Origin of the sequence: Jannaschia maritima, from assembly GCF_030973515.1 — a bacterium.
Lineage (GTDB): Bacteria > Pseudomonadota > Alphaproteobacteria > Rhodobacterales > Rhodobacteraceae > Jannaschia > Jannaschia maritima.
Genome location: NZ_JARGZA010000006.1, coordinates 1 through 110883 on the forward strand (window position 1 = coordinate 1; position 110883 = coordinate 110883).

Here is a 110883-nt window from a genome sequence, read left to right on the forward strand (position 1 = left end):
GTGAGATCCAGGTCGATGGCGACCTCATGGACGCGCTCGGGAAACTCGACGACGGAGACCTGGCCGGCGCCGCCGACGCCATAGCGTATCACGAGCAGGTCGAGGTCGTGCAACCGGTCTACGAACGCCACCGGGACGCGTTCAAGTTCCTCAGCCAGGTCGATGGCACGATTCCCGGCGACCAGACGTCGATACCCGTGTCGTACGAATGCGGGGGCGACACGCCGGTCACCCTGGGCGATCTGGAAATCCGCGAACCGCTGGATCGGGTGAAGTACTATCGTCGCCTGATGGATCGCATGCGGGAAATAGAGGGCATCAGGTGATGCTTCCACGCTGCGCCGTCGTCGTTCCCATCCTCGCCGGAGCGGTCGTTCTCAGCCACGCAACTTTCGCCGGGAGCAAGCCTCGAATGGCAACGCAAGACAGACCCATCGTCACGATCGAGGCTCGGGTCCTCGATTCGATGAACCGCTACCTCGACGTCAACGAACTCGACGGGCGGGAGGTCATGACGGGGCTGAACCGGCGCCAGCGGGTGAACGACCCCGAGCATCCCGACGCCTTCATGGAGTTCGTCGTCGCGCCCGCCGATGACGGCGAGACGAGCCACCCGAGCGGCATCGTGCTGAGCTACGACCACCCCGATTGTCCCTTGCTGATCCCCCCTGGCCGACAGCTTTCCCTGACCCACATCGGGCTGTTCATCGATAAGGTCGCCATGACCTTCCCGCTCGAACCGATGACCTGGGACGAGATGCAGGGGGAGTATCGAAGGGTGGTGGCCCAACTTGACCAAGCGGGCTGGGTCCGCAGTTCGGGTCGGCACACCCCCTCGCAAGGGGTGAAGGAGGACATCACCTACGACGACTTCCTCGACAAGACCGGACCCAAATGGGCGGGCGTCGGGTTCTGGGAGCAATGCGACAACCCGGCGATCAAGGCGGAATTCCAGATCAAACACTACAACGGCACCTCGCCCGGGTCGTTCATGCCGCCCGCCGCATTGTCGGAGCCGCTCGATCCCGGGGCGGAGGACACGTTCCTGTTCCACATCAGCATTGCGGCCGACTACCGAAGCCCCGTCGAGCGCGAGCTGACCCGCCTCCGCGATGCCCGCCGGGCCGAGGTCAACGGCCGGACCGACGCGGAGATCCCGCTCTCCGTCTGGCTGGACGACCCCGACTGGCGCCCCGAGGACTGGGACGGCATCTACGTCCCCTGAGGCCGGGCGCCGGGGCGGTCCACGACGGTCCGCCGGCTACCCCATCCAGGTCATCGTCGGGCTCGACCCGGCGATCCGGCGCGCGGCGCCCCCCGCCGGATCTGGCCGGGTGACCTCGCAGCGTCGCGGATGGGACGCCAGCGGATGCACGGTCGGCGAAGCGCCGGATGCCGCGAACGGGGCCACCGCAAGACGGTCTGGGCACTGGCCGGGGCCATGCCGAATCACCGTGGCCGGTTCGCTCCTGCACGGAACGCCGGGGCGTTGCATACCGCACGCACGCAACACCCCCCGATGTGCCCCTCCGTATGCACGGGGGGTGTACGGGGGGTGTACGGGGGGTGCATGCGACGATCCGTCCTATTCGGCGGCCTGCGCCACCGCCCGCCGCGGCTCGATCCAGCCCGACAGGTTCTCCACCGCGATGGCCGCGAGCGCATCCATGTGCGTGGCGTCGTCGTTCAGGCAGGGGATATAGGTGAACCGCTCGCCGCCCGCCTCCTCGAAGCTCTCCTTGATCTCCTCGTTGATCTCCTCGAGCGTCTCGATGCAGTCGGCGCTGAACGCAGGCGCGATCACGGCGATGTTCCTCTTGCCCTCCTCCTCCGCCAGGCGGGCGACCTCCTCGACGGTATAGGGCTTCAGCCATTCCTCCGGGCCGAACTTGGACTGGAACGTCGTCACGATCCGCGTCTCGTCCCAGCCCAGCCGCTCGCGCAGCAGGCGCGTCGTCTTCTGGCACTGGCAGTGATACGGATCCCCCTCCAGCAGGTACCGCCTGGGCACCCCGTGATAGGAGCAGACAAGGATATCTGGCTTCGGATCCAACGACTTGTACGCCCGCTCGACCGACCGGGCCAGGGCCTCGACGTACCGCGCGTCGTCCGAATAGGCGGGGACCGTGCGCACCGACGGCTGCCATTTCATCTTCATCAGCACGCGGAAGAACTGGTCGCAGGCCGTGGCCGAGGTGGCCCCCGCATATTGCGGATAGAGGGGGAAGAACACGATCCGGTCGCAGCCCGCGGCCTTCATCTGCTCGACCTTCGACCGGGTCGACGGGTTGCCGTACCGCATGGCGTAGTCGACCACCACGTCGTCCCCGAACATCGTCCGCATCCGCGCCGCCATCTCGGCGGTCTGGGCCTTCGTGATGGTCGCCAGGGGGGATTCGCCCTGCGCCTCGTTCCAGATCGACTTGTACGCCGATCCCGACGAGAACGGCCGCTTCGTCAGGATGATGCCCTGCAACAGGGGCTGCCACAGCCAGGGGGAGTAATCGATCACCCGCCGGTCCGACAGGAACTCGTTCAGGTAGCGGCGCATCGAGCGGTAGTCGTAGCCGTCCGGCGTGCCCAGGTTCGCCAGCAGCAGGCCGATCCGGCCCATGCGCAGGTTGGGATGGTCGCGCGGCGCGTGCGGCAATGGCGTGAACTCGTCGTGCTTCATCTCTATCCCCGTCGTTCCTGCGTCCCCAGCGCGTCCGCCAGCCGGGTCGTCGCCGATCCGGGCCGCAGCGCCTTCGGCTGCGTCTCCGACGGCGCCCAGCCGGTCAGGAACACGGTCTGGAACGTTGCCCGGACCCCGTCCCCGTCGGCATAAGCGTCGTCATAGAGCCTGGCCGCCCGCGCGAACAGGTCGCGTGGCACCGTGCCGCGATGGCGGGCGGCCAGGGCGTTGGTCTCGCCCATGGCGCGCAGGTCGCAGATCAGATGGAACAGGTCGCGGTACCGCACCGTCTGGTCCGTCACGTCCGCCACCGGCAGGGCCAGGCCCGCACGCTGCAGCAGGGCGCCCAGGTCGCGCACCTCGCCCATGGGGGCCACGCGGGGGGACAGGCCGCCCGCGACCTCCACCTCCGCCTGCCCGAGGGCGGCGCGCAGCTCGGCCAAGGTGTCCCCGCCCAGGCAGCAGGCCAGCAGCAACCCGTCGGGGCGAAGCGCGCGGCGGCACTGCACCAGTTGCCCCACCGGGTCGTCCGCCCAGTGGAGCGCCATGAAGTGGACCACCAAGTCGTGCGCGCCGACCCCCAGCGCCAGCACGTCGTCGTCCGGCACGACGGTCGCGCCGGGCAGCACGGTGGTGGCGCGGTCCGGGAAGCCGGTCACCAGGGCCGGATCCGTAAACGATCTGTTAACGTCCCGCAGCCTTTCGCCCACCTCCGCGGCTGCGGCATCGTGCAGGAACCACGCATCGTCCATCGCCCGCGCGCGGGCGCGGTGGTGGATCAGAGCGGTGCGGTCGGTCAAAGGGGCCATCCGCCGGAGGTAGGCGATGACGCACACGATTCAAAGCCTGTCCCGCCTGGCCTGGCGCGGCGCGGTCGACGCGCTCTATCCCCATGCCTGCGCGACCTGCGACGCGGCGGTGACCGAACCGGGCCTGTGCCCCGCCTGCTGGCGCGACATGCCGTTCGGGCGCGGCGACGTCTGCCCCGTCTGCGCCACCCCGCAGGCGGGGGCCATCGACGGCCCCTGCGACGCCTGCCGCGCATCGCCCCCGCCCTGGGACGACGGCGTCGCGGCCCTGCGCTACGAAGGCGCGGGGCGGGGCTTCGCGCTGGCGTTGAAGCACGCCGACCGCACCCGTCATGCGCCACTGGCCGCGGACTGGCTGGCCCGGCGGCTGCGGGGCACGGCCGGGCCCGGCACGCTGGTCGTGCCCGTGCCGCTGCACCCCCTGCGCCTGCTGACCCGCCGCTACAACCAGTCGGCCGAGATCGGGCGCCACCTCGCCCGCCTGTGCGGGGCGGACCACGCGCCCCGGACCCTGGTCCGCACGCGCCGCACCGCGCCGCAGGACCACCGCACCCGCGCCGACCGCTTCGCCAACCAGGCCGGGGCCTTCCGGGCGGCGGTGGGGGTGGAAGGGCGCCACGTGGTCCTGGTCGACGACGTGATGGCGTCGGGCGCCACGATGCACCACTGCGCCTTGGCGCTCCGCCAGGCGGGCGCCACGCGCATCACGGTCGCCGCGCTGGCCCGCGTTGCGTCGGACCGGGCCGGGGCTATAACCTCCCCACATCCAACCAGCTGAAGGGCACCGCGATGAAGCCGGTCACGATCTACACGCAGCCCTTGTGCGGGTTCTGCACCGCCGCCCTGCGCCTGCTGTCCCAGAAGGGTGCCCCCGTGACCGAGATCGACGTCGCCGCCACCCCCGGCGCGCGCGGCGAGATGGTGCAGAAGGCCGGCGGCGCGCGCACCACGCCGCAGATCTTCGTGGGCGACACCCATGTCGGCGGCTGCGACGACCTTTATGCCCTCGACCGCGCGGGCAAGCTGGATCCGCTGCTGGCGGCGTGACCCCGGTTTGACCGCCCCCGACGAGGAAGGCCTAGCGGTCGCACTCTTCTCCGAGATGCTGACGGCGGACCACCTGGCCCGCGCGCGCCTGTCCCGCGCCTTGCCCAAGGGCATGGAGCTCAGCCACTTCGTGCTGCTGAACTACCTGGCCCAGCACCCGGAGGAACGGACCCCGGCCGAACTGGCGCGGCTGTTCCACCTGACCCGCGGGGCCATGACGAACACGCTGAACCGCCTGCAATGGGCGGGCCACGTCCACATCCGCCCCGACTGGGAGGACGCGCGCCGCAAGCGGGTGGCGATCAGTCCCGCGGGCCAAGCCGCGCGCGAGGCCGCGCTGGCGGCGATCCGCCCCATCATGACCCAGGCCGTCCACGACATCGGCGCGGCCCGCACCCGCGCCGCGATCCCCGTGCTGCGCGCCTTGCGGGAGCGGTTCGCGGGGGGCGAGGGCTAGGGCCGCGCCGCCCGACCCGTCAGTCCCGCCGCCGCACCATCAACTGCGCGCCGTCCTTTCGCGTCTCCAGCCGCTTGATGTCGCTGACCAGTTCGCTGAGCTTTCGCTTGCCATAGGTCCGGGTGTCGAAATCCGGCGCCTCCGCCATGATCTGGCTGCCCAGCGCGCCCAGCGAATGCCAGTCGTCGTCCTGCTGGTCCATCCGATCCATGGCGCGGATGATCAGCGGCAGCGCGTCCTGCGGCTTGCGCTTGTCGGTGCCCCCGCGTTCGGCCGGCTCGTCGATCAGGTTCTCGATCAGGATGAAGCGGTTGCACACGTTGCGCAGCGATTCGGGGGCCTTGCCCTCGCCGATGCCCACGACCTCCAGCCCGTCCTCACGGATGCGGCTGGCCAGGCGCGTGAAATCGCTGTCGCTGCTGACCAACACGAAGCCGTCGAACCGGTCCTGGTGCAGGATGTCCATGGCATCGATCACCAGCCCGATGTCGCTGGCGTTCTTGCCCTTCGTGTTCGCCGTCTCCTGATGGGCCACCAACCCGAGCGCGTGGACCTTGTCGGCCCATTGCTTCAGGCGGTCGGACGACCAGTCGCCGTACACGCGGCGCAGGCCCGGCTCGCCCAGGCCCGTGATCTCCTTCAGGATGGCCTCCGCGAACTTGGCGGGGATGTTGTCGGCGTCAATCAGGACGGCCAGCAGGGGACGGTCGCGGCGGTTGGGCATCGTGGGCTCCGGCAGGGTGTCCCCTCCCCCTACCGGCGGGGGCGGGGATCGTTCCACCCCTCAGGCCCGCATTTCGGGTCCGAAGCCCAGATCGTTCATCAGCGCGTTCCACGGCTCGTGCTCCAGCGTGCCGCCCGCGGCCTGCCGGTGGCCGTTGCCGTAATGCGCCGGATCGGCCCCGACGGGCCTGTGGCGGGCCAGCAGGTCGACGATGTCCCGGTCCTTCGGCGCGCGACCCGAGAACGAGACGCGGCCCGGCAGGTATCCGAAGTTGGCGCAGAACACGATCGCCCCGCGCAGGCGGCCGACCCAGGACTGCGCCGTCAGGGGGTGGACCTGGCAGGGGCTGTCGATCCGCACGATCGCCACGTCCGAGCCGTACCGCGAACCGAAGCGCGGCGGCGCGCGGCGAGCCGCCGCGGTGGCGGCCTTCACCTCCTCGCGCGCGGCCTCGCACTCCGCCAGGCCGGGCAGATCGCCGGACAGGGCGTGGGCCGGGTCTTCGGCGGCCCGCAGCAGGGCCAGGGCGGGCGACGCGTCCCCCGACGCGGCCCGACGCGGTGCGTTCACCAGCGAGGTCAGCTCGCGCAGGCGACCCGCGCCCCACCGCTTCTTGGCGGGCGCGACCTCCAGATGGCCGCCCTTGTCGCCGTAATCCCCCATGCAGCCCAGCGCGGCCAGCCAGCCCCGGTCCTCCGGCGCGCCCAAGGCGTACCATGCCAGCAGCGACGTGGACGGCACCGGGTCCAGCGCCTCGCCGTGGATCACGGTCGCGCCTTCGGGCGTGCCCGTCGGCACGTGGTGGTCGATCACGCACAGACGCCGACCCAGCGTCCGCCCGCGCATCCCCAAATCCGCCACGATCACCGCCTCCTCGGCGACCTCCGCCGCGACGGGATCGGTCCACGCATTCGCCCCCCGCCCCACCAAGCGCACCGGCCGGCCCAGGGCATCGGCCAGCAGGGCGGCCGACGACAATCCGTCGGCGTCCACGTCCGACAGGATCCGGTCCGGCGGACCATCGGCCAGGAAGGCGTCCAGGCGGGTCCGGGCGTCGGCGGCGAAGGCGGGGTGCGTGATCTCCATGCGGGGGCAACCGGCGACGTCGCGCGACGTTCCGTCCGCGCCGTTGGTGGGAACGAAACCACCCCCGTCGGCCGTTGCCCCGGTATGACCACGCCCGACACATCCCCCCTGCGCCTGGGCTTCCCCGTCAAGGTCACGGCGCGCCCCGACCTGAAGTCCAACGACACGCGCCGCTGGAAGAACGACCCGCACCTGTCGGTGTCGCTCGACTACATGGACGCGATCCTGGACCACTGCGCCGCGCGGGGCATCCGCATGTACCGCATGTCGTCGGACCTGGCCCCCTATGCCACCCATCCCGACATGCCGCAGTTCCATTCCATGGTGGAGGACAGCGCCGACCGCCTGGCCGAGATCGGGGCGAAGGCGCGGGCGCTGGACGTGCGGCTGTCGTTCCACCCGTCCCAGTTCGTGCTGCTGAACGCCCCCGATCCGGACCTGGTGGCGAAGTCCGTCAAGGACCTGGCGTCGCAGGCGCGGATGCTGGACCTGATGGGGTGCGGCCCGGAATCGGTCCTGGTGACGCATGTGGGTGGCGTCTACGACGACAAGACCGCCGCCCGCGAACGGTGGTGTGCCGCGTGGGACGGTCTGCCCCCTCACGTCCGCCGACGACTGGTGCTGGAGAACGACGACCTGCGCTTCTCCGCGACCGACACGCTGTGGATCAGCGAGCGGACCGGCGTGTCGCTGATCTTCGACCACCAGCACTGGTGGTGCCTGCATGAGCCGGAGGAGGATCTGATCCCCACCTTCGCCGCCTGCCTGGCGACCTGGGCCGACGGCGTGCGGCCCAAGATGCACTTCTCGTCGCCCCGGACTGAGATGCGCACCATCACGCGCAAGGACCGCAAGACCGGCAAGCCGGTCGTCACGACCGCGCCTCCGATCTGGACGGGGCATGCCGACTACATCCAGCCGTTCGAGTTCATCCGTTTCATGCGCGACGCCGAGGATCTGACCTTCGACGTGATGCTGGAGGCCAAGATGAAGGACGCCGCCCTGGAACGCCTGCGGCTGGACCTGGCCCGCTACGCCCCCGACGTAGCGGCGCGGTTCGGGTTGGAGTCGGCGGAGGCGCGGGTGGCGGCGGAGTAGGTCAATACACGACGACGCTGCGGATGCTCTCGCCCCGGTGCATCAGGTCGAACCCCTCGTTGATGTCGTCGAGCGACAAGGTGTGCGTGATCATGGGGTCGATCTCGATCTTGCCGTCCATGTACCAGTCCACGATCCGGGGCACGTCCGTCCGCCCCCGCGCGCCCCCGAAGGCCGTGCCGCGCCAGACGCGCCCCGTCACCAGTTGGAAGGGTCGGGTCGCGATCTCCGCGCCCGCGGGGGCCACGCCGATGATGACGCTCTCGCCCCAGCCCTTGTGCGCCGATTCCAGTGCCGTGCGCATGACGTCGACGTTGCCGGTCGCATCGAACGTGTAGTCGCCGCCACCACCCGTCAGTTCGACCAGATGCGGGGCCAGGGGTCCGTCCACGTCGCGGGGGTTCACGAAGTCCGTCATTCCGAAGCGTTCCGCCATGGCCCGCTTGTCGTCGTTCAGGTCCACGCCCACGATCCGGTCCGCGCCCGCGAGCCGCAGCCCCTGGATCACGTTCAGCCCGATGCCGCCCAGACCGAACACGATGGCCGTCGATCCAATCTCCACCTTCGCCGTGTTGATCACCGCGCCGATGCCCGTCGTCACCCCGCAGCCGATGTAGCAGATCTTGTCGAAGGGGGCGTCGGCACGCACCTTGGCGAGCGCTATCTCCGGCAGGACGGTGTGGTTCGCGAAGGTGGAACATCCCATGTAGTGCAGGATCGGCGTGCCGTCGGTCATGCGGAACCGGCTGGTCCCGTCCGGCATCACGCCCTGCCCCTGGGTGGACCGGATCTTCTGGCACAGGTTCGTCTTGGGGTTCAGGCAATATTCGCATTCCCGGCATTCGGGGGTGTAGAGCGGGATGACGTGATCGCCCGGCTTCAACGACGTGACGCCCGCGCCCACCTCCAGCACGACGCCCGCGCCCTCGTGCCCCAGGATCGCGGGGAACATCCCTTCGGGGTCCGCGCCCGACAGCGTGAACTCGTCGGTGTGGCAGATGCCGGTGGCCTTGATCTCGACCAGGACCTCGCCCGCCTTGGGGCCGTCGAGCGCGACCTCCATGACCTGCAACGGCTTGCCCGCTTCCAGGGCGACGGCGGCGCGTGTTCTCATGGTGATGTCCTCCCGGTTGTGGGGAAGGGGTGCCCGCGAGGGTTCGGGATTGCAAGGGTCGGGACGCCTCGGCGCCGGGCGGGGGCGGAGCGCGCTAGAGGCAGTCGTGGAACAGGGCTTCGGTGTTCTCCGCCGTCATCGCCCGCGGGTTGCCGCCCACGGACGGATCGCGCAACGCCATCTCCGCGAGTTCGGGGATGCGGTCCCCCCGCACCCCCATCGCGGCCAGACCCTTGGGAATCCCGAAGCGGTCGTTCAGCGATGCGACCGTATCGACGAACCCGTCGAACCCGCCCGCGATGCCCAGATAGGCGGCTGCGCGTTCGATCCGCCCCTCCACCTCCGCCCGGTTGAAGCGCAGGACCGGCACCATGACGGCGGCGTTCGTCGTGCCGTGATGGGTGCCGTAGACCGCGCCGACCGGGTGGCTGACCGCGTGGATCGCGCCCAGACCCTTCTGGAACGCCACGGCCCCCATGGTGGCGGCCGACATCATGTCGCCACGGGCGTCCAGGTCGGACCCGTCCTCGTAAACGCGCGGCAGGGCGTCCAGGACCAGCCGCATCCCTTCCAGCGCGATACCCTGAGACATGGGGTGGTAATGGGGCGAGCAATACGCCTCCAGGCAGTGGGCGAAGGCGTCCATGCCGGTGCCCGCCGTGATGGCGCGTGGCATCGACACGGTCAGTTCGGGGTCGAGGATCGACGTGGCCGGCAGCAGCTTGGGGTGGAAGATGATCTTCTTCTCGTGCGTGCGGCTGTTGGTCAGCACGCTCGCACGCCCGACCTCCGACCCCGTGCCCGCCGTCGTGGGCACCGCGACGATGGGGGCGATGGCGTCGGCATCGGCGCGGGTCCACCAGTCTCCCACGTCCTCGAAGTCCCAGACGGGTCGGTCCTGTCCCGGCATCATCGCGACCAGCTTGCCCAGATCCAGGCCGGACCCGCCGCCGAAGGCCACGATCCCGTCGTGGCCGCCCGCGCGCCATGCCTCCACCCCGTCGGCCAGGTTGCCCTCGTGCGGGTTGGGGTCGACGCCGGCGAACATCGCCCAGCCCAGCCCGGCGTCGTCCAGCACGTCCAGCGCCGTCTGCGTCACGGGCAGGTCCGCCAACCCCCGGTCCGTGACCAGCAAGGGCCGCGTCATGCCCGCCGCGCGGCAGGCCTCGCCCAGCTCCGCGATGCGGCCGGCGCCGAAGCGGACGTTCGTGGGATAGCTCCAGGTCGCGGTCGTCACGGGGATCAACCCTTCTTCAGGTGGAACGACTTGGGCTGCGTCAGCGCGTGGAAGCCCAGCACCGACAGGGACGCGCCGCGGCCCGTGTCCTTGCGCCCCGTCCAGCACAGCCCCGGGTCCAGGTAGTCCGCCCGGTTCATGAACACCGTGCCCGTGTCCAGCCGCCCCCCGATGCGCGCCGCACGGTCGGCGTCGCGCGTCCACAGCGAGGCGGTCAGGCCATAGGCGCTGTCGTTCATCAGACGGACCGCCTCGTCGTCGTCGTCCACGGGCATGATGCCGACGACGGGGCCGAAGTTCTCTTCCCGCATCAGGTCCATGTCGTGGGTCACGTCGGTCACGATCTGCGGGGCCACGTACTGCCCCGCACCGTCGTCGGCGGGGAACAGGGCGGGATCCACATGCGTCCTGGCCCCCATCGAGACGGCCTGAGCCACCTGGTCGCGCACGCCCTTCGCCACGGACGCGTTGGCGACGGGACCCATCGTGGTCCCCTCCTCCATCGGGTCGCCCAGGACATAGGCGCGGGCCAGATCGGCGGCCTTGGCGACGAAGGCGTCGTAATGCGGACGGGCCACGTAGATGCGTTCGATCCCGCAGCAGCACTGCCCGGAATTGTATATCGCCGCGTCGATCAGGGTGGCGGCCGCCGCATTCAGATCCGCGTCGTCCATGACATAGCCCGGATCCTTGCCGCCCAGTTCCAGCCCCGTGCCGGTGAAGGTGCCCGCCGCCGCCCGTTCGATGGCACGGCCGCCCCGGACCGAACCGGTGAAGTTCACGAAGTCGAACGACCCGGCCGCGATCGCGGCCTCCGTCCCGTCGTGGTCCAGGTAGAGGACCGGCATCAGGTCGGCGGGCAGGCCGCCCGCGACGAAGGCCGCGGCCATGCGCTCGCCCGTCAGCAGCGTCTGGGTCGCGGGCTTCACCGCCACCGCGTTGCCCGCTATCAACGCGGGCACGATCACGTTGGTGGACGTCAGATAGGGATAGTTCCAGGGCGCGATCACGAAGACGATCCCGTGGGGGTCGCGCACGATGCGCCGCTCGAACCGATCGGATTCCTCGACGACGTGCGGCGCCAGGGCCGTCGCCGCGATCTCCGCGCAATAGTCGGCCCGTTCGCGCACGCCCCCGAACTCGCCGCCGTAGCGGGTCGGACGGCCCATCATGCGGGCCAGCTCCGGCACCGCCTCCGCGTCGGCGCACAGCACGTCGACGCCCGCCATGACGACCGCGATCCGTTCCTCCAGCGGGCGGGCGGCCCATTCGGCCTGCGCGGCGCGCGCGCGGGCCAGCAGGTCGGCGATCCGGTCCGCGTCCATGACGTCGCGTTCCGCCACCACCGATCCGTCGATGGGCGAGATACAGGTCAGCATTCGGGTCATCCCCCTTCGAACAGGCGCCGACGTTCCACGTCCGTGACGCGGGTGTCGGACACCCGCTGCTCCCACCGTGCGGCGTGCAGGTAATGGTCGACCACGGCATCCCCCATCGCGGCCCGCAGCGCCGTGGAGGCATCGGCGGCCGCGACCGCGTCGCGCAACGTGCCGGGGATCTCCCGCGCGGCCCCGTCGCCATAGGCGTCGCCGGTGAAGGCGGGTTCCAGATCGAGGTCGCGATCCAAACCGTCCAGCCCGGCGGCGATCTGCGCGGCCAGCGCCAGATAGGGATTCAGGTCCGACCCGCCCACGCGGCATTCGACGCGCACGGCCTTCGTTCCCTCGCCCACGACGCGGTAGCCCGCGGTGCGGTTATCCATCGACCAACAGATCTTCGTGGGCGCGAAGGTGCCCGCCGCGAAGCGCTTGTAGCTGTTGACGTTGGGCGCCAGGAACAGCGTCGTCGCCTCGGCGTGCTCCAATAGGCCCGCCACGTAGGATCGCATCGCCGTCGACATGCCGTGCTCCGCGTCCGGGTCGTGGAACAGGGGGGTGCCGTCCCGCCACAGCGATTGGTGGACATGGCTGGACGATCCCGCGCTGCCGTCGTGCCATTTCGCCATGAAGGTGACGGCCGTGCCCGCCCCGTGCGCCATCTCCTTCACGCCGTTCTTCAGGATCGCGTGGCGGTCGGCCATCGTCAGCGCGTCGGCATAGCGGACGTTGACCTCCGCCTGGCCGGCGCTGGCCTCGCCCTTGGTGTTCTCGACCGGGATGCCCGCGCCCGACAGGCCGTTGCGGATGGCCCGCATCAGGGGCTCGGTCTTGGTCGTCTGGAAGATGTGGTAGTCTTCGTTGTAGTCGCTGGCCAATCGGCCCGTCGGGTATCCGTCGGCGGCCAGGGACCGGAAGTCGCGGTCGAAGACGAAGAACTCCAACTCGGTCGCGCACATCGCGGTCAGCCCGCGCTCGGCCAAGCGTTCGACCTGCCGCTTCAGCACGGCGCGGGGCGAATGGGGCACGGGCGCATGGGTCGCGTGGTCGATCACGTCACACAGGACCAGGGCCGTGGCGGGAAGCCAGGGCACCCGGCGCAGCGTGTCCAGATCCGGCACCATCGTGTAGTCGCCATAGCCCGACGCCCAGGACGTCGAGGCGTATCCTTCGACGGTGTGCATCTCCATGTCGGTGGCGAGCAGGTAGTTGCAGGAATGCGTTTCCTCCAACGCGCCGTCCAGGAAGAAGGGCGCGTGGAACCGCTTGCCCATCAGCCGGCCCTGCATGTCCACCTGCACGGCCAGCACGGTGTCGATCGTTCCATCGGCGACGGCGGCGCGCAGGTCTTCCAATGTCATCGGTGCAGCCATGTGCCAACCTCTACACCCGCCCGGGGCGGTGGCAATGGGCCGTGTCCTGGTGCAGGGTCCGCTTCGGAACGGCCGACCCGGAGGATCCGATGACGCATGGCGGCGCGCTGCTGGTACGATGTCTGGAGGCGCAGGGCGTGGATCGCGCCTTCTGCATTCCGGGCGAAAGCTTCCTGGCGGTGCTGGACGGCTTGCACGATTCCCCCATCGACCTGATCGTCGCCCGCCAGGAAGGCGGGGCCGCCATGATGGCGGAGGCGACGGGCAAGCTGACGGGGCGGCCCGGCATTGCCTTCGTCACGCGGGGCCCCGGCGCCACGAACGCCAGCGCGGGCGTCCACGTGGCGTTCCAGGACAGCACGCCCATGATCCTGTTCGTAGGCGACGTCGCATCCGACCAGCGCGACCGGGAGGCGTTCCAGGAAGTCGATTACGGCGCCATGTTCGGTCCCCTGGCCAAGTGGGTGGCGCGCATCGACAGGGCCGACCGCATCCCCGAATACGTCAGCCGTGCCTTCCACGTCGCGCAGTCCGGCCGCCCCGGCCCCGTCGTCCTGGCCCTGCCGGAGGACATGCTGTCGGGCCCCGCGGACGGCACCCCCGTCCCCGCCGCCACCCTGCCGTCCGGCAAGGCGGCGGACGACGACGTCGCCGCGATCGTGGACTGGCTGGCGGGCGCGGAACGGCCCTTCGTGCTGATCGGCGGGGGCGGCTGGGACGCGGCTGCCGGCCGGGCGATCGGCGATCTCGCGGAAGCCATGGACCTGCCCGTGGGCGCGTCGTTCCGGTGCCAGGATTACATCGACAACCGGCATCCCTGCTACGCGGGCGACGTGGGCATCGGTCCGAACCCCGCCTTGGCCGACCGCGTGCGCGGGGCGGACGTCCTCCTGGCCCTGGGGCCCCGGCTGGGCGAGATGACGACCTCGGGCTACACGCTGCCCGTCCCCCCCGTTCCCGCGCAATCGCTGATCCACGTCCACCCGGACCCGTCCGAGCTGGGCCGCGTCTATCGTCCCGACCTCGCCGTCGCCGCCCGCCCCGGCGCGGTGGCGGCGCAGCTGGCCCGAGCGGCGCGGACCAGGACGGGCGACCGTGCGGCACGCGCGCATGCCGACTACGAAACGTGGCAGACCCCGGAAGAAACGCCGGGCGCGGTGAAGATGGAACGCGTGATCGCGCATCTGAACGACGTCCTGCCCGACGACGCGGTGGTCACGAACGGGGCGGGCAACTACGCGTCCTGGCTGCACCGCTACTATCGCTACCGCGGGTGGCGCACGCAGCTGGCCCCCACCAGCGGGTCCATGGGCTATGGCCTGCCCGCCGCGGTCGCGGCCAAGCTGCACGACCCGTCCCGCGACGTGGTCTGCCTGGCGGGCGACGGCTGCTTCCAGATGGTGTCGCAGGAATTCGCGACCGCCGTTCAGTACGGGGCGGCGATCGTCGTGCTGGTCTGCGACAACGCCCGCTACGGCACGATCCGGATGCATCAGCACCGCGCCTATCCGGGCCGCGTGTCGGGAACGGAGATGGTCAATCCCAACTTCGCGGCCCTGGCCCGCGCCTATGGCGGGTTCGGCGCCACGGTCGCGACGGATGCGGATCTTCCGGCGGCCTTCGCCCGGGCGCGGGGCAGCGGGGTGCCCGCCATCGTGCACCTGATCCTGGATCCGGCCGCGCTGTCGCCCAGGCTGACGCTGCCAGCGGACGCCTGAACACCGAGCGGCACGCCATGAAGGCCATCCGCGTGCCGCTCGGGCGTACCCCGACGGGTCCTAGCCGGAGACCCGCGCCTCCACGCTGTAGCGATCCTTGATGGCGCTGTAATCGCCGAGCGACTGGACGAAGTTCCGCAGCAGCGCCCCATAGAAGATCAGTTCGCTCTGAACCGCCTCGGCCGGGGACCCGTCCTCGATCATGGCCATCATGGTACGGCACAAATCGATCAGCGCGCGCGCCTCCACGACCTCGCGCGGATCCCGCCAAGCATCCGGATCGGACCCGCCGCCCAGCAGGACCTGGGGATCGCCGACGAGGAACCGGAACCGGATCCGCGCCGAAAGGCCCCCGCCGTCATGCGACTGCACCGCGACGCACAGCCCCCCCAGCAATGCACCCCCCAGATCCACCACGGCCCCCGGGTCGGCATGCCGTCCACCGCCGCGACGGGCCGCGGCCAGCCATTCGGGCACGCGTGCCGCCAGGACGGGGGGCAGGGAATCGCCTAGGGGCATCGGATCGACATGGCTCAGCCGGTGGTGGAACCCTGGCTGGATCACGTCGACCTCCGCCAGGCGCGGGTCGGGCCACAGGCCCTGGCGCAGCACGTGCAGGACCACCATGTCCGCCGCCGTCCGCATCGCCGGGATGCAGGATGCGCGCACGCCCATCGTCAGGCCGCGTCGTGCAGGGCCGCGGGCGCGATCGCATCCGCGCGGCTGACATAGCGGTCCAGCAACCCCAGGCGCAGGCGCATCGCCTCGATCCGATCCTGCAGCGCGCACTCGATGCCGTGCAGTCGCGCATCGTCCGTCAACCCGCCCTGCGCACGGGCCTGAACCACGGCCGTGGCGTCCGAGAAGGTGCGCCCGAGCGAGTCGATCGCGATGTCCATCAGCGTCGAGCGCAACCCTTCTGCCGACGATCGCAGCAAGGGGCGGACGTCGCCCTCCTCCACGTCGAACCGAACCGTGACGTGACTGTCCGGACCGTCCACGGCCACGGTGACGCGGGCGGGGCCCAGCGCCACCAGCCCCAACGTGAAATCCGATTCCACCGCGATGCTTCCGTCCCGCGACGGGTCCACGGAGGCCAGGACCGCTCGGACATGCTCCGCGAGCCTGACGTCCATGACCCCGTTCAGATCGCTCGCGATGCGCGGCTGCACCATGTGCACGGACCGTGCCTCCGTGACTTGGACATAGTCGACGCAGGGGTTCGCGCCGTCGGCGTCGAACGTCAGTCCGACCTCGAAGAAAGCCGTTACGTCAATATGATAGGTCATGCTCGTCACTCCCCGCTATACCCAATGCCTCCCCTGCGCCCGAAACCTTAACAACCCGTTAAGTCCATGGCCCGAGACATGGCGGTCCGGTTCGATCGGCGGATCGCCGCCCCCGATCGGGACGGGTTCAGCCCGCGCGCTTGGCGTTCGCGCGGGCGCGGTTCTTCTTGCTGCTCGGCTTGCCCTGCGGCGGCCTTGGCCCCTTACGCGCGTCGGTGGGGGCCGCCGCCCGGCGGACGGAGAGGTCGGCAGCGTCCAACCCGCGCTCGAAGGCGTCGGCCTTCCCGGCGGCCACCTCCACGAAGGTTTCGCGCGGCTTGATGCGGATGGCGCCGACGTCGCCGCGGTCCAGCCCCCCCGCTTGGCTCAGCATCGGCAGCAGACGGCGCGGTTCGTGCCCCGCCTGCCGGCCGCCGGCGACGGCGAACCAGACCGACGGCCCAAAGGGTGCGCGCCGCTCCGGCCGATCGGCGGCGACCGGGGCGAGTTCCTCCGGCGCGGTCAGACGGTCGGCCCGCAGCCGAAGCAGGGCGGCGGCCAATTGCGGGGCGTCGAACCGCTCCGCCAGGGCGGCCACGGCCTCCGCGTCGCCGGGGGCGGGCCCTTCCGTCCAGGCCGGATCCTCCAGCAGGCGGGCCATGTCGCGCGCGCGCACCGCATCGGCCGAAGGCGGCAGCGTCCACTCCGCCGCCAGGCCCGCATCGCGCAGCAGGCGCGTGGCCTTGCCCTTCGCGCCCGGCGGGACGATCAGCGCGCTCACGCCCTTGCGCCCCGCCCGACCCGTCCGGCCCGATCGGTGCAACAACGTGTCGGCCGATGACGGAAGCTCGGCGTGGATGACCAGATCGAGGTTCGGCAGGTCGATGCCCCGCGCCGCCACGTCCGTCGCGACGCAGATCCGCGCCCGCCCGTCGCGCATCGACTGCAGGGCGTGGGACCGGGCTTCCTGGTTCAGTTCGCCCGACAGGACCACGACGGCGAAGCCCCGGTTCCCCAGCCGCGTGGCGATCCGACCGACCGCCGCCCGCGTGTTCGCGAAGACGATGGCGCCCGGCGCGTCATGGAACCGCAGCACGTTGACGATGGCGTTCTCGCCGTCCCGCGGGGCGACCGACAGGGCCTGATACGCGATGTCCGCGTGCTGCGACGCCCCCGCCGCCGTGGCGATGCGCCGTGCGTCGCGCTGATACCGGTCGGCCAGGCGCTCGATGGCGTCCGGCACGGTGGCGCTGAACAGCAGCGTCTGACGGTCCGCGGGAGCCGCGCCCAGGATGAATTCCAGATCCTCGCGGAAGCCCAGGTCCAGCATCTCGTCGGCCTCGTCCAGCACCACGGCGCGCAGGGCGGACAGGTCGATGCCACCCCGCGCGATGTGGTCGCGCAGACGGCCCGGCGTGGCGACCACGACATGCGCGCCGCGGGCCAGGGCACGCCGCTCGTCGCGCATGTCCATCCCGCCGACCGTGGATGCCAGCACCGCCCCCGCATCGGCATAGAGCCAGGCCAGCTCGCGCCGGACCTGCAACGCCAGTTCGCGGGTGGGCGCGATTACCAGCGCCAGGGGGGCGCCCGCGCGCGGCAAGACATCGGATCCGTGCAGGATCGTGCGCCCGATGGCCAGACCGAACGCCACCGTCTTGCCCGATCCCGTCTGCGCGGACACGAGCAGGTCGGCCCCCGCCAGCGCCGGATCGGCAACGGCGGCCTGCACCGGCATCGGCGTGTCATAGCCCTTGCGCGCGAGCGCGGCATCGAACGGGGTCTGCATGGCGGGACATCCTTCGGGGGAAGCCTAGCCCGCTACGCCCCCGGCGCCGGGAAGTATAGGGGCGGCGGCGCCTTTTCGGGTCTTGGCAAACGCCGCCCCGCGTCCCACGCTTCCCCCGCAGGGAGGGCGCGATGAACCGATACGACTACGAAGGCCGCCGCGCGGTCGTCACGGGCGGCTGCAACGGCATTGGGGCCGCGGTCGCGGAGCGCATGGCCGCGTCGGGGGCGCGCGTGACCCTGTGGGACCTGGACCCCGACGCCCCCGAACCCCGCGTGGCCGACCTGAACGCCATCGCCTGCGACGTGGCCGACATGGCCAGCGTCCGGGCCGCGATGGACCGGACAGGCCCCGTCGACGTGCTGGTCAACAGCGCGGGCATCGCGGGACCGACCCATTCGCTGCTGGACTATCCCCTGGACGACTGGGCCCGCATCCAGCGCGTCAACGTCGATGGCACGCTGCATTGCTGCAAGGCGGTCCTGCCCGGCATGACCGCGAACGGATACGGCCGCATCGTCAACGTCGCCTCCATCGCGGGAAAGGAGGGCAACCCGATGGCATCGGCCTATTCCGCATCGAAGGCCGCCGTGATCGCCCTGACGAAGTCCCTGGGCAAGGAGATGGCGGAAACGGGCGACATCGCGGTGAACTGCGTGACGCCGGCCACCGCGCAGACCCGCATCCTGGAACAGGTTTCGGCCGAGTTCACCGAGTACATGCGCTCCAAGATCCCGCGTGGCCGCTTCGTGACGGTGGACGAGATCGCGTCGATGATCCTGTGGGTCGCATCCGCGGAGAACAGCTTCACCACCGGGTTCGCCTTCGACCTGTCGGGCGGGCGGGCGACCTATTGATCCGGGAAGGACACGACATGGACGGCAAGGGACGGACGGCGCTGGTGACGGCGGCGGGCCAGGGCATTGGGCGCGCCTGTGCGGAACGGCTGGTCGCGGACGGCTGGACGGTCCACGCGTCCGACCTGGACGCGGACCTCCTGGACGGGCTGGACGCGGCCAGCGTGCAGGCGGTGGACGGCACCGACGCGGACGCCGTCGCGGCTTGGGTCGATCCTCATCCGCGCATCGACGCGCTGGTCCACGCGGTGGGCTACGTCCACCAGGGCAGCATCGAGGATTGCCCCCCCGAAGCCTGGCGGCGGTCGATGGCGATCACGCTCGACAGCGCCTACGTGGTGTTCCGCGCCTGCGTGCCGCGCATGAAGGCGCATGGCGGCTCCGTGGTGGCCATCGCATCGGTCGCCGCGGTCAAGGGCCTGCCCAAGCGCGCGGCCTATACCGCGGGCAAGGCGGGCATCGTGGGTCTGGTGAAGGCCTGCGCGGCCGATTACCTGCGCGACGGGATCCGCTTCAACGCGGTCAATCCGGGCACCGTCGACAGTCCCAGCCTGCGGGGCCGCATGGCCGAACTGGCGAAGACCATGGGTCCGGAGGCGGCGGAGCGGTTCTTCCTCGACCGCCAGCCCATGGGCCGGCTGGGTCAGGCCGACGAGATCGCGGATGCGGTGGCGTTCCTGTGCGGCGACGGATCGAGGATGATGACGGGCCAGGCGATGAACGTCGACGGCGGCATGACGGTGTGACGCGCCGCGCGGCGCCGCCCCGCCCGGCCCCGCGCTCGGATCGATGGATCGGGGACGTTCCCCCGCCCCCGGCGGGATGGGGGGCAGGCATCGGCGGGAAATCGCGCCCCGGACGGTTCAGCCGTCCGGGCAGCCGTCCCCGAACAACGCCGCCACGCCCGTGCGCGGCGTGCAGGTCGGTTCCGCCCGCACCACGTTCCCCTGCGCATCGAGGGCGGGCATGTCCCGCACGCCCGCGTCGTAGTCGCGCCAAAGCGTCCCGCGCAGCCCCGTTTCCTGCAGGAGGCCTTGGTCGCGCGCCTCGTAGTAGTATCCACGCGCGTACCACATCATCGCCTCGCGCTCGTCGGCATCGGACACCATCCAGGCCCCGCGCAGGTACCGGATCGAATACTTCAGCGCCGTGTCCGCCTCCAGCAGGTCGGACGGCTTGCCGCGAAAGCCCATGTTGCGCGCGGTGGCGGGCAGGATCTGCATCATCCCCCAGTACAGCCGCGACGGCGCGACCGCGTTCGCGCGATAGTCGCTCTCGCGCTGGATGACCCGGTGCACCAGGCTGCGTGGCACGTCGTAGTAGTCGGCCCACTTGTTCACCAGCCGTCGCACGGCGGGCGTCTCGCCCGGGTGGAGCGGCAGGGCCTGCCGTGTGGACGCGCCGGGGTCGGAGGTCGTGGCACAGGCGGACAGGAGGACAGTCAGGCATATCGCGATGAGGCGCATGGATTCACACCGGGTCGTTTTTCCTGGCCGGCGCGATAGCGCATCGCGGATGCTGCCGGAAGACCGTTCGCGCCCGCATCCGCCTTGCCATCCGACCCTGGCCTGCGGCACGGGGGGATCATGGACCTCGACCGCCTCCAGGCCGGTGCGTTGCGCGGGCTCTTGCGCCTGCTGCGGCCCCTGCCGTTCCACGCCCGTCAGACCGTCACGGGTCAGGTGACGGAGGCGCTGGTCCGCCTGTCCCCGTCGTTGCGGAACCGCGCGCTCGACAACCTGGCCCATGTCCGCCCCGACATGTCCATGGCCCAGCGCCGCGCCCTGACGCTGGCCGCCGCGCGCAACGTAGGGCGGTCGCTCGCGGCGATCTGGTTCGCGCCCGACGCCGCCCGCGCGTGCCGGGGCGAACCCATCCACGGCCCGGGCCTCGCCGTGCTGGATCGCGCGAAGGCGGAGGGGCGCGGGGCGATCGTCGTATCGGGCCATTACGGCGAGTGGGACACTATCCGGCACCTGCTGCGCGAACGGGGGCTGGAGGTCGGCGCGCTGTACCGGCCCAACAACAACGAGCATTACGACCCGATCTTCCTGGCCGGGATCGAGGTCGCGGGCGGCCCGATCGTGCCGCGCGGGACCAAGGGGTTCCGGGTCATGCTGCGCCACGTCCGGGACGGGGGCTTCATGGCGCTCCTGCCCGATCAGGCGATGCGCGACGGCACGCCCCTGCGCTTCCTGGGCCGTCCGGCGCTGACCTCGCTGAATGCCGCCGAACTCGCGTTGCGCTACGACGTGCCCCTGGTGCCGGCCTTCGCGCCGCGCATCGACGGGCGCCCGCGCGTCACGATCCAGGCGCCCATCCCGCGCACCGACCCCGCGACCATGATGCAGGACTTCAACGACCGCCTGTCCGAACGCGTGAACGCGCATCCGGAACAATGGCACTGGTTCCACCGCCGCTGGAAAGGCACCTGATGTTCCTGTCCATCTTCGACATCTTCAAGCCCGGCATAGGCCCATCCTCGTCGCACACGATGGGACCCATGGTGGCCGCCGCGCGCTTCCTGGGCGCGCTGCGCACCGGCGAGCGGGAGCCGGGCGCGGGCCCGCCCGCCCGCGTCACCGCGCATCTGCACGGATCGCTGGCCTGGACCGGCAAGGGCCACGCGACCGACCGGGCCGTGACGCTGGGCCTGATGGGATTCGTGCCCGCCACGCTCGACGCGGATGCGGCCGACGCCGCCCTGGCGGCGCTGCCGCGGACCCGGACCGTGACGCCCCCGGACCTGCCGCCCCTGGCCTTCGATCCCGACACGGACCTGGCGTTCGATTGGGGCCCGCCCCTGGAGGGTCACGCCAACGGCCTGGTGCTGCGGGCCTTCGACGCGCAGGGCAACCTCGCGCTGGAAGAGACGTATTACAGCATCGGCGGCGGCTTCGTCGTCACGGCGGCCGAACACCGCACGCCCCCGGACCTGCACGATGCCAAGGCCGCCGCGGGCTATCCCCATCCCTTCGGCACCGCCGCGGAGATGCTGGCCATGGGCGAGGCATCCGGCCTGACGGTCGCGCAGATGAAGCGCGCCAACGAGGCGGTGGCCCACCCCGCCAGCCTGGACGCGCGCATCGACGCGCTGTGGGCCATGATGGACGACTGCATCGACCGGGGACTGGCCACCGACGGCATCCTGCCCGGCGGCCTGTCGGTGCGACGCCGCGCCAAGCGCATCCACGAGCAGTTGCAGGCGGAGGCGGGGCGCAACCTGGCCCAGCCCCACGTGGTGAACGACTGGCTGTCGGTCTATGCCATGGCCGTGAACGAGGAGAACGCGGCCGGCGGGCGCGTCGTCACCTCGCCCACCAACGGGGCCGCGGGGGTCGTGCCCAGCGTCATCCGGTACTACCGCGACCATTGCATCGGCGCCACGCAGGCGGGCATCCGGGACTTCCTGCTGACGGCGTCGGCGATCGGTGGGCTGGTCAAGCACAACGCCAGCATCTCCGGCGCGGAAGTCGGTTGCCAGGGCGAGGTCGGGAGCGCGGCGGCCATGGCCGCCGCGGGGCTGTGCGCCGCCCTGGGCGGCACCAACGCGCAGGTGGAGAACGCGGCCGAGATCGCGCTGGAGCACCACCTCGGCATGACCTGCGACCCCGCCGCCGGCCTGGTCCAGGTGCCCTGCATCGAGCGCAACGGCCTGGGCGCCATCAAGGCGGTGTCGGCGGCGTCGTTGTCCCTGCGGGGCGACGGCACGCATTTCATGCCGCTCGACAACTGCATCGAGGCGATGCGCCAGACGGGCCGCGACATGTCCAGCAAGTACAAGGAGACGTCGCAGGGCGGGCTGGCGGTCAACCTGCCGGAGTGTTGACGGGAACAGCCTTCGCTGCGGTGCGGCGATAAGTTCTCCGGCCTGGGGCGGCGAGGGGGTGTCCCTTGGAACCAGTATGGCCCGGAGCGGGGTGGCGGGGCAAGCGGGGCGGGCGCCCAGCGGGGATTGGGGATCCTGTCAGGAATCGTCGGGGTGGCGGGGTCGTTCGGATGGGGCGGAGCCCGTGCGGCGACGTGTCTGCGAAGCGTCTGCGGCGCGTCTGCCCTGCGTCGGACAAATGTGCCACGAACGTGCGACGGACGGGCGCGCGGGTGCGCGCCACAGCACGCCGTCGTCCCCGGGTCGAGCCCGGGGACGGCCGATCGCGTGGCGGCGGCGTTCGGACCCTATCCCCGCCAGGTGGGGCCGGCGGGATCGTCGGTCTGCGTCACGCGGAAGAGGCTCGCCTCGCCGGTCATGGACGGCTCGACGGCATAGCCTTCGCCGGGCTTCACCAGGCAGGTGTCGCCGGGGTTCAGGATGCGTTCGCCCGCATCGACCCGCAGGCGCCAGTGCCCGCGCATCGGCATCAGGACGACGTGCTTGTCGGGCGTCCGGTGGCCTTCGGGTTCCGCCGCGCCGGACAGGAACTCGACCTCGAACCCGGGACGGTCGCGCAGCAGCGCGTCGGCGCCGATGACCTTCACTGCGCCGTCGGCGGCCAAGGACAGCATGTCGTGATAGCGCGCGACGTGGTTGGGGATCACCTCCGCCGCCTTGGGTTCCGCGATCTCCGCCAGCTGCGCATCGTTCAGCACGGGCATGGGGCCCACGCCCTCGGGCAGCGCCTGCCCCTTCTTCGTGTCGTAGAGCTTGCCGTTCTCGCCCAGCACCAGGCCGTGCGCCTGCGCGTCCTCGATCACCTGGGGCGCCCAGACCACGCCGCCGCCGGCGTCGTCGCCGCCCAGGATCGCCATGATCATCCCGTAATCGGTGCCCACGTTCTCGAACCCGCGGAAGATGCCGGTGGGGATGTTGAAGATGTCCCCTTCCTCGGCGATGAAGCTGCCCGCATTTCCCCAACGACCCCAGAAGAACCGCCAGCGCCCCTTGAGGACGAAGAACACCTCCGCCGTGCGGTGGTTGTGCAGGCTGTTGCGGCAATAGGGCGGCTGCCCCGCCGCGCCGATGTTGAAGCCCGGCGTGTCCTTGATGTGCACGTGCTGATCGGGCGATTCCGAAACGCCGCCGCCGATGATGGTGAAGTTCTCCTTGCGGTCGCTGCCCGGCGTGTGGGCGTCGATGAAGGCCGTCTTGCAGGGCTTCAACTCGCCATAGCGCACGATGCGCGCGTCGATGTCCTGTGTGGTCTGCAGCATGGTCGTTCCTTTCGGCTAGGGGGCGGCGCGGACGCTGCCGCGCTCGATCAGGTCGGACCGGATCTCGGTCAGCCGGTCGGGGACCGGACGGCCGTCGATCAGGTCCATCAACATTCCTATCGTCGCGTCGACCATCCGGCCGGCGGGCTGGCGGAAGGTGGTCAGGTCGAATTCGGGCCAGGCGGCCATGGCCACGTCGTCGTAGCCCAGCACCGACACGTCGCGGGGGACCGAAAGGCCCAGGTCGTGGCGAAGCGCGGACAGGACGGCGAAGGCGATCAGGTCGTTGCCCGCGAAGATGGCATCGGGCGTCACGTCCGCGCCGAACAGGTCGTGGACGGCCCGCCGCGCCCGGTCGCGGTCGTAGCGGCTGTCGATGCAGGCCAGCGGGGCCACGCCCCGGTCGGCCATCCCGTCCAAGAAGCCCCGCTGCCGGTCCACACCGGTCGCCGACCCCTGCCAGCCGCTGACATGGGCGATGCGGCGATGGCCCCGGTCCACCAGCAGATGCGCGGCGCGGCGCCCGCCGTCGTGGTTGGCCGAGGTCACGGTCGGCAGGTCGGTTCCGTGCTGGCCCCGGTTGAACAGCACCAGCGGCACGCCCGCCTGCGAGGCGGCCCGCGCCAGGGCGTTGTCGATCGAGACGGAGGCCAGGATCAGGCCGTCGACCTGCATCGCCAGGATGTCGCGGACCTGCCCGTCCAGATCGGCCGCGTCGTTCGACGCGGTGACGATCACGGCATGATAGCCCCGCGCCTGCAGCGCCCGGCTGAACCGGTCCACCGCGTCGGCATAGAACGGATTGTCCAGCCCGGCCACGATCAGGCCTACCGTGTGGCTGCGCCCGCGCGACATGGCGCGGGCCAGCCGGTTGGGCCGGTAGCCCAGATCGCCCGCCGCGCGCATCACGCGGTCGCGGGTGGCGGGATCGACGCGGGCATTGTCCGCGAAGACGCGGCTGACGGTGGGTTGGCTGACCCCCGCCGCCGCCGCGACGTCGCGCGCCGTGATCCGGGACCTGCCCACGGGTCGCGCCCTACTCCGCCGCGTGGGCGGTGCGGGGGGCGGGACCGGCATAGGGCACGTTCACCCCGCCATAGCGGCGCACGCGGACGTTGCACTGCTCCGCATGGCCCGCGAACCCTTCCAGCAGGCACAGGCGGCTGCCATAGGCGCCGATCTCGGCGGCGGCCGCGTCGGTCGTGACCTTCTGGTAGCTGTGCGTCTTCAGGAACTTGCCCACCCAAAGGCCGCCCGTGTAGCGGCCGGCCTTCTTCGTGGGCAGGGTGTGGTTCGTGCCGATCACCTTGTCGCCGTTGGCGACGTTGGTGCGCGGCCCGAGGAACAGGGCGCCGTAGCAGGTCATCTTGTCCAGGAACCAGTCATCGCGGTCGGTCATCACCTGCACGTGCTCCGACGCGATGTCGTCGGCGACTTCCAGCATCTCGTCGTAGGTGTCGCACAGGATCACCTCGCCGTAGTCGCGCCAGCTGACGGACGCGGTGTCCTTCGTGGGCAGGATCTCCAACAGGCGGTCGATCTCCCCCAGCGTCGCCTCGGCCAGCTTACGGCTGTTCGTGACCATCACGGCGGGGGAGTTGTAGCCGTGCTCCGCCTGGCCGAGCAGGTCGGTGGCGCACATCTCGGCGTCCACGGTATCGTCGGCGATCACCATCGTCTCCGTCGGACCGGCGAACAGGTCGATGCCCACGCGGCCGAACAGCTGCCGCTTGGCTTCGGCCACGAAGGCGTTGCCGGGTCCGACCAGCAGGTGGACGGGGTCGATCGTCTCCGTCCCGATGGCCATGGCCCCCACGGCCTGGATGCCGCCCAGGACATAGATCTCGTGCGCCCCGCCGAGGTGCATCGCGGCGATCACGGCGGGGTTGGGCTCGCCCTTGAAGGGCGGCGTGCAGGCCACGATGCGCGGCACGCCCGCGACCGATGCCGTGGCGACCGACATGTGCGCGGAGGCGACCATGGGGAACTTGCCGCCCGGCACGTAGCAGCCGACGGATTGCACGGGGATGTTCTTGTGGCCCAGGATCACGCCGGGCCGCGTCTCCACCTCCACGTCCAGCATGGAATCGCGCTGGATCCGGGCGAAGGCGCGGACCTGCTCCTGCGCGAAGCGGATGTCGGCCATGTCCTCGGGGCTGACCTTGGCGACGATGGCCTCGATCTCGTCCTCGGTCAGGCGATAGCCGTCGCGGTCGAACCCGTCGAACTTGTTCGCCAGCTCGCGGATGGCCACGTCGCCCCGATCCTCGATGTCCTTCAGGGTGCCGGACACGATGGCGGCGGTCTTGGCGTCGTCCTCCAAGCGTTCCGTCTCGGGCTTGCCGCGCTTGAGGTACTCGATAGCCATTGGTCGTCTCCCCGAGGTCTGTGAATACGTATTCACAAGGCGGATACGGCGATCGGCGCATCCTCGCAACGGAAATGCGCGTGCCCATCCCTCGGATGCGGATTTGCGCGGACGGGGACGCCCGTCATGGGTGCGGACGCGTCAGGACGTCCCCAGGATCCGATCCTTGTCCAAGCCGAGCTTCACGATCTTCTCGTTCAATGTGCGGCGCCCCAGGCCCAGATGGGCTGCCACGTCGTCCATGCGGCCGTCATGCGCGCGCAGGGCGCGTCCGATCAGGCGGCGCTCGAAGGCGGCGACGGCCTCGCGCAGGGTGGGGGCCATCGGCGCGTCGGGGGTGCCGGCCAGGATGGCGCGGGCGACCCGCCCCCTTCCCGGGGGCTGCAGGGCGGCGCGTTCGGCCACCGCGCGCAGCTCGCGCAGGTTGCCGGGCCAGGGATGCGCGATCAGGAGCGAAAGGTCGTCCGGGTCCAGCGCGGGCGGGGGCGCGTCCGGAGCGAGGTCGCCCCATTCCAGCAGGAACAGGTCCACCACGTCGTCCGGCCGGTCCCGCAGGGCCGGCACGGGCAGGACGTGCCCGGCCAGCCGCCACCGCAGGTCGGGCAGCATGGTGGCGACGTGACCCTCGCTCACGGTGCACAGCAGCCGGAGACCGTGCGGCAGGTGCGGCACCAGCCGGGCCTGGGCCGCGCGGTCGAGCGCATCGACCCCTTCCAGCAGCACGGTGCCCCCCGCGGGGACCGCGGCCCCCGGCAGGGCGTCCGCGGGCAGGACCGCGAAGTCCGCCCCGGGGCCCGGACCGTTGTCGTGGATCGCGCGCGCGATCGCCGCCCTGCGGGTGCCGGGCGGCCCTTCGATCGTCAGGGGGTGGGTGGCGGCGGCGGCGTCCAGGATGCCCCGGCGCAGGGCCGTGGCGGACGTCGAGCCGCCATGCGCGATGCGGTCGAGGGCCGACATGCCGTCCATCCGCGCGCGCAGGGTCGCGGCATGGCGCCCGTTGCGCCGGGTGCGGGCCGCGTGGTCCAGGGCGCTGCGCAGGGCATCGGGGTGGCATGGCTTCTCCAGGAACCCGTGGGCGCCGGCCTGCACGGCCTCGACCGCGGTGGCGATGTCGCCGAAGGCGGACAGCAGCACGACGGGCGGGGCGTCGGGGCCGCGCAGGGCCTGCACCACGTCCAGCCCGGACAGGCCGGGCATCCGCAGGTCGCACAGGACGACGTCGGGCGGATCGCTGCGGGTCGCCGCGATCCCGTCGGCGCCGCGCGCGGCTGTGTCCACGCGCCACCCGGCGCGGGTCAGCAGCATGCGGGTCGAGTCGCGCATCGCGGAATCGTCGTCGATCACCAGCACGTGCAGGGGCGCGTCCGTCATGCGGGCGGCAGGCGGAGCACGAAGGCCGCGCCCCCGAGGTCGGAGGTCCGCGCCGTCATCGTCCCGCCATGCTCGCGCACGATCTCGGCGGCGATGGCCAGCCCCAGACCGGTCCCCTCGCCGGAAGCGCGGGTGGTGAAGAAGGGCTCCACCGCGGCGTCGAAGGGGACGGGCAGGCCGGGTCCGCTGTCGGCGATGGTCAGGACGACCGCATCGCCGTCCCGCGCCGCGGTCACGCGGACGATGCGGTTCTCGGCCCCCTCCAGGGCATCGAGCGCGTTGCGGATCAGGTTGACGGCGACCTGTTCCAGCCGCCCGGCATCGCCGCGCACGGTGGGCGCCGCGTCCGGCAGGCGCAGAACGGCGTCTAGGCGCTCCACCTCCCCGGCGAGCACGTCGGCGGCATAGCGCAGGACGTCGTCCAGGGGCACGGCGCGCATGGCGGGGGGTTCGGCGCGCGCGAAGAAGCGCAGCTGCCGCGCGATGCCGTCCAGGCGGTCCAGGAGGTCGTCGATGCGGCGGCCGGTCTCGGTCGTCGCGGTGCCGTCGGCGTGCAGATAGTTGCGCATCGCCGCGATGGGCTGGCCCAGTTCGTGGCAGACGCTGGCCGCGACGCGGCCCAGCACGGCCAGCCGGCCCGCGCGCAGCAGTTCGGCCTGCGCCCGGGACAGCTGCGCCTCCGCCGCCTGCCGGTCCGCGACCTCCCGCGTCAGGCGGCGGTTCATCCGGCGCAGCGCGACCTCCTTGGCCTCCACCCGGCGCAGGTCGGCGGTCGCGCGGATGGCCCGGCGCCCGGCCCATGCGAAGGAGGCCAGCGCCATGCCCAGCGCCACCGCCCCCGCCACGGCGAAGGCCCACAGCGCCGCCCGGCCCGTGGCGGGCCGATAGCCGACCGTCCAGGGCATGCCGTCGAGGGGCTGCATCAGCATCCCCGCGGGCACGGGCAACGGGTCGGACAGGGCGGCTGCCGCGCCGAACTGACGGGTGGCGGCCAGCCGCGCCAGGGTCGCGTCGTCCAAGGCGGCCACGGGGCGATAGCGCCAGTCGTCGCGCGAGGTCAGGACCGTGATGCCGTCGGCGTTCAGGACGCGCACGGCCTCGTCGGCGCGGGCCCAGTCCCGCTCCAGCCGGGACAGGTCCAACTTGACGGCCAGGACGCCCGCGACGTCGCCCGCGGCGTCACGGACGGGTTCCGCGATGAAGTGACCGGGACGCCGGGTCGTCGCGCCGACCCCGAAGAAGGTGCCCGTCCCGCCCCGCAGCGCGTCGCCCACATAGGGCCGGAAGGCATAGGACTGGCCCACGAAGGATCCCGGACCGCCCGCGTTCGACGCCGCCAGGGTCAGCCCGGACCGGTCCATCAGGTAGATCGCATCCACGCCCGCGCGTGCCGCGATGCCCGCCAGCTTGGCGTCCAGGGGCCCGGGCGGCGCGCCCGCGGCGACCGCGCCCACGAGGGGGTCGTCCGCCAGGACGTGCGGCAGATGGGCGACGCGACCCAGTTCGGCCTCGATGCCGGACGCATAGAGCGCGAGGCGGCCGGCCGCGCGCGCCCCCTCGATCCGTGCCAGCAAGGTCAGCGTCACGGCGAAGGCCAGCGCCGCGGCCAGCACGGTCGCCCCGAGCGCCAGGGCACCCAGGCGCAGCGCGGGCCGATCGGCGGAAAGGGGCAGGCGCAGTTCCATCGCGATCCAGGTTACAGCATCCATCCGGCGGGGGCCTTGCGGAAATCCGCAGGGCGGAAAAAGGGGATCCTGCGGATTAATTCCGATTGCGTGCCGCGCGGATGCGATAGCACGATGCCACGCACGATCCCCTGGGAGGAGAGAGAGAATGTTCAAGACCATCGTCCTGGCCGCCACCGCGTCGGCCATCGCCCTGCCCGCCCTGGCGGAGGAATGGGACGTCAGCCTGTGGGGCAAGCGCCGCGCCTTCACGGAGCACGTCGAGAAGCTGGCCGAATTGGTCAGCGAGAAGACGGGTGGCGAGTTCACGCTGAACATCAGCTATGGCGGCCTGTCCGGCGAGCGCGAGAATCTGGACGGCATCAGCATCGGCGCGTTCGAGATGGCGCAGTTCTGCGCGGGCTATCATCCCGACAAGAACCCGTCGCTGACCGTGCTGGAGCTGCCGTTCCTGGGCGTCGAGACCCTGGAGGAGGAGCGCGAGATCAGCCAGGCCGTCTATGCCAGCGACGCCGTGCGCGACGACCTGGCGCGGTGGAACGCGACCGCCCTGATGCCCAGCCCGCTGCCGCAGTACAACCTGGTCGGCAAGGGCGCGGTGCCGTCCTCGCTGGCGGACCTGTCGGGGCTGTCGGTCCGCGCGACGGGCGGGATCGGCGACGCGATGGCCGAACTGGGCGCGACCCCGACCTCCATGAGCGCAACGGAGGTGCGGCAGGCCATGGATTCGGGCGTGGTGCAGGCGGTGTCCTTCGCGCCGCACGCGCACATGTCCTTCGGCACGGCGGACGCGGCCGATTGGTGGACCACGAACCTGAACCCCGGCACGGTCAACTGCCCCGTGGTCGTCAACACCGACGCGCTGAACGGCCTGTCGGACGCGCACCGCGAGGCGCTGCTGGGGTCCGTGGACGAGGCGCTGGACTACTACGTCCAGTACTACAACGACGAGACGATGGCCGCCTGGGGTCCCCTGCTGCAGGAGAACGGCATCGCGGAGGTCAGCTTCGACCCCGACAACCTGGCGGATCTGAAGGCGCGCGTGGCCGAGCCCGCCGCCGCCGCCTGGGTCGAGGAGAACAGCGCCCGGGGCATCGACGCGCAGGGCCTGCTGGACATGGTGCAGACCATGGCGGCCGAGCAGTGATCGACGTCCGCGTGTGACGACGGCACGGGCGGCCCCTGCGGCCGCCCGCGTTCCATCGGGGGAGGGAAATCCATGGCCGGAACCGCCAACGTCCGCGAGGACGCGTCCGCGCTGTCGCGGTTGGACCGCGCCCTGTTCCGCGTCGAGACGGCGATGACGCTGATCGCGGGGCTGGCGGTGCTGTCGCTGATGCTGCTGGCGGTGGTGTCGGTGGGGGGGCGCAACTTCTTCGACACGCCGCTGCCCGGCTACGTCGACTGGATCGAGCAGATCATGCCCGCCATCGCCCTCCTGGGCATCGCCTATACCCAGCGGACGGGCGCCCATATCCGCATGGATCTGGTCGTGGGGCAATTGCGCGGCCGCACGCTGTGGATCGCCGAATGGCTGACCACGTTCGCGATGCTGGTCCTGACGGTCCTGCTGATCTGGGGCACCTGGTCGCATTTCGACCGCAGCTTCGACTGGGGCCGTCCGCTGTTCTCGGCCGACAGCTCGATGGATATCGGCCTGCCGATCTGGCCCGCCAAGCTGGTCGTCCCCGTGGCGCTGGCCGTCCTGGCCCTGCGCCTGACGCTGCAACTGGTCGGCTATGGCCGGGGCGTGCGCCACGGCGGTACGCCGGTGGGGGTGCCCCTGGTCGAGAGCCCGGCGGAGCAGGCCGCCGCCGAGGCCGCCGCGATGGAGGACCGGCGATGACCTCGCTGGAGATCGGGCTGTGGGTCACGGGCGGCCTGCTGGCGCTGGTCGTCCTGGGGATGCGGGTCGGGTTCGCCGCAGCCCTGTCCGGGGTCGCGGGCCTGGTCTGGATCTTCTGGGAGAAGAAGGACTACGCCTGGAGCGAGTTCGGCTGGGCCCTGGGCGTCGCGGTCAAGACGGCCGGGCAGATCCCCCATTCCAAGACCGCCAGCCAGGCGCTGTCGCTGATCCCGATCTTCATCCTGATCGGCTATCTGGCGTATCAGGCCGGCCTGACGCGCGCCCTGTTCGAGGCGGCGAAGCGCTGGGTCGGCTGGCTGCCGGGGGGCCTGGGCGTGGCGTCGGTCTTCGCCACCGCGGGCTTCTCGGCCGTGTCGGGGGCATCCGTCGCGACGTCGGCCGTGTTCGCGCGCATCGCCATCCCCGAGATGCTGGCGCTGGGCTACGACAAGCGGTTCGCGGCGGGCGTCGTGGCGGCGGCCGGGACGCTGGCATCGCTGATCCCGCCCTCCGCCATCCTGGTGATCTACGCCATCATCGTGGAGGAGGACGTGGGCGCCTTGCTGTTGGCGGGGTTCCTGCCGGGCGCGTTCAGCGCGCTGGTCTATGGGGGGCTGGTGGTGGGGCTGGCGCTGGTGTGGCGCAAGCTGGGGCCGCCCGTGGGCGGGTTCACATGGGGCGAACGGTTCCGCGCCCTGCCCGGCGCGCTGCCGATCTTCGCGGTGATCGCGCTGATCATCCTGTTCGTCTACAACCCCTTCGGCGAGGCGTTCGGCACGCCCACCGAAGGGGGCGCCCTGGCCGCGGCGCTGATCCTGTGCATCGCGTTGGCCAAGGGCACGCGCTGGACGGAACTGAAGGGCGCGCTGCTGGAGACCGCCAAGCTGACGGCGATGATCTTCACGATCATCTGGGGCGTGCTGATCTATGTCCGGTTCCTCGGATTCGCCGACCTTCCGAACGCGTTCGCCGACTGGATCGGCGGGCTGAACCAGTCGCCGATGCTGACCTTGGTCCTCATCCTGCTGGCCTATGCGGTGCTCGGCATGTTCATGGACGCGATCGGGATGCTGCTGCTGACGCTGCCCATCGTGTTCCCCGCGGTGATCGCGCTGAACGGGGGTCCGGGGGTCACGGCGGCGGAATCGCCGTTCGGATTATCGTCGGGGGAGGTCGGGATCTGGTTCGGGATCCTCGTGGTGAAGATGGCGGAGTTCTGCCTCATCACCCCGCCCATCGGCCTGAACTGCTTCGTGGTGGCGGGGGTGCGCGACGACCTTTCGGTGCAGGACGTGTTCCGTGGCGTGACGCCGTTCTTCGTCGCCGACGCGCTGACCATCGCCGCGCTGGTGGCGTTTCCGGGCATCGTGATGTGGCTGCCGCGACTGCTGGGATTCTAGCCTGCGTCGGGGGTGTGATTCGGGACGTGTTCGGCGTTTGGCGTGGTCGTAACGCCGAACGCCGACGCGGGGGGGACCGATTTCCGTCGAATCGTCCGGGTCTGAAATTCGTCCAACGATATCAACGCCGTTGCGCGGTTCGGTCGAATGAGGGGCATCCCGTTCGCGGCACGGTGCCGCATGCACCCCCCGTACACCCCCCGTACACCCCCCGTACATACGCGCGGGCAGACGGGGGGTCGTGCGGGGCAGGGGGGTTGCCGTGCGGTGGTGTTCCGTGCCGGGGGGTGGTCCGGCGGCCTGAAGGTGCCGGGGCACCTCGTAGATCGAGGCCCCGGGTCAAGCCCGGGGTGCGTGCGCCGGCGGCGCGGTGCGCCGTGCGGGTCGGGGACCCGGGTCGAGCCCGGGGCGCCGGCCCCTCACTCCGCCGAACAGCCCCCGTCACGCAGGCAGGACAGGACCCGGGCTTCGACGTCGGGCGTGGCCGCGAACACGTCGCGGGGGCACGGACCGATGGTCAGCACGTAGCCCGCGCCCGCGTCGCGGCGCAGGAACATCACCGCCTCGCCGTCCGGCGGGGTGCCGCACCAGGGGCCGGCGCAGGCCAGGTCGAGGCGGACGGGCAAGGTCACGGGGCGGTCGAAGCCGTCGCGCGTCAGGGTCTCGCCCCGGAACGTCCCCGTCAGGCTGTAGGGTTCGGGTTCCGCGGCATCGACGGCCCCACGGACCGTCTGGCCGGGGTCGAGCGCGATCGTCCCGCGACCGACGTGATAGATGTCCGGCGCCTCGTCGGCATAGCCGTAGCTGCGGGTCACGTCGGGGCGCAGGCAGGACAGGGCCGCGGCGGGCTGCACGCCCACGGCCAGCAACGCCATCGCCAGACCCGCGCGGATCACGCCATCACCCCGAAGCCGCGCAGGACGGCCGTGTAGATGTCGCGCTTGAAGGGCACGATGCTGTCCAACAGCGCGCCCGCGTCCATCCACCGCCATTGCGCGAACTCCCGGTCGTGGGCGTCCAGGTCCACCGCGTCGTCCGGCCCGTCGTAGCGCATGTGGAACCAGCGCTGCTCCTGCCCCTTGAAGCGGCCCTTCCACAGGGTCCGCGCCAGGTCGGGAGGCAGGTCGTAGCGCAGGGGGTCGGGCCGTTCCGCCACGATCCTGACGGCATCGGCGGCCAGGCCCGTCTCCTCGGCCAGCTCGCGCAGGGCGGCGGCGCGGGCGTCCTCGCCCGGGTCCACCCCGCCCTGCGGCATCTGCCAGGCGCCGAGGTTGTCCAGCCGCTCGCCGGCCCAGACCAGGCCGGCGGGGTTCGTCAGGCAGACGCCCACGTTGGGACGATAGGCGCCGCCGCCGCCGTCGCTCATTCGTCGACCAACTCCGCCAGGTCGATGGCGGACAGGCCCTTCAGGATGTCGATGGCATAGGCCAGCTGGTAATCCTCGTCGCGCAGCTTCGCGGCCTCCTCGGCGGCGGCCTGCTCCTCGCGGACCTGCTCCTGCTGGTCCTCGGTCAGGCTGTCGTTGTCGAGCGACCCGCGCAGGCCCGCCTCCGTCCGGTTGGGCCGTTCGGGCGCGTCGTCCTCCGCCTCCTCGCCTTCCAGCGCGGGGACGCGGGGGGGCTGCTGCACGACGATGTCGGGCGAGATGCCCAGCGCCTGGATCGAGCGTCCCGACGGCGTGTAGTAGCGCGACGTCGTCAGGCGGATGGCCCCGTCGCCCTGCACGGGCATGATGGTCTGGACCGATCCCTTGCCGAACGACTTGGTGCCCACGACGACCGCGCGGCGGTGGTCCTGCAGCGCGCCGGCCACGATCTCGGACGCGGACGCCGAGCCCCCGTTGATCAGGACGACCATCGGCTTGCCGTCGATCAGGTCGCCCGGCGTCGCGTTGAAGCGGTCGCCGTCGCGCGGATCGCGGCCGCGGGTCGACACGACCTCGCCCTGCTCCAGGAAGGCGTCGGACAGGTCGATGCCCGCGTTCAAGAGGCCGCCGGGATTGTTGCGCAGGTCCAGGACGACGCCGTTGATCGCGTCCAGGCCGCCCATCTCGTCCAGAACCGTTTCCAGGCCCTCGCGGACCTGGGGGACGGATTGCTCGTTGAACGTGGCCACGCGGATCACGACGCTGTCGCCTTCCTGGCGGACGCGGGCGGCGGTCAGCTTGATCGTGTCGCGGGTGATGGTGATGTCGATGGGCTCCTCCAGCCCTTCGCGCACGACCGTGATCAGCACGTCGGACCCCACGGGCCCGCGCATCATCTCGACCGCGTCCTCCAGCGACAGGCCGAGCAGGTTCTCGCCGTCCACGGCGGTGATGAAGTCGCCCGCCTCGACGCCCGCCTCGTAGGCCGGGGTGCCGTCCATCGGCGTGATGACCTTGATGAAGCCTTCCTCCTGCGTGACCTCGATCCCCAGGCCGCCGAACTCGCCGCGGGTGTCGACCTGCATGTCCTCGAAGTCGCGGGGCGGCAGGAAGCCCGAATGGGGGTCGAGCGAGGTCAGCATGCCGTTGATCGCGGCCTCGATCAGCTCGCCCTCGTCGACGTCCTCGACGTACTGGCTGCGGATCCGCTCGAAGACGATGCCGAACAGGTCGAGCTGCTCGTACACGGAGGACTCGTCGGCCTCCTGCGCCAGGACCGGACCGGCGACCTGCGTCGTCACCAGGATGCCGGCCAGGATGCCGCCGCCTGCGGCCATCGCGAACTTGTTCATGTCCCTATCCCTGCTCTACGGCGAACCAGCCCGCCGGATCCACGGACCTGCCGCCCGTCCTTACCTCGACATAAAGCGTCTCCGTGCGCGGAACGCCACCTCCGGCGGTGGCGGCCTGCCGAAAATCGCCCGCCCCCCCGGGGGATCCCCCCATCGCGCCCAGCGGATCGCCCGGCGCCACGACGTCCCCACGGGCCACATAGGCTTCCCCCAGCCCGGCGAGAACGACAAGGGCGCCCGCCGCAGGCTCCAAGACGATCACGATGCCGTAATCGAGGAGCGGTCCGGCATGGCGCACGGTGCCCGTCAGGGGGGATTGCAGCAACGCGCCCGGGGCCGCGGCGAGGACCAGGCCGGGCCGCGTGACGCCCGCGGCGTCCGTCGCCCCGAAGGGCCGCAGGAGGACGGCGTCCAGGGGCAGCGGCACCGGGCGGTCGGGCAAAGCTGCGTTCCCAGGCGCGGCGGGCAGCGCGCCGAGGCCGTCGGCGAAGTCGGCCAAGTTCGCGGCGCGCGCCAGCAGGTCGTCCAGCCGCGCGTCGTCGGCCAGGCGCGGGGGCAGATCGGTGCGGTCCGACACGGCGCGCGACAGGGCGGCGCGGGCCGCCTGCACCCCGGCCAGCCCTTCGGTCAGGTCGGCCACGGCCGCGTCCTCCAGGGCGCGCAGGGTGGACAGGCGCGCGACGTCGGCGCGCAGGGCAGCGGCGCGGGCGTCGAGCGCGGGCGCGGCATGGCCCAGGAGCATCGCGGCGCGCGCGGTGCCCAGGGCGCCGTCGGGATGCAGCAGCAGCACCGGGTCCGGCGCGCGGTCCAGCGCGGCCAGCGCGCCCAGGAGCGACGCGACCCGGTCGTCCCGCACGGCCAGGTCGCCCGCGAGCGCGCGGCGCGACAGGTCGATCCGGCGCAGGTCGGCGCGCAGGGCCGCGAGCCCGTCCTCGTAGGCGCGGACCGCCTCGCCCAGGGCGCGGATCCGGTCGGGCGCGGTGCGCGCCTCGGCCAGCAGGGCGCCCGCCCGCCCGATCGCCGCGGAGGCCGCGCGCACGTCGTCCGACCCCTGCGCGCGGACCGCCGGGGCCGGCAGGACGGCCGCGCCGATCCACAGCAGGAGGACCGCCAGGATCAGGCGAACAGGCATCGGCCGGTCATCTGCTCGGGCGGGTCGATCCCCATCAAGGCCAGTAGCGTCGGCGCCAGGTCGGCCAGGCGCCCGTCGGACATCGCGGCGCCCGCGGGGCCGCCCCACAGGATCACGGGAACGGGGTTCAGCGTGTGCGCGGTGTGGGGCCTGCCGGTGTCGGGGTCGATCATCGTCTCGCAGTTGCCGTGATCGGCGCAGACGATCATCGCGCCGTCCGTGCCTTCCAGCGCGGCCAGGGCGCGGCCCAGCCCCGCATCCACCGCCTCGCAGGCGCGGGCGGCGGCGCCGAGGTCGCCCGTGTGCCCCACCATGTCCGGGTTCGCGTAGTTGACGACGATCAGGTCGTAGCCCGCCCCGATCGCGTCCACGAAGGCGTCCGTCACCGCCTGGGCCGACATCTCCGGCGCCAGGTCGTAGGTCGCGACCCGGGGCGAGGGGGGCATGGTCCGGTCCTCGCCCGGCTCCGGGGCCTCCCTGCCGCCGTTGAGGAAGAAGGTCACGTGGGGGTACTTCTCCGTTTCCGCCACGTGGAACTGCCGCAGGCCGTGGCGCGACACCCAGGCCGCGAGCGTGTTCTCGACGACGGCCTTGGGGAAGATCGCCTCCATGAACCCGTCATGCGCCTCCGAATAATCCACCATCCCCAGGAGCGACAGCGCGGGCCGGTCGGCCACGTCGAAGCCCGCGAAGGCCGGATCGCCCAGGGCGGACAGGATCTCGCGCGCGCGGTCGGCGCGGAAGTTGGTGCACAGGACCCCGTCGCCGTCCGCCATGCCGCCGTATCCGTCCAGCACGGTGGGGCGGACGAACTCGTCGCCCTCGCCCCGCGCGTAGGACAGCGTCACGGCGTCCGCGGCGTCGGCGGCGGCCTCGCCCCGGCCCCGCGCCATCGCGTCGTAGGCCAGCCGCACCCGGTCCCAGCGGCTGTCGCGGTCCATCGCGTAGTAGCGCCCCGACAGGGTGCCGACGGTCACGCCGCGGGGCAGCTCGCGCAGGCGGTCCACGAACCCTTCGGCCGACCGGGGGGCCACGTCGCGGCCGTCGGTGACGGCATGCAGGACGACGGGCAGCCCCGCCTGCCGCAGGATGCCGCAGGCCTCGATCACGTGGTCGATGTGGCCGTGGACCCCGCCGTCGGAGATCACGCCGATCACGTGCGCCGTGCCGTCGCGCGCGCGCAGGGCGGCGATCCAGTCCTTCAGCGCGTCCACGTCGCGGAACGCGTCCGTGGCGAAGGCGTGGTCGATCAGGCCCAGGTCCATGCGCACCACGCGCCCGGCGCCGATGTTCATGTGCCCGACCTCCGAGTTGCCCATCTGCCCGTCCGGCAGGCCCACGTCGGGTCCGAAGGTGGTCAGGGTGGCATGGGGGCAGGTCGCCATCAGGCGGTCGAAATGGGGCGTGTCCGCCCTGTCGGGCGCGGACTGCTCGGGCCGGTCCGAGATCCCCCATCCATCCAGGATGCACAGGACGACGGGCTTGCGGGTCATGGGGGGTCCTCCGGGTGCGGGCGCGTTCGGCCGGGACCCTAGGGGACCGCTAGGCGCGATGGTAGGGCCCGCCCGACAGGATGCTGGCCGCGCGGTACAGTTGTTCGGCCAGCATGACGCGGGCCAGCATGTGCGGCCACACCATGCGCCCGAAGGACACGGCGCGGTCGGCGCGGGCGCGCAGCGCGGGGTCGAGGCCGTCCGCGCCCCCGATCATCAGGCACAGGTCGCGCGCGTCGTCGCGGTAGCCCGCCAGCATGGCTGCGATGTCGGGCGAGGTCGCGAGCGTTCCGCGTTCGTCCAGGGCGACCAGCGCGGCGCCGGCGGGGACGGCGCGCGACAGGGCCTCGGCCTCCGACGGGCGGCCTTCGACCTCGACCATCGCCACGGGGGGCAGGCCCGTGGCGCGCCCGGCCTTGGCGAAGCGGTCCAGGTAGTCGGTCAGCAGCGTCCGCTCCGGGCCCCGGCGCATGCGCCCGACGGCCAGCAGCGTGATGCGCATGTCAGCTGGGGCGCTGCGCGTCGCCCGTGCCGTCCTGCCACATCGCTTCGAGCTGATAGAACTCGCGCACCTCCGGACGGAAGATGTGGACGATCACGTCGCCCGCATCGACGAGGACCCAGTCGCCCTGCCCCTTGCCTTCGGTGCGGGGCGCGCGGCCCAGGACGGGCTTCAGGCGGTCGGACAGCTTCTCGGCGATCGCGGTGACCTGGCGCGAGGACCGGCCGGAGCAGACGATCATGTGGTCGGCGACCGACGACTTGCCGCGCAGGTCGATGGCGACCACGTCCTCCGCCTTGTCGTCGTCCAGGGACTTCAGCGTCAGCGCCAGCATGGTGTCGACCGCCGTGGCGCCGGCCTTGCGGCCCGCGGCGGCGTGGTTCGTGTTCAACGTCTCGACAGACAGATCCCATCCCTCCGGCTCGGGGCGGCACCGGGCTGGTGCCCATTGCGTAAGCTAGCATCGCCGGACGGTTCCGGCAACGCCAGCCCTCAGATGGTGGCGGGGAGCCGTGGGTTCAATCGGGGGGGTTTCCGCCGTCGCGGGCGGGTGCGGCGTCGGCGTCGGCGTCGCCCAGCATCCGAACCTCCCGCTGGGGGAAGGGGATGGAGACGCCGTTGGCCCGGAACGCGTCCCACAGCGCCAGATAGACGTTGCCGCGGATGTTGGTCAGCCCGCCGGTGGGATCGGCGATCCAGAACCGCAGGATGTAGTCCACGCTGCTGTCCCCGAAGCCCACGATGTGGCAGACGGCGGGCTTCGACGACAGGACGCGCGGGACGCCCTGCGCCGCCTCCACCGCGACGCGGCGGACCAGGTGGGGGTCGTCGCCGTAGGCCGTGCCGAAGAAGATGTCCAAGCGCACGAAGTCGTTGGAATGGGACCAGTTGACCACGCGCGTGGTGATCAGGTCCTCGTTTGGGATGAGGTATTCCTTGCCGTCGCGCGTGGTGATGCCGACGTAGCGCGCGGTCAGCGTCGTGACCCAGCCGAACGTCTCGCCCAGGGATATCACGTCGCCGGGCTTGATCGACTTGTCGAGCAGGATGATGAAGCCCGACACGAGGTTCGAGATGACCTTCTGCAGGCCGAAGCCCAGGCCCACGCCGATGGCGCCCGACAGCACCGCGAGGCCCGTCAGGTCGACGCCAACGGCCTTCAGCCCCAGGAAGAACGCCCCCGCATAGAGCACCGTCTGCAAGAGCTTGACGATCAGCACACGCATGGACGGGCTGATGTCCTCGTTGCGCTGGATGCGCGCGCCGGTCGTCGTGGCGACGAAGCGCGCGCCGGTGAACAGGATCCCGATCAGCACGAGCGCGGTCAGGACCGCCAGCATCGAGATGCGCAGGTCGCCGATGCTGAAGGCGACGCTGTCGAGGAACGACTCCACCGCCGGCAGGAGGCCCAGGTAAAACAGCGTGACCCAGATCCACAGCCCCCAGGCCACGATGCGGCGCAGGAGCGGGTTGCGCACGATCCGCGACACGAAGGCCACCAGCACCCAGGCGTTCGCGATGGTGGCGGCCAGGCCGATCAGGTAGCTGCGCGACGGCCAGGTGACCTGCTGCATCGTCCCGTAGACCGCCCAGGCCAGCGCCGCGAAGATCAGCAGCCCTAGCCGGTTGCGCACGATCACCAGCGCGCGGAGCTGCCACTTCGGACGGTCCGTGAGCGTCCGCATCCAGGCGGTCATCTGCGTCGCGGTCCAGCTGCGCAGCACGTAGGCCGACGCGCCCAGCCCCAGCAGGATCAGGACCTGCCACAGCTTCCACCCCGGCCGCAGCAGGTCGGTGCCGAAGACGCGGATCTGCGTCCAAAGCGATCCGAGTTCCTCGGTCAGGGGCACGGCCTGGAGCAGCGTCTCGTCCATGGACGCCTTGTGGAGCGCGCCGCCCCCGCGATCAACAGCCCAGGGTCGCGCGACCCGCGCGGCGATGCGTCCTAGCCCATGCCCAGGATGCCGGTGATGCGCGCATGGTCGGGTCGGTCGACACCATCGCGGCGGCCTGGAACAGGCCCACCCGCAGCGACAGCGTGCGCGCCACGTCCGGCAGGTGGATCGCGGCGCGGATCGCGGCCACGGCATCGCGATCCTGGAACAGGTCGTCCGGCAGGGCCAGGTCGAAGGTGGACGTGTCGGCGGTCAGATCGAGCATTCCGGAAGGTCCGTCGGCGGAAGGGTCCCGGCCTCCCTGGCATGCCCGGCGTGAAGGTCCGGTAAACCGTGCGCGCTTGTTTCCCCCGATCCGCCGGCGTAACGTCCGCGCCACCATGCGACGGGTGCACGACCTTTGCGATCACGACTTCCTGCCCTGGCGGTTCTTCGGCCGGGCGCATGGCGTGACCGCGCGCGGCTGATCCGCGGACGCACCCGCACCACCCGATTCCCCCATTCCTTCCCCACCCGGAGGATGCCGCCATGTCCGGCAAGACGCTCTACGACAAGATCTGGGACGCCCATCTGGCCCACGAGGCCGAGGACGGGACCTGCCTTCTGTATATCGACCGCCACCTGGTCCACGAGGTCACGAGCCCCCAGGCGTTCGAGGGGCTGCGCATGACGGGCAGGCCCGTGCGCGCGCCGGGCAAGACCATCGCCGTGCCCGACCACAACGTCCCCACCACGACCGACCGGGCCGACGCGGCCACCATGACGGAGGACAGCCGCATCCAGGTGGAGGCGCTGGACCGCAACGCGCGGGAGTTCGGGATCCACTACTACCCCGTCTCCGACGTGCGGCAGGGGATCGTCCACATCGTGGGCCCCGAACAGGGCTGGACCCTGCCCGGCATGACGGTCGTGTGCGGCGACAGCCACACGGCGACCCACGGCGCGTTCGGCGCGCTGGCCCACGGGATCGGGACGTCGGAGGTCGAGCACGTGCTGGCCACCCAGACGCTGATCCAGAAGAAGTCCAAGAATATGAAGGTCGAGATCACGGGCACGCTGCGCCCGGGCGTCACGGCCAAGGACATCACCCTGACCGTGATCGGGCGCACCGGCACGGCGGGGGGCACCGGCTACGTCATCGAGTATTGCGGCGAGGCGATCGAGGGCCTGTCGATGGAAGGCCGCATGACGGTCTGCAACATGGCCATCGAAGGCGGCGCGCGCGCCGGTCTGATCGCGCCCGACGAGACGACGTACGAATACTGCATGGGCCGCCCCCACGCGCCGAAGGGCGCCCAGTGGGAAGCCGCGCTGGCCTGGTGGAGGACGCTGCGCTCCGACGACGACGCGCATTGGGACAAGGTCGTCACGATTCGGGCCGAGGACATCGCCCCCGTCGTGACCTGGGGGACATCGCCCGAAGACGTGCTGCCGATCACGGCAGCCGTGCCCGCGCCGGGCGACTTCCAGGGCGGCAAGGTCGACGCGGCGAAGCGGTCGCTGGACTACATGGGCCTGGCGCCGGGCACGCCCCTGTCGGACGTCGCCATCGACACGGTGTTCATCGGGTCCTGCACCAACGGCCGGATCGAGGATCTGCGCGCCGCCGCCGCCATCCTGAAGGGCCGGCGCGTGAAGGACGGCATGCGCGCCATGGTCGTGCCCGGATCGGGGCTGGTCCGCGCCCAGGCGGAGGAGGAGGGCCTGGCCGACATCTTCAAGGAGGCCGGGTTCGAGTGGCGCATGGCGGGTTGCTCCATGTGCCTGGCCATGAACCCCGACCAGCTGAAGCCGGGCGAGCGCTGCGCCGCGACGTCGAACCGCAACTTCGAGGGGCGGCAGGGCCGCGGCGGGCGCACGCACCTGATGAGCCCCGCCATGGCCGCGGCGGCGGCGGTGACCGGCAAGCTGACCGACGTGCGCGAGATGATGTGACGGTTCCGTCCGCGGCGTGCGGGACGGAACCCGGACGCCGCTTGCGTGTCGCACCACCGTCCCCGGGCCGAAAGCCCGGGGACACCCCCTTCAGACGCCGCGGTCGGCCCAGCCGGCGAAGGTCCGTTCCAGCGCGACCACGACGTAGTAGAGGACGATCCCCAGGAACGCCAAGGCGATCAGGACGGCGAACATCAGGGGATAGTCGCTGTTGGTCTTGCCCGAATCGAACAGCGCGCCCAGGCCGCGCCCGTGGGGGGACACGATCTCCATCAGGTTGGTGCCGATGAAGGCCAGCGTCACGCTGACCTTCAGGGCGCCGAAGAACTCCGGCAGGGTCTTGGGCAGGGCGATCTTGCGGAAGATGGTCGCCTGCGACGCCCCCAAACTACGCAGGATGTCGCGGTATTCGGGTTCGAGCGTGGACAGCCCGATCGAGACGCTGACCGCGATGGGGAAGAACGAGATCATGAAGGCGATCAGCACGGTGTTGAAGTCGTGCTGGCCCACGAACAGCAGCGCCACGATGGGCACGACGGTGGCCTTGGGCACCGCGTTGAAGCCCACCAGCAGCGGATAGAGCGCGTCGCGCATCGTCCGGCTGAACCCCATCACCATGCCCAGGGCGGTGCCGAAGATCACGGCCAGGACCAGCCCCGCCACCGTGCGCCACAGCGTCTGCCAGCCCATCGTCAGGAACAGTTCCCAGTACCGCCCGTAGGCCGGGATCAGGTCGGAGGGCGACGCCATCTTGTAGTTGGGCCAGCCCATCGCCCAGACCAGCGCCTCCCACAGGACGAGGAAGATCGCGATGGCGAGGAGCGGGACGAGGACCTTGCGGGCGGTCATGGCACCGCCCCCGTCACGGCGCCCTGCCGTCCCGGCGCGGGCGGGCCTGGCACCGGTTCCGGCGCGGCGGCGGCGGCGTGTTCCTCCGCCGGCGCCCGCCCCTGCGCGATCTCGATCTGGCGGCGCAGGACGGCCAGCATCTCGGCCGCCTCCGGCGTGTAGAGATGGTCCAGGTCGCGGGGGCCGGTGTCGGGCACGTCGAGGACGTACTGCGTGCGCGCGGGGCGGCCCGACAGGACGACGACGCGGTCCGCCAGGAAGATGGATTCCCGCAGGTCGTGGGTGATCAGGACGCCGGTGAAGGGTTCGCGTTCCTTCACGCGGTGCATGATCTGCCACAGATCCTCGCGCGTGAAGGCGTCGAGCGCGCCGAAGGGTTCGTCCAGGATCAGGACCTCCGGGCGGTGGATCAGCGCACGGCAGAGCGACGCGCGCTGGCGCATGCCGCCCGACAGCTCGGACGGGCGCTTGTCCTCGAACCCCTCCAGCCCCACCAGGGCCAGCAGCGCGCGGGCGCGGTCCGTGCCTTCCGCCTTCGTCATGCCGGTGCGCACGATCTCCAAGGGCAGCAGGACGTTGTCCAGGATCGTGCGCCATTCCAGCAGCACGGGGTTCTGGAACGCCATGCCGACGTTGGACCGCGGCCCCGTCACGGGCTGACCGTGGACCCGCACCTCGCCCGCGTCGGGGATCAGGAGGCCCGCGACCAGCCGCGTGAGCGTGGACTTGCCGCAGCCCGACGGCCCGACCACGGCGGTGAACCCCCCGTCCGCCACCGCGACGTCCAGGCCGTCCAGCACGGGCAGCGGACCGCCCGCCGTGCGGTAGGCATGGCGGACGCCGCGGATGTCGATCAGGGGGCCGTCGGTCATTTCAGGATGAATCCGCCCTCGGGCAGATAGGCGTCCGTGAAGTAGAGCGAGGCGTCGGGTTCGTTCTGGAACTCGTAGGTCGTGGCGATCTGCTCCAGCGCGCTGGCCATGCGGTCGCCGTCGATCGTGCCGAACCCGTTCTCGGCCACCGACTCGGTGTCCACGTTCGCGTCGATCGCCAGTTGCAGGCGGCGCCGTTCCAGGTCGGCGTCGGCGGCCGGGTTGCGCTCGATCAGCATGGGGACGACCGACCCGGGATCGGCCACGGCGTCGGACCAGCCGCGCGCGACCGCCTGCAGGAAGCCGCGCACCGCGTCGGGGTTGGCTTCGGCGAAGTCGGTGTTCACGATGACCGCGTTGCCGTAGAGGTCCACGCCGTAATCCGACATCAGCAGCGTCACCAGGTCGTCCTCCGGCACGCCCAGGCGGGCGGCGTTCAGGAACGACGTGAAGCTGAAGCCCGTGATGGCCGCGACCTCGCCCTCGGCCAGCATGGGCTCGCGCGTGGGGAAGCCCACGGGCTCCACGGTGATCCGGTCCATGTCCAGGTCGTTCTCGGCGGCGAAGATGGGGAACTGCGCCCAGGCCCCGTCGGGCGGCGGCGCGCCCAGGACGCGGTCCATCAGATCCGCGGGCTCCTCCACCCCCAGGGACCGGCGGCCGATCACGGCGAAGGGCGGCTTGTCGTAGATCATCATGGCGGCCGTCACGGGCGCGCCGGGGTTCTGGTCGAGGAACTTGATGAGGCTGTTGATGTCCGCGAAGCCCACGGGGAACGCGCCGGTGGCGACCTTCGGGATGGCGTCCAGCGATCCCGACCCGGCCTCGATCGTGACGTTCAGGTCGGCATCGGCGAAGTGCCCGTTGTCGATGGCCGCGAAGTAGGGGGCGGCGGGCCCCTCGAACTTCCAGTCGAGTGCGAAGGGCATGTCGGTCTGGGCGGCGGCGGCCGTGCCGAGGACGGCGAAGGCTGCGGTCAGGATGGCGTGTCGCATGGTGGGCTCCCCGTTCTGTCGTTCGCGCGGGATGCTGCCGCATCCGCGCGGCGAACGCCATGGGTCCCGCGGCGATATCGCCTTTCGCCGCGGCAGATGCCCAAGTCTTGGGCACGCCCTGCGGCGTCCTGCACGCTCGTCCGCCTGCCCGGCCCCGCTATGTCCGCCCGCATGGACGATTCCACGAACCAAGGCCGCGCCCTGCCCGTCCCCGCTGGGCGGCTGAACCGCATCGGACGGCTGGGCGGTCTGGGCGCGGGCGTGGCGGGACGCGCGGCCCTGGGCGGGCTGGCGGAGCTGTCGCGGGGGCGCAAGCCGGTTCTGCGCGACCTGCTGCTGACGCCCGGCAACGTGCGGCGCGTGACGGACCAGCTGGCGCAGATGCGCGGTGCGGCGATGAAGCTGGGGCAACTGGTGTCGATGGACACGGGCGACGTCCTGCCGCCCGAACTGGCGGGAATCATGGCCCGCCTGCGCGACGACGCCCACACGATGCCGCCCGCGCAGCTCAAGCAGGTGCTGGGCCGCGAATGGCCCCAGGGCTGGCTGGGGCGGTTCCGATCGTTCGACGTGAACCCGATCGCCGCCGCCTCCATCGGGCAGGTGCACCGCGCGGTGCTGCGCGACGGCCGCGAACTGGCGGTCAAGGTCCAGTACCCCGGCGTGGCAGGCAGCATCGACAGCGACGTGGCCAACGTGGGCGCCCTGATCCGCATGTCGGGCCTGCTGCCCAAGGGGTTCGACCTGAAACCCTATCTCGCGGAGGCCGCAGCACAGCTGCACGAGGAGACGGACTACGTCCGCGAAGGCCGCTGGCTGGGCTGGTGGCACGACCGCATGGCCGGCGACGGCCGCTTCGCCGTGCCCGCCCCCGTGCCCGAATGGACCACGCCGCACGTCCTGGCGATGGACTACGTCGCATCCAAGCCCATCGAGGCGGCGGCGGACGCTCCGCAGGAGGTCCGCGACCGCATCGTGACCGACCTGATCGAGCTGACCCTGCAGGAGCTGTTCGCGTTCGGCGTGATGCAGACCGACCCCAACTTCGCGAACTATCGCTGGCAGCCCGACACGGGCCGCATCGTCCTTCTGGACTTCGGCGCCACGCGCGAGATCCCCGCTGCCGTCGCGGATCTGCACCGCCGGATGCTGCGCGCGGGCCTGGACGGGGATGCGGACGGCTTGCGCGACACGACGCGGGCGATGGGCTTCGTCACCTCCGACACCGATCCCGACCATGCCGAACGCATCGACGCCATGGTGGCCACCATGTTCGACGACCTGCGCCGCGGGGGCCCGTTCGACATGGCCGCGACCGACCTGCCCGAGCGGATGCGCGACCAGGGGATCGCCCTGGCCGAGGCCGGCTACGTCCCGCCGCCCCTGCCCGTGGACATCCTGCATCTGCAGCGCAAGTTCGGCGGCATCTTCCTTCTGGGCGCGCGGCTGCGGGCGCGGGTCCCCGCGGCGGCGATGCTGGGGCGCTTCGTCTGACCCCGGTTCCCCCGGAGGGCGGAACGTGGCAGGACCGCGCGGCACGGATACGGGGGACCTGGACCATGGCTTTCGGCAAGGGATGCCACCTGCACCTGATCGACGGGTCGGCCTATATCTTCCGCGCGTTCCACGCCCTGCCGCCGCTCGCGCGCAAGTCCGACGGCCTGCCCGTGGGGGCGGTGCGCGGCTTCTGCGACATGCTGGACCGCTACGTGCAGGGGAACACCGGACCCGATGCCGCGACGCACGTGGCGGTGGTGTTCGACAAGGGGTCGATCACGTTCCGCAACGAGATCTACGACCGGTACAAGGCCAACCGGTCCGAGATGCCCGAGGATCTGCGCCCCCAGATCCCCCTGACCCGCGACGCCAGCCGGGCCTTCAACCTCTACACCATCGAGATGGAGGGGTTCGAGGCCGACGACATCATCGCGGCCCTGTCCTGCCGCGCGCGCGACGCGGGCGGGCGCGTCACCATCCTGTCGTCCGACAAGGACCTGATGCAGCTGGTCGGCGACGGGGTCGAGATGCTGGACCCGATGAAGAACAAGCGCATCGACGTGGACGGCGTGCGCGACAAGTTCGGCGTGGATCCGGCACAGGTCGTGGACGTGCAGGCCCTGGCGGGCGACAGCGTGGACAACGTCCCCGGCGCGCCGGGCATCGGGATCAAGACCGCCGCGCAGCTGATCGACGAGTTCGGATCGCTGGAGGAGCTGCTCGACCGTGCGGACGAGATCAAGCAGCCCAAGCGCCGCCAGACCCTGATCGACCACCGCGCGCAGATCGAGCTGTCGAAGCGGCTGGTCCAGCTCGACTGCGACATGGACGTTCCCGTCACGCTGGACGAGCTGGAGCTGCGCGACCCCGACCCGGACGTGTTGCTGGAGTTCCTGAACGCGATGGAGTTCCGGACCATGACCCGCAAGATCGCGGAGCGTCTGGACGCCGACGTCCCCGCCGTGATCGAGGCCGCCGCGGCGGAGGCACCGGCCGCCCCCGAGGCCACCGCGATCGACCGTTCGCTGTACGAGGTCGTGCGCGACGCGGACGCCCTGCGCGCCTGGATCGACCGCATCCAGGCCGTGGGCGCCGTCGCGGTGGACACGGAAACGACGTCGCTGGACGAGATGCGGGCCGAACTGGTGGGCGTGTCGCTGTGCACCGGGCCCGGCATGGCCTGCTACGTGCCGCTGGGCCACAAGTCGGGTGACGACGACCTGTTCGGTGGCGGCGCGCTGGCCGACGGGCAGATGCCCCTGGGCGACGCGCTGGCGATCCTGAAGCCGATGCTGGCCGATCCCGCGATCCTGAAGATCGGCCAGAACATGAAGTACGACTTCAAGGTCCTGGCGCGTCACGGCCTGGACGTGACCCCCATCGACGACACGATGCTGCTGTCCTACGCCCAGCACGCGGGCCTGCACGGGCACGGCATGGACGAGTTGGCGGACCGCTACCTGAACCACCGATGCGTGCCCATCAAGGACCTGATCGGCACCGGCAAGGCGAAGGTCACCTTCGACCGCGTCGCCATCGACAAGGCTGCCCCCTATGCCGCGGAGGACGCGGAGGTCACCTGGCGGCTGTGGGACCTGCTGAAGCCCCGCCTGCATGTCGAGCGGGTCACCCAGGTCTACGAGACCCTGGAACGCCCCATGGTCCCCGTCCTCGCGCGGATGGAGATGGCGGGCGTCATGGTCGACCGGGACCACCTGTCGCGCATGTCGGGCGCCTTCGCGCAGACCATGGCCCGGTTGGAGGCCGACATCCACGCGCTGGCGGGCAAGCCGTTCAACGTGGGCTCGCCGTCCCAGGTGGGCGAGATCCTATTCGGCGACATGGGCCTGCCCGGCGGCAAGAAGACCAAGGCGGGCAAGTGGGCCACCGGCGCCGACGTGCTGGAGGATCTGGCCACCGAGCACGACATCGCGCGGCGCATGCTGGACTGGCGCCAGGTCGCCAAGCTGAAGAACACCTATACCGACAACCTGCAGGGCCACATCGATCCCGACACGGGCCGGGTCCACACGTCCTATTCCATCGCGGGCGCCAACACGGGGCGGCTGGCTTCGAGCGATCCCAACCTCCAGAACATCCCCGTCCGCACCGAGGAGGGCCGCCGCATCCGCGAGGCCTTCGTCGCCCCCGAGGGCCGCGTGCTGGTCAGCCTGGACTACAGCCAGATCGAGCTGCGGCTGCTGACCGAGTTCGCGGACGTCCCGGCCCTGGAGGACGCGTTCCGCAAGGGCGACGACGTCCATGCCGTCACCGCGTCCGAGATGTTCGGCATCCCCTTGGCCGACATGACGCCCGACGTGCGCCGGTCGGCGAAGGCCATCAACTACGGCATCGTCTATGGCATCAGCAGCTTCGGGCTGGCCCGCAACCTGCGCATTCCACGCGACGAGGCGGGCGACTTCATCAAGCGATATTTCGAGAAGTTCCCGGGCATCAAGGACTACATGGACGCGACCACGAAAGCGGCGAAGAAGGACGGCTACGTCACCACCCTGTTCGGCCGCAAGGTCCACACGCCGGGCGTGTCCTCCAGCGGGCCCGCCGCCGGATACGCCCGCCGCGCCGCGATCAACGCGCCGATCCAGGGGTCGAACGCGGACATCATCCGCCGCGCCATGGTCCGTATGGAAGCCGCGACCCGGGGCATCGACGCGCGGATGCTGCTGCAGGTCCACGACGAGTTGCTGTTCGAGGTGGCCGAGGACGCGGCCGATGCCCTGATCGAGCGGGCGCGGGAGGTCATGGTCGCCGCCAACCTGCCCGTCCGTCCCCTGTCGGTCCCCATCGTCGTGGACGCGGGCATCGGCAAGACCTGGGCGGAGGCGCATTGACGGCGTGGGCACATAACGCGGTCGTCGTTCTGCGATTGGCCCTTGCGGCGGCGACGTTCGCCGCGACGCAGGCCCTTCTGAACGGGTACTACTTCGACGAGCTGCATCCCGGCTTCCGCGCTTTCGGATGGTTGACGGCCCTGGCCTGCGGCGGCGCGGTCCTCATGCTGGGCGCGGGCCCGCGGGAGGCGGCCGGGGTGGGCTTCCTGTCGCTCGGCGGTCTGATCGCCGCGGCGCCCATCCTGCTAATGCCGACCCTCTTCGCCCTCGTGGGCCCACATCTGGCGGACGTCCTGCTGGAATACCCCACCCCCGGCCTTCGGATCGCCATCATGGTGGGCGGCACCATCGCCCTGGCCCTGGGCCTGGTGCAGATCGGTGCCTTCGCCCTTGTGATGGGGGCGATCCCGCTGACCATAGGGTATTTCTTGTGGTATGGGCGGAGGTAATGGGACGCCAGAACACGAAAGGGTTTGAGAGATGATCGGACGGACGATCGGCGTTATCCTCGTAGCGCTACTTGGAGCGGGCTGCTCAACGCAGGGTCTACTGCAAGCGACGATGGAGCCTCAGGATCGACAGCGCTTCAACGCACTGCTCGCCGATGAAGACGCGCTTAGTGCGTTCCTCAGCAATACGACGACCCGGAATTGGGAGCCATCACATGGTACTCAGATAAACTATCTTGCGCCCGATGGAACAGCATACCTTGTATATCCGGGAGCCATGCGGACCAATTTGGGCCGCTGGAGGATCGAAGAGCGAGGAGAGACCGCGAATATCTGTTTCAACTACGGGCCAAACAGCTTCAATCCGGTGACCGGACGCCGGGGCGGCACCTGGAATTGTTGGTCGGCGGCCTGGGTCCTAGTCTCGGACGAGATCGTGGAGGGTGATCCGCTACGGCTCGTCGCACAGGATCAGCGTCCTTACCCGCAACCCTTACCGCGCGAAATCTCCGTCTCTCTTACCGAGGTAACGCAAGCCTTGGGCTATGGTCCATTGCGTGCTCGGAACAAGACGTTCGACCCGGACCGTTGAAACATCCTCGGTGATCGTCCTTCTCAACAAGCCGATGAACGTCCTGTCCCAGTTCACGCCGGAAGGGCGGTGGGAGGGGCTCGCGGGGCTGGGGTTGCCGAAGGACGTGTACGCCGCCGGGCGGCTGGACCGGGACAGCGAGGGGCTGCTGGTGCTGACCGACGACGGGCGGTTGCAGGCGCGGATCACGGAACCGAAGGCCCAGACCCCCAAGACCTACTTCGCCCTGGTCGAAGGGATACCGGACGACGCCGCGTTGCAAGCGCTGCAGGCGGGCGTGATGCTGAAGGACGGCCCGACCCGGCCCGCAGCGCTGCAACCGGTTGCAACGCCGGACTGGCTGTGGCCCCGCGACCCGCCCGTGCGTGTCCGGAAGTCCATCGCCGACACGTGGCTGCGCCTGACGATCACCGAAGGCCGCAACCGGCAGGTCCGGCGCATGTGCGCCCATGTCGGCCACCCCGTCCTGCGCCTGATCCGCTGGTCCGTGGGCGACTGGACGCTGGACGGCCTGCCCCCGGGCGAATGGCGCGAAGCATGACGGAGGTGCTGAAGGGCCGGGCGGTCGTGACGGTGCCGTCCCGCGCGGCCCTGCGGGACTGGCTGGCGGCGGTGGAGGAGTTGCTCTGCTGGGGCTGGGTCGATGCGGTCACCCAGAAGGTGGACGACGACCGGTCGGCCCATCTGATCGCACCCCGCAAGCCGACGTCGGCCTGGTCCGCGCTGAACAAGCGACTGGTGGATCAGGCCCGGGCATCCGGCGCCATGACCCCTGCGGGCGAGGCCGCGATCGCGGTGGCGCAGGGCAGCGGGACGTGGAGCTTCCTGGACGACGTGGAGGCGGGGATCGTGCCGGACGACCTGGCCGCCGTCCTGGGGACCTTGAACGCGTGGAACGCCTGGCCCCGGTCCGTCCGGCGGGGCACGCTGGAATGGATCAAGACGGCCCGGACCGCACCCACCCGCGCCAAGCGCATCGCCGACGTGGCGGACGCCGCGTCCCGCAGCCTGCGCCCATCGCCCTTCCGGCGCTGACGGGGCCGTCTTGATCGCCCCATTAAACGTGTGTATACGAACCGATGAAGCTGGAATGGGACGAAGCCAAGCGCAGGGCGACGCTGCGGGAGCGTGGGCTGGACTTCGCGGACTTCGGCTCGGTGGATTGGGACGAAGCGCAGACCGGGAAGGATACGCGACGGAACTACGACGAGGTCAGGTTCATCACGATCGTCCCACTCGGAGGACGACTGGTAGTCGTATGCTGGACACGGCGCGAAGACCGCGTGCGGGTTATCAGCATGCGGAAGGCGAACGAACGGGAGCGACGGAAGCATGAACGCAACAGAACCCTATACGGATGAGGACGGCGAAGTGCGTGAACTCGACGACGCGTTCTTCGCCAACGCCGTCCGCGGCCGCCCCCCCCTGCCCCCCGCATCCCGCAAGCGGCGGATGAACCTGATGCTCGACCCTGACGTGATCGAAGGGCTGCGGGCGAGGGGCAAAATGTCGGCCCACGTGAACGCCCTGCTGCGGCGTGACCTGGGGCTGGATCCGGCCGACTGACCGATGTCGCTCAGACGGTGACGCGCGCCACGATGCGGCGGGCGACGGGGGCCACCACCAGCACGGCGGGGAACGCGATGGCCCAGCTTCCCAGCCAGGCGGGGATCCACAGCCCCGCGAAGCCGTCGATCATCCCCACCGCCCGCCAGGTCGAGAAGCCGGAGACGAGGAACGACATCATTCCCGACAACAGCAGCGAGAACAGGACGGGGGCGAAGCGTGCGGGGATCATGGCGTGGCCTTTCGGATGCTGCGGTGGACCTAGACTTCGCGGCACCGCCGCGCCATCGCCGCGACCGCACGCCACCCCCTGCGCCAGGGAACAGGTCCCCGCCGCGTCCGTTGAACGCCCGACAATCGCAGGAGCGGACCCATGACAGGTAAGGACGACGACGGACCCAAGAAGGACGGCAAGGAGCTGGCCTACGATCCCGACACCCCCCTGGAGGAGCGGGAGGGCGCGACCGCGGCGATGCTGAAGGACGACATCTCGTCGGGGCGCACGGGCGACAAGCAGGGCTTCCCCGACCCCGGCGCGGCCCCCCTGGGCACGGGCGCGGAGGCTGCCGGAACCCCCAGCTCGCGCGAGCAGATGGCGACCGCCCGCCGGCAGGAGACGGCGCGTCCCGACGACCGCGTCAGCGACGACGACCGCCGCCCCGTCACGCCCGAAGGGCCCGGCGGCGACTGATGCGGGGCACGCGCGCCCCCGAAACGGGGGCGCCGTCCGCCGCCTAGCCCATCCGAAGCACGTGGCCTGCCAGATAGAGCGATCCGCAGATCAGGATCCGCGCGCCGGGTGCCCGCGCGGCGATGTCCCCCACCGCGGCTTCGACGTTCGCCGAAGGGACCGCCGCCAGCCCCGCGCGGTTGGCCGCCTCCGCCGTCTCGTCCGCCGACAGGGTCGCGGCCTCGCCGGGGATCGACACCGTGCGCACGCCGCTCAGGCGACTGGCCAGCGGCGCGAAGTAGCCTGCCGCGTCCTTCGTGCGCAGCAGCCCCGCCACCGCGTGCGTGGCGCGCGGGGGCATCGCGGCCAGGGTGTCGGCCACGGCCCGTCCCGCCGCGGGGTTGTGCCCGCCGTCGAGCCACAGCTCGGCCCCGTGGGCCAGGGCGTTCAGCGGATGACCCGTCAACCTCTGCATGCGCGCGGGCCATTCGGTGCGCGTGACCGCGGCCTCCGCGCCCCCCGCACGGCCCAGGGCGCGCAGGGCGGCGATGGCGATGCCCGCGTTCCCGATCTGATGCGGCCCCGGAAGGACGGGCAGGGGCAGGTCCATCAGACCGTCGCCGTCCTGGAACACCAGGCGGTCCCCGTCCCGCCCGACATGCCAGTCCTGTCCGTGGATCCGCAGCGGCGCGCCGACCCGCGCCGCGCGATCCTCGATCACGGCCAGCGCCTCGTCCTCCTGCGGCCCGACCACGCAGGGCACGCCCCGCTTCAGGATGCCGGCCTTCTCGCCCGCGATGGCCTCCAGCGTGTCGCCCAGGAACGCCTGGTGGTCCATCGCGACCGGCGTGATCGCGCACAGGCGGGGCGCGATCACGTTCGTCGCGTCCAGCCGGCCGCCCAGGCCGACCTCCAGCAGGGTCCAGTCCGCGGGCGTCCGCGCGAAGGCCAGCAGCGCGGCGCAGGTCGTGATCTCGAAATAGGTGATCGGCGCGTCGCCGTTCGCGGCCTCGCACTCGGCCAGGACGTCCGCCAGGGCGTCCTCCGCGATCAGCGCGCCGCCCAGACGGATCCGTTCGTGGAAGCGCGCCAGATGCGGCGAGGTATAGGCGTGGACCCGTTCGCCCGCCCCTTCCAGGCCCGCGCGGATCGTCGCCACCGTGCTGCCCTTGCCGTTCGTGCCCGCCACGTGGACCACGGGCGGCAGGTCGCGTTCGGGATGGCCCAGGGCCGCCAGCAGGCGGTGCATCCGGTCCAGCGACAGGTCGATGACCTTCGGGTGCAGCGCCATCAGACGCTCCAGCACGGCGTCGGAGCGAGCCATGGCGCGGGCCGTCAGCCCTGCGGCGCGGGCGCGGCGACCGCGAGCGCGGCGTCGGGCTTGGGCAGGTCGCCGTGGACCACGGGGCCCGCGCCGGTCAGCATCCGCAGGATCGTCGCGATCTCGGCCTTCTGCTCGGCCCGCGGGGTGACGCGGTCGATCATGCCGTGGTCGCGCAGGTATTCGGCCCGCTGGAACCCTTCGGGCAGCGTTTCCCGGATCGTCTGCTCGATCACGCGGGGGCCCGCGAAGCAGATCAGCGCGCCGGGCTCCGCGATGTGGACATCACCCAGCATGGCATAGGACGCGGTGACGCCGCCCGTCGTGGGGTGGGTCAGCACGACGACGTAGGGCACGCCGGCCTCCGCCATCATCTCGACCGCGACGGTGGTGCGGGGCATCTGCATCAGCGAAAGGATCCCCTCCTGCATCCGCGCGCCGCCCGCGGCGGTGAAGACGACGAGGGGCTTGCGCCGTTCGACCGCGCGCTCGGCCGCGGCGATCATCGCGTTGCCGACCTGCATCCCCATAGACCCGGCCATGAAGCCGAAATCCTGCACGGCCACCAGGGCGGGGGTGCGCAGGATCTCGCCCTCGGCGACGATCATCGCCTCCGCCTCCGACGTGGCCTTCTGCGCGGCCTTCAGGCGTTCGGGATACCGCTTCTGGTCGCGGAACTGCAGCGGGTCGGCGATGGGCTGGGGGACCGGCACCTCCGTATAGGCGCCGCCGTCGAACAGGGCCTCCAGCCGCTCGCGGGGTGGGATGTACATGTGGTGGCCGCAATTGGTACAGACGCGCAGGTTGTCCTTCACCTCGCGGTGAAACAGCATCGTGCCGCACTCGTCGCACTTGGCCCACAGGTTCTCCGGCACCTCGCGACGCGAGAACAGGCTGTTAATCTTCGGCCGGACGTAGTTGTCGATCCAGTTCATGCGTGTCCCCCGGGTCTGCGGGATGCAGATATGCGGGGGGCGGAGGGCACGCAACCGCGCCGCCCGCGCGCCATCCGCGTCAGCCCAGCCCCCGGCGCGCCATCCACAGCCGGATCGTGGCCCAGATGATGACCGTCATCGCCATGTCCTGCCCCAGCAGCAGCGGCAGACGGGCCGCGTCCTCCGTGCCGAAGGGCGTGGTCCACAGCGACAGGCCCGACAGCGACCCCTGGACGCCGACGATCAGCAGCGCGACCACGTTGTTGGCGAAGTGCATGCCCCAGGCCGCGCCGATGTTGCCCGACACCCGCGTCAGGTCGGCGGCCAGCAACCCGAACAGCGTCGTCGCCGCGACGATCAGCCAGGCGTTCGGCCCCGTCCCCGCGGGGTCGTAGTGCAGCATCCCGAACCCGACCGACGGCAGGACCATCCACGCCGCCGGGTGGTCGAACCGCGCGGCCAACTGCTGCTGCAGGTATCCCCGGAACGCCACCTCCTCCGCCCCGGTCTGGACCAGCAGCAGGCCCAGCGCCGGGACCAGGAAGGCCAGCCACGTTCCCGCATCCGTGTTCGGGACCAGGTCGAAGGGGCGGGGCACCAGCACGATGGCGGCCAGCCCCAGGACCAGCGTCGCCGCCGCGGCCACCGCGAAGGGCGCCGTCCAATCCGGCCCCAGCAGCGTCCGGGGGGACCGGGCGTGCAGGGCGCGCACGGCCACGGCCGGGCCCAGGGCAAGCCCCGCGAAGGTGGCCAGGATGATCAGGATGAACACCGGGCCCGTGCCGTCGGCCAGCCCCAGCATCCAGCGGTCCAGGTCCGCGGGTCCCGCCAGCACCGCGACGGCGGCGAACAGCGACATGATCGTCGCGCCGTAGATCGCGGTGATCAGCACGATGCCCACGCCCACGCGCCACAGCTCCGGCCTAGCCCGGGCAGGGGCGACGTACTGCGCGAAGGGAAGGGTCCACATGGGCGGGCACCGGCGGCGGGGTCGCCCCCGCCTAGCCCAGCGGCGCGGGCCAAACAATCGGGCGCGGTTGCCCTCCGGGTCGTGCCCCGCCTATGCAGGGCCCCAACGGGGACACGGGGAGAGACGGCCATGCTGAAGCGGCCCACCGACAAGACCAACCTGCCCAGCCGGCACGTCACGGAAGGGCCGGCGCGCGCACCGCACCGGAGCTACTTCTACGCGATGGGCCTGGGGGACGAGGAGATCCACCAGCCCTTCGTCGGCGTCGCGACCTGCTGGAACGAGGCCGCACCCTGCAACATCGCACTGAGCCGGCAGGCCCAGGCCGTGAAGCTGGGCGTCAAGCAGGGCGGCGGCACGCCCCGCGAGTTCACGACCATCACCGTGACGGACGGCATCGCCATGGGCCACGAGGGGATGCGGTCGTCGCTGGCCTCGCGCGATGCCATCGCGGACACCGTGGAGCTGACGATGCGCGGCCATTGCTACGACGCGCTGGTGGGGCTCGCGGGCTGCGACAAGTCCCTGCCCGGCATGATGATGGCGATGGTCCGCCTGAACACGCCCAGCGTCTTCATCTATGGCGGGTCGATCCTGCCCGGCCGCGCCCCCGCCGGCGCCCCCGTGCCGGAGCAGTACCGCGACCGCGACCTGACCGTGCAGGACATGTTCGAGGCGGTGGGCAACCACCAGGCCGGCACCCTGTCGGACGAGGCGCTGGACGTGCTGGAGCGCGTCGCCTGCCCGTCGGCGGGTGCCTGCGGCGGGCAGTTCACCGCCAACACCATGGCCTGCGTGTCCGAAGCCATCGGCCTGGCCCTGCCGAACAGCAGCGGCGCGCCGGCGCCCTACGAGAGCCGCGATCAATATTCCGTCGCGTCGGGCGAGGCGGTCATGCGCCTGATCGAGAAGAACGTCCGCGCCCGCGACGTCGTCACCCGCAAGTCGCTGGAGAACGCGGCGCGGGTGGTGGCCTGCACCGGGGGCAGCACCAACGCGGGCCTGCACCTGCCCGCCATCGCGCACGAGGCGGGGATCGATTTCGACCTGATGGACGTCTGCGCGATCTTCCGCGACACGCCTTATTTCGTCGACCTGAAGCCCGGCGGCCAGTTCGTCGCCAAGGACCTCTATGAAGCGGGCGGTGTGCCCGTCGTGATGAAGGAACTGCGTAAGGCCGGCCTGATCCACGAGGATTGCATCACCGCCACCGGCAAGACCATTGGCGAGACCCTGGACGAGACGCGGGGCGAGGCCGACGGCCGCGTGATCCACCCCGCCGCCAACCCCATCACGCCCACCGGCGGCGTGGTCGGCCTGCAGGGCAACCTGGCCCCGGACGGCGCCATCGTGAAGGTCGCCGGCATGAAGGCCGAGGACCAGCGCTTCACCGGTCCCGCCCGCGTCTTCGAGTCCGAGGAGGACGCGTTCGAGGCGGTGCGCGCGCGCCGCTACGAGGAAGGCGAGGTCCTGGTCATCCGCAACGAGGGTCCCGCGGGCGGTCCCGGCATGCGCGAGATGCTGGCCACCACCGCGGCCCTGTCCGGCCAGGGCATGGGCAAGAAGGTCGCGCTGATCACCGACGGCCGCTTCTCGGGTGCCACGCGTGGCTTCTGCGTGGGCCATGTCGGCCCGGAGGCCGCCCATGCCGGTCCCATCGGCCTGCTGCGCGACGGCGACGTCATCACGATCGACGCGGTCGCGGGCGAGCTGTCCGTGGCCCTGTCGGCGGAGGAACTGGAGGCCCGCAAAGCCGCCTGGACCGGTGCCAAGCCCACGATCTATTCGTCCGGTGCGCTGTGGAAGTACGCCAAACTGGTCGGCTCCGCCCGCAAGGGCGCCGCGACCCATCCGGGTGCGGTGGGCGAGAGCCACGTCTACATGGACCTGTAGGACGCATGCCGTCGCTCGATGGTTGACCTGCATCATGGAGTGCATCATATGATGCGCCCCATGATGCAGGAGGCTGCCATGCGCACGACCGTTACCCTCGACGACAAGCTGATGCGGGACGCGATGGAGATGACGGGGATCGAGAACCGATCCCAACTGATCCAGAAGGCGCTTCGCGACATGATGCACATGGAAGCGTCGCGCAGGTTGGCGCTCATGGGTGGGTCCGACCCGAACGCCGAAGCGCCGCCACGCAGACGGTACTGGGAGACCATGGATCCGGAATGATCCTGGTCGATACGTCCGTCTGGATCGACCACATTCGAAGCCCGGTTCCGCTGCTGACCGATCGGTTGGCGGCGAACCGGATCGCCTGCCATCCCTTCGTGGTGACCGAACTGGCGCTCGGCAGCATCGCGAACCGCACCGCGGTCCTGCGGGAATTGAGCAAGCTCGTGCGGACCCGCTTCGTGAGCGTGACGGAAGTGCAGGAGTTCATCGAACGTCATCCCCTCCATAATCGTGGGATCGGCACGGTCGATGCGACGCTTCTGCTGTCATGCGTCGTCACGGAAGGCGCCCGGCTCTGGACACGCGACAAACGCTTGCACGCTTTAGCGCTCGAACTCGACTGCGCCATGATCGGACCGAACTGACGCGGCAGCATCGCGACGCCGCGTCGCCCGTGACAGCCCGCCCCCCACGCGCCACATAGAGCGGACGAACCGCAAAGGGGTCCGCCCATGTCCGCCTATCCCCACCTCCTGTCCCCGCTCGACCTGGGCCACGTCACGCTGCCCAACCGGGTGCTGATGGGGTCCATGCATACCGGGTTGGAGGAGTTGGGCGATTGGGACCGGGTCGCGGCCTTCTATGCCGAACGGGCCGAAGGGGGCGTGGGCCTGATGGTCACGGGCGGCATGGCGCCCAACAAGGAAGGCGGCGTCCTGCCGGGCGCGGCGGGGCTGTTCACGGAACAGGACATCGCCAACCACCGGGTCGTCACGGACCGGGTCCATGCGGCGGGCGGACGCATCGCGATGCAGATCCTCCATGCCGGTCGCTATGCCTATTCGCCCCATTGCGTGGCGCCCAGCGCGATCAAGTCCCCCATCTCGCCGTTCAAGCCCGCCGAGTTGGACGAGGACGGGATCGCCAAGCAGATCGCCGACATCGCCACCGCCGCCGCCCGCGCCCGCCAAGCCGGATACGACGGGGTCGAGGTCATGGGCTCCGAAGGCTACTTCATCAACCAGTTCCTGGCCGAGCGCACGAACCACCGCACCGACCGCTGGGGCGGGTCGATGGACGCCCGCCAGCGCTTGGCGGTCGAGGTCGTGCGCCGCGTGCGCGAGGCCGTCGGCCCCGACTTCATCGTCATCTATCGTCTGTCGATGCTGGATCTGGTCCCCGGCGGGCAGCCCTGGTCCGAGGTCGTCACCCTGGCCCGCAAGGTCGAGGCTGCGGGCGCGTCGATCCTGAACACCGGCATCGGTTGGCACGAGGCACGCATCCCGACCATCGCCACGTCGGTCCCCCGCGCGGCCTTCGCCTGGGTCACGAAGAAGCTGATGGGCACGGTGTCGATCCCGCTGATCACCTCGAACCGCATCAACACGCCCGAGGTGGCCGAAGGGCTGCTGGCCGACGGGGCGGCGGACATGGTGTCGATGGCCCGCCCCTTCCTGGCCGACAGCCACTTCGTCGCCAAGGCCGCAGCGGGCCGCGCCGACCGCATCACGCCCTGCATCGCCTGCAACCAAGCCTGCCTGGACCACACCTTCGCGGGCAAGGTGTCCTCGTGCCTCGTGAACCCCCGCGCCTGCCACGAGACGGAGTTGCGCTACGACCCCGCCGACGCCCCCCGTCACGTCGCCGTGGTCGGCGCGGGCGCGGCGGGCACGACCGTCGCGATGGTCGCGGCCGAACGCGGCCACCGCGTCACGGTCTGGGACCGCGCGCCGGAGGTCGGCGGCCAATTGAACCTGGCGAAGGTCGTCCCCGGCAAGGAGGAGTTCGTGGGCCTGGTCGACTGGATGGCCCGCATGCTCGACCACCCCGCGATCGACCTGCGCCTGGGGGCGGAACCGACGGTCGACGACCTGCGGGACGCCGACCACGTGGTGGTCGCCACCGGCGTCACCCCCCGCGACCCCGGCATTCCAGGACAGGACGGCCCCAACGTCGCCAGCTACGTGGACGTGCTGCGCGGCGACGCGGCGGTCGGCCCCCGCGTGGCCGTCATCGGCGCGGGCGGCATCGGCTTCGACACGGCCGACTTCCTGACCCATCCGGGCGGCCAGACGCCGACGGAGGATCTGGACCGTTGGCTGGCCGAGTGGGGCGTGGTCGACCCTGCCGACCATCCCGCCGGCCTGTCCCCCGACGGCCCCCGGCCCGAACCGTCGGCGCGCGAGATCACGATCCTGCAGCGCAAGACGACGAAGCTGGGCAAGGGACTTGGCAAGACGACGGGCTGGATCCACCGCGCCGCCCTGGCGATGAAGGCCGTGCAGATGGTGCCCGGCGCGACTTACGACCGGATCGACGCCGACGGCTTGCATGTCACCATCGACGGCAAGCCGCGTCTGGTCCCCGCCGACACGATCGTCCTGTGCGCGGGCCAGGAACCCGAACGCGGCCTGGCCGACGCGTTGGAGGCCCAGGGCATCGCCTGCCACGTCATCGGCGGCGCCGACGTGGCGGCCGAACTGGATGCCAAGCGCGCCATCGACCAGGGCGCGCGACTGGCCGCGACGCTGTAAGGGGTCCTCGAAGCGAAGGACGCCCCGCGCGGGGCGAAAGGGCGCCCCACCCCCCATGCCCCTCGCGATTCGTCTCAAACCCTTCGGAACCAGTGCGTTTCCGTCCCCCCTTTCGCCCCATTCGGGAATCACACCGTCGCGCAACCGTCACCAATCCCACCGGGAGGGCGCGCATGGATCGTTTGTCCGAAATGGAAGCCTTCGCCACCGTCGTCGATCAGGGCGGCTTCACCGATGCGGCCCGCAAGCTCGGCATCTCGAAGTCCGCCGTCTCCAAGCACGTCTCGTCGCTGGAAACGCGGCTGGGCGCGCGTCTGCTGAACCGAACCACGCGGCGGGTCAGCCCGACCGACATCGGCCTGGCATACTACGACCGCGCGCGGCGCGTCTTGCTGGACGCGGGCGACGCGGACGCGCTGGTCACGGCCATGCAGGCGGCGCCCTCGGGCCTGCTGCGCGTTCACGTAACCACCGATTTCGGCGTCAACCACCTATCCCCGATCCTGGGCCCCTTCCTGCACGACTATCCGGAGATCACGGTCAACGTCGTGCTCGACAACCACTACGTCGAGTTGATCTCCGAAGGGTTCGACCTCGCCATCCGCGTGGGCGAGTTGGAGGATTCGTCCCTGATGGCCCGTAAGCTGGCCGAAACGCACAAGATGATGATCGCCTCCCCCCGCTACCTGGAAGATTACGGCCGCCCCGCGCGGATCGAGGATCTGAACGACCACAAGCTCCTGCACTATTCCAACCAGGCCGATGGCAGCGTGTGGCGCGTGACCTCCCCCACGGGCGAGGCGCGGCAGGTCCGCTCCAGCGGCTGGCTGACGGTGAACGACGGGCAGTCGCTCCTGAACGCCGCCGTGGAAGGGCTGGGCATCGCCTATCTGCCCGCGTTCCTCTACGCCGACGCCCTGCGCGACGGGCGCCTCGTGCCCGCCATCGAAGGCCTGGAGCCGGAGGTGCAGGGCGTGTACGCGCTCTATCCGCCGGGCCGCTACACGCAGCCCAAGGTGCGGGCCTTCATCGACTATCTGGTGGGGGCGTACCGGGATCGGGGGCCAGGGGACTGGCACCGGTCGCGCCCACCGATGTGACCACCACCTCCACCCGCCGGTTCAGGGCCCGCCCCGCGGCGTCCGCGTTGGACGCGAGCGGCGCGAAGTACGCGACGCCGCGCGCCTCCACCCGTGCCGGGTCCACGCCATGCTCGGCGATCAGCCGGTCGCGCACCGCCTCCGCCCTGCGGCGCGAGATGGCCAGGTTGCCTTCCGTCCCCCCTTCGGCGTCCGTGTGCCCGACCAGGGCCACCGTGGCGTCCGGGTCGTCGCGCAGGAACGCCGCCACCATCGCCAGCGAGGCGTAGTCCCGCGTCGTCAGCGCCGTGCCGCCCGGCGCGAAGGTCAGGTCCGACAGGATGGCCCGGCCCCGCGCGGCCAGGTCCGCCGCCACGGCGGGGGCGCCTGCCGGCGCGGCCGCGCGTCCGGTCGGCGCCGCCGCCACCGCATCCTCGTCCGGCGGCCCCACATGCGTCGCCTGCACATAGGCCACGCCCGCCGACACGCTGGCCAGCACTGTCAGCCAGGCGTCGTCCTTGACGGCCGACAGATAGCGGAACGCGTTCAGGTCCACGAACATCGCGGGCGCGGGCGTCACGTCCACCGCGAAGCGGAAGTCGAACCCGCCGCAGGCCCGTGCCTCGCAATCGAGCGCCACGCGCCAGCCGTCCGCCGCCAGCGCCTCGCGCAGCGGCGCCACCACCATCAGGGGGGTCCCGCCCGGCGGCAGGGGCGCGCGCCAGACCTGCCGCGTGACCACCCCCTCCACCGCGCGGCGGGGCACCGTTTCGCCGTCGAAGGGGGCCACCGCGACCCGATGCGTCGCCAGGGGCACGGTGGCCGCGTGCGTCCGCTCCGCCCCCGCGGGCAGCACCAGGTCGACCGCCCCGGCCCGTCCCGCCAGCGACGCCAGCAACGCCAGCGCGGCGGCCAAGCGCATCACGCCCGCGGCGCCCGGCGGTAATGGTATCCGCCCAGCCGCGCCATGCCGTGCGCGGCATAGGCGGCATTCGCGGCCGCGTTGTCGCGCGTCGTCACCAGGCCCAGCACCGCGCAACCCCGCGACGCCGCCCAGACCAGCCCCGCCCGCAGCAGGAGGCCCGCCAGGCCCCGGCGGCGGCACGGGGGCAGGACCTCCACCGCGGACAGCATGGCGGCGTCGCCGTGGGCCGCCACGAACGCGGTCCCGCCCGCCCGGTCCCCGCACCGCGCCAGCAGGCCCGTGGGATCGGCCGCCCGCGCCATGACCGCCTGCCGCGCGGGGCCGATGCCGCCCGCCTCCCAGATGTCGCGCATGGCCTGCAGGGGCGGCCAAACGGGGAACGCCGTGGCGATGGGCGGGGGTTCGGCGCCCGCGACCGCCACGGCGTACAGGTTCACCGCGTCCTCGACGACGTAGCCGCGGGCCGCCAGCGCCGCGTCCAGCGCGCCCTGGTGCGGCCACACGACGAAGCCGGGCCGCTGCCCTTCGGCCCGCGTGGCGGCGATCGCCCGGTCCAGGTCGTCCGGCGCGTCGCCCGAGATCGCCGAGACCCGCCCCCCGGCGCCATGCGTCACGCGGATGGTCCAGGGTCCCGCGCGGACCACGCGCGCCGCGGGCCAGCAACCGTCGATCACGGTCTGCCAGTCGCGGTCCTGGACCCCCTCAGCCGGCATCCGCGCCGAACGCGTCGCGCAGCGCCGCCACCGCCCGGTCCAGCGCCGCCCGGTCCGTGCCCCGCACCACCACGTTCGCCCCGAAGGACCCGTCCCTGTCCGCGAACGGATAGGACCCGAAGCGGCAATCCGGGTGCGCCGCCACGACCTCCCCCAGGGGGCCCGCGACGTCCCCCTCGCCCCGGTGGACGCGGATCGAATCCGACAGGAGCGGCGCGCCGCCCGTCAGCGTGGGGATCACCGACTCCACCATCGCAGCGAATATCTTCGGCACGCCCGCCATCACGTGGACGTTGCGGATCGTGAAGCCCGGCGCGGCGCTGACGGGGTTGTCGATCAGGGTGGCACCCTCGGGGATGCGCGCCATGCGCAGCCGCGCCTCGTTCAGTTCGATCCCGCGGGGGGCGTAATGCGCGGCCAGCAGCGCGCGCGCGTCGTCGCGCACGTCCACCGCCGCGCCGAAGGCCGCGCCCACCGCGTCCGCCGTGATGTCGTCGTGGGTGGGACCGATCCCGCCCGACGTGAACACGGTGTCCCACGCCTCCGACAGGGCGCGCAGGGCCGCCACGATGGCGTCCGGGTCGTCGCGCACCACGCGCACTTCGGCCAGGTCGATGCCCGCCTCCGTCAGGCGGTTCGCCAGGTGGTGCATGTTCGCGTCGCGCGTGCGGCCCGACAGGATCTCGTCGCCCACGACCAGCATCGCGGCGGTGGGTCGGGGGGCGGTGGGGGTCTGTTCGCTCATGTCTGGAAGGTATAGGTCCGCCGCCCCGGGCCGCCCATCCCTTTATCCCGGGGGGTCGTTGCATTACATCCCCTCCCGACAGCGCAGGAAAGGTGACGCGTGGACCAACACACCGGCCGACTGACCCGCGACGGCATCCGCATCCACGAGGACGCGGACTTCGCCGGCATGCACGCGGCGGGCCGCCTGGCCGCCGAGATCCTGGACCGCACGGCCCCCCTGGTGGTGCCCGGCGTGTCCACGGCCGAGTTGGACGCCCAGATCACGCGGTGGGTCGAGGAGGCGGGCGCGACCTCCGCCACCATCGGCTACAAGGGCTATGCCCACGCCTCGTGCATCAGCGTGAACCACGTCGTCTGCCACGGCATTCCGGGCGCCAAGACCCTGAAGGACGGCGACATCGCCAACATCGACGTGACCGTGATCGTGGACGGCTGGTTCGGCGACACGTCGCGGATGTTCGTGGCGGGCAAGCCGTCGATCAAGGCGCGCAACCTGATGGACGTGACCCACGACGCCCTGATGCGCGGGATCGAGGCCGTGCGCCCCGGCAACACCTTCGGCGACGTCGGCTTCGCGATCCAGGCCTATGCCGAAGCCCACCGCATGTCCGTGGTGCGCGACTTCTGCGGGCACGGGCTGGGCCGCGTGTTCCACGCGCCGCCCAACGTCCTGCATTACGGCCGCCCCGGCACCGGCCCCGTGCTGGAGGAGGGGATGTTCTTCACCATCGAGCCCATGGTGAACCTGGGCCGCCCCGAAACCAAGGTCCTGGCCGACGACTGGACGGCCGTGACCCGCGACAAGTCCCTGTCCGCCCAGTTCGAGCATTCCATCGGCGTGACCGCGACGGGGGCCGACATCTTCACCCTGTCCCCCGCGGGCCTGTTCCACCCGACATACGACGCCTGACCCCACGGGGGCCGGGCCGTCGCGCGCCCGTCAACGGATCCCTAACCGGCTGCGGGCCAGACCGGCCCCATGCCCGACGATCCCGACCTGTTCGCCAGCACCACCGTTCCCGACGACGCGGACGCCACCGACTACCGCCGCAACCACCGCGCCCGCCTGCGCGCCCGGTTCGCGGAAGGCGGCGCGGCGGCGCTGCAGGACTACGAGCTGCTCGAGATGCTGCTCTTCGCGCCCCTGGCGCGGGTGGACACCAAGCCCCTGGCCGCGCGCCTGCTCAAGCGGTTCGGCACGCTGGCCGGCGTCCTGTCCGCCGACGCGGCGGCCCTGCGCGAGGTCGCGGGCGCCGGCCCCGCCGTGGTGGAGGCCCTGCGCCTGGCGGAGGCCGTGTCCCACCGCATGGCCCGCAGCAGCGTCATGCAGCGTCCCGTCCTGTCGCGCTGGGACGACGTGCTGCGCTATCTGCGCACGGCCATGGCGCATCGCGGCACCGAATCGCTGCGCGTCCTCTACCTCGACCGCAAGAACGTCCTGATCGCCGACGAGGAGGCGGGCCGCGGCACCGTCGACCACGTTCCCGTCTATCCGCGCGAGGTGATGAAGCGGGCGCTCGCGCTGAACGCCTCCGCGCTGATCCTGGTCCACAACCACCCTTCGGGCGACCCCACGCCGTCGCGCGCCGACATCGACGTGACCCGCGCGCTGAAGGCCGCGGGCGAGGTCCTGGGCATCGTCCTGCACGACCACCTGATCGTCGGCCGCGCCACGGAGGTCAGCTTCCGCGCCGAAGGCCTGCTGTAAGCGGCCGCCCCCCCCGGAGAACGCGACCCTCCCCTTACGGGGGAGGGCCGAGGTAGGAGCGGTTTGGGGGTTTGCACCCGCTCCCACCGCCCCCTAAGCCCCGGGGGCAAAGGGGATGCCATGCGCTTCTGGACGGCCATCGCGCTCATCACCGCCCTGTCCGCGCTGGGCCTCACCTACGAGATCGCGGCGGGCCGCGTCCTGGCGCCGTTCTTCGGCACGTCGCTCCTGACCTGGACCACCGTGATCGCCGTCGTCCTGGCGGGCTTCGCCGTAGGCAGCGCCCTGGGGGGCCTGGTCGCCGAACGCCCCCGACCGGCGGCGCTGCGCATCGTGGCCGTCGCGCTGGTGGCGACCGCCGTTCTGATGGCCGTCTCGCCCCTCGTGCTGGGCCTCGTCTACGGCCTGGGCGCGCGGGGCACGGGCGGCATGGCCCTGGCCGTGACGGTCGCGTTCCTGCCCGCCGCCGTCCTGGTCAGCCTGCCTTCGCCGCTCCTGGCGAAGATGGCGGTGGAGGCCCGGCCGGGGCGCGAAGGCTCGTCGCTAGGCGCCGTGCTGGCGGCGGGATCGCTGGGGGCCATCGGGGGGGCGGTGCTGGCGGGCTTCGTGGCCCTGCCGCTGATCGGGTCCACCGCCACCTTCGCGGGCTGCGGCGCGGCGGCGCTCGCGTGCCTGCCGGCGTTGCGCGGGTCGGGCGCGCCCGACCCCGCCCGGCGTCGCGCTCTGGCCCGGGGCGGTCGCGGTGGCGGGTGCCCTGACCCTGGGTCCGGCTTGCGAATATGAATCCGGCCTGTCCTGCCTCGACGTCGTAAGCCAGGGCAGCGCCGTCCACCTCCTGTCCGACCGCACCCGGCAGGCCGCCGAACGATCGGGCCCCGCGGGGGCGCCGGCGGACGAGCCCCTGGTCCTGCCCTACACCCGCTGGATCTGGGACCGGATGGACCGCGACCTGGGACCGGACGCGGCCGTGCTGTTCGTCGGCGGCGGGGGCTATGGCCTGCCAGCCCGCCTGCTGGCCTCGCGGCCCCGGGCCACCGCCACGGCGGTCGAGATCGACCCCCTTGTCACCCGCGTCGTCCGCGACCGCCTGCCCTGGGCCGGCGGCTGGCTCGCCCGCGAGGGGGGCCCGGGCGGGCGCCTGACCGTCGTGCACGCGGACGGCCGCGTGTTCCTGAACGAGGGGCGGGACCGCTTCGACGCCGCCGTGATGGACGCCTTCTCGTCCGGCGCGGTGCCCGCGCACCTGGCCACCCGCGAAACGTACGACCACCTGCGTGCGCGGGTGGACGGCCCCGTCTACGTCAACCTGCTCGACCGCCCCGACGGACCCCTGGTGCGCGGGGTACACGCGATCCTGCGCGACGCGTATCCCCATCTGCGCGCCGTCACGGGGCCGTCCGGGCCGGACGGCATGACCAACACCGTCCTGGCCGCCTCGCCCCGGCCCCTGCCGCCCCTGCCCGCGTTGCCGGACGGCTACGCCCCCGCGGCGATCGCCCCCGCCCGCGCATTCACCGACGACCGCGGCTGGATCGGGCACCGCTAGGGCGCCACCGCGATCCCGTCACGGCCGCAGGCATGCGGGTCGATCGGCGAGGGTTCCGCGGAGGGGGAGGCCCGCACGCTCATCCCACCGCCTTCACGGCCGCGTACGCCGCCCGATACCGCGCCTGCGCGTCGTCGTACGCCCCGCGCAGATCCCCCGCCGGCTCGACCACCCGCTCCACCGGCGGGGGGGCCGCCACGTCGACCCCCGCCCCGTCGGCCATCATCGCCAGGCGGCAGGCGCCCAGCGCCGCGCCGAACGCGCCGCCCGCGGGCACGGACAGCGGCATGTCCAGCGCGGTGGCGACCATCCGCAGCCACGTCTCCGAGGCGGCGCCGCCGCCCACGGCCAGCAGGTCGTCCACCCGCGTCCCCGTGCCCCGCAGCGCGTCGAGCGAATCGCGGAACGCGAAGGCCACGCCCTCCATCACCGCGCGTCCCAGCGCCTCGGCCCCGGTGGCGTGCTCCAGCCCCAGGGCCGCGCCCCGCACGGCCGCGTCGTTGTGTGGCGTCCGTTCGCCGCCCAGATAGGGCAGGAACAGCGTCCGCCCCGGCGGCGCCATCGGCACCGACCCCAGATCGGCCGCCGTCCGTCCCGTCAGCGTCGCCGCCCATTCGAGCGAATCCGCCGCCGCCAGGATGACCCCCATCTGATGCCACGTGCCGGGCACGGCATGGCAGAAGGCGTGGACCGCGCTCTCCGGGTCGGGCGCGTGCGCGGCCGTGGACACGAACAGGACGCCCGACGTCCCCAGCGACACGAAGCCCCGCCCCGGCGCCACCGCGCCCGTGCCCATCGCGGCAGCCGCGTTGTCGCCCGCGCCGCCCGCGACGACGACCCCGCGCGGCAGGCCCAGATCGTCCGCCACCGCGTCCCGCAGCCGGCCCGACGGGGCCGAGCCTTCGACCAGCGAAGGCATGTGGTCGCGCGACATCCCCTGCCGGTCCAGCAGCGCGTCCGACCAGTCGCGCGCGCCCGTGTCCAGCCAAGCCGTACCCGACGCGTCCGACATCTCGGACACCGCATCGCCGGTCAGCCACAGCCGCAGGTAATCCTTCGGCAGCAGCACGCGGACGCAGCGGTCCCAGATCTCGGGCTCGGTCTCCCGCACCCAGGCGACCTTCGGCGCGGTGAAGCCGGGGAACACGATGTTGCCCGTGATCCGCCGCGCGTCCGCGTCGTCCATCGCCGCCGCCTGTGCATGCGCCCGCGTGTCGTTCCAAAGCAGGCAGGGACGCAGCGGCCGGTCGTCGGCCCCCACCAGCGTCGCCCCGTGCATGTGCCCCGCCAGCCCGATCGCGCGCACGCCCGACAGGTCCGCGCCAAGCCCCCGCACCGCATCGCGGCACGCCCCTTCCCAGGTGGCGGCGTCCTGCTCCGCCCATCCGTCGCGGGGCCGCTGCACCGTCAGGGGCGCGGACGCCTCCGCGACCACGCGCTGCGCATCGTCGACGAGCAGAGCCTTCAGGGACGAGGTGCCGAGGTCTAGGCCGAGATACATGGGGGGAATCCGTCAGCTTTGGGGAAGGGCGAGTTCGACGCCTTCATCGCACGCAGCGACCGCCAAGGCGCGGTCGGTCGTCGCGAGAGGCAAGGTTCTGTTGCGCGCGAGGACTAAGTAGGTCGCATCGTAGGCTGTCAGGTTGTGGGTCGTCGCGGCAGCGGTCACGGCGAGGTCATCCCGAAGGGACATATCGACCGTCTGCATCCTGAGCAGCCGCATCCGTCGCAGTCCGTCCATGATGCGGCCCGCTTCGACGCGCTTCCGACGCTCGACAATTAGAAGGACGTTCCGCAATTCGTACCAGAAGAGCGAGGGGACGTGCACGTCCCCGAACGCCGTCGCTTCGAAGAGGCTTTCGATCCGATCGGACGGCTCATCCGGCATGAGCCATGTGATCGCTACGGACGCGTCTAGAACGAAGGACACCGCCTAACCTTGTCAGGCACGGCCCTCGTTTCGCCAAGCACGGATCTCGTCCTGCGTGACGCGTGGCAGTCCTTTCCGCGCCTCCCGGATTTCCTCGATCACGGCACGGACGTCCTCGCTGGGCCGTAACGCTTCCAAACGCGCGACGGGCACGTCGCCCCGCGCGATCACCACGTCCTCCCCCGCTTCCACGAGGTTCAACAGTTCCGACAGCCGCGCCTTCGCTTCGCCAACCTTGACGACCATACCCATGGTTCGATCTCCTTCGCCCACCCCTGACAGGTACGTCCGACCCCTCACTTGGTCAAGTCTTGACCAAGTGCCTCCAAGGGGCTGCGGACGCGTGCGAGGGCGACCGAGGACACGTGCGTGACGGGAGGGGTGGCGAAGGGCCGGTCGCGCCGCGACGGACCGGAGCGCGGACCGCGCAAGTGGTCCGCCGGACTGCCCCCGCACAGAACGCCCGTAGGATGCAAGACCGGCGCAACGCGCGATGCTTGTCTGCCAAAACGTATGTACGGGGGGTGTACGGGGGGTGTACGGGGGGTGCATCCCTCCGCGCGGCCTCTTCGCACAAGATATCCTTGTCCGGCGGTCCCACCCTCAGGCGGCCGCGGCGCGGGGGTTCTTACCCAGGATGATCATCGACAGGATGTCGTCCTCGGTCACGTCCTCGACCCGTTCGGTGCCGACCATCTGGCCGTTCTTCATCACCGACACCCTGTCGCACAACGCCATCATCTCGCGCGTGTCGTGGGAGATCAGGAAGATGCCCAGACCTTGCGCCTTCAACTCCCCGATCAGGTCGGCCACCATCTTCGTCTCGTGCACGCCCAGGGCGGCCGTGGGCTCGTCCATGATCAGGATGCGGGCGTTGAAGTACACGGCCCGCGCGATGGCGACCGACTGCCGCTGCCCGCCCGACAGGGCCGACACGGGTTCGTTTATCTTGCGGAAGTTGGGGTTCAGCCGCGCCATGATGCGGCGCGTCTCCGCCTCCATCCGGGCGTCGTCCACCAAGCCCAGGCGCGTGGTCAGCTCGCGCCCCAGGAACAGGTTGGCGGGCGCGTCCAGGTTGTCGGCCAGGGCCAGCGTCTGATAGATCGTCTCGATGTTGAAGCGCCGTGCATCGGCGGGCGAGCGGATGTCGGCGGGGGTCCCGTCGATCAGGATCTCGCCCGCGTCGCGCTGGTACGCGCCCGATAGGCACTTGATCAGCGTAGACTTTCCCGCGCCGTTATGGCCCAGCAGCCCGACGACCTCGCCCGCGTGAAGCGTCAGGCTCACGTCATCGACGGCGCGCACGCCGCCGAACGCGATGGAGATGTTGCGAAGCTCGACCAGCGGGGGCCCCATGTCCTGCGCCATCAGTCCCGGGCCCCCGTCCGCTTGCGGTACACGATGTCGATCATCACGGCCACGACCAGGACCGATCCCACGACGATGTTCTGCAACGGGGCGTCCACGCCGACCATCGCCATGCCCGATTGCAGCGACTGCATGATCAGCGCGCCCAGGATCGCCCCGTGGATCGTGCCGACCCCGCCCTTCAGGGCGGTGCCCCCGATCACGGCGGCCGCGATGACGCGCAGCTCGTCCAGGGTCCCGATGTCGTTGGAATGATTGGCCAGCCGCGCCGACGCGACGACCGCGGATATCGCGCACAGCGCGCCCATCAGCGCGAAGATCTTGACCGTCAGCATCCGCGTGTCGATGCCCGACAGCTCGGCCGCGTCGGGGTTGCCGCCCGTCGCGAAGATGTAGCGTCCGAACCGCGTGCGCCGCGCCACCACCGTCATCGCGATGGCCACCAGGACCAGCAGCACGATGGAATAGGGCACGCCGTAGCCTTGGGTGAACCCATCGGGCATCACCTCGCCCCTCGCCTCGAACATCCGCTCCAGCCGACGTTCGGGCACGTCATAGGCGTTCAGGAGGGCGACGAAGCCCAGGATGCCGCCCACGACGATGGCGCCGACCGCGGCTTCGGCCCAGATCGGCTTGACCGGGAAATCATGGGAAACCTTGTTCCGGCGCGCCGCCATCAGCGCCCAAAGCGCCGCCGCCGCCGCGATCAGGCCGGCGATCCAGGATCCGGTCTCGCCCAGGGTGCCGTTGATGCCGCCCAGGGTCATGAAGTTGCGGTCCAGCGGCCCGATCGTCTGTCCGCTGGTGGTGTACCAGGCCACGTTGCGCCACACGAGGAGCCCGCCCAGCGTGACGATGAAGGCGGGGATGCCCTGATAGCCGACCAGCCAGCCGTGGAAGGCGCCGATGACGATGCCCACCGCGATGCCCACAGCGATCGCGATGGGGGCGGTCAACGGATGGTTGAGGCCCAGGCCCATCCAGTCGGGCATCACCACGGTCTGCACCATCGCCATGACCGCGCTGCACGTGGCCAGGATGGACCCGACGGACAGGTCGATATGGCGGGTGACGATGATGAACACCATCCCCGTCGCCATGATGGCCACGGAGGCGGTCTGGATCGTCAGGTTGAACAGGTTGCGCGCCGTCACGAACCGTCCGTCGCTGGCCAGGTGGAAGGCCAAGCAGATCACGGCGAAGGCGCCGATCATGCCCAGCAGGCGGGTGTCCAGCTGGAGCGCGCTGAACCCCGTCAGGCGCGGGGCGCCCGGCGGGGGCGCGACCCGGTCGGTCGTGTCGGTCATCGGGCCCTCCGGTCGGGACGCATCGGGGATGTCTGGGGTTCCGCCGATCCGCCCGCGGGACCGGTCGGGGTCGGGCCCGCCCCCGATGGGGCGGACCCGGTCGCCTCGTCAGTTGCAGGGGGCGGGGCCGTTCTCGACGCCCTGGCACAGGGCCTCCTGCGTGATCCAGCCGGCGTCGACGACCACGTCCAGGTTGTCGCGCGTGATCGGCACGGGCTCCAGGAACTGGGCATGCAGCGTGGTGCCGCCGGGCGAGGTCCATTCCGACGCGCCCTCGATCTCGTCCAGCGCGGTGCCCCCGGCCAGCGCGACCGCGATCTCGCCGGCGCGCCGGCCCAGGTCGCGGGCGTCCTTCCACACGGACACGGTCTGCGCGCCCCGAGCGATGCGGTTCAGGGCGGCGGTGTCGCCGTCCTGGCCCGACAGCGGCGTGTCGGACATGCCCTGCGCGGCCAGCGCCGCGGCCACGCCCGACGCGGTCGAGTCGTTGGACGCCACGACGGCGTCGACCTCGTTGTCGTTGGCGGTCAGGATCTGTTCCATGTTGCGCTGCGCGTTCGCCGACAGCCACTGATCGGTATAGGCCTCGTCCAGGATGGTGACGTCACCGGCGTCGATGGCGTCCTGCAGCACCTCCTGCTGACCGCCGCGCAGGAAGTCGCTGTTCGGATCGGTGGGCGAGCCCTTGATCATGACGTAGTTGCCCTCGGGCGCGGCCTCCAGCACGGCACGGGCCTGCATGCGCCCGACCTCCACGTTGTCGAAGGTCAGGTAGAAGGCATAGGGATCGTCGATCAGGCGGTCGTAGCCGACCACGGGGATGCCCTCGTCGCGGGCCTGGGTGATCGCGGGGCCGATGGCCTGGCTGTCCTGCGCCAGGATGATCAGCGCGTCCGCGCCCTGCGCGATCAAGCTCTCGATGTCGGACAGCTGCTTGGAGGACGACGACTGCGCGTCCGCCGAGATGTAGGTCGCGCCCGCGGCCTCCAGCGCTTCGCGGATGGCGGCCTCGTCGGACTTCCAGCGCTCCTCCTGGAAGTTGGACCAGCTCACGCCGACCGTCTGGGCATGGCTGTCCGTCGCGGCCATGCCCGCGAACGTCACGGAGGCGGCAGCCGCCGCCGTCAGGAACTTCTTCATCTGTATCCTCCCTAGGGATGCCCGGCCCCTCATGCGGTCGGGGGCTTCGGATGGGCCGAACAGCAGCACGGTTCCGCGCGCATGTCAAAACCGCTTTCAGAATTCCTTTGACGTCGCCCGCACCGTCGCCATGACTGCCGATGCCGCGAAGGGGGACAGGGGACATGGGACACGCATCGAGGGCCTGGACGCTCCGCCTCGCCGTGGCCGTCGCGGCCTTGCCCGCCGCCGCCGACATCGCGTTCGAGCGGATCGCGGTCCCCCCACACGTCTATGCCGGCGGGTGGGAGCATTTCGTGGGCGGCGGCGTCGCGGTGTTCGACTGCGACGGCGATTCGCTGCCCGAGGTCGCGGCGGCGGGCGGGACGAACCCGGTCGCGTTCCTGCGCAACCGCGGGGCCATGGCGTTCGAGGCGGGCGCGTTCCCGACGGTCACGGGCGCGACCGGCCTCTACCCGCTGGACATCGACGGCGACGGGGCACTGGATCTGGTCGTGCTGCGGGTGGGGCCGAACCTGTTCCTACGCGGCGACGGGGCGTGCGGCTTCGCGCCCCACGACTTCGGCGGCCTGCCCGACGGGGGCGACGCCTGGACCACCGCCTTCTCGGCCGCATGGCTGGGCGGGGACCGGCCGACCCTGGCCTTCGGGACCTACGTCGACCGGGCCGACCCGGAGGGGCCGTTCGGCACCTGCGACGCGAACCTGCTGGTCCGTCCCGACGGCACGGGCTGGCGGGCCACCCGGTTGGAGCCGGGCTTCTGCGCGCTGTCGGCGCTGTTCTCAGACGAGGATCGCGACGGCGCGCCTACGCTGCGGCTGTCGAACGACCGGCATTACTACGTCCGGGGCGGGGCCGAGCAGATCTACGACCCCGCGCTGGGGCGCTTCCTCGGGCCGGGGGACGGCTTCGACGCGCCGTCGATCTGGGGCATGGGCATCGCCAGCCGCGACGTGACGGGCGACGGACGGCCCGACCTGGCGCTGACGTCGATGGGGGACCAGCTGGTGATGCTGTCCACGCCCGAGGGCCACGAACCGGCCCCCTTCGCCCTGGGCACGGCGGCGCAGCGGCCCCACACGGGGGACGACGGACGGCCCAGCACGGGCTGGCACGCGGCTTGGGGGGACGTGGACCGCGACGGCGACGCGGACCTGTTCATCGCCAAGGGCAACGTCGATCAGATGCCCGGCATGGCGATGGCCGATCCCAACAACCTGCTGCGCAACGACGGCGGCGTGTTCGTGGAGGTCGCGGCCCGCGCCGGCATCGCCACGACCGACCGGTCCCGCGGCGCGGCGCTGGCGGATCTGGACGGGGACGGACGACTGGATCTGGTCGTCGTGAACCGCCGCGCCCCGTGGGAGGTCTGGCGCAACGTCACGCCGGGCGGCGCGTCCCTGTCCGTCGACCTGCGCGGGGGGGACGGCAACACCCGTGCCGTGGGCGCCTGGGTGGAGGTGCGGACGGATGCGGGTGTGCAGGTGCAGGAGATGACGGTCGGCGGCGGCCATGCCGGAGGCGTCGCGGGACCACTGCATTTCGGGTTGGGCGCCGCCATTGCGGCGGACCTGCGCGTCCGGTGGCCGGACGGGACCCTAGGGGCTTGGCGGACCGTGGAACCGGGCCGCGTGCGGATCGAACGCTAGCCGGCGTCGGGGCGGGCCTGGGGAAGGCGCTGCGCTTCCCGCAGGCCATAGAGGCGCAGGCGGCGTCGCGCCCGGGGATCGATCAGGACGTCCGCGGCGATGTCGAAGTACTCGTCCCGGATCCGGGCCCGCGTCCCGAGCGGCTGCTTGTTGAAGGCGCGCAACGCCAGGAACAACCCGATATACCCTTCCTCCACGGACATGGATGTTCCCTCGCTCTGACGTTCACCCCTGTCCGTTGTGATTGACGGACTTCCACCGGGGAAGGGGTAGGTCCCCGCACTGCGACATCATGGCAACTCCACCAGCAGGCCCGATGGCACCGTGGCGGGGATTCCCAACCGCCCCCGGAGGGCGTCGGCGTCCTCCAACGTGGCGAGGAAGGCCATCAGGGCCGATACCTCGCCGTCGGTCAGGACGCGGTCCGGTCCCTCGACCGCCGCCACTATGGCGGTCCGGGCGGCGGGGTCGTCGGCGATGCGCCAATCGGCCACCGGCAGGTCGGGCAGGGCCGCGTCCCGGGGCCAGGCTGCGCCGGCCCGACGGGGCGCGGCGTGATCGCGCAGGAACGCCGCCAGGTCGGCATGACCCCCCGCGTGACCCCATGGGCCGGTCCGGGTCACGTTGCGCAGGCTGGGGGTGCGGAACGCGTAGGCATCCGCAGGATCGCCCGTGACGCGCATCCGGCCGTCGTCGCGAGCGTGGTCCTCGAACCGGGCGGCCTTGCCCGGCCCCAGCTGCGGGGCGCCGGTCGCGTGGAAGCCGTGATCGGTCTGGAACGGGCCGGCATGGCAGGCGGCGCATCCCGCCGCGCCATGGAACAGCTCGACCCCGGCCAGGGCGTCCGGGGGCAGCGTCCCCTCGCCCCGCAGCCAGGCGTCGAAGGGCGACGTGTCGGACCGCCATTCGTGTTCCACGAACTGCGCGATCGCATCGGATATGTCGGTGAAGTCCAGCACGTCGTCACCAGGGAACGCGGCGCGCCACAGCGCACGGTATTCCGGGATGCCGCGCACCCGTTCGGCCAGCAGGTCCCAGGCCCCGCCGGGCCCGGTGATGACGCCCCGACGCACGGCGACGCTGACCTCGTTCTCGCCGTAATGGCCCGCCATCTCGTCGGCGGACAGGACGGGGAACATGGTCTGCGCCGACAGGAGCGTGTCGAACCCCTCCACCATCTCGGGGCCCATGGGGGTGCGCAGGCCGTCCGCCGCCGCCTCGATCCGACCGTCGTGGAACAGAACGGTGAATTCTTGCGCGCCCAGGTTCCACAGAGCGGGGGCGTTACGGGGGATGCGCTGCTCGGGCGGGTTCGCGGGATCCGCCACGCGGTCGAGGCCCAGCCCCACGCCCCCATCGCCCAGGCCCAGCGCGAGACCGTCGCCCGTGCCGAAGCGGGGGTGGTGGCAGGTCCCGCAGGACAGGGTGCGATTGCCCGACAGGATCGGATCCCAGAACAGCAGCCGCCCCCATTCGACGACCGCGGGGTCCGTCGCGCGGTAGTCGGCGTCCGTAACGGGGGCGGGGATGTCCATCGCCGCCACGGGGCCGGCCAGGATCGCGGAAAGGAGCAGGACGCGCATGGCGGCCGTTGCACCATGTGGGCGGTCCGACGTCCAGGGGATGCGGGGCCGGTGCGACCACTGGCGTTCCGCACCCGTCGCGCTTATGTGGCGGCCGACTCCCCACCGATTCGCATTCCCCGACCGAAAGGCCGCCCCATGGACCTTCGCAACATCGCCATCATCGCGCATGTGGACCACGGCAAGACCACCCTGGTGGACGAGCTCCTGAAGCAGTCCGGCACCTACCGCGAGAACGAGGCCACGACCGAACGGGCGATGGACAGCAACGACCTGGAGCGGGAGCGCGGCATCACGATCCTGGCCAAGGCCACGTCGGTCGAATGGAAGGGCACGCGCGTCAACATCGTGGACACCCCCGGCCACGCCGATTTCGGGGGCGAGGTCGAGCGCATCCTCAGCATGGTGGACGGCGTGGTGCTGCTGGTCGATGCGGCCGAAGGCCCGATGCCGCAGACGAAGTTCGTCACCTCCAAGGCGTTGGCGCTGGGGTTGCGGCCCATCGTCGTGCTGAACAAGGTCGACAAGCCCGACGCCGAGCCCGACCGCGCACTGGACGAGGTGTTCGACCTGTTCGCCAACCTGGGCGCCACGGACGAGCAGCTGGACTTCCCCGCGCTCTATGCCTCCGGCCGGTCGGGCTGGGCGGACGTGGAGCTGGACGGCCCGCGCGAGGATCTGTCCGCGCTGTTCGACCTGATCGTCGCCCACGTCCCCGAGCCCCGGCAGATCGCCGACCGGGGCAAGCCGTTCCGGATGCTGGCCACCACGCTGGGCGCGGACCCGTTCATCGGGCGCATCCTGACGGGTCGCGTCGAGTCCGGCACGCTGAAGGCCGGTCAGACGGTCCAGGCCCTGTCGCGCGAGGGCGGACGCATCGAGCAGTTCCGCGCCACCAAGATCCTGGCGTTCCGCGGCCTGTCGCAGCAGCCCATCGAAGTGGCGGAGGCGGGCGACATCGTCACCATCGCGGGCATGTCGAAGGCCACCGTGGCCGACACGCTGTGCGACACGTCCATCGACGTGCCGCTGCCCGCGCAGCCCATCGACCCGCCGACCATCACGGTGACCTTCGGCATCAACGACAGCCCGCTCGCCGGGCGCGACGGCAAGAAGGTGCAGTCCCGCGTCATCCGCGAGCGCCTGATGCGCGAGGCGGAGGTGAACGTCGCGATCAAGGTCAGCGACACGCCCGGCGGGGAAGCATTCGAGGTCGCGGGCCGGGGCGAATTGCAGATGGGCGTGTTGATCGAGAACATGCGCCGCGAAGGGTTCGAGCTGTCGATCAGCCGCCCGCAGGTCCTGTTCCGAGACGTCGACGGTCAGCAGATGGAGCCGATCGAGGAAGTCACCATCGACGTGGACGACGAATATTCCGGCGCCGTGATCGAGAAGATCACCGGGGCGCGCCGGGGCGAGATGACGGAGATGAAGCCCGCGGGCGCCGGCAAGACGCGCATCGTGGCGCACGTGCCCAGCCGTGGGCTGATCGGCTATCACGGCGAGTTCCTGACCGACACGCGCGGCACGGGCGTCCTGAACCGGGTGTTCCACGAATGGGCGCCCTACAAGGGCCCGATCCCGGGACGGCGGCAGGGCGTCCTGATCTCGATGGAGGACGGCGTCAGCGTGGCTTATGCGATCTTCAACCTGGAAGACCGCGGCCGCTTCTTCATCGGCGCGCAGGAGCAGGTCTATCAGGGCATGATCATCGGCGAGCACAGCCGGGACAACGACCTTGAGGTTAATCCACTGAAGGGAAAGAAGCTGACCAACGTGCGCGCCAGCGGCACCGACGAGGCGGTGCGCCTGACCACCCCCGTGCGGATGTCGCTGGAGGAGGCCATCGCGTATATCGACAACGACGAGCTGGTGGAGGTGACCCCCAACGCCATCCGCCTGCGCAAGCGGTTCCTCGATCCCCACGAGCGCAAGCGCCAGGCCCGCGCGGCGGGCTGACGCGCGAAGGCCCCTGGCACGCGCCGGGGGCCCGCGAGCCGCGGGACGGCGTCAGAAGAGCACCGGTTCCTCCGCGACGGAGAACGCGCCCATGTCGGTGACACCCTCCACGTCGCGGACGTCCCCGGCCTGATCCGAGGTCACGGCGAAGGCCGGTCCGGCATCCGCCACGGCATAGTGATGGCCGTTCCCCGCGGGGTCCTCACCGCCCACGGGTTCGCGGAAGACGAAGCCGTCCGGCTCGTCCGGCGAACCGGGTTGGGTGGTCTGGTCCAGCTTCGCGAAGATGTCGCCGTCGATCACGACGTCCGGCGTGTACGCGTCCTCGGGCGAGGTGGGCTGCGTCGTCTCGTCGTGGTCGTCGATGTCGTTCTCGTCCAGGACGATGCCAGGCCCGTACTCGTCGTCGGGCGAGGCCGGCATGGTGGTGGACTCGTCCTTCTCCTCCTTCTCCTTCTCGGCCAGCTCCGCGAACTCTTCGCGCGTCAGCCCGCCGCCACTGTCGTCGTTGGGGTCGCGGGGCGTCGTGGTCGCGGCCTCGCCCTCGTCGCCGGTGCCCTCGCCCTGGCCTTCGTCCTGGCCTTCCCCCTTGTCCGAGTTGTCGGCGACCTCCGTGTCCCCCTCGGCCTCGTCGTCGGAGTCGTCGGTCCCGCTCGATCCGCCATCGGTGTCATCGGTGTCGTCGTCACCATCGTTCGACGCCGTCGCGGTGTTGCCTTCCTCCGTATCGTCATCGCCTTCGTCGTTCTGTGAGAAGTTGACGCGCTCGTCGATGTCGTTGCTCGTCTCGTCCCACTTGTCCTTCACGTGCATCAGACCCCCGATCGCCGCGCCGACGCCGGCGCCGATCAGGCCGCCCACCGCCGTGCCGACGGCCGGCACGACGACGGTCCCGCCGACCGCGCCGGTGACGCCGCCCGCGGCCACACCCAGGCCGACCTTCTCCGTGAAACCGTCCCAGAAGCCACCATCCATCAACTGGCCCTGCTTGCCGCCGATCAGGCCGCCCGGATCGGGTTGGCCGGGAATGCCGGTGCCCGCGCCCAGCATCTCGGCCAGCCCGGCGGCGTCGGTCCGGGTGAATCCTTCGGGTCCGGCGGCGGCGTCGAACCCGTCGGGCATGCCGCCCTTTCCGTGGAGGTCCGCTAAGCTGGGACCGAAGCGTTCCAGCGCGTCGGCCGCGTCGAGATACGCCCCCGCGTCGGTCCCGAGCGCATCGAGAAGCGCGCCCAGACCGGAGGCACCCTCCTTCGCCGCATCGGCCATGCGTTCCAGCACGGCGGGGTCGAGAACGATGGCCACGTCGTCGTCCTCCAGGGTGGCGACGATCGAGAAGCTGTCGGTGGACTTGATCAGATACTGGGTCATGGTTCCGTCTCACATCGGGGGTGCCGTCGACGCGGCGTGCCTGTCGATGTGCAAGGATGCCGTGTGGCGGCGTAGTGGGGGAAACCCTACCTTCGGGCGGAACCGGGGTAGGGAAATCCACCGTTTCGGCGCGTGGCGCCCTCGTCAGCCAGCACCGGGGCGGTCGAACAGCGGAAGCGGAACGGCGGTCACGGCGGGTACCGCGCGCCGCCCCTGCCGCGCGTCGCACAGTTCCGCGACGACGCAACCGGCGCAGTCCGGCCCTCGCCAATGGCACACCTTCTGCCCGTGCCGCATGAATGCCTGGTGGTGGTCGTACACCGCCTGCGCGTCCCACGCGTCCGGCAGGAACCCTTCGAGGATCGCATGGCTGGGCCCGACGCCGACCTTCGGCCCGACCAGCCCCACCCGCTGGGCCACGCGGTGGTGGTGGCTGTCCACCGGCAGCGCCCGCCCCCGCAGGGTCGAGAACGACAGCACCGCGGCAGACGTCTTCGGCCCTACCCCGTCCATCGCTTCCAGCCAGGCGCGGGCCTCGTCGGCAGGCATCCCGCCCAGGAAGTCTAGCGACAGCCGGCCGGCCCGTTCCGTGATCGCACGCAGGGCGGCCTGGACCTTGGGCGCCTTGGCCTCGGGCCAGGTGGCGGGGGCGATGGAGGCCTGCACGTCGGCCACGGGGGCGTCGCGCACCTCCTCCCAGGTGGGGAACGCATCGCGCAGCGCCTGGAACGCCGCCTTCGCATCGCGGTTGCGCGTGCGATGGTTCAGCATGGTGCTGACCAGTTCCGACAAGGGGTCCAGCGACTGGAAGTAGGGAAACGGCGCGCCATAGGCGTCGCACAGGATTTCGTGCAGTGTCAGGGCCTTGCGGGCCAGGCAGGCATCTCCGTCGGACATGGGGTGCGAATCCCCATACCCCCGCATCGGTTCCACGCGTTGACACCGGGGGCCCGGGCGTCATGGTCCCGCTGGGCATCCAGGGAGGACACCGCCATGACCATCACACGCCGCCACGCCCTCGCCGCGATGGGCGCCACCGGGGTCGCGCTGGCCGCGCCGGCCCTCGCGCAGGGCACGAAGCTGCGCGTCGGCGCGCTGCGCTTCACCAGCCACAGCCCCAGCTTCGTGGCGCTCGAACGCGGCTACTTCGCCGATGCGGGACTGGACGTGGAGCTGGAGTTCTTCCAGGCCGCGCAGCCGATGGCCGTGGCCATAGCCAGCGGCGACGTCGATTATGCCATGACGGCCATGTCGGGCGGCCTGATCAGCCTGGCCGACAAGGGCGCGATCAAGGTCATCGGCGGCGGCCTGTCGGAGGAGGCGGGCATCGACGGCCAGAAGATCCTGGCCTCCGACGCGGCCTACCGGGACGGCGTGACCACGCCGGCCGGTCTGGCGGGCAAGCGGTTCGGCATGACCACCGCCGGGTCCAGCTTCCACTACATGGGGTCGAAGATAGCCGAAGCCGAAGGCATCGAGATGTCGTTCGTGCCGCTCCAGAAGGTGGGCGCGGTGATCGGCGCGCTGCGGTCGGACCAGATCGACGGCTGGTCCATCGTCCCCCACATCGCCAAGCCCATCGCCGGCACGGGCGAGGTCCACGTCATCGGGGACGTGTCCGACTACCTGCCGGACTATCAGGTCACGACCGTCTTCACCTCGACCGCAAACGCGGGCGACCGGGACCGGACCCAGGCGTTCCTCGACGCGTTCGGGCGCGGCGTGACCGATTACAACACCACGATGATCGACCGGGCGGGCGGCGACGAGGGCGTGGACGCGATGGTCGACCTGATCCACCGCTACGTCTATACCGACCGCGAGCGCGAGCGCGCGGCCCCGTCCATCATCGACGGCACCATGCGCATCAACGAGGGCGCGGCCCTGAACGTCGCGTCCCTGCAGGACCAGTTGTCGTGGTTCCAGTCCGAGGGCCTGGTGGACGCGGACATCGCGCTGGACGCCATCGTGGACGACAGCTTCGTGCGGACGGTGGGCTGACGCTTGATCCGTCATCGCCGGACCTGACCCGGCGATCCACCGATCGACGAGTGCGGACGTGGATCGTCGAGGCGAGCCCGACGACCACGTTCCCCGGACCCGAGACGCGACCCCAGGACGTCCCAGACCCATGGACCTGACCCTTCGATCCATCACCCACCGCTACGGCGACACGGAGGTCCTGCGGGACGTCACCATCGACGTTCCCTCCGGCCGGGTCGTGTGCATCGTGGGACCGTCGGGCTGCGGCAAGTCCACGCTGCTGCGCATCGCGGGCGGGCTGGAACGGGCCGGTGGCGGGCAGGTCCTGCAGCGCGGGCACCCGCCGGACGGCTGCCTGAACCCGCTCACCTACGTGTTCCAGGACTTCGCGCTGCTGCCCTGGCGCAGCGTGGCGGGCAACGTCGAACTGGTGCTGGAGGATCATCCCCTGTCCGCCGCCGAACGGCAGGCGACGGTGGCGGACGTGCTGGCCCGCACGCGCCTGGACGGGTTCCGCGACGCCCTGCCCCGGCAGCTGTCGGGCGGCATGAAGCAGCGCGTGGCCATCGCCCGCGCGCTGGCCGTGCGCCCCGCGGTGATGCTGATGGACGAGCCCCTGTCCGCGTTGGACGCGCAGACGCGCGAGCTGCTGATGGACGATCTGGTGGGCCTGTGGACTCGGCAGCCGTTCACCGCGCTCTACGTGACGCACAACCTGTCGGAGGCGGTGCGCCTGGGCCACCGCGTCGTCGTCCTGTCGCGGCGCCCCGGCCGCGTGCGCGAGGTGGTGGACCTGGACGTGCCCCTGCCCGATCGCCACGACGCGCATCCGGACCTGGTGCGCGCGCGCGACCACCTGTGGTCGGCCATCCGGGCGGAGGCCGCGGCGGCGGACGCGGAGCTTCAGGATGCCTGACGCCCGGGCCGTCCCCTTCCGCGGCGGCGGCTTCCGGCCGCGGGGCAACCGCTGGGCCGCGCTGATCCTGTTCGCGGCGATCCTGGTCCTGGTCGAATGGGGCCTGCGCGGCGGTTGGATCTCTCCGCTGACCCTGCCGCTGCCCTCGGCCGTGCTGGCGACCTTCGGCGAGCTGTGGCGCACCGGCGCGCTGGTGGACCACATGGTCCCGTCGCTGTCCCGACTGGCGGTGGGCGCGGTCCTCGGGGCGGGGCTGGGCATCGCGGTCGGCGTGGCCATCGGTCTGTTCGGGCTGGTCCGCGCGGGGCTGATCCCCTTGGTGGCCGCCATCTTCCCCATCCCCAAGATCGCGCTCCTGCCCCTGTTCGTGATCTGGTTCGGCATCGGCGAGGCGTCGAAATGGGCCTTGATCGCGTTCGGCACCTTCACCCCCACCGTGGTCGCGACCTACGGGGCGGTGGACAACGTGGATCGCGGCCTGATCCGCATGGGGCAGTCCTTCGGGCTGCGCTGGTGGTCGATCGTGTCGAAGATCGTCCTGCCCGGCGCGATGCCCGGCATCCTGTCGGGCCTGCGCGTCAGCCTGGCCATCGCGATCATCCTGCTCGTCGCCGCCGAGATGCTGGGCGCGGAGTACGGCATCGGGGCCTATATCCTGACCGCGGGCTCGCTCTACGACCTGGAACGGCTGTTCGCGGGGGTGACGATCCTGTCGATCCTGGGGGTGCTCGTGTCCGCCGTCATCGGTTGGCTGGAGAAGCGGGTCCTGCGCTGGCGGACGTGACGGCGGGACGGGGCCACCCTTCTACGATGCTGCGCTGCGGCGAAACGCTCTCCGATCCGGGGTGCGGCGGGGGTGCCGGTGCGACGAGTGTGGGTCCGAGCGGGGTGCGATGCAACCGGGGGCGATCCGCCAGCGGTGCAAGGCCCCGGGGCGGTCCTCCGGGCCGTGTCGGCGGGACGGAACGCGCCGCGGGAACCGATGCGGCGCGTGTCTGCGTCCCGTCTGCCTTCCGTCTGCTCCGCGTCGGACGGAATCCCGATTCGGGAGCCGGGATCGTGCGGCCGCACGCGGCGCTTCCCGACGCGTGCTAGAGGACGTGGACCGGCGTTCCGATCGGCACCCGTTCGTACAGATCCTCGATATGCGCGTTGACCATGCGGATGCATCCGTTCGACACGCTGCGCCCGATCGAGCGCGGCGAGGTCGTGCCGTGGATGCGGTAGTAGGTGTCGACCCCGTCCTGGTAGAGATACAGCGCCCGGCTGCCCAACGGGTTGTCCGGCCCGCCCGGTACGCCGCCCGCATACTGCGCATAGCGTTCGGGGTTGCGCGCGATCATGTCGGGCGTGGGGGTCCAGCTGGGCCACTCGGCCTTGCGCGCGACGTCGGCCACGCCCTGGAACTCCAACCCCGCGCGGCCCACGCCGACGCCGTAGCGCATCGCGGTTCCCCCCTCCTCCATCCAATACAGGAAGTGGGTCTGCGGGATCACCACGACCGTGCCAGGCGCATAGGCGTCGCGCACCGCGATCCGCGTGGGGCGCAGGTGGACGGGCACCGTATAGCCCAGCGCGGGCGTGGCGAGCGCGGCGGCGGACGCGGCGGACAGGAAGGCACGGCGGTTCATGGCGACGGGGATATAGGACCGGATTGCGGCGACGTCATGGCCCCGCCGGTCATTCCGTGACGACGTTCCAGTCGCGCAGCTCCCCCTGCGACAGGATGTAGATCTCGGCGGCCGGGGTCGCCAGGGCGGGCCCCATAATCCGCAGGTCTATGCCCATCTCCGTCAGGTGGTCGAGCACCTGCGCCTGGCCGCGCTGTATGTCCTCCACCGCCAGGAAGGCGGGCAGGATGGTGGATTCGCCGAAGCTGTGCTGATGCACGCCGATCCGCGCGTCGTCCCCCGCCGTCCGCCGGACGCCCCCGGCGAGGATGTAGGGGCAGGCCGACATGCAGACCGCGCCGTCGCGCACGATCGTCGCGATCCCCTCCGCCCGGACCGTGCGGCCGATCAGCAGCGCGTCGCTCACGCTGCCGCCGGGGCTGTCCAGGGTCACGAAGGCGGGATCGCCCTCCAGCAGGGCCGCCACGATCCGGTCGCCGTCGCCCGGCGCGATGTCGCCGCGCAGCGCCAGTCCGTCCGCGCCGTCCGCCTGCACGGGCTCCGCCGTCAGCCGGCGGGGCATGTCGGCGGGACCGGTGCGCGTGGGGACGTCCATGCGATAGCGGCGCGTCTGGTCCCCGGGCCGGGTCGGGCGATCCAGTTCGGGCGCGGCCGACGGGTTCAGGAGCCGCGGCAGCGTCGGCACCAGCTCGACCACGACCAGAAGGACCGCGATGGCGATCTGCGCGCCCAGCAGCCAGCGCAGGGTGCGCCGCTCGGGCGCGGGCGTGGGCCCGTCCGCGGCGCTCATTCGGCGGCGGGGCGGGGCTTGGACGGCAACGGCTCCGGCACGGCGGCGGGCGGCGGCGCGGCGGGCGCCGGAGGCGCGCGGCCCTCCACCTCGCGCAGGGCCTGCAACGCGGCGCGCAGCTCGCCCACGCTGAGGGTGTCGGCGGGGGCGGCGGGGGCGCGGCCCTGTCGGACGGCGGCCTGCGCCACGGCGACGATCAGCACCAGCACCGCGGGCAACAGGTCGATCGCGATGGCGCCCGCCCAGGACGGCACGAAGTTGCGCGCATACAGGATCACCGCGTCGGCGGTGGAGATGGGGGTATAGACGACCTCCGCCGGGGCCTCCAACGCCAGGACCTCGGCCGCGGCGGATTGCAGGGTCGCGGCGCGCTGCGCCAGGACGTCGAGCAGGCTGTCGATCGTCGCCCGCTGCGCGGCCTGCCCGCCCGCGTCCTGCGCGTCCAGGCGCGGCAGGACGACCGATTGCGCCAGGTCGCGCGCCGCCCGGTCCACCAGGGGCGCCACGGACAATTGGCGCAAGGTGGTGATGACGCCCGCCAAGCGCACCGCTTCCTCGGAGAACTCGACCGACCGCGCCTCCACCGGGCCGGGGGCCACGGTCAGGGCGCGCATCCGCGACAGGATGGCGTTGCCCTCGGCGAAGGCGGCCGCGACGGGGGCCTCCTGCGCGGCGATCAGCTGCTGGAGCGCGGCCAGCTCGTCGGACTTCTGCGTCAGCACGCGGAACACCGCGCCGCGACCGGCCAGGCCCGACAGGTTGCCGCCCGCCTCCTGCTCGGACAGATCCTCGAATCCCTGGCGCGCGCGGCCCACGTCGAGCGCCAGCGCCTGCCCCTGCAGCGTGTTCTCGTTCGCCCGTTCGAGCGCGGCCTGATAGTCCTGCACCGTGCGCGCCAGGTGCTGTTCGACCGCCGCGGACCCGGCCAGCGCGGCGGCGTTCAGCCAGGACGACATCGCCACGATGGCGAGCGAGCCCAGCACCATCGCGGCCACCAGGCCCAGGCGCGTGCCCGCGGAACGCATGGCGGGCAGCAGCCGCAGGAGGTAGGACCAGAACACGAAGATACCCGTGGACACGGCCGCCGAATAGGCCAGCGCCGCGAAGAGCGACAGCGCCCCCCCGTCGTCCAGGAGCCCCCGGACCCCCAGATAGGTGTAGATCCCCGACGCCACCGCCAGCACCCCCAGTGCCGCGGAGGTGAAGCTGTCCAGCCAGGCCAGATGGCCTTCGACCTCGCGCGCATGGCGTTGGCCCGTGATGCTCCGGTCGTCGGTCATGGCGCGTCTCCCGGGGGAAAGTTGGGGGGTGGCAGGGGGTTTGGCAAGGCGTCAGGCGCTGCGCCGCCCCCCCGACCAGGCGCCGCGGACCAGGGGCAGGCCGTCGTGGACGGACACCCGCACGAGATCCGCGCGCCGCCCCCGCGCCAGCGTCCCGCGATCCGGCAGCCCCACGGCGGCGGCGGGCGCGGCGGTCACGGTGCGGACCGCGCGGGGGAGGTCGTCCCAGACCGCGCCCAGCCGCCAGGCGGCCACGAGCAGCCCCGCGGGCACGTAGTCGGACGACAGGATGTCCAGGAGCCCCGCCCGCGCCAGGTCGAGGGCGGACACGTTGCCGGAATGGCTGACCCCCCGGATGACGTTGGGCGCGCCCATCATCACCGGGATGCCCGCGTCGCGGCAGGCCCGCGCCGCATCCAGGGTGGTGGGAAACTCCGCCAGGCGGACCCCGTGATCCGCGCTGACGGCCACCTGCGCGGGCGTCGTGTCGTCGTGGCTGGCCAGCACCGCGCCGCAGCGCCGGGCGAAGTCCACGGCGCCCCGTTCGTGGTCCGGGCCGATGCGGTCGCGCATCGCGCGCAGGCGGTCCACATGGGCCGCGAAGCCGCCGGGCATGTCGCGGTTCTTGCCTTCCCAATAGGCGCGCAGCTTGTCCAGGTCGCGGAACTGCCGCTGCCCTGGCGTGTGGTCCATCAGGCTGACCAGGCCCACCCGATCGCCGGGGCCGAACGCCGCCAGCTCGTCCAGCAGCGTTTCCGAACAGACCTCCGCGCGCAGGTGCAGGTGGTGGTCGATCCGCAGCGCGCCCGCGTCGCGCAGGGCGGCCAGCTGCGTCGCCAACGCGCGGGCATAGGCGCGGTAGGGGCGACCGTCGGTGCTGGAGCCGACGCGCATCGCGTCGAACACGGTGGTGATCCCGCAGCCCGCCAGCTCCCGGTCGTGGGCGGCCAGGGCCGCGGCGGCGGGCCAGTCCACGCCGGGGCGCGGCGCGACGTGGCGTTCCACGTTGTCGGTGTGAAGCTCCACCAGGCCGGGCAGCAGATGGTCGCCGCCGCAATCGACGGCGTCCGCGGGCACGGCGTCGCCTTCCGCGACCTCGACGATCGTGCCGTCCGCCCAGGCGATGCGGCCCGGGACCACGCGGTCGGGCAGGACCAGGCGGACGTTCGCCAGGTGCCCGGATGTGATGTCGTCCATGGTCCGCCGTCCCGTGCTGCTGCGGGGCGGGGTATCGCGGGTCGGGGTCGCGGCGTCCACCCACGGGGCGCCGCGACGGCGGGCGGGATCAGGCCAGGCGGCGGAGCCCCGCGACCGCGCCCAGCGCGCCCAGCAGCAGGATCCCGGCGGCGGGCAGCGGGATCGGGTTCAGGGGTGCGACGGTGGCGGACAGGACGGGGAAGCCGAAGCCCGTGTCCTCCTCCGCCCGGAAGGAGATGGTCGCGATGCCGCCGCCGGCATAGGCGGCCGCGTCCGTCCCGGTCACGGACCCGAAGGTGAAGGTATAGGTGTCCACGGTCGGGGTCCCGCCCGCGGGCGGCGCGATGTCCAGGGCGACGGCGACGACGTCCATGCTTTCCACGAAGGGATCGGGGCCGGACCCGGTGACCGACACGCCGCCGGTGCCGAACGCGAAGTCGTAGTCGACCACGATCGCGAGGTCCCCGTCCCGCTGGAAGTATTGCAGGAAGGACGGCGATCCCCCGACGGCGTCGTCCAGGAAGGCGTCGCCGCCCTGGACCTGATAGCTGGCCGCTCCGGCGGCGACGGGCATGGCCGCGATGGCGGCGGCGAGGATGGCGTTGCGCATGAATGTGTCCCTTCGGGTGGTTCGAACGAAGGGCGGCGCGGGATGCGCCGCCCGGTGGTGATGGCGTCAGGCGAGGCCGATCGGATCGGCGAAGACGATCGCGTCGATGTCAGTCACGCCCAGGAGGGTGACGCTGTCGCCGTCCTCCCCGTCCAGCGCGATGCGCAGCGACGATCCCAGGGCGCGCGCCGACGCGATCGTGGCGCCCCCCAGATCCAGGACGTCCTCGGCGGTGTCGAAGTCCATGATCCGCAGCCCGTCGCGCGACCCGTCGATGTCGGTGAACACGAACGTGTCCGCCCCGCCGCCGCCGAAGACGACGTCGATCCGCCCGCCCCCGCCGTCGATGATCTCGTCCGCGTCGGTGCCGTTCAGGCGGTCGAACCCGGCATCCCCGGCCAGGACGATGCGGTCGTCGTCGAGCGCCAGGCCCACGATCACCGGGTCGTGGTCCGATGACCGCAGCGGGCTGTCGCCGTCGAACAGGCCCTGATCCGTCGGGCGCAGCACCGGGCGCCCGAACGTCGCTTCCAGGTTGTAGTCGTGATAGACGGGCGTGTCGGAGTTGATCGTCCAGGTCGTGGCGCCTGTCACCTGTCCCGTCAGGGCCTCGTTGGCCAGGGCATAGTCCAGCGTCCCCACCTGCCCCGAGAAGCGATAGGAATAGACGTCCTCGCCCTCGAACGACCGGGCCAGGTCGGTGTAGCCCGCCCCTTCCAGCACCTGGATCGGCTCCTCGCGGGCATAGGCGTTCAGGTCGCCCAGGATCAGCACGTCGTCGTCGCCCGACCCGGTGGGATCGCCCGCCAGCCAGTCGGCCAGCTCGCGCGCGGCCTCCGCGCGGGTGGCGTTGCCGCGGCCCGCGCCGTCGCCCGCGTCCTCGTCCGCGGCGGCACCCGTGGCGGAGCCCTTCGACTTGAAGTGGTTGACCGATGCCACGAAGCTGCCGCCCGATCCCAGGTCGGTGAAGGTCTGCGCCAGGGCGGCGCGATTGAACGCGTCGCCGTTCGTGGTGGCGTCCCCCAGGGGATCGAGGAACGCGTCCGTGTCCAGCACGGCCGCGTCGCCCCTGAGCCCGGTGGTCGTGGTGTCGTAGATGAACGCCACCGCGATCGCGTCGCCGCCCACGAATTCCTGCCCCGGATCGACGAAGTTCCAGGTCCCGGCCCCCGCCTCCACGTTCAGGGCGTCCACGAGGGTCCGGATCGCGAAGCTGTCGCCGGCGAAGTCGTTCTCGATCTCGATCAGGCCGATGACGTCGGAGTCGAGCGCCAGGAGCGCTGTGACCAGCTTGTCCTGCTGGCGGGCCAGCTCCTCCGCCGATTCGGCCCCGCGGGGACCCGCGCCGATATCGGTCAGCATCCCGTCCGCGTCGAGCGTCGTGAAGTAGTTCAGGACGTTGAACGACGCGACCTTGTAGGCGCTGCCCACGGTCAAGGGCATGTCGGGCACCGGGTTGGTGTCCGCGTCCAAGGCGAACCCGGACGCGTCGGGCACGCGCAGGCGGAAGTCGCCGAAGCCGTAATCCACGATCGCGGTCAGGCCGGTCGTGGACTGCCCCATGCGCGGGGCCGTGGCGGGGTCGCCGATCGGGTCGCCGTCGGGTTCGGGGATGGGGTCGAGGTCACGGCGACGGCCATCCAGCCCATCCTCGATCAGGATGGTGCGGTCCGCGACCTCCGCCTGATAGGCCGCGTTCGCCGCCGCGTCGGGCGCGTTGCGCTGCGAGAACTGATAAACGATCCCGTCCGTCGACAGGGTCGCGGTGTTGAACTGCTCGTAGTCGAACGACTCGCTGAAGGTCAGCGATTCCGTCACCGTGACCAGCATCGATTCGAACGCTTCGCGGTCGGCGACGCCGGGCAGCGCCGTTTCCACGGCCAGCGACAGGGGATCGACGGCGGGCGCATCGGTCACGCGGATCTCCGCGGCCTCCAGCACGGTCCGGCCGAACACCTCGCGCACGGTGCCCAGCACGCGCACGGTCTGACCTTCGGCCACGTCCGTCAGGGCGCCGTCCGGATCCTCGACGAACAGCCCTTCCGAGGTCGCGGCGTCGCCGTCGCGGTCGGCCGCCTCCTCCATCACGAAGAAGCCGCCCAGGTCGCGCAGGGGATCGCCGTCGCCGTCCTGGAAGTCGCCCGTGACGACCGCCTCCACCACCACGGTCCGGCCCACCAGCGCGGCCCTGTCCTCGGTGCCCTGGATGGCCGAGATCACCGTCGCCGCGTCATCGATGGTCACGTCGCCGCCGCCGCCGCCGGTGTCTCCGGTCCCGCCCGCGGTGGGCGTGTTCGTCGCGGGATCGTTGCCGAAGTCCAATTGCACGAAGTCGGACGCGGCATCGGTGTCGACCCCGTCCTCCGCCCGCCGCACGCCGGGCGGCAGGAAGCGGCCGTCCGGCCCGATCGCGGGCGCGCCGAAGAAGACCCGATCGGCGTCGGCCGCGTCCGAGAGCGCGGCGACGGCGTCCAGCACGACCTCCGCCCCGGTCACGCCGCCGTCCGACAGGCTGTCGGTGCGCACCAGCGCATAGGTCGCGGACCCGTTCTGCAGCTCGCCCGCCAGATCGCGGTCGGGCGTCACGCCGAAGGCGGCGACGGCCGTCTGGTTGGCGAGCAGGAAGAACCCGTTGTCCCCCAGCGCGTCGCCGTCCGCGAAGTCGTAGCGCAGGTTGAACGTGCCCAGGTTGCCGTTGTCCTCCCCTTCGACCGCCACGAAGCTCAGCCCCGCCAGCGACGTGCCGGGGGCGCCGAACAGCTCGACGTATTCGGCGTCGGGGCGGCCGGTCGTGTTGGCCAGGACCGCGTTGACGACCACGTCGGGCGCGGTGGGCGTTCCGCCGCCGCCGTTGCCGCCGGTACCCTCGTCGGCGGTGACGGTGATGTCGTCCAAGCCGAATTCGTCGCGCGCGCCGCCGCCATCCACGTCGTCGCCGGTCCACCGCAACGTGACCTGCGTGTCCGCGGCCAGATCCGGCAGCGACACGGCGACGGATTGCGTGACGATCGCGGGCGCCGCATCCGCCGCCAGCGGGCTGGTGAAGCTGTCCAAGGGCACGAACGCGCCGCCGCCGACCGACAGTTCCAGGTCGAAGGCGTTGGCGCGATCCTGGTCGTTCAGGACCAGACGGTCGAACGTCATCCGCACGCCCGTCGCCGCCATCCCGCCGGTGTCGAACGACAACGCGACGAACCCGGGGGTGAAATCGCTGCCGCCCGGCTGGATCCAGAGCGCGGTGTCGCCCCCGCCTTGCGTCAGGGCATAGACCCCGCCCGTGCGCTCGCCGCCATCGGTCGTGCCGCGCGACAGGTCGCTGTCGCTGCTGAAACCACCGAACGTCCAGGTGTCGGGGTCCAACTGCCCCGGTCCGGTCCCCAATCCCGATCCGGTGAAGTTGTCGAAATCGGCGGAGAAGAGGGTGCGGGGCATGGCGTGTCCTTCTGACGATGCGATCGAACGGTTGTTCTCAACCACTGCGAATCACCCATGGGGCGTCCACGACCCAGAAAGGTTAACGAACCCCCGACACGCAAGACCGGAGAGGGCGACGTCGCGTCAGTCCCATGCCGGATGGCGGGTTCGCGTTCGCGGGATGCACGATCGAGTGGCGGGCCCTGAAGGATTCGAACCCTCGACCTGCCGATTAGAAGTCGGCTGCTCTATCCAGCTGAGCTAAGGGCCCCCGCCCCGACCTGACGCGATCGCGCGGCCGGGTCAACGGTCGGCCGACGCGGGAAGGACCACCTCGATCGTGCCGGGGGCGGGTCGGGGCCGGAACGAGGCGTAGTCCCGCAGGGGCACGCCCAGCCGTTCGGCCAACCGCGCGGCCGCCGCCCGGTCGGCATCGTGGAACACCCGCACCTGCGGGGGCGGCCTGACGAGGCCGAGGGGGTCCCGCGTCACGGACCGGGCCCCGGCGGCGGTCAGTCCCCCTGCCAGAGACGGGGGCACGTCCAGGCCCGGCGGCACCAGCAGCGCGATCCGCAGCCCCGCGAAGGGCGGGCGGGGCGCCGGGGCCCGTTCGGTCGCCCGGATGGCGCCCGCGGTCGCGGCCCCGTCGCGCGGCGCGAAGGGTCGGGGGGTCGCGCTCGGGGCGACCGGCCCCACGGGCGCCGCCGCGTCGGGCGACGGGTCGCGTACGCGTGCCGCGACCCGGACCGCCGTTCCGATCGCGGGCGATGCCGGTCGGCGCGGCACGGTGGCGTCGAGGATCGGATCCGGCACGGCCGCCCCGAGGTCGGGAACCGGACGGGTCGCGGGCGACGGAATCGTCGACGGAACCGGCCGCGCGACGTCCACGCCGGCGTCAGGGAACGGCCCGACGGGCGCGGGAGGACCGATCGCCCACGCCGCGTCCACCGGTCGTGGCGCGGCCCCGATCGACGGCAGGGGCACGGGGGACTGCACCGCCATCCGCATCGTCGTGACGGCGGAAGGTCCGGGCATGTCGGAGGGCGGGACGATCCGGCCCCGCCCGTCGCCATCGGACCCGTCCTCCGGCCGCGCGCCGGACGCGACCAACCGGACCGCGTCGGACAGGACGCCGCCCGCCCAGACCCCGTCCGGTTCGGTCGGACGGGACGTGACCGCGACCGGCACGGGCGGTTCGGTCGATCCCGCGCGCGGATCCTGCCGCTGCGGCAGGACGAGGACGAGCGCCCCGATCAGGACCAGCGCCGCCCCGAACCCGGCGACCGCGCCGAGGACGGCGCGCGCCGGTCCCGTCCGGCGCGACCGCGTCCGCGGCATCGGATCGTTCCCCTCCGCTTCCGCCGGATCGCCTGGATGCGGTGCCGCGGTCGCCGGGCCGGAGGGGGCATCCGGCCCGACACGGGCGGCGTCCCGCCGGGCCAGGACCGCCGCGCGGGCCGCGCGGGCGGCCTCCAGCTTCCGTTCCCATTCGGGCGAGCCGATCATCGCCGCGACCGCAGCCCGCTCGTCCCGCGGGGGCGCGGCGTCGCCGGACCGTTTCGCGGCGGCGAGGGGGACGACCTTGCTCATCCCGGGTCGTCCGCGGCGCGGGGGCCGCCCCGGAGGACCACGACGACGTCCGCCGCCGCATCGGCGGACGTTTTCACGTCGTCTGGGGCCAGGACCGGGATCGACAGGCTGAGGTCGCGGGCCAGAGCCAGCGCCGCTGGATCGGCCGCGACGATGCTGCTGCGACCCGGAAGCGCCGCGCTGTCGCGGATCCGCACGTCGGAGCCGACCACTCGCAGGGCCGCCTCGAGTTCGCCCGCCAGACGGGAGGCTGCCGCGTCGCCCGGCGACGACAGGATCAGGACGTCGGGCCGCGCCCGCGGCGGCGTGCCGACGTCGAGCCATTCACCGAACGGCTGACCCGACCGGGCGATCCGCCAGCGCCGGATGGGGCTCCCCCCGGGCGGGACGGCGACGGCGGAGGCCCGCGTCTCGATCTCCACGACGTCCCCGTCGGAACGGGCGACCTCTACGGCGAAGGGCCGATCCTCCGGATCCTCCGCCGCGGTCCAGGCCAGGACCACCGTGCCGTCCGCTCCGACATAGACCTCGTCCGGTCGCGGGCGTTCCCCCGATCCGGTGCCGCCGAACGTGGCCGGCAGCGCACGGCCCAGTTCGGCGGCGCGCGGCAGTTCGGCCGCCGCCTGCGCGAACCAGGCCCGCGCGATCTGCGCGTTGCGCGGCACCCCTTCGCCCCCGCCGTGGATCTGCCCCAGCGCGAAGGCGGAGCGCGCGTGACCCAGCGCGGCGGCGCGCGCGAACCACAAAGCGGCGTCGGCGTCGCGCCCGCTTTGATCCAGTATCGCGGCGGCGTTCGCCATGGCCGCGCGGGACCCGGCCCAGGCCGCGCGGCGGTACCAGCGCAAGGCGGCCTCGGGGTCGCGCGCGACGCCGCGCCCGAAGTCGAACCGCAGGCCGATCTCCAACGCCGCATCCGCCGCGCCCTCCGCCGCGGACGCCCTGAGGGCCGCCATGTCCTGCGCCGGGGCCGGACCCGCGCCGAGGGCCAGGAGGAGCGCCGGGACGAGGAGCCGGATCAGCGCCACCGGATCTGCGCGACCCGGTTCTCCCGCTCGGATTCCTCGTCCCCGGTATCGACCACGAGGTCGCCGTTCCCGCGCGCCACCAGTTGCAGCTGCAGCGGGTCCAGCCCCCGCGCGATCAGACCGTCGACGACCGATTGCGCGCGCGCCGTGGACAGGCGGAGGTTCAAATCCGGCGCGCCGACCGTGTCGGCCACGCCCGCCACCTCGACCCGGACGAACGCGCCGTCGCGGAACGTCCGCACGACGGTGTCCAGCTTGGCCGCCTCCTCCGCCGGGATGCGGGCGCTGCCGCTTTCGAAGTAGACGGCCAGCGGCCCCTGCCAGTCGAAGGTCGCGGCCATGTCCGACCCGCCCGCTGCGGCGTCCTGCGCCCGGACCGAGGTGGTCGTCACGGGCTGGAGGCAGAAGACCGCCGCGGCGGCGACGATGGTGGTGATGCGGAACATGATGGGACCCCCGTGTTCGATCGTGACGCCGGCGGTCGGGCGTGGACCCGAGGGACCGGTCGTCGGTATCAATACGGCACGCCTAGCCCAAAAGTTTCACCGATTCCACGGACGACCCCGGCTCCGATCGCCCGTCGCAGGGGGCGGACGGGCGGGCGGAGGCGCGGATGCGGCGGGATCAGTGCGTCCACGACCCGCGGCGATCCGTGGCGAAGTTCTCGCCATAGCCGCCGGCCCGCAGGTTCGCGCGGCGCTTCTGGGGCCGCAGGACGACGTACTCAATGCCGCGGTCCTTCGCGTAGTCCTCCGCCTCGCGCTGGGATTCGAACTGCAGGCGCACCTGGGCCTGCGTGTCGCGCGACCCCGTCCAGCCAGTCAGGGGGTCGATCTCGCGCGGGGCGCTGGGCACGAACTCCAGCACCCAATCGCGCGTCTTGGCGGTGCCCGACGACATCGCGGTTCGGGCGGGCTTGAAGATCCGGGCGGGCATCGCGTCCTCCGAAGGGAATGGTCCACCCCGCCGGATAGCGGTCGCACCGCGAGGCTGACAAGGGGGACCGGAACGGCGGCGTGGCTGCCGGTCGATCCGAGGGAGCGAGGGGTGGGGTGGGTGTCGGACCGATCGGCAGCCACTCTGCTGCACGCCTCATCGCTAGGCCGCGCGCGGGAGCATGGCAAGGAAAATGCAACCGGAGGGGGTGCCTGCGACAACAAGGGCGGGGTTGTGCGAATCGCGGCGCCGGGATCGCCCTTGAACGGGAGGGGGCGGATCCAACATCACGATAGGCGCAATCGGACAGGTACACCCCATGGACGTCATCGACACGGCCCCCATCCTCGCGCGCAACAAGACCGTCCCCGGCCGCCCCAAGCTGGAAGGCGGCCGCCGCCTGCGGATGGAAACGAAGTTCGAGCCCGCCGGCGACCAGCCCACCGCCATCGCGGAACTGTCGCGCGGCGTCGTCGACGGCGAGCGCGACCAGGTCCTGCTGGGCGCCACCGGCACGGGCAAGACCTTCACCATGGCCAAGATCATCGAGGAGACGCAGCGCCCCGCCATCATCCTGGCCCCCAACAAGACCCTGGCGGCGCAACTCTACGGCGAGTTCAAGGGCTTCTTTCCGGACAACGCGGTCGAGTACTTCGTGTCCTACTACGACTACTACCAGCCCGAAGCCTATGTCGCGCGGTCGGACACGTATATCGAGAAGGAATCCCAGATAAACGAGCAGATCGACCGGATGCGCCACTCGGCCACCCGGGCGCTCCTGGAACGCGACGACGTCATCATCGTCGCCTCCGTCTCGTGCATCTACGGCATCGGCAGCGTCGAGACCTACGGCGCGATGACCCAGGACCTGATCGCGGGGACCGAGTACGACCAGCGCAAGGTCATGGCCGACCTCGTGGCCCAGCAATACCGCCGCAACGACGCCGCCTTCGGACGCGGCACGTTCCGGGTGCGGGGCGACAGCGTGGAGGTCTGGCCCGCCCACCTGGAGGACCGCGCCTGGCGGCTGTCCTTCTTCGGCGAGGAGCTGGAGGCGATCCAGGAGTTCGACCCCCTGACCGGCGCCAAGACGGGCGACATGGACAAGATCCGCATCTACGCCAACAGCCACTACGTCACGCCGCGGCCCACGATGCAGCAGGCCATCAAGGGCATCAAGGCGGAGCTGGCCGTGCGCCTGGACCAGCTGGTCGGCGAAGGGAAGCTCCTGGAGGCCCAGCGCCTGGAGCAGCGCACCAAGTTCGACCTGGAGATGCTGGAGGCCACGGGCGTCTGCAACGGGATCGAGAACTATTCCCGCTACCTGACGGGCCGCGCGCCGGGCGAGCCGCCCCCCACGCTGTTCGAGTACATCCCCGACAACGCCATCGTCTTCGCCGACGAATCCCACGTCTCCGTGCCCCAGATCGGGGGCATGTACCGGGGCGACTACCGCCGCAAGTTCACCCTGGCGGAGCACGGGTTCCGCCTGCCGTCGTGCATGGACAACCGCCCCCTGAAGTTCGAGGAATGGGACGCGATGCGGCCCCAGTCGGTCTTCGTCAGCGCCACCCCCCAGGCGTGGGAGCTGGAGCAGTCGGGCGGCGTCTTCGCCGAGCAGGTCATCCGCCCCACGGGGTTGCTGGACCCGGAGGTGGAGATCCGGCCCGTCGACATGCAGGTGGACGACCTCCTCGACGAGATCCGGCGCGTGACCCAACGCGGCATGCGCACCCTCGTCACCACCCTGACCAAGCGCATGGCGGAGGATCTGACGGAGTACTTCCACGAGCAGGGCATCAAGATCCGCTACATGCACAGCGACATCGACACGATCGAGCGGATCGAGATCCTGCGCGACCTGCGCCTGGGCGCCTTCGACGTGCTGGTGGGCATCAACCTCCTGCGCGAAGGCCTGGACATCCCCGAATGCGGCCTGGTCGCCATCCTGGACGCCGACAAGGAAGGCTTCCTGCGCTCGGAGACGTCGCTGGTGCAGACCATCGGGCGGGCCGCGCGCAACGCCGAAGGCCGCGTCATCATGTACGGCGACCGCATCACCGGCTCGATGGAACGCGCCATCGCTGAAACGGACCGCAGGCGCGCCAAGCAGATCGCCTATAACGAGGAGCACGGCATCACGCCGGAAACGGTCAAGAAGAATGTCGACGACATCCTGGCCGGCCTCTACCAGGGCGACACCGACCAGTCCCGCGTCACAGCCAAGGTCGACAAACCCATGGTCGGCGCCAACCTCCAGGCCCACCTGGACGGCCTGCGCGCGAGCATGCACAAGGCGGCCGAGAACCTGGAATTCGAGGAGGCGGCGCGGTTGCGGGACGAGGTGAAGCGCCTGGAGGCGGTGGACCTGGCCGTGGCGGACGACCCGCTGGCGCGGCAGTCGGCGGTGGCGCAGGCTGTGGAGGATGCGCGGAAGGCCGAGGGGCGGAGCACGGCGGGACGGCCGGGGCAGCGTGGGGGGAATGTGAAGCGGAAGAGGAAGGGGGGGCGTTAACCCAAACGACACCGAATCGTCCGAATTAAGGTGTGTCGCAAGCTATGGAGGTCTGATGCGTTCTCTTGTTCTTCTTCTAATGCTGAGTTCCCCTGCTCTAGGTGACTATATCTCCGTAAAGCCCAATATCGCCAATCCAAACTATCCCACCCACTTCGTTTCAATTTCGGCTTCTGAAAGCGACGGATCGCTGACCTCTTTGTCCATTCGCTGTGAGAATAACTCGACGGATGTCTACGTTAATTTCGATGGTATATTTGGGCATCGCGGTGTCTTGACCGTACGCTGGAACGGAATGACGGAGGCCAAGAGAATCGCTGCAAATGATGCGACGACTGGGGACGCGGCCTTCATTCGAAACCCCATTTCTTTTGTCAAAAGGCTCGTCGAGGAAGGAGGTGTCATTCTTGGAGCGACTGGGCATAGCGTGAGGGGTGCGGCTCGTTTCAGCCCCGAGGAGAACACTGTCGGCGCAATATACGAACTAGCTTCGACTTGTGAGTGGTCGGATCATCTGCCCTCCAGGGAGGATCAGGAAACTACGTCTGAGACTAGGGTAGATTTGGCTGAAGAAGAGGTCATTCGAAACATAATTCTTCTACAGAAAGGCAAGCTGCGGTCTGTTGGTCGCACACGTGTGATAGCGATCCTTGATCAAGAACTTGGGGCATGGTGATTGCGGCGCAATCGTAAGTAAGACGCAGAGTGGGCATCACCACGGCCACCGTCCCACGTCTGCAAACCATCCAACCGTCCCATCTGCGGCACCGTCTCCCTGGTGGGCGTGGTGACACCCACCCTACGGGCGATCGACACACCGGTCATCCGCACCAATCCGCCAGCGCATCGCCGTGGCGCGCGGCTTGGTGGAACGACGAACACGGCCAATCGACGGACCGCACCCGGTAGGTTGGGCCTGCACGGCCCACCATCCGATGGTTCCACTATCCCCCCGGTGGGCGATGAACGCCCACCCTACGACCAACCCGTCCAATCCGGCGGCACGTCGCCCGCTGCCACTGCGTCATGAAACGACGAATGGGGCCAATCGACGGGCCGCTGCACCAAGCCGTGCCGCACGGGGTTCGTCCAACAATACGCCACAGCCGCGCGCATCTGCGCCTCGTCGCGGATCATCCGCTCGAAGTACCGACGCTGCCATATCCCGCGTTCGCGCCTGCGCGCCTTGCTGTCCGACCGCGCGGGCCGAACGTTCAGGGCGTGCGTGAACCGGGCCTTGATGACCTGCCATCGCGTCGGGAAATCGGAGTCATCGTCAGGCAGGGTCCAGATCGCGTGCAGATGATCCGGCAGGATGACGAGCGCGGGACAGGTGAACGGACGCTCCGCCTGCGTCCGCCTCCACGCATCCCGGAACGCGCAGACCTCGTCGGTCAGCGTGGTTCCCGTCCGGTCGGCCAAAGCGACCGTAAAGAAATAGCTATGTCCCGCATGTCGGAAGCGGCGATAGTCCGGCATGCGCCATCTTCGCCAGAAGACATGAACGAACCGTAGGGTGGGCGTTCATCGCCCACCGGTCGGGTCATGCCATGGTGGGCGATGAACGCCCACCCTACCGCTTCCCCGACACCGCCCGCACCAACGCCACGACCGCCGCCGCCGCCACCGCGCCCACGACCAGCAGCAGCACCACGCCGCCCGCGGCCAGCACCGTCACGCCCAGCAGCGCCAGCACGAAGGGGGCCGCCATCGCGGCCACCGCGCCGATGATGCCATAGAGCAGGACGCCCCGCCGCAGCAGCATCCCCAGCGCCGCGCCCACGGCGAAGCCGATCACCGCCAGGATCACCAGGGCCGTGATGCCGATGCCGCCCAATACGCCTTCCATGTGCGATCCCTCCCGCGGTTGCGCCAAGGCCAACGGACGATCCCCCCGGCGGTTCCATTCCGGCCCCGTACACCGACCGTTAACCGCCGCCGCCCATCAGGGGGCGATGCGCCCGATCCTCGCCGCCCTGCTCCTGCTGCTCCCGCTCCCCGTCCCGCCCGCCGCCGCCGGGCCCTGGCCGCGCGCGCCCGGCGTGGCCTACGTGTTCACGGGGTTGGAGCACGAGGTGAACGGCTGGAACGCCCTCTACGTCGAATACGGCCTGCCCTGGCGCGACCTGACCCTGGGGCTGGAGGCCGGCGCCCGCCTGGCGGGGACGGTCACGGCGAATCCCGACCACCCGATGGAGGGCCGCGCGCGGCTGTTCGTGCGTCTGCCCGTCCTGTCCGGGTCCGACCGCCGCGCGGCGCGGCCGCCCTGGCTGGAACCCTGGCTGATGGCGGTGGAGCTGGGCGTGGCCGTGGACCACGACCCCCTGGCGCTGGACCGCGACCTGCGGCCCGCCCCCTATACGCATCTCCGCGGCAGCCTGGGCGTCACGGTGGGGCGCGGCCTGTCCACGCCCCTGGGCGACGGGTGGACGACAGTCGATCTGCGCACGACCCTGGGCGGTGGCGACGGCGGCGGCGGACGCCGGACGAAGGCGGCCTGGACCTTGGGCGTGAAGCCGACCCCCCGCATCGCGGTCGACCTGACGGTGGCGGCGGAACGCGCGCGCTTCGATTCGTGGTCGGTCGCGCCCAGCGTCCAGATCGGGCTGGGCCGCTTCGGCGACGGTCGGATCGGGGTGATCCACAAGGACGACGGCCGCACGCTGATGACCGTGGGCCTGGCGCGGACGTTCTAGGCCCTGTTAGACAACCGATCGATGATCGCTGCGATGTGGAGTGCGCCTTGGTATGAGGCGGCGGTCTTGTCGTATCGTGTGGAGACGGCGCGCCATTCCTTGAGCCTGGCCCAGAGGTTCTCGACCTTGTGGCGGCGGGCATAGGCGCGACGGTCGTAGCAGACGGGCGGGTGCGTGCGGTTGGCGGGGACGCATTGATCGGCGCCCGCCTCCTCGATCATCAGCCGCCACGGGCGTGACGAGTAGGCCCTGTCGCAGACCACGCGCCCTACTTGTCCAAGGGCGGTCACGGTGGCGAGCAGCGAAGGCGCCGCCCGAAGCTCGGAGGCCTGCCCGCACAGCAGGACGAAGGCCAGCGCGAGGCCGCGCGCGTCGCAGGCCACCACCGCCTTGCTGCCGTAGCCGCCGCGCGACCGCCCGAGGGCATGGGCTATGCGCCCCCTTTTGCCCCGGCCGCTTTGTGATGGGCGCGGATCGACGTGCCGTCCACGAACACCTCCTCCAACGCAGGACCGCCACCCCACGTCCCGGCGTCGCGGATGTGGGCGAAGGCGCGCTCCCACACGCCCAGGCGGGACCAGCGGATGTGCAGCTGCGCCGCCCGCCACCACGGTCCGAACCGCCCGGGCAGACTTCGCCACTTCGCCCCGTTGCGCATCCGCCAGACGATGCCCTCGACCACCGAACGCTCGTCGCGCAACGGACGTCCCGTCCCGGACCGTGCCGCATCCAGGGCCGCCTTCAGCACGGCCCACTCCTTATCCGTAAGCTCAGACATGCACCCAGAATCCGCAAGACACGTCAGAGTTCCCTAACAGAGCCTAGGCCCTCACCACCCTTCCGTGCCCGGCGCGCCCTTCACCGTGCCCCGCAGGTTCGGCGTGACCCACCCGCCATAGAAGTTGCCCGGCTGCGGCTCGACCGCGACGCCGCCGACGCGGCATTCGTCCATCGCATGCGCATAGATCGCCAGGTGGTCCTTCAAGGCGATGAACCCCGCCGTGGGCGTCGGATAGTCCCACGCGCACCGCGCGGCCGTGATCCCGCCCGCGGACAGCGACCAGTACCGCGCCGCGCCCTTCCATTCGCAGAAGCTGGTCCCCCCGTCGCGGGTCGACGCCGCGCGGATCGCCTCGCGGGGGATGTAGTAGGTGGGCGCGTGATGCGTTTCCAGCACGCGCAGGGCGTCGGTCGTGTCGACGATCGGCTCGCCGCCCAGGACGACCTGGACGCGGTGGGGGACGGCTTCCAGCGATGGGGGGCGGGGATAGGATTGGACGTCTTCGACGGGCAGGCTCATCACGGACAGATATGGCCTTCGCGCCGGCGATCCATGCCCCGGTGCCGCCCTCAGGTGATCTTGATGACCCCCGGGTCCAGATCCAGGACATAGCCCTGCCGCGTGATGTTGCGGATCAGCAGCGCCGTGACGATCTGGTTGCCCATCGCGTCGCGCAGCCGCTTGATCCGCGTGGCCCCCGCCGCCTCGTCGCATTCGGCCGCGGGCTTGCCGCTGACCGTCGCCTCGATCTGCGCGCCGTTCAGGACGTCGCCGTCCAGGCGCGCTTCGGCCAGCACGGCCAGCGTCTCCATCGCGGCATCGGTCAGCTTCAGCTCGATGTCGTTCAGATAGACGGCGTTCTGCGCGCGGGCCAGCACCAGCGACGTGACCTGGATTCCCGACCGCTCGATCTCGCCCATGCGCCGGTTCAGCGTCACCGTGGCCGCCAGCAGCGCCAGGCAGGCGATCAGCAGGCCGGCGGCGAACAGCAGCAGCACGAAGATCACCACGCGGTACGACGCCAGCACGTCGCTGAACGCGGTGCCCGACTGGGCCAGGATCTCCAGCAGGCGGATCTCGTTGGGCTGCCGCAGGCCGGCCGTTTCCACGAACAGCCGTTCCACCCGCTGGTTGAACGCGTCCGCGCCGGGCAGGGACGCGAACAGGAACACCGCCGTGGCCGCCAGGATCACCACGACCGCGGCCACGCCGACGGTCAGGATCCGGGCGGATCGGGCGCGCGCCTCAGTAACGGAGGAAGTACTGGCCTGCACTTGCGCGCCGCTCCTCCAAGCCGTCGTCGCCGAACACGCCCTCCACCGACAGGAGCTGCCAGCCGTCGCCCAGCCGCGCGCGCAGGGCCGCGGCGGCGGCATCGGCGTCGCAGGCCCCGTCGGGCAGCGCGATCACGCCGTAATGCAGCCGCAGGGGATCGTCCCGCTTGGCCTTGTAGTCGGCATAGCACGCCGCCTGCGCGGCACCGGCGCAGCACAGGACGGACAGGATCACGGCGACGCGCAACATGCCCCCTATCTGCGGCAGCGGCGCGCCGCAGGCAATATCGCGCGCGCCGTCATGCGATGACCGACCGGCGTCATTGCCGTGCGCCCGGACGGCGCCGGATCCCCGGGGGGCACCCCCACCACGGAGACATGCCATGATCCGCACCATCCTGACCGCCATCCTTTGCACGGCCCTCGCCCTGCCCGCGACCGCGCAGCAGCAGCGCCCCACGGGACGCGACATGGCCGTCGTCCTGGGCGGCCTGGTCGCGCTCTATGCCTTGAAGGAGACGATCGACCGGCGGAACGACCGCAAGCGCGCCCGCCGGGAGGCGGCGCGGCCCGAGCCCCGGGCCCACCGGGCCGACCGCCGGTTGCGCGCACCCGACCGTTGCCTGCGCGCGCATCGCACCGATCGCGGGGTCGTCCGCGGCTATGGCGCGCGCTGCATGCAGGATCGCGTCGTCGGGCCCGGCCTCCTGCCGCCGCGATGCCTCCGCCGCCTGCGGACCGATCGCGGGCGGCGCGCGGTCTATGCGCCCCGCTGCCTGCATCGCGAAGGCTGGCGGGTGGCGCGGCGTTGACACCCCCGCCCGGCCCCGCCACCCACGGTCCATGGACGCCCCCGACCTGACCTTCGAGCGGGCCGCCCGCGCGGGCGGCGCGACCCTCGTGGCGGGGGTGGACGAGGTCGGGCGCGGCCCCTGGGCCGGTCCCGTCCTGGCCTGCGCCGCCGCGTTGCACGGCCCGCCCCCGCCCGGCCTGGGGGATTCGAAGGCGCTGACGGCCAGGCGCCGCGCCGCCCTGGTCGGCCCCATCCGCGAGGCGGCCCATCTCGGCATCGGACGGGCGGAGGTGGCCGAGATCGACCGCCTGGGCATCGCCGCCGCCACCCGCCTGGCCATGGCCCGCGCCGTCGCCGCCCTGCCCGTGCCGCCCGACCACCTGCTGATCGACGGCCGCGACCGGCACGACTGGTGCCCCTGCCCCTTCGTCGCGATCGTGCGCGGCGACGCGCGGTCCGCGAGCATCGCCGCCGCCTCGATCGTGGCCAAGCAGGCACGCGACGCCTTGATGGTGTCACTGGCGCAACGATTCCCGGGCTATGGCTGGGACACGAACATGGGCTACGGAACGCCGGTCCACCGCGCGGGCCTGCACGCCCAAGGGGTTACGCCGCATCACCGCCGGTCCTTCGCGCCGATCCGGGATCTGTTGCGCCCGCGCCTCTGACACGATCCCGCCACAATCGCGCCCCGCCTCCGCCCCGCGGAGCCCTTTGACCTGCTCCTCGCAGAACAAGGCCACGCCACCAAAGAGCGGGCCATCGAGGCAGAGACATGGCAATGAACCAACGGACGCACCCGCGCCCGACCGATACGATCTTGTCCGGCGATTGCATCGCCGCGATGGAGACGATGCCGGCGGACAGCGTGGACCTGATCTTCGCGGATCCCCCCTATAACCTGCAGTTGCGCGGCGACCTGCACCGGCCCGACAACAGCCGCGTGGACGGCGTGGACGACGCCTGGGACCGCTTCGACACCTTCGCGGATTACGACGCCTTCACCCGCGCCTGGCTGAAGGCGGCCCGCCGGGTCCTGAAGCCCGACGGCGCGATCTGGGTGATCGGCAGCTACCACAACGTGTTCCGCGTGGGCGCCGCGCTGCAGGACGCGGGCTTCTGGATCCTCAACGACGTGATCTGGCGCAAGACCAACCCGATGCCCAACTTCCGCGGCAAGCGGCTGACCAACGCGCACGAGACCCTGATCTGGGCGTCGAAGTCCGAAGGCAGCCGCTACACCTTCAACTACGACGCGATGAAGGCGGCCAACGACGGCGTGCAGATGCGGTCCGACTGGACCCTGCCGATCTGCACGGGCCACGAGCGGCTGAAGAACGCGCGGGGCGAGAAGGCGCATCCCACGCAGAAGCCCGAAAGCCTGCTGCACCGGGTCATCCTGTCGACCACGAATCCCGGCGACGTGATCCTGGACCCCTTCTTCGGGTCCGGCACGACCGGCGCGGTCGCCAAGCTGCTGGGCCGCCGATGGATCGGCATAGAACGCGAAGCGGAGTACCGCGCCATGGCCCGGGCCCGCATCGACCGCGTGGTTCCCGTGGAACGCGCCGCGCTCGACGTCACCCGCGCCAAGCGCGCTGAGCCGCGCGTCCCCTTCGGCACCCTGGTCGAACGCGGCCTCCTGCGCCCGGGCGAGGAGCTGCTCAGCGGGAACGGCAAGCGGCGCGCGAAGGTCCGCGCCGACGGCACGCTGTCGTCGGGCCGGGACGCGGGCTCGATCCACCAGCTCGGCGCGCGATTGGAGAACGCGCCGTCGTGCAACGGCTGGACCTACTGGCACATCCGCCGCGACGGGCGGCCCGTGCCCATCGACGCCCTGCGCCAACAGATCCGCGACGAGATGGCCGGCATGGCCTGACGACGCCACCAGTTACCGCCTGCGTCTGCTGTCCAATGTCCGGCAGACGCCACCTTACCCCCGCGCCGGACGGTGCGGGGGCTTTTGGCGTTCAAGGAACGCGCGCGACGGCGTCACGCCGGACCCCGCGGACGGACGGCCAGTCCCAAACGAAAAAGGCGCCCCAAAGGACGCCCTTCCCGCGGTCGAAACGCCTGCGCGGATCAGTCGCTCGCGACGGCGGCGGCGATCAGGATCAGGGCCAGGATCGGAACGACGATGCCGGCGGACGAGGACGACGTGTCCTCGACGATCACGGCGGGCACGACCGGATCGGGAGGGGTCTCAAACGTGTTGCCGGCGAAGGCGGTGGTGGCGGCGCCGGAAATGGCGACGGCGAGTGCGAGTTTCTTCATGTCATCCTCCAAGATGGGCCACCGCCGCATCGATGTGACGCGCCGTGTGACACCAGAGACGGTACCTCGTGCGAATCGTTAAGCAGCAAGACCCGTTGTTTGCAACGCGGACACGCCCCCGCACCCCTGCCCCGGGGGCAGTTTCGTCATATCAGCAACACCTGCGTCCCGACCCGCGCCATCGAGAACACCTCCGCGATGTGCTCGTTGTAGAGGCCGATGCAGCCGGACGACGCGCGCCGCCCGATCTTGCGCGGATCGTGCGTGCCGTGGATGCGGTAGTACTTCCAGCCCAGATGCATCGCGTGGGTGCCCAGGGGGTTGTTCGGTCCCGGCGGGATGTGGGCGGGCAGGCTGGGGTCCCGCCGGCGCATGTTGGGCGTGGGCGTCCAGCCCGGTCCCACCACCATGCGGGTGACGCTGGTGCGGCCCCGGCGCGTCATGTCCTCCGACATCGGCACGGACGACGGATACAGGTGATACGCGCCGTTCTCCTCCCACATGTGCAGGATGCGGCTGTCGATGTCGACCAGGATGGCCCCGCGCCGCAGGCTGCCGAAATGCGGACGCCAGTCCTGGGCCTTGAAGCTCATGGTGTTGCGCGGCACGTCGCGGCCCGCCGGACGCTCGATCGCGATGGGCGGCAGGGTCTGGGCGGCCAGGGGCGCGGCCAGGCTGGCCAGGCCCGCGCCCAGCAGGGCGCGGCGGCTGAGGGTGCGGTTGGGGCGGTTCATCGGCACAAGTCTCCCGTTCTCGACGACAAGGGGTAGGGCGGGGACCCCCTTTGGGCAACCAATGCGGGCGCAAACGTGAAGTTCCGATTGTCGCGCCGGGACCCGCGCGGGATTTGCGTGGGCCCCCGTTCGGCGCTAGGTCGCTCGTCACCCGCAACCGCCCCCGCACCGCATCCCCCCCGGAGGATCCGCATGAACCGTCGCCACGCCCTTCTCCTGCTGACAGGCACAGCCCTGTCCGCCTGCACCACGCCCGCCCCGCCGACCATCGGCCCCGACGGGCAGTTGCTGCCGCAAGCCTACCGAATCACCGGGGCCGTCGCGCGCGAGATACCCGGAAACGCGCTGCAGGCCGTCAACGCCCTGCGCGCGGGCGCGGGCGCCCCGCCCGTTCGGCTGGACGACGCGCTGACCCGCGCCGCCCGCGTCCATTCCCGCGACATGAGCCTGCAGAACCGCCCCTGGCACTTCGGCTCGGACGGCACCAACCCGATCGACCGTGCCCGCCGCGCGGGATACGGCGGCCGCCTGCTGGGCGAGGCCGTGGCCGAAACGTTCGAAACGGAAACCCAGACCATCGCCGCCTGGGCGCAGGAACGCGGCACCCGCCGCGTCCTGGTCGACCGGACGGCCACCGACATGGGCTTCTCCTGGTTCCAGGAACCGGGCGGCAAGATCTGGTGGACGCTGAACATGGGCGCGGGCGCGGGCGGCGTCGCGGTGGCCGCGCTCTGACGCGGCGCGGGCGCGCAGGGGGCCCGAACCGACGGGCCCCCGATCGCCGCGCCCCTCAGGCGAAGATGTCCACGGGCGTCCCGTTGCGCACCATCGCATAGACGTGCCGCATCTCGCGGTTGGTCACGGCCACGCAGCCCGCGGTCCAGTCCTGCGACCGGCCGCGGCGCGTCTCGCCCCAGCCGTGGATGAAGATGTCGCCGCCCGGATCGACGCCGCGCTCCTTGGCCCGCGCCCGGTCGACCGCGTTGGGATAGTCGATGCCGACGGACAGGTAGAACCGCGAATCGGGGTTGCGCCGGTCGATGTGGTAACGCCCCTCCGGCGTGCGGCCGTCGCCGTATTGCTGCTTGTGGCCCGTCGCCGTGAACCCCAACTGCACGTCGTAGGTTTCGAGCGCCACGTTGCCGTGCAGCAGGTGCATCCGCCGCTGCGTCTTCTGCACGATGATGCGGGTCACCTGCGGACCGCCGTATTCGTAGAACTTTCCGCCGCAGCCGGCCAGGGTCAGCGTGCCGCCCACCCCCATCGCCAGCGCGGCGCGCCGCGTGATCGTCTGTCCCATCTGCCCCTCCGTCGCCGGGCCCGTTGATCGGACCATCCGTTGCGCGAACAGGGTTACCATATCGTAAACCACCCCCCCGTGGGAAGCCGTCGCGCGTCACCCGTCGCGCGACAACAGGTCCGCCAGGCCACGGCGGTAGTCGGGGTGGCGCAGGCGCACGCCGAGGTCGCGCTTGATGCGGTCGTTCCGCACGCGCTTCGATTCGGCATAGAAGCTGCGCGCCATGGGGGTCAGGTCGGCCTCCTCGAACGCCACCTCGGGCGGCGGGGGCAGGCCCAGCAGGGCCGCGGCATGGGCGATCACGTCCTGGGGCGGCGCGGGATCGTCGTCGCACACGTTGTAGACGGCGCCCGGATCGGGCCGGTCGAGGCTCGCCAGCAGCACGGCCGCGATGTCGTCCACGTGGATGCGGCTGAACACCTGCCCCGGCTTCACGATGCGCCGCGCCGTGCCCGCCCGCACCTTGCTGAACGGCCCCCGGCCGGGCCCGTAGATCCCTGCCAGGCGGAACACGTGCACGGCGGGGCAGAACGCCCGCCACGCGGCCTCCGCCTCCACCCGCCACCGCCCCCGCCGGGTGGACGGGGTGAGGGGCGTGTCCTCGTCCACCCATCCGCCGCCATGGTCGCCATAAACGCCCGTGGTCGACAGGTACCCTACCCAGGCCATCCCCCCGATCCGGTCCCGCAAGGCATCGCCATAGGTCGCCAAGACCGGGTCCCCGTCCTCGGACGGCCCCGCGCTGACCAGGACGTGCGTCGCATCGCCCGGCAGGGGATCGCCCCAGATCAGCGGCTCGACCCCTCCGGCGCGCAGCGCGTCCGCCTTGTCCGCCGACCGCGTGGTGCCGACCACGCGCCAGCCCCGGTCCAGCAGGGCGGGCGTCAGCGCACGGGCCGAATAGCCGTGCCCGAAGGACAGCAGGGTCTTCATGCCAGCCGCCCCACCGCCCAGCGCGCCGCATCCGCCACCGCGGCGTCCGCGTCCTCGCACAGCGCCTGCACCACGGGCCGCAGCGATGCCCGCCCCGAATTGCCGATCGCATAGGCCACGTTGCGCACCATCCGGTCCCGCCCGATCCGCTTGATCGGGCTGCCCGCGAAGCGCGCGCGGAACCCCGCATCGTCCAGCCCCGCCAGTTCGGCCAGGTCCGGCGCCCGGTGCGGCCCGTGGTAGCGCAGGTCGCCCGCCGCCACCGCGAACTTGTTCCAGGGACACACCGCCAGGCAATCGTCGCAGCCATAGATCCGGTTGCCCAGGGCGGGGCGCAGGCCTTCGTCCACCGGGCCGCGATGCTCGATGGTCAGATAGCTGATGCAGCGCCGCGCATCCAATCGGAACGGTGCGGGAAAGGCATCCGTGGGACAGACGTCCAAGCAGCGGCGGCACGTGCCGCAACGTTCGGCCTCCGCCGCGTCCGCGGGCAGGTCCAGCGTCGTCAGGATCGCGCCAAGGAACACCCAGTTGCCGAAGTCCCGGCCCAGCAGGTTCGTGTGCTTGCCCTGCCAGCCCAGCCCGGCGGCCTGGGCCAGGGGCTTCTCCATCACGGGGGCGGTGTCGACGAAGACCTTGATGGCCGGATCGGTCCCCGCAGCGTCGATCAGCCACCGCCCCAATCGCTTCAACGCCTTCTTGACCACGTCGTGATAGTCCCGCCCTTGCGCATACACGCTGACGGCCCCCCGCGCCGGGTCGGCCAGGTCGTCCAGCGGATCGTGGTCGGGCGCGTAGCTATGGGCCAGCATCACGACCGACCGGGCCTGCGGCCACAAAGCGCCCGGATCGCCCCGCCACGCCGCACGGTCCGCCATCCACTCCATCTGCCCGTGATGCCCGTCGTTCAGGAAGCGTCGCAGGCGGGCCGGCGCGTCGGGGATGGCGTCGGGACGGCAGACGCCCATCGCAGCGAACCCTTCGGCGCGGGCTTGCGCCGACAGGCGGGATTTGAGCGACCCGCCGTCCAGGCCCGCCGCTTGGGTAGGGGCCTCGCGGCGGGCCAACCCTAGAAGTCCAGATCCGCGTAATGCGCCGCGGGCCGGAACCCGGGCACGACGTCGGCCAGGATCGAACGGAAGGCCGGGCGCGACTTGATCTTGGCGTACCAGTCGCGCACGCCCGCGTTCCGGTCCCAGTCCACGTCGCTGATGTAGTCCAGGCACGACAGGTGCGCGGCCGCGGCGAAGTCCGCCAACGACAGCGCGTCGCCGGCCAGCCAGCGCCGCTGGTCCAGCAGCCACCCCATGTAGTCCAGGTGGAACTTGACCGCCTTCACGCCCGCCTTGACGTTCGCCCCGTCGGGATAGCCCTGCCGCGTCAGCTTCTTGTTGATCCGCTCGTAGACCAGCTTCGACGTCACCTCCGCGTGGAACTTGTCGTCGAACCACCCCGTCAGGCGCCGCACCTCCGCGCGGGCGGGCGCGTCCTCGGGCAGCAGCGCGGGCCGGGGCACCGTTTCCTCCAGGTACTCGCAGATGGCGGCGCTGTCGGACAGGGTCAGCCCGTCTATCCGCAGGACGGGCACCTGACCGGCCGCGTTGCGGCGCAGAAACTCGGGATGGCGCTCCCAGTACCGCTCCTCGATCAGATCGACCTCCAGCTTCTTCTCGGCCAGCACCAGCCGGACCTTGCGGCAGAAGGGCGACAGGGCGAAGTGATGCAACTGGATCATGCCATGCTAGATGCCGCAGCCCCGCGGCCGGTTCAATCCTGGAAGCAGCGCGCCCGCCCGTCCGCCCGGATCGTCGCAGCCCCGTCCCGGATGGACGCGGCCCGGTCGCGCACGAAGCGCGACGGCGCGCCCGCGTCCCGCCCCTTGGGATCGGGCAGGATTGCGGCCAGGCGCGCCGCCTGCACCGCGGTCAGCGCCCCGGCGTCCACCCCGTGATAGCGCCGCGCCGCCGCCTGCACGCCGAACACGCCGCGGTCGAACTCCGCGACGTTCAGGTACACCTCCAGGATGCGCCGCTTGGGCCAGGCCGCCTCGATCGCCAGGGTGAACGGCACCTCCAGCGCCTTGCGCAGCCAGGACCGGCCCTGCCACAGGAACACGTTCTTGGCCGTCTGCTGGCTGATCGTGGACGCGCCGCGCGCGCCGCCGCCCCGGATCGCCGCGCGGATCGCGTCCACGTCGAACCCCCAATGGCGGCAGAAGTTCGCGTCCTCCGCCGCCACGACGGCCCGCGCCATCACCGGCGCGACGTCGTCCAGCGCCACCCACTCGCGGTCCACGCCGCCCAGCCGCCAGGATTCCGAGACGATGTAGGGCGTCGCGGGCGGCGGCACGACGCGGAACGCCAGCACCAAAAGCATGAGGAAAGCGACGCCAAGGAGGCCTGTGCGCAAGGCGAGGCGTCCCATCGCCCCGACGGCACGCCGCACGCGCATCCGAAAGAGGTTCCGCATTGTACGCTTTCTCGCACGTCGCAGCGTAGTCCGAGCCGTCATGACCGAGCCGGCCGTGCCCTTGCCAGGGCGGAGGAAAAGGCAAAGGGACGTGGAGGACGTCTCAATCGAAATCGTATCCGTAATTTCGCCATGAACCCGGTCCGAATGTCATGCCCTCGAACTTCGACAGGTACGACGCGTTGCTGTTGCGCAGGACCCGGTACCGGTCCGGCATCGGCAACGGACGGTCCCGCACCGGCAGGTCAAGGGCTTCGATCACGCGGTCGATCTCGCCCTCGGGATCCACGCAGAACGCCTCGTATGTCAGCACTGCGCAATCGGTGTCCAGGTCCGCCCATGCCGTGGCATAGGCGCGGTCCCAATTCTGCATC

116 protein-coding genes and 1 tRNA gene (1 of these 117 only partly in view) are annotated in these 110883 nt (G+C 71.3%); 45 read left to right on the top strand and 72 right to left on the bottom strand.

What is annotated here, in order from left to right; all coding sequences use genetic code 11:
- On the top strand, positions 1–326 hold a 326-nt coding region (locus P0084_RS06890; protein WP_308916088.1), incomplete at its 5' end, for a hypothetical protein.
- A gap of 86 nt (positions 327–412) precedes the next feature.
- On the top strand, positions 413–1225 hold the full coding sequence (locus P0084_RS06895) for a hypothetical protein (RefSeq protein WP_308916089.1): 813 nt from the start codon (positions 413–415) through the stop codon (positions 1223–1225).
- A 360-nt stretch (positions 1226–1585) separates the two neighbouring features.
- Here P0084_RS06895 and hemH read toward each other — a convergent pair whose 3' ends face one another.
- Both hemH and P0084_RS06905 read right to left on the bottom strand, forming a co-directional pair.
- On the bottom strand, positions 1586–2674 hold the full coding sequence (gene hemH, locus P0084_RS06900; protein WP_308916090.1) for a ferrochelatase: 1089 nt from the start codon (positions 2672–2674) through the stop codon (positions 1586–1588).
- A gap of 2 nt (positions 2675–2676) precedes the next feature.
- The gene (locus tag P0084_RS06905; protein ID WP_308916091.1) at positions 2677–3483 is read right to left on the bottom strand and encodes a methyltransferase domain-containing protein; all 807 of its coding nucleotides are present in this window, start codon (positions 3481–3483) and stop codon (positions 2677–2679) included.
- Between the two features lie 16 nt (positions 3484–3499).
- Between P0084_RS06905 and P0084_RS06910 the strand changes: the two genes are divergently transcribed.
- The 3 genes from P0084_RS06910 to P0084_RS06920 are packed head-to-tail and all read left to right on the top strand — an operon-like array spanning position 3500 to position 4987.
- Entirely contained in the window at positions 3500–4261 is a 762-nt protein-coding gene (locus P0084_RS06910; RefSeq protein WP_308916092.1) for a ComF family protein, read from the top strand.
- An 11-nt stretch (positions 4262–4272) separates the two neighbouring features.
- The gene (gene grxC / locus P0084_RS06915) at positions 4273–4530 is read left to right on the top strand and encodes a glutaredoxin 3 (RefSeq protein WP_308916093.1); all 258 of its coding nucleotides are present in this window, start codon (positions 4273–4275) and stop codon (positions 4528–4530) included.
- A 55-nt stretch (positions 4531–4585) separates the two neighbouring features.
- The gene (locus P0084_RS06920) at positions 4586–4987 is read left to right on the top strand and encodes a MarR family winged helix-turn-helix transcriptional regulator (protein WP_308916300.1); all 402 of its coding nucleotides are present in this window, start codon (positions 4586–4588) and stop codon (positions 4985–4987) included.
- 19 nt (positions 4988–5006) lie between these two features.
- Here the strand turns inward: P0084_RS06920 and P0084_RS06925 are convergent, their stop codons facing one another.
- Together P0084_RS06925 and P0084_RS06930 are read right to left on the bottom strand one after the other, a co-directional pair.
- Entirely contained in the window at positions 5007–5711 is a 705-nt protein-coding gene (locus tag P0084_RS06925; RefSeq protein WP_308916094.1) for an NYN domain-containing protein, read from the bottom strand.
- 60 nt (positions 5712–5771) lie between these two features.
- The gene (locus P0084_RS06930) at positions 5772–6797 is read right to left on the bottom strand and encodes a single-stranded-DNA-specific exonuclease RecJ (RefSeq protein ID WP_308916095.1); all 1026 of its coding nucleotides are present in this window, start codon (positions 6795–6797) and stop codon (positions 5772–5774) included.
- A gap of 84 nt (positions 6798–6881) precedes the next feature.
- Here P0084_RS06930 and uvsE point away from each other — a divergent pair, with 84 nt between their 5' ends.
- On the top strand, positions 6882–7895 hold the full coding sequence (gene uvsE / locus P0084_RS06935; RefSeq protein WP_308916096.1) for a UV DNA damage repair endonuclease UvsE: 1014 nt from the start codon (positions 6882–6884) through the stop codon (positions 7893–7895).
- Position 7896: 1 nt separating this feature from the next.
- Here uvsE and P0084_RS06940 read toward each other — a convergent pair whose 3' ends face one another.
- From P0084_RS06940 to P0084_RS06955, 4 genes are all read right to left on the bottom strand, one after another.
- The gene (locus P0084_RS06940) at positions 7897–9009 is read right to left on the bottom strand and encodes an S-(hydroxymethyl)glutathione dehydrogenase/class III alcohol dehydrogenase (RefSeq protein WP_308916097.1); all 1113 of its coding nucleotides are present in this window, start codon (positions 9007–9009) and stop codon (positions 7897–7899) included.
- A gap of 94 nt (positions 9010–9103) precedes the next feature.
- Positions 9104–10246: an iron-containing alcohol dehydrogenase gene (locus P0084_RS06945; RefSeq protein ID WP_308916098.1), complete on the bottom strand. Its 1143-nt coding sequence runs from the start codon at positions 10244–10246 to the stop codon at positions 9104–9106.
- A 5-nt stretch (positions 10247–10251) separates the two neighbouring features.
- The gene (locus P0084_RS06950; protein WP_308916099.1) at positions 10252–11634 is read right to left on the bottom strand and encodes an aldehyde dehydrogenase family protein; all 1383 of its coding nucleotides are present in this window, start codon (positions 11632–11634) and stop codon (positions 10252–10254) included.
- On the bottom strand, positions 11631–12995 hold the full coding sequence (locus tag P0084_RS06955) for a glutamine synthetase family protein (protein ID WP_308916100.1): 1365 nt from the start codon (positions 12993–12995) through the stop codon (positions 11631–11633). The genes P0084_RS06950 and P0084_RS06955 overlap by 4 nt, the downstream gene beginning before the upstream one ends.
- An 89-nt stretch (positions 12996–13084) precedes the next feature.
- On the opposite strand from P0084_RS06955, the gene P0084_RS06960 reads away from it, so the two are divergent.
- Positions 13085–14713, top strand: a complete 1629-nt coding sequence (locus P0084_RS06960; protein ID WP_308916301.1) for a thiamine pyrophosphate-binding protein — start codon at positions 13085–13087, stop codon at positions 14711–14713.
- A gap of 60 nt (positions 14714–14773) precedes the next feature.
- On the opposite strand, the gene P0084_RS06965 is transcribed toward P0084_RS06960, so the two are convergent.
- The 3 genes from P0084_RS06965 to P0084_RS06975 form a co-directional block, all read right to left on the bottom strand.
- The gene (locus P0084_RS06965; RefSeq protein ID WP_308916101.1) at positions 14774–15388 is read right to left on the bottom strand and encodes a hypothetical protein; all 615 of its coding nucleotides are present in this window, start codon (positions 15386–15388) and stop codon (positions 14774–14776) included.
- Positions 15389–15390: 2 nt separating this feature from the next.
- On the bottom strand, positions 15391–16002 hold the full coding sequence (locus tag P0084_RS06970; protein ID WP_308916102.1) for a hypothetical protein: 612 nt from the start codon (positions 16000–16002) through the stop codon (positions 15391–15393).
- Between the two features lie 127 nt (positions 16003–16129).
- A complete protein-coding gene (locus P0084_RS06975) occupies positions 16130–17770 on the bottom strand; it encodes a DEAD/DEAH box helicase (RefSeq protein WP_308916103.1) in 1641 nt (546 codons plus the stop codon).
- A gap of 131 nt (positions 17771–17901) precedes the next feature.
- On the opposite strand from P0084_RS06975, the gene P0084_RS06980 reads away from it, so the two are divergent.
- The gene (locus tag P0084_RS06980; RefSeq protein ID WP_308916104.1) at positions 17902–18627 is read left to right on the top strand and encodes an SDR family NAD(P)-dependent oxidoreductase; all 726 of its coding nucleotides are present in this window, start codon (positions 17902–17904) and stop codon (positions 18625–18627) included.
- 17 nt (positions 18628–18644) lie between these two features.
- On the top strand, positions 18645–19373 hold the full coding sequence (locus tag P0084_RS06985; protein WP_308916105.1) for an SDR family NAD(P)-dependent oxidoreductase: 729 nt from the start codon (positions 18645–18647) through the stop codon (positions 19371–19373).
- A gap of 117 nt (positions 19374–19490) precedes the next feature.
- Here P0084_RS06985 and P0084_RS06990 read toward each other — a convergent pair whose 3' ends face one another.
- The gene (locus P0084_RS06990; protein WP_308916106.1) at positions 19491–20093 is read right to left on the bottom strand and encodes a lytic transglycosylase domain-containing protein; all 603 of its coding nucleotides are present in this window, start codon (positions 20091–20093) and stop codon (positions 19491–19493) included.
- Positions 20094–20213: 120 nt separating this feature from the next.
- On the opposite strand from P0084_RS06990, the gene P0084_RS06995 reads away from it, so the two are divergent.
- Complete coding sequence (locus P0084_RS06995; protein WP_308916107.1) at positions 20214–21062, top strand: lysophospholipid acyltransferase family protein; 849 nt, start codon at positions 20214–20216, stop codon at positions 21060–21062.
- The gene (locus P0084_RS07000) at positions 21062–22456 is read left to right on the top strand and encodes an L-serine ammonia-lyase (RefSeq protein WP_308916108.1); all 1395 of its coding nucleotides are present in this window, start codon (positions 21062–21064) and stop codon (positions 22454–22456) included. The genes P0084_RS06995 and P0084_RS07000 overlap by 1 nt, the downstream gene beginning before the upstream one ends.
- Positions 22457–22803: 347 nt before the next feature.
- Here P0084_RS07000 and P0084_RS07005 read toward each other — a convergent pair whose 3' ends face one another.
- The 5 genes from P0084_RS07005 to P0084_RS07025 form a co-directional block, all read right to left on the bottom strand.
- Positions 22804–23775, bottom strand: coding sequence for a cupin domain-containing protein (locus P0084_RS07005; RefSeq protein ID WP_308916109.1), 972 nt, complete (start codon positions 23773–23775; stop codon positions 22804–22806).
- A 15-nt stretch (positions 23776–23790) separates the two neighbouring features.
- Positions 23791–24801: a LacI family DNA-binding transcriptional regulator gene (locus P0084_RS07010; protein WP_308916110.1), complete on the bottom strand. Its 1011-nt coding sequence runs from the start codon at positions 24799–24801 to the stop codon at positions 23791–23793.
- A 10-nt stretch (positions 24802–24811) separates the two neighbouring features.
- Positions 24812–26143, bottom strand: coding sequence for a histidinol dehydrogenase (hisD, locus tag P0084_RS07015; RefSeq protein WP_308916111.1), 1332 nt, complete (start codon positions 26141–26143; stop codon positions 24812–24814).
- Positions 26144–26284: 141 nt separating this feature from the next.
- On the bottom strand, positions 26285–27514 hold the full coding sequence (locus P0084_RS07020) for a sigma-54-dependent transcriptional regulator (protein ID WP_308916112.1): 1230 nt from the start codon (positions 27512–27514) through the stop codon (positions 26285–26287).
- A complete protein-coding gene (locus P0084_RS07025; protein ID WP_308916113.1) occupies positions 27511–29223 on the bottom strand; it encodes a sensor histidine kinase in 1713 nt (570 codons plus the stop codon). The genes P0084_RS07020 and P0084_RS07025 overlap by 4 nt, the downstream gene beginning before the upstream one ends.
- Positions 29224–29347: 124 nt before the next feature.
- On the opposite strand from P0084_RS07025, the gene dctP reads away from it, so the two are divergent.
- The 3 genes from dctP to P0084_RS07040 all read left to right on the top strand — a co-directional run bounded on the left by dctP (position 29348) and on the right by P0084_RS07040 (position 32445).
- Complete coding sequence (dctP, locus tag P0084_RS07030) at positions 29348–30346, top strand: TRAP transporter substrate-binding protein DctP (RefSeq protein WP_308916114.1); 999 nt, start codon at positions 29348–29350, stop codon at positions 30344–30346.
- Between the two features lie 72 nt (positions 30347–30418).
- Positions 30419–31045 carry a TRAP transporter small permease subunit gene (locus tag P0084_RS07035; RefSeq protein ID WP_308916115.1) on the top strand — a complete coding sequence of 209 codons (627 nt, stop codon included), beginning with the start codon at positions 30419–30421 and terminating at the stop codon, positions 31043–31045.
- On the top strand, positions 31042–32445 hold the full coding sequence (locus P0084_RS07040; RefSeq protein WP_308916116.1) for a TRAP transporter large permease: 1404 nt from the start codon (positions 31042–31044) through the stop codon (positions 32443–32445). Before P0084_RS07035 ends, P0084_RS07040 begins: the two co-directional genes overlap by 4 nt.
- A gap of 419 nt (positions 32446–32864) precedes the next feature.
- Here P0084_RS07040 and P0084_RS07045 read toward each other — a convergent pair whose 3' ends face one another.
- From P0084_RS07045 to P0084_RS07085, 9 genes are all read right to left on the bottom strand, one after another.
- Positions 32865–33341, bottom strand: a complete 477-nt coding sequence (locus P0084_RS07045; protein ID WP_308916117.1) for a hypothetical protein — start codon at positions 33339–33341, stop codon at positions 32865–32867.
- Entirely contained in the window at positions 33338–33811 is a 474-nt protein-coding gene (locus P0084_RS07050; RefSeq protein ID WP_308916118.1) for an RNA pyrophosphohydrolase, read from the bottom strand. The genes P0084_RS07045 and P0084_RS07050 overlap by 4 nt, the downstream gene beginning before the upstream one ends.
- Entirely contained in the window at positions 33808–35163 is a 1356-nt protein-coding gene (locus P0084_RS07055) for a S41 family peptidase (RefSeq protein ID WP_308916119.1), read from the bottom strand. Before P0084_RS07055 ends, P0084_RS07050 begins: the two co-directional genes overlap by 4 nt.
- A 4-nt stretch (positions 35164–35167) precedes the next feature.
- Positions 35168–36295, bottom strand: coding sequence for a murein hydrolase activator EnvC family protein (locus tag P0084_RS07060; protein WP_308916120.1), 1128 nt, complete (start codon positions 36293–36295; stop codon positions 35168–35170).
- A complete protein-coding gene (gene gpmI / locus P0084_RS07065) occupies positions 36280–37788 on the bottom strand; it encodes a 2,3-bisphosphoglycerate-independent phosphoglycerate mutase (RefSeq protein ID WP_308916121.1) in 1509 nt (502 codons plus the stop codon). The genes P0084_RS07060 and gpmI overlap by 16 nt, the downstream gene beginning before the upstream one ends.
- Positions 37789–37837: 49 nt before the next feature.
- On the bottom strand, positions 37838–38290 hold the full coding sequence (gene rlmH / locus P0084_RS07070; RefSeq protein ID WP_308916122.1) for a 23S rRNA (pseudouridine(1915)-N(3))-methyltransferase RlmH: 453 nt from the start codon (positions 38288–38290) through the stop codon (positions 37838–37840).
- Position 38291: 1 nt separating this feature from the next.
- Positions 38292–38624, bottom strand: a complete 333-nt coding sequence (gene rsfS, locus P0084_RS07075) for a ribosome silencing factor (RefSeq protein WP_308916302.1) — start codon at positions 38622–38624, stop codon at positions 38292–38294.
- 184 nt (positions 38625–38808) lie between these two features.
- Positions 38809–40164 carry a mechanosensitive ion channel family protein gene (locus P0084_RS07080; RefSeq protein WP_308916123.1) on the bottom strand — a complete coding sequence of 452 codons (1356 nt, stop codon included), beginning with the start codon at positions 40162–40164 and terminating at the stop codon, positions 38809–38811.
- A 31-nt stretch (positions 40165–40195) separates the two neighbouring features.
- Positions 40196–40450: a hypothetical protein gene (locus tag P0084_RS07085; protein WP_308916124.1), complete on the bottom strand. Its 255-nt coding sequence runs from the start codon at positions 40448–40450 to the stop codon at positions 40196–40198.
- Between the two features lie 263 nt (positions 40451–40713).
- Here P0084_RS07085 and leuC point away from each other — a divergent pair, with 263 nt between their 5' ends.
- Positions 40714–42120, top strand: coding sequence for a 3-isopropylmalate dehydratase large subunit (leuC, locus tag P0084_RS07090; RefSeq protein WP_308916125.1), 1407 nt, complete (start codon positions 40714–40716; stop codon positions 42118–42120).
- A gap of 90 nt (positions 42121–42210) precedes the next feature.
- On the opposite strand, the gene P0084_RS07095 is transcribed toward leuC, so the two are convergent.
- The 3 genes from P0084_RS07095 to P0084_RS07105 are packed head-to-tail and all read right to left on the bottom strand — an operon-like array spanning position 42211 to position 44836.
- Complete coding sequence (locus P0084_RS07095; RefSeq protein ID WP_308916126.1) at positions 42211–42969, bottom strand: ABC transporter permease; 759 nt, start codon at positions 42967–42969, stop codon at positions 42211–42213.
- On the bottom strand, positions 42966–43841 hold the full coding sequence (locus tag P0084_RS07100; RefSeq protein WP_308916127.1) for an ABC transporter ATP-binding protein: 876 nt from the start codon (positions 43839–43841) through the stop codon (positions 42966–42968). Before P0084_RS07100 ends, P0084_RS07095 begins: the two co-directional genes overlap by 4 nt.
- On the bottom strand, positions 43838–44836 hold the full coding sequence (locus P0084_RS07105; protein WP_308916128.1) for an ABC transporter substrate-binding protein: 999 nt from the start codon (positions 44834–44836) through the stop codon (positions 43838–43840). Before P0084_RS07105 ends, P0084_RS07100 begins: the two co-directional genes overlap by 4 nt.
- Positions 44837–45007: 171 nt before the next feature.
- Here P0084_RS07105 and P0084_RS07110 point away from each other — a divergent pair, with 171 nt between their 5' ends.
- The 8 genes from P0084_RS07110 to P0084_RS07145 all read left to right on the top strand — a co-directional run bounded on the left by P0084_RS07110 (position 45008) and on the right by P0084_RS07145 (position 51792).
- Positions 45008–46330, top strand: a complete 1323-nt coding sequence (locus P0084_RS07110; protein WP_308916129.1) for an ABC1 kinase family protein — start codon at positions 45008–45010, stop codon at positions 46328–46330.
- 65 nt (positions 46331–46395) lie between these two features.
- Positions 46396–49185 carry a DNA polymerase I gene (gene polA, locus P0084_RS07115; protein WP_308916130.1) on the top strand — a complete coding sequence of 930 codons (2790 nt, stop codon included), beginning with the start codon at positions 46396–46398 and terminating at the stop codon, positions 49183–49185.
- A gap of 35 nt (positions 49186–49220) precedes the next feature.
- The gene (locus tag P0084_RS07120) at positions 49221–49634 is read left to right on the top strand and encodes a hypothetical protein (protein WP_308916131.1); all 414 of its coding nucleotides are present in this window, start codon (positions 49221–49223) and stop codon (positions 49632–49634) included.
- A gap of 31 nt (positions 49635–49665) precedes the next feature.
- Positions 49666–50226 (top strand): hypothetical protein, encoded by a 561-nt coding sequence (locus P0084_RS07125; protein WP_308916132.1) that lies wholly within the window; start codon positions 49666–49668, stop codon positions 50224–50226.
- 10 nt (positions 50227–50236) lie between these two features.
- Positions 50237–50767 (top strand): pseudouridine synthase, encoded by a 531-nt coding sequence (locus P0084_RS07130; protein ID WP_308916133.1) that lies wholly within the window; start codon positions 50237–50239, stop codon positions 50765–50767.
- A complete protein-coding gene (locus P0084_RS07135; RefSeq protein WP_308916134.1) occupies positions 50764–51261 on the top strand; it encodes a YdeI/OmpD-associated family protein in 498 nt (165 codons plus the stop codon). The genes P0084_RS07130 and P0084_RS07135 overlap by 4 nt, the downstream gene beginning before the upstream one ends.
- 44 nt (positions 51262–51305) lie before the next feature.
- Positions 51306–51587: a BrnT family toxin gene (locus P0084_RS07140; RefSeq protein ID WP_308916135.1), complete on the top strand. Its 282-nt coding sequence runs from the start codon at positions 51306–51308 to the stop codon at positions 51585–51587.
- Entirely contained in the window at positions 51559–51792 is a 234-nt protein-coding gene (locus tag P0084_RS07145; RefSeq protein WP_308916136.1) for a BrnA antitoxin family protein, read from the top strand. Before P0084_RS07140 ends, P0084_RS07145 begins: the two co-directional genes overlap by 29 nt.
- A gap of 10 nt (positions 51793–51802) precedes the next feature.
- Here the strand turns inward: P0084_RS07145 and P0084_RS07150 are convergent, their stop codons facing one another.
- Positions 51803–52024, bottom strand: coding sequence for a DUF2798 domain-containing protein (locus P0084_RS07150; RefSeq protein ID WP_308916137.1), 222 nt, complete (start codon positions 52022–52024; stop codon positions 51803–51805).
- Positions 52025–52165: 141 nt separating this feature from the next.
- On the opposite strand from P0084_RS07150, the gene P0084_RS07155 reads away from it, so the two are divergent.
- Positions 52166–52483 (top strand): hypothetical protein, encoded by a 318-nt coding sequence (locus tag P0084_RS07155; protein WP_308916138.1) that lies wholly within the window; start codon positions 52166–52168, stop codon positions 52481–52483.
- A gap of 43 nt (positions 52484–52526) precedes the next feature.
- Here the strand turns inward: P0084_RS07155 and P0084_RS07160 are convergent, their stop codons facing one another.
- From P0084_RS07160 to P0084_RS07170, 3 genes are all read right to left on the bottom strand, one after another.
- The gene (locus P0084_RS07160; protein WP_308916139.1) at positions 52527–53786 is read right to left on the bottom strand and encodes a bifunctional folylpolyglutamate synthase/dihydrofolate synthase; all 1260 of its coding nucleotides are present in this window, start codon (positions 53784–53786) and stop codon (positions 52527–52529) included.
- An 11-nt stretch (positions 53787–53797) separates the two neighbouring features.
- Positions 53798–54718 carry an acetyl-CoA carboxylase, carboxyltransferase subunit beta gene (gene accD / locus P0084_RS07165; RefSeq protein ID WP_308916140.1) on the bottom strand — a complete coding sequence of 307 codons (921 nt, stop codon included), beginning with the start codon at positions 54716–54718 and terminating at the stop codon, positions 53798–53800.
- A 79-nt stretch (positions 54719–54797) separates the two neighbouring features.
- Positions 54798–55688, bottom strand: a complete 891-nt coding sequence (locus tag P0084_RS07170; protein ID WP_308916141.1) for a CPBP family intramembrane glutamic endopeptidase — start codon at positions 55686–55688, stop codon at positions 54798–54800.
- Positions 55689–55817: 129 nt separating this feature from the next.
- Between P0084_RS07170 and ilvD the strand changes: the two genes are divergently transcribed.
- The 5 genes from ilvD (at position 55818) to P0084_RS07195 (ending at position 61446) form a co-directional block, all read left to right on the top strand.
- Positions 55818–57581 (top strand): dihydroxy-acid dehydratase, encoded by a 1764-nt coding sequence (gene ilvD / locus P0084_RS07175; RefSeq protein WP_308916142.1) that lies wholly within the window; start codon positions 55818–55820, stop codon positions 57579–57581.
- A gap of 78 nt (positions 57582–57659) precedes the next feature.
- Positions 57660–57869, top strand: a complete 210-nt coding sequence (locus P0084_RS07180) for a type II toxin-antitoxin system VapB family antitoxin (RefSeq protein ID WP_308916143.1) — start codon at positions 57660–57662, stop codon at positions 57867–57869.
- Entirely contained in the window at positions 57866–58237 is a 372-nt protein-coding gene (locus P0084_RS07185; protein WP_308916144.1) for a type II toxin-antitoxin system VapC family toxin, read from the top strand. The genes P0084_RS07180 and P0084_RS07185 overlap by 4 nt, the downstream gene beginning before the upstream one ends.
- A gap of 87 nt (positions 58238–58324) precedes the next feature.
- Complete coding sequence (locus P0084_RS07190) at positions 58325–60346, top strand: NADPH-dependent 2,4-dienoyl-CoA reductase (RefSeq protein ID WP_308916145.1); 2022 nt, start codon at positions 58325–58327, stop codon at positions 60344–60346.
- A 173-nt stretch (positions 60347–60519) separates the two neighbouring features.
- The gene (locus tag P0084_RS07195) at positions 60520–61446 is read left to right on the top strand and encodes a LysR family transcriptional regulator (protein WP_308916146.1); all 927 of its coding nucleotides are present in this window, start codon (positions 60520–60522) and stop codon (positions 61444–61446) included.
- Here the strand turns inward: P0084_RS07195 and P0084_RS07200 are convergent.
- The 3 genes from P0084_RS07200 to P0084_RS07210 are packed head-to-tail and all read right to left on the bottom strand — an operon-like array spanning position 61373 to position 63808.
- Positions 61373–62347 carry an OmpA family protein gene (locus P0084_RS07200; protein ID WP_308916303.1) on the bottom strand — a complete coding sequence of 325 codons (975 nt, stop codon included), beginning with the start codon at positions 62345–62347 and terminating at the stop codon, positions 61373–61375. The two genes, P0084_RS07195 and P0084_RS07200, sit on opposite strands and share 74 nt — an antisense overlap.
- Positions 62347–63063 carry a GNAT family N-acetyltransferase gene (locus P0084_RS07205; RefSeq protein ID WP_308916147.1) on the bottom strand — a complete coding sequence of 239 codons (717 nt, stop codon included), beginning with the start codon at positions 63061–63063 and terminating at the stop codon, positions 62347–62349. Before P0084_RS07205 ends, P0084_RS07200 begins: the two co-directional genes overlap by 1 nt.
- Complete coding sequence (locus tag P0084_RS07210) at positions 63053–63808, bottom strand: competence/damage-inducible protein A (RefSeq protein WP_308916148.1); 756 nt, start codon at positions 63806–63808, stop codon at positions 63053–63055. Before P0084_RS07210 ends, P0084_RS07205 begins: the two co-directional genes overlap by 11 nt.
- Before the next feature lie 99 nt (positions 63809–63907).
- Between P0084_RS07210 and map the strand changes: the two genes are divergently transcribed.
- The 4 genes from map to P0084_RS07230 all read left to right on the top strand — a co-directional run bounded on the left by map (position 63908) and on the right by P0084_RS07230 (position 67064).
- Entirely contained in the window at positions 63908–64720 is an 813-nt protein-coding gene (gene map / locus P0084_RS07215) for a type I methionyl aminopeptidase (protein WP_308916149.1), read from the top strand.
- 69 nt (positions 64721–64789) lie between these two features.
- Positions 64790–65518 carry a RadC family protein gene (gene radC / locus P0084_RS07220; RefSeq protein WP_308916150.1) on the top strand — a complete coding sequence of 243 codons (729 nt, stop codon included), beginning with the start codon at positions 64790–64792 and terminating at the stop codon, positions 65516–65518.
- Between the two features lie 120 nt (positions 65519–65638).
- On the top strand, positions 65639–66301 hold the full coding sequence (locus P0084_RS07225) for a fused MFS/spermidine synthase (protein WP_308916151.1): 663 nt from the start codon (positions 65639–65641) through the stop codon (positions 66299–66301).
- Positions 66261–67064, top strand: a complete 804-nt coding sequence (locus P0084_RS07230; RefSeq protein WP_308916152.1) for a spermidine synthase — start codon at positions 66261–66263, stop codon at positions 67062–67064. The genes P0084_RS07225 and P0084_RS07230 overlap by 41 nt, the downstream gene beginning before the upstream one ends.
- A 79-nt stretch (positions 67065–67143) precedes the next feature.
- On the opposite strand, the gene xylB is transcribed toward P0084_RS07230, so the two are convergent.
- From xylB to xylF, 6 genes are all read right to left on the bottom strand, one after another.
- Positions 67144–68565, bottom strand: coding sequence for a xylulokinase (gene xylB / locus P0084_RS07235; protein ID WP_308916153.1), 1422 nt, complete (start codon positions 68563–68565; stop codon positions 67144–67146).
- A 12-nt stretch (positions 68566–68577) separates the two neighbouring features.
- Positions 68578–68994 (bottom strand): type II toxin-antitoxin system VapC family toxin, encoded by a 417-nt coding sequence (locus P0084_RS07240; RefSeq protein ID WP_308916154.1) that lies wholly within the window; start codon positions 68992–68994, stop codon positions 68578–68580.
- 12 nt (positions 68995–69006) lie between these two features.
- A complete protein-coding gene (locus P0084_RS07245) occupies positions 69007–69246 on the bottom strand; it encodes a type II toxin-antitoxin system Phd/YefM family antitoxin (RefSeq protein WP_308916155.1) in 240 nt (79 codons plus the stop codon).
- A gap of 351 nt (positions 69247–69597) precedes the next feature.
- Entirely contained in the window at positions 69598–70350 is a 753-nt protein-coding gene (locus P0084_RS07250; RefSeq protein WP_308916304.1) for an ATP-binding cassette domain-containing protein, read from the bottom strand.
- Positions 70351–70361: 11 nt separating this feature from the next.
- The gene (locus P0084_RS07255) at positions 70362–71669 is read right to left on the bottom strand and encodes a sugar ABC transporter permease (protein ID WP_308916156.1); all 1308 of its coding nucleotides are present in this window, start codon (positions 71667–71669) and stop codon (positions 70362–70364) included.
- 108 nt (positions 71670–71777) lie between these two features.
- A complete protein-coding gene (gene xylF / locus P0084_RS07260; protein WP_374213624.1) occupies positions 71778–72758 on the bottom strand; it encodes a D-xylose ABC transporter substrate-binding protein in 981 nt (326 codons plus the stop codon).
- Between the two features lie 215 nt (positions 72759–72973).
- On the opposite strand from xylF, the gene P0084_RS07265 reads away from it, so the two are divergent.
- Complete coding sequence (locus tag P0084_RS07265) at positions 72974–74458, top strand: CRTAC1 family protein (RefSeq protein WP_308916158.1); 1485 nt, start codon at positions 72974–72976, stop codon at positions 74456–74458.
- On the opposite strand, the gene P0084_RS07270 is transcribed toward P0084_RS07265, so the two are convergent.
- On the bottom strand, positions 74455–74661 hold the full coding sequence (locus tag P0084_RS07270) for a hypothetical protein (RefSeq protein ID WP_308916159.1): 207 nt from the start codon (positions 74659–74661) through the stop codon (positions 74455–74457). The genes P0084_RS07265 and P0084_RS07270 overlap by 4 nt on opposite strands.
- An 87-nt stretch (positions 74662–74748) precedes the next feature.
- Positions 74749–76041, bottom strand: a complete 1293-nt coding sequence (locus P0084_RS07275; protein ID WP_308916160.1) for a cytochrome-c peroxidase — start codon at positions 76039–76041, stop codon at positions 74749–74751.
- Between the two features lie 138 nt (positions 76042–76179).
- Here P0084_RS07275 and typA point away from each other — a divergent pair, with 138 nt between their 5' ends.
- Positions 76180–78000 carry a translational GTPase TypA gene (typA, locus tag P0084_RS07280; RefSeq protein WP_308916161.1) on the top strand — a complete coding sequence of 607 codons (1821 nt, stop codon included), beginning with the start codon at positions 76180–76182 and terminating at the stop codon, positions 77998–78000.
- Between the two features lie 51 nt (positions 78001–78051).
- Here typA and P0084_RS07285 read toward each other — a convergent pair whose 3' ends face one another.
- Entirely contained in the window at positions 78052–79368 is a 1317-nt protein-coding gene (locus P0084_RS07285; protein ID WP_308916162.1) for a hypothetical protein, read from the bottom strand.
- Positions 79369–79512: 144 nt separating this feature from the next.
- A complete protein-coding gene (locus tag P0084_RS07290) occupies positions 79513–80265 on the bottom strand; it encodes an endonuclease III domain-containing protein (protein WP_308916163.1) in 753 nt (250 codons plus the stop codon).
- 96 nt (positions 80266–80361) lie between these two features.
- Between P0084_RS07290 and P0084_RS07295 the strand changes: the two genes are divergently transcribed.
- The 3 genes from P0084_RS07295 to P0084_RS07305 all read left to right on the top strand — a co-directional run bounded on the left by P0084_RS07295 (position 80362) and on the right by P0084_RS07305 (position 83051).
- Entirely contained in the window at positions 80362–81369 is a 1008-nt protein-coding gene (locus tag P0084_RS07295; RefSeq protein WP_308916164.1) for an ABC transporter substrate-binding protein, read from the top strand.
- A 130-nt stretch (positions 81370–81499) separates the two neighbouring features.
- Positions 81500–82267 (top strand): ABC transporter ATP-binding protein, encoded by a 768-nt coding sequence (locus tag P0084_RS07300; RefSeq protein ID WP_308916165.1) that lies wholly within the window; start codon positions 81500–81502, stop codon positions 82265–82267.
- Positions 82260–83051 (top strand): ABC transporter permease, encoded by a 792-nt coding sequence (locus tag P0084_RS07305; protein ID WP_308916166.1) that lies wholly within the window; start codon positions 82260–82262, stop codon positions 83049–83051. Before P0084_RS07300 ends, P0084_RS07305 begins: the two co-directional genes overlap by 8 nt.
- Positions 83052–83358: 307 nt before the next feature.
- On the opposite strand, the gene P0084_RS07310 is transcribed toward P0084_RS07305, so the two are convergent.
- The 11 genes from P0084_RS07310 to P0084_RS07360 all read right to left on the bottom strand — a co-directional run bounded on the left by P0084_RS07310 (position 83359) and on the right by P0084_RS07360 (position 94740).
- A complete protein-coding gene (locus tag P0084_RS07310; protein ID WP_308916167.1) occupies positions 83359–83898 on the bottom strand; it encodes a L,D-transpeptidase in 540 nt (179 codons plus the stop codon).
- 49 nt (positions 83899–83947) lie between these two features.
- The gene (locus P0084_RS07315) at positions 83948–84688 is read right to left on the bottom strand and encodes a COG3904 family protein (protein ID WP_308916168.1); all 741 of its coding nucleotides are present in this window, start codon (positions 84686–84688) and stop codon (positions 83948–83950) included.
- Entirely contained in the window at positions 84685–85968 is a 1284-nt protein-coding gene (locus tag P0084_RS07320) for a hypothetical protein (RefSeq protein ID WP_308916169.1), read from the bottom strand. Before P0084_RS07320 ends, P0084_RS07315 begins: the two co-directional genes overlap by 4 nt.
- Before the next feature lie 51 nt (positions 85969–86019).
- Entirely contained in the window at positions 86020–87165 is a 1146-nt protein-coding gene (locus tag P0084_RS07325; protein WP_308916170.1) for an alpha-D-ribose 1-methylphosphonate 5-triphosphate diphosphatase, read from the bottom strand.
- An 88-nt stretch (positions 87166–87253) separates the two neighbouring features.
- On the bottom strand, positions 87254–87775 hold the full coding sequence (locus P0084_RS07330) for a VPLPA-CTERM sorting domain-containing protein (RefSeq protein ID WP_308916171.1): 522 nt from the start codon (positions 87773–87775) through the stop codon (positions 87254–87256).
- A gap of 66 nt (positions 87776–87841) precedes the next feature.
- Positions 87842–91207 carry an ExeM/NucH family extracellular endonuclease gene (locus tag P0084_RS07335; RefSeq protein ID WP_308916172.1) on the bottom strand — a complete coding sequence of 1122 codons (3366 nt, stop codon included), beginning with the start codon at positions 91205–91207 and terminating at the stop codon, positions 87842–87844.
- A gap of 176 nt (positions 91208–91383) precedes the next feature.
- A tRNA-Arg gene (locus P0084_RS07340) sits at positions 91384–91460 on the bottom strand.
- Between the two features lie 32 nt (positions 91461–91492).
- Positions 91493–92779, bottom strand: coding sequence for a hypothetical protein (locus P0084_RS07345; protein ID WP_308916173.1), 1287 nt, complete (start codon positions 92777–92779; stop codon positions 91493–91495).
- Entirely contained in the window at positions 92776–93804 is a 1029-nt protein-coding gene (locus P0084_RS07350) for an SEL1-like repeat protein (protein ID WP_308916174.1), read from the bottom strand. The genes P0084_RS07345 and P0084_RS07350 overlap by 4 nt, the downstream gene beginning before the upstream one ends.
- Positions 93795–94250 (bottom strand): OmpA family protein, encoded by a 456-nt coding sequence (locus P0084_RS07355; RefSeq protein ID WP_308916175.1) that lies wholly within the window; start codon positions 94248–94250, stop codon positions 93795–93797. Before P0084_RS07355 ends, P0084_RS07350 begins: the two co-directional genes overlap by 10 nt.
- 178 nt (positions 94251–94428) lie before the next feature.
- Positions 94429–94740 carry an ETC complex I subunit gene (locus P0084_RS07360; protein WP_308916176.1) on the bottom strand — a complete coding sequence of 104 codons (312 nt, stop codon included), beginning with the start codon at positions 94738–94740 and terminating at the stop codon, positions 94429–94431.
- 319 nt (positions 94741–95059) lie between these two features.
- Between P0084_RS07360 and uvrB the strand changes: the two genes are divergently transcribed.
- On the top strand, positions 95060–97255 hold the full coding sequence (uvrB, locus tag P0084_RS07365) for an excinuclease ABC subunit UvrB (protein ID WP_308916177.1): 2196 nt from the start codon (positions 95060–95062) through the stop codon (positions 97253–97255).
- Positions 97256–97550: 295 nt separating this feature from the next.
- The gene (locus P0084_RS07370; RefSeq protein WP_308916178.1) at positions 97551–97931 is read left to right on the top strand and encodes a hypothetical protein; all 381 of its coding nucleotides are present in this window, start codon (positions 97551–97553) and stop codon (positions 97929–97931) included.
- A 299-nt stretch (positions 97932–98230) separates the two neighbouring features.
- Here the strand turns inward: P0084_RS07370 and P0084_RS07375 are convergent, their stop codons facing one another.
- Positions 98231–98734 carry an REP-associated tyrosine transposase gene (locus P0084_RS07375; protein WP_308916179.1) on the bottom strand — a complete coding sequence of 168 codons (504 nt, stop codon included), beginning with the start codon at positions 98732–98734 and terminating at the stop codon, positions 98231–98233.
- Between the two features lie 94 nt (positions 98735–98828).
- Positions 98829–99104: a GlsB/YeaQ/YmgE family stress response membrane protein gene (locus P0084_RS07380; protein ID WP_308916180.1), complete on the bottom strand. Its 276-nt coding sequence runs from the start codon at positions 99102–99104 to the stop codon at positions 98829–98831.
- A 106-nt stretch (positions 99105–99210) separates the two neighbouring features.
- On the opposite strand from P0084_RS07380, the gene P0084_RS07385 reads away from it, so the two are divergent.
- The gene (locus P0084_RS07385) at positions 99211–99951 is read left to right on the top strand and encodes a hypothetical protein (protein ID WP_308916181.1); all 741 of its coding nucleotides are present in this window, start codon (positions 99211–99213) and stop codon (positions 99949–99951) included.
- Here P0084_RS07385 and P0084_RS07390 read toward each other — a convergent pair.
- From P0084_RS07390 to P0084_RS07410, 5 genes are read right to left on the bottom strand one after another with little or no spacing between them, the layout of a single operon-like run.
- Positions 99948–100475 (bottom strand): IS5 family transposase, encoded by a 528-nt coding sequence (locus tag P0084_RS07390; RefSeq protein ID WP_308916182.1) that lies wholly within the window; start codon positions 100473–100475, stop codon positions 99948–99950. The genes P0084_RS07385 and P0084_RS07390 overlap by 4 nt on opposite strands.
- Positions 100382–100729 carry a transposase gene (locus tag P0084_RS07395; protein ID WP_308916183.1) on the bottom strand — a complete coding sequence of 116 codons (348 nt, stop codon included), beginning with the start codon at positions 100727–100729 and terminating at the stop codon, positions 100382–100384. The genes P0084_RS07390 and P0084_RS07395 overlap by 94 nt, the downstream gene beginning before the upstream one ends.
- 51 nt (positions 100730–100780) lie before the next feature.
- Positions 100781–101251: a DUF427 domain-containing protein gene (locus P0084_RS07400; protein WP_308916184.1), complete on the bottom strand. Its 471-nt coding sequence runs from the start codon at positions 101249–101251 to the stop codon at positions 100781–100783.
- 50 nt (positions 101252–101301) lie between these two features.
- Positions 101302–102006, bottom strand: a complete 705-nt coding sequence (locus tag P0084_RS07405; RefSeq protein WP_308916185.1) for a winged helix-turn-helix domain-containing protein — start codon at positions 102004–102006, stop codon at positions 101302–101304.
- A complete protein-coding gene (locus P0084_RS07410) occupies positions 101978–102256 on the bottom strand; it encodes a hypothetical protein (protein ID WP_308916186.1) in 279 nt (92 codons plus the stop codon). The genes P0084_RS07405 and P0084_RS07410 overlap by 29 nt, the downstream gene beginning before the upstream one ends.
- Before the next feature lie 133 nt (positions 102257–102389).
- Here P0084_RS07410 and P0084_RS07415 point away from each other — a divergent pair, with 133 nt between their 5' ends.
- The 3 genes from P0084_RS07415 to P0084_RS07425 all read left to right on the top strand — a co-directional run bounded on the left by P0084_RS07415 (position 102390) and on the right by P0084_RS07425 (position 104678).
- The gene (locus tag P0084_RS07415) at positions 102390–102818 is read left to right on the top strand and encodes a hypothetical protein (protein WP_308916187.1); all 429 of its coding nucleotides are present in this window, start codon (positions 102390–102392) and stop codon (positions 102816–102818) included.
- Between the two features lie 31 nt (positions 102819–102849).
- Positions 102850–103467 (top strand): ribonuclease HII, encoded by a 618-nt coding sequence (locus P0084_RS07420; RefSeq protein ID WP_308916188.1) that lies wholly within the window; start codon positions 102850–102852, stop codon positions 103465–103467.
- Positions 103468–103580: 113 nt separating this feature from the next.
- Entirely contained in the window at positions 103581–104678 is a 1098-nt protein-coding gene (locus tag P0084_RS07425; protein ID WP_308916189.1) for a site-specific DNA-methyltransferase, read from the top strand.
- A gap of 203 nt (positions 104679–104881) precedes the next feature.
- Here the strand turns inward: P0084_RS07425 and P0084_RS07430 are convergent, their stop codons facing one another.
- Together P0084_RS07430 and P0084_RS07435 are read right to left on the bottom strand one after the other, a co-directional pair.
- On the bottom strand, positions 104882–105073 hold the full coding sequence (locus tag P0084_RS07430) for a hypothetical protein (RefSeq protein WP_308916190.1): 192 nt from the start codon (positions 105071–105073) through the stop codon (positions 104882–104884).
- A 146-nt stretch (positions 105074–105219) separates the two neighbouring features.
- On the bottom strand, positions 105220–105807 hold the full coding sequence (locus tag P0084_RS07435; RefSeq protein WP_308916191.1) for a L,D-transpeptidase: 588 nt from the start codon (positions 105805–105807) through the stop codon (positions 105220–105222).
- Positions 105808–105999: 192 nt separating this feature from the next.
- Here P0084_RS07435 and dalA point away from each other — a divergent pair, with 192 nt between their 5' ends.
- The gene (gene dalA / locus P0084_RS07440; RefSeq protein WP_308916192.1) at positions 106000–106542 is read left to right on the top strand and encodes a divisome-associated lipoprotein DalA; all 543 of its coding nucleotides are present in this window, start codon (positions 106000–106002) and stop codon (positions 106540–106542) included.
- A gap of 55 nt (positions 106543–106597) precedes the next feature.
- On the opposite strand, the gene P0084_RS07445 is transcribed toward dalA, so the two are convergent.
- From P0084_RS07445 to P0084_RS07470, 6 genes are all read right to left on the bottom strand, one after another.
- Positions 106598–107107 (bottom strand): L,D-transpeptidase family protein, encoded by a 510-nt coding sequence (locus P0084_RS07445; RefSeq protein ID WP_308916193.1) that lies wholly within the window; start codon positions 107105–107107, stop codon positions 106598–106600.
- 96 nt (positions 107108–107203) lie between these two features.
- Positions 107204–108040, bottom strand: a complete 837-nt coding sequence (locus tag P0084_RS07450) for an SDR family oxidoreductase (RefSeq protein ID WP_308916194.1) — start codon at positions 108038–108040, stop codon at positions 107204–107206.
- Entirely contained in the window at positions 108037–109107 is a 1071-nt protein-coding gene (queG, locus tag P0084_RS07455; RefSeq protein ID WP_308916195.1) for a tRNA epoxyqueuosine(34) reductase QueG, read from the bottom strand. The genes P0084_RS07450 and queG overlap by 4 nt, the downstream gene beginning before the upstream one ends.
- Positions 109108–109109: 2 nt before the next feature.
- Positions 109110–109775: an FtsZ-binding protein FzlA gene (fzlA, locus tag P0084_RS07460; protein ID WP_308916196.1), complete on the bottom strand. Its 666-nt coding sequence runs from the start codon at positions 109773–109775 to the stop codon at positions 109110–109112.
- Between the two features lie 32 nt (positions 109776–109807).
- The gene (gene mtgA / locus P0084_RS07465) at positions 109808–110509 is read right to left on the bottom strand and encodes a monofunctional biosynthetic peptidoglycan transglycosylase (protein ID WP_374213617.1); all 702 of its coding nucleotides are present in this window, start codon (positions 110507–110509) and stop codon (positions 109808–109810) included.
- A 103-nt stretch (positions 110510–110612) separates the two neighbouring features.
- On the bottom strand, positions 110613–110883 hold the final stretch of the coding sequence (locus P0084_RS07470; protein ID WP_308916198.1) for a sulfotransferase family protein. 566 nt of this gene lie beyond the right edge of the window; 271 of the gene's 837 nt are visible here — the last part of the coding sequence; the start codon falls outside the window, past its right edge — the gene reads right to left on this strand; its stop codon occupies positions 110613–110615.

Bases quoted from the DNA above. Each gene is read 5' to 3' on its own strand.
- P0084_RS07180 (WP_308916143.1), top strand. From the start codon at position 57,660: ATGCGCACGACCGTTACCCTCGACGACAAGCTGATGCGGGACGCGATG.
- P0084_RS07060 (WP_308916120.1), bottom strand. From the start codon at position 36,295: ATGCCTGTTCGCCTGATCCTGGCGGTCCTCCTGCTGTGGATCGGCGCG.
- P0084_RS07420 (WP_308916188.1), top strand. From the start codon at position 102,850: ATGGACGCCCCCGACCTGACCTTCGAGCGGGCCGCCCGCGCGGGCGGC.
- P0084_RS07265 (WP_308916158.1), top strand. From the start codon at position 72,974: ATGGGACACGCATCGAGGGCCTGGACGCTCCGCCTCGCCGTGGCCGTC.
- P0084_RS07080 (WP_308916123.1), bottom strand. From the start codon at position 40,164: ATGGACGAGACGCTGCTCCAGGCCGTGCCCCTGACCGAGGAACTCGGA.
- P0084_RS07355 (WP_308916175.1), bottom strand. From the start codon at position 94,250: ATGTTCCGCATCACCACCATCGTCGCCGCCGCGGCGGTCTTCTGCCTC.
- P0084_RS07435 (WP_308916191.1), bottom strand. From the start codon at position 105,807: ATGAACCGCCCCAACCGCACCCTCAGCCGCCGCGCCCTGCTGGGCGCG.
- P0084_RS06930 (WP_308916095.1), bottom strand. From the start codon at position 6,797: ATGGAGATCACGCACCCCGCCTTCGCCGCCGACGCCCGGACCCGCCTG.
- rlmH (WP_308916122.1), bottom strand. From the start codon at position 38,290: ATGCGCATCACGCTGCTGGCCGTCGGGCGCATGCGCCGGGGCCCGGAG.
- P0084_RS07285 (WP_308916162.1), bottom strand. From the start codon at position 79,368: ATGACCCAGTATCTGATCAAGTCCACCGACAGCTTCTCGATCGTCGCC.
- xylB (WP_308916153.1), bottom strand. From the start codon at position 68,565: ATGTATCTCGGCCTAGACCTCGGCACCTCGTCCCTGAAGGCTCTGCTC.
- P0084_RS07385 (WP_308916181.1), top strand. From the start codon at position 99,211: ATGCGCCCGATCCTCGCCGCCCTGCTCCTGCTGCTCCCGCTCCCCGTC.
- P0084_RS07330 (WP_308916171.1), bottom strand. From the start codon at position 87,775: ATGCGCAACGCCATCCTCGCCGCCGCCATCGCGGCCATGCCCGTCGCC.
- P0084_RS07425 (WP_308916189.1), top strand. From the start codon at position 103,581: ATGAACCAACGGACGCACCCGCGCCCGACCGATACGATCTTGTCCGGC.
- P0084_RS07430 (WP_308916190.1), bottom strand. From the start codon at position 105,073: ATGAAGAAACTCGCACTCGCCGTCGCCATTTCCGGCGCCGCCACCACC.
- P0084_RS07105 (WP_308916128.1), bottom strand. From the start codon at position 44,836: ATGCGACACGCCATCCTGACCGCAGCCTTCGCCGTCCTCGGCACGGCC.
- P0084_RS07335 (WP_308916172.1), bottom strand. From the start codon at position 91,207: ATGCCCCGCACCCTCTTCTCCGCCGATTTCGACAACTTCACCGGATCG.
- P0084_RS07255 (WP_308916156.1), bottom strand. From the start codon at position 71,669: ATGACCGACACGACCGACCGGGTCGCGCCCCCGCCGGGCGCCCCGCGC.
- P0084_RS07095 (WP_308916126.1), bottom strand. From the start codon at position 42,969: ATGACCGCCCGCAAGGTCCTCGTCCCGCTCCTCGCCATCGCGATCTTC.
- ilvD (WP_308916142.1), top strand. From the start codon at position 55,818: ATGCTGAAGCGGCCCACCGACAAGACCAACCTGCCCAGCCGGCACGTC.
- hemH (WP_308916090.1), bottom strand. From the start codon at position 2,674: ATGAAGCACGACGAGTTCACGCCATTGCCGCACGCGCCGCGCGACCAT.
- P0084_RS06975 (WP_308916103.1), bottom strand. From the start codon at position 17,770: ATGCAGACCCCGTTCGATGCCGCGCTCGCGCGCAAGGGCTATGACACG.
- P0084_RS06995 (WP_308916107.1), top strand. From the start codon at position 20,214: ATGGACCTCGACCGCCTCCAGGCCGGTGCGTTGCGCGGGCTCTTGCGC.
- P0084_RS07055 (WP_308916119.1), bottom strand. From the start codon at position 35,163: ATGAACAAGTTCGCGATGGCCGCAGGCGGCGGCATCCTGGCCGGCATC.
- P0084_RS07125 (WP_308916132.1), top strand. From the start codon at position 49,666: ATGATCGGACGGACGATCGGCGTTATCCTCGTAGCGCTACTTGGAGCG.
- uvsE (WP_308916096.1), top strand. From the start codon at position 6,882: ATGACCACGCCCGACACATCCCCCCTGCGCCTGGGCTTCCCCGTCAAG.
- P0084_RS07135 (WP_308916134.1), top strand. From the start codon at position 50,764: ATGACGGAGGTGCTGAAGGGCCGGGCGGTCGTGACGGTGCCGTCCCGC.
- P0084_RS07345 (WP_308916173.1), bottom strand. From the start codon at position 92,779: ATGAGCAAGGTCGTCCCCCTCGCCGCCGCGAAACGGTCCGGCGACGCC.
- P0084_RS06990 (WP_308916106.1), bottom strand. From the start codon at position 20,093: ATGCGCCTCATCGCGATATGCCTGACTGTCCTCCTGTCCGCCTGTGCC.
- P0084_RS07190 (WP_308916145.1), top strand. From the start codon at position 58,325: ATGTCCGCCTATCCCCACCTCCTGTCCCCGCTCGACCTGGGCCACGTC.
- mtgA (WP_374213617.1), bottom strand. From the start codon at position 110,509: ATGCGGAACCTCTTTCGGATGCGCGTGCGGCGTGCCGTCGGGGCGATG.
- P0084_RS07170 (WP_308916141.1), bottom strand. From the start codon at position 55,688: ATGTGGACCCTTCCCTTCGCGCAGTACGTCGCCCCTGCCCGGGCTAGG.
- P0084_RS07050 (WP_308916118.1), bottom strand. From the start codon at position 33,811: ATGAGCGACGGCGGCGGCGGCGCCTATCGTCCCAACGTGGGCGTCTGC.
- accD (WP_308916140.1), bottom strand. From the start codon at position 54,718: ATGAACTGGATCGACAACTACGTCCGGCCGAAGATTAACAGCCTGTTC.
- uvrB (WP_308916177.1), top strand. From the start codon at position 95,060: ATGGACGTCATCGACACGGCCCCCATCCTCGCGCGCAACAAGACCGTC.
- P0084_RS07300 (WP_308916165.1), top strand. From the start codon at position 81,500: ATGGACCTGACCCTTCGATCCATCACCCACCGCTACGGCGACACGGAG.
- P0084_RS07380 (WP_308916180.1), bottom strand. From the start codon at position 99,104: ATGGAAGGCGTATTGGGCGGCATCGGCATCACGGCCCTGGTGATCCTG.
- P0084_RS07160 (WP_308916139.1), bottom strand. From the start codon at position 53,786: ATGGCTCGCTCCGACGCCGTGCTGGAGCGTCTGATGGCGCTGCACCCG.
- typA (WP_308916161.1), top strand. From the start codon at position 76,180: ATGGACCTTCGCAACATCGCCATCATCGCGCATGTGGACCACGGCAAG.
- P0084_RS07305 (WP_308916166.1), top strand. From the start codon at position 82,260: ATGCCTGACGCCCGGGCCGTCCCCTTCCGCGGCGGCGGCTTCCGGCCG.
- xylF (WP_374213624.1), bottom strand. From the start codon at position 72,758: ATGGCCGCGACGGACAGCCATGCCCAGACGGTCGGCGTGAGCTGGTCC.
- P0084_RS07025 (WP_308916113.1), bottom strand. From the start codon at position 29,223: ATGGATGCTGTAACCTGGATCGCGATGGAACTGCGCCTGCCCCTTTCC.
- P0084_RS07245 (WP_308916155.1), bottom strand. From the start codon at position 69,246: ATGGGTATGGTCGTCAAGGTTGGCGAAGCGAAGGCGCGGCTGTCGGAA.
- leuC (WP_308916125.1), top strand. From the start codon at position 40,714: ATGTCCGGCAAGACGCTCTACGACAAGATCTGGGACGCCCATCTGGCC.
- P0084_RS07450 (WP_308916194.1), bottom strand. From the start codon at position 108,040: ATGAAGACCCTGCTGTCCTTCGGGCACGGCTATTCGGCCCGTGCGCTG.
- hisD (WP_308916111.1), bottom strand. From the start codon at position 26,143: ATGGCTATCGAGTACCTCAAGCGCGGCAAGCCCGAGACGGAACGCTTG.
- P0084_RS06940 (WP_308916097.1), bottom strand. From the start codon at position 9,009: ATGAGAACACGCGCCGCCGTCGCCCTGGAAGCGGGCAAGCCGTTGCAG.
- P0084_RS07320 (WP_308916169.1), bottom strand. From the start codon at position 85,968: ATGACCGACGACCGGAGCATCACGGGCCAACGCCATGCGCGCGAGGTC.
- P0084_RS07400 (WP_308916184.1), bottom strand. From the start codon at position 101,251: ATGAGCCTGCCCGTCGAAGACGTCCAATCCTATCCCCGCCCCCCATCG.
- P0084_RS06925 (WP_308916094.1), bottom strand. From the start codon at position 5,711: ATGCCCAACCGCCGCGACCGTCCCCTGCTGGCCGTCCTGATTGACGCC.
- P0084_RS07140 (WP_308916135.1), top strand. From the start codon at position 51,306: ATGAAGCTGGAATGGGACGAAGCCAAGCGCAGGGCGACGCTGCGGGAG.
- P0084_RS07410 (WP_308916186.1), bottom strand. From the start codon at position 102,256: ATGTTGCGCGTCGCCGTGATCCTGTCCGTCCTGTGCTGCGCCGGTGCC.
- fzlA (WP_308916196.1), bottom strand. From the start codon at position 109,775: ATGATCCAGTTGCATCACTTCGCCCTGTCGCCCTTCTGCCGCAAGGTC.
- P0084_RS07040 (WP_308916116.1), top strand. From the start codon at position 31,042: ATGACCTCGCTGGAGATCGGGCTGTGGGTCACGGGCGGCCTGCTGGCG.
- P0084_RS07295 (WP_308916164.1), top strand. From the start codon at position 80,362: ATGACCATCACACGCCGCCACGCCCTCGCCGCGATGGGCGCCACCGGG.
- P0084_RS07445 (WP_308916193.1), bottom strand. From the start codon at position 107,107: ATGGGACAGACGATCACGCGGCGCGCCGCGCTGGCGATGGGGGTGGGC.
- polA (WP_308916130.1), top strand. From the start codon at position 46,396: ATGGCTTTCGGCAAGGGATGCCACCTGCACCTGATCGACGGGTCGGCC.
- P0084_RS06980 (WP_308916104.1), top strand. From the start codon at position 17,902: ATGAACCGATACGACTACGAAGGCCGCCGCGCGGTCGTCACGGGCGGC.
- P0084_RS07275 (WP_308916160.1), bottom strand. From the start codon at position 76,041: ATGCGCGTCCTGCTCCTTTCCGCGATCCTGGCCGGCCCCGTGGCGGCG.
- P0084_RS07145 (WP_308916136.1), top strand. From the start codon at position 51,559: ATGAACGCAACAGAACCCTATACGGATGAGGACGGCGAAGTGCGTGAA.
- dalA (WP_308916192.1), top strand. From the start codon at position 106,000: ATGAACCGTCGCCACGCCCTTCTCCTGCTGACAGGCACAGCCCTGTCC.
- P0084_RS07225 (WP_308916151.1), top strand. From the start codon at position 65,639: ATGCGCTTCTGGACGGCCATCGCGCTCATCACCGCCCTGTCCGCGCTG.
- P0084_RS07200 (WP_308916303.1), bottom strand. From the start codon at position 62,347: ATGCGCTTGGCCGCCGCGCTGGCGTTGCTGGCGTCGCTGGCGGGACGG.
- radC (WP_308916150.1), top strand. From the start codon at position 64,790: ATGCCCGACGATCCCGACCTGTTCGCCAGCACCACCGTTCCCGACGAC.
- P0084_RS07290 (WP_308916163.1), bottom strand. From the start codon at position 80,265: ATGTCCGACGGAGATGCCTGCCTGGCCCGCAAGGCCCTGACACTGCAC.
- P0084_RS07035 (WP_308916115.1), top strand. From the start codon at position 30,419: ATGGCCGGAACCGCCAACGTCCGCGAGGACGCGTCCGCGCTGTCGCGG.
- P0084_RS07315 (WP_308916168.1), bottom strand. From the start codon at position 84,688: ATGAGCGCCGCGGACGGGCCCACGCCCGCGCCCGAGCGGCGCACCCTG.
- P0084_RS07000 (WP_308916108.1), top strand. From the start codon at position 21,062: ATGTTCCTGTCCATCTTCGACATCTTCAAGCCCGGCATAGGCCCATCC.
- P0084_RS07250 (WP_308916304.1), bottom strand. From the start codon at position 70,350: ATGGGGCCCCCGCTGGTCGAGCTTCGCAACATCTCCATCGCGTTCGGC.
- P0084_RS07195 (WP_308916146.1), top strand. From the start codon at position 60,520: ATGGATCGTTTGTCCGAAATGGAAGCCTTCGCCACCGTCGTCGATCAG.
- gpmI (WP_308916121.1), bottom strand. From the start codon at position 37,788: ATGACCCGCAAGCCCGTCGTCCTGTGCATCCTGGATGGATGGGGGATC.
- P0084_RS06920 (WP_308916300.1), top strand. From the start codon at position 4,586: ATGCTGACGGCGGACCACCTGGCCCGCGCGCGCCTGTCCCGCGCCTTG.
- P0084_RS07085 (WP_308916124.1), bottom strand. From the start codon at position 40,450: ATGCTCGATCTGACCGCCGACACGTCCACCTTCGACCTGGCCCTGCCG.
- P0084_RS07005 (WP_308916109.1), bottom strand. From the start codon at position 23,775: ATGCTGCAGACCACACAGGACATCGACGCGCGCATCGTGCGCTATGGC.
- P0084_RS07415 (WP_308916187.1), top strand. From the start codon at position 102,390: ATGATCCGCACCATCCTGACCGCCATCCTTTGCACGGCCCTCGCCCTG.
- grxC (WP_308916093.1), top strand. From the start codon at position 4,273: ATGAAGCCGGTCACGATCTACACGCAGCCCTTGTGCGGGTTCTGCACC.
- P0084_RS07100 (WP_308916127.1), bottom strand. From the start codon at position 43,841: ATGACCGACGGCCCCCTGATCGACATCCGCGGCGTCCGCCATGCCTAC.
- P0084_RS07205 (WP_308916147.1), bottom strand. From the start codon at position 63,063: ATGCCGGCTGAGGGGGTCCAGGACCGCGACTGGCAGACCGTGATCGAC.
- P0084_RS06965 (WP_308916101.1), bottom strand. From the start codon at position 15,388: ATGGGCGTGCGCGCATCCTGCATCCCGGCGATGCGGACGGCGGCGGAC.
- P0084_RS07270 (WP_308916159.1), bottom strand. From the start codon at position 74,661: ATGTCCGTGGAGGAAGGGTATATCGGGTTGTTCCTGGCGTTGCGCGCC.
- P0084_RS07395 (WP_308916183.1), bottom strand. From the start codon at position 100,729: ATGTCTGAGCTTACGGATAAGGAGTGGGCCGTGCTGAAGGCGGCCCTG.
- P0084_RS07155 (WP_308916138.1), top strand. From the start codon at position 52,166: ATGACAGGTAAGGACGACGACGGACCCAAGAAGGACGGCAAGGAGCTG.
- P0084_RS07375 (WP_308916179.1), bottom strand. From the start codon at position 98,734: ATGCCGGACTATCGCCGCTTCCGACATGCGGGACATAGCTATTTCTTT.
- P0084_RS07360 (WP_308916176.1), bottom strand. From the start codon at position 94,740: ATGCCCGCCCGGATCTTCAAGCCCGCCCGAACCGCGATGTCGTCGGGC.
- P0084_RS07110 (WP_308916129.1), top strand. From the start codon at position 45,008: ATGGACGATTCCACGAACCAAGGCCGCGCCCTGCCCGTCCCCGCTGGG.
- P0084_RS06960 (WP_308916301.1), top strand. From the start codon at position 13,085: ATGACGCATGGCGGCGCGCTGCTGGTACGATGTCTGGAGGCGCAGGGC.
- P0084_RS06910 (WP_308916092.1), top strand. From the start codon at position 3,500: ATGACGCACACGATTCAAAGCCTGTCCCGCCTGGCCTGGCGCGGCGCG.
- P0084_RS07020 (WP_308916112.1), bottom strand. From the start codon at position 27,514: ATGACGGACGCGCCCCTGCACGTGCTGGTGATCGACGACGATTCCGCG.
- P0084_RS07370 (WP_308916178.1), top strand. From the start codon at position 97,551: ATGACGGAGGCCAAGAGAATCGCTGCAAATGATGCGACGACTGGGGAC.
- P0084_RS07185 (WP_308916144.1), top strand. From the start codon at position 57,866: ATGATCCTGGTCGATACGTCCGTCTGGATCGACCACATTCGAAGCCCG.
- P0084_RS07150 (WP_308916137.1), bottom strand. From the start codon at position 52,024: ATGATCCCCGCACGCTTCGCCCCCGTCCTGTTCTCGCTGCTGTTGTCG.
- P0084_RS06985 (WP_308916105.1), top strand. From the start codon at position 18,645: ATGGACGGCAAGGGACGGACGGCGCTGGTGACGGCGGCGGGCCAGGGC.
- P0084_RS06970 (WP_308916102.1), bottom strand. From the start codon at position 16,002: ATGACCTATCATATTGACGTAACGGCTTTCTTCGAGGTCGGACTGACG.
- P0084_RS07310 (WP_308916167.1), bottom strand. From the start codon at position 83,898: ATGAACCGCCGTGCCTTCCTGTCCGCCGCGTCCGCCGCCGCGCTCGCC.
- rsfS (WP_308916302.1), bottom strand. From the start codon at position 38,624: ATGCTGGCGCTGACGCTGAAGTCCCTGGACGACGACAAGGCGGAGGAC.
- P0084_RS07210 (WP_308916148.1), bottom strand. From the start codon at position 63,808: ATGAGCGAACAGACCCCCACCGCCCCCCGACCCACCGCCGCGATGCTG.
- P0084_RS07325 (WP_308916170.1), bottom strand. From the start codon at position 87,165: ATGGACGACATCACATCCGGGCACCTGGCGAACGTCCGCCTGGTCCTG.
- P0084_RS06955 (WP_308916100.1), bottom strand. From the start codon at position 12,995: ATGGCTGCACCGATGACATTGGAAGACCTGCGCGCCGCCGTCGCCGAT.
- P0084_RS06905 (WP_308916091.1), bottom strand. From the start codon at position 3,483: ATGGCCCCTTTGACCGACCGCACCGCTCTGATCCACCACCGCGCCCGC.
- dctP (WP_308916114.1), top strand. From the start codon at position 29,348: ATGTTCAAGACCATCGTCCTGGCCGCCACCGCGTCGGCCATCGCCCTG.
- P0084_RS06895 (WP_308916089.1), top strand. From the start codon at position 413: ATGGCAACGCAAGACAGACCCATCGTCACGATCGAGGCTCGGGTCCTC.
- P0084_RS06950 (WP_308916099.1), bottom strand. From the start codon at position 11,634: ATGACCCGAATGCTGACCTGTATCTCGCCCATCGACGGATCGGTGGTG.